This window comes from Kribbella sp. DT2, assembly GCF_049844575.1.
Classification (GTDB): Bacteria; Actinomycetota; Actinomycetes; order Propionibacteriales; family Kribbellaceae; genus Kribbella.
This window is the reverse complement of record NZ_JBNCLH010000001.1, coordinates 929728-1043486: the sequence shown is the minus strand read 5'-3', so window position 1 is coordinate 1043486 and position 113759 is coordinate 929728. Positions and strand designations below refer to the sequence as shown.

General features: G+C 70.0%; 105 protein-coding genes (2 of these 105 only partly in view). 37 read left to right on the top strand and 68 right to left on the bottom strand.

Annotation, left to right across the window (positions count from 1 at the left end; translation table 11 throughout):
* From ACLQ2O_RS04980 to ACLQ2O_RS04960, 5 genes are all read right to left on the bottom strand, one after another.
* Window positions 1-2521, bottom strand: partial view of an AfsR/SARP family transcriptional regulator gene (locus ACLQ2O_RS04980; protein WP_425827635.1) — the 5' portion only. 458 nt of this gene lie to the left of the window's left edge; the window shows 2521 of its 2979 coding nt (coding positions 1-2521); it begins with the start codon at window positions 2519-2521; its stop codon lies beyond the left edge, outside the window.
* A 242-nt stretch (window positions 2522-2763) separates the two neighbouring features.
* Entirely contained in the window at window positions 2764-3531 is a 768-nt protein-coding gene (locus ACLQ2O_RS04975) for a LemA family protein (RefSeq protein ID WP_425827633.1), read from the bottom strand.
* A 36-nt stretch (window positions 3532-3567) separates the two neighbouring features.
* Window positions 3568-4263: a hypothetical protein gene (locus tag ACLQ2O_RS04970; protein ID WP_425827631.1), complete on the bottom strand. Its 696-nt coding sequence runs from the start codon at window positions 4261-4263 to the stop codon at window positions 3568-3570.
* Window positions 4263-4808 carry an orotate phosphoribosyltransferase gene (gene pyrE, locus ACLQ2O_RS04965; protein WP_425827629.1) on the bottom strand — a complete coding sequence of 182 codons (546 nt, stop codon included), beginning with the start codon at window positions 4806-4808 and terminating at the stop codon, window positions 4263-4265. Before pyrE ends, ACLQ2O_RS04970 begins: the two co-directional genes overlap by 1 nt.
* 16 nt (window positions 4809-4824) lie before the next feature.
* Window positions 4825-5460, bottom strand: coding sequence for a class E sortase (locus ACLQ2O_RS04960; protein WP_425827627.1), 636 nt, complete (start codon window positions 5458-5460; stop codon window positions 4825-4827).
* 122 nt (window positions 5461-5582) lie between these two features.
* Here ACLQ2O_RS04960 and tdh point away from each other — a divergent pair, with 122 nt between their 5' ends.
* Together tdh and ACLQ2O_RS04950 are read left to right on the top strand one after the other, a co-directional pair.
* Entirely contained in the window at window positions 5583-6632 is a 1050-nt protein-coding gene (tdh, locus tag ACLQ2O_RS04955; RefSeq protein WP_425827625.1) for an L-threonine 3-dehydrogenase, read from the top strand.
* Window positions 6632-7813 (top strand): glycine C-acetyltransferase, encoded by a 1182-nt coding sequence (locus ACLQ2O_RS04950; RefSeq protein WP_425827623.1) that lies wholly within the window; start codon window positions 6632-6634, stop codon window positions 7811-7813. The genes tdh and ACLQ2O_RS04950 overlap by 1 nt, the downstream gene beginning before the upstream one ends.
* Here the strand turns inward: ACLQ2O_RS04950 and ACLQ2O_RS04945 are convergent.
* From ACLQ2O_RS04945 to ACLQ2O_RS04895, 11 genes are all read right to left on the bottom strand, one after another.
* Window positions 7810-8061 carry a hypothetical protein gene (locus ACLQ2O_RS04945; RefSeq protein WP_425827621.1) on the bottom strand — a complete coding sequence of 84 codons (252 nt, stop codon included), beginning with the start codon at window positions 8059-8061 and terminating at the stop codon, window positions 7810-7812. The genes ACLQ2O_RS04950 and ACLQ2O_RS04945 overlap by 4 nt on opposite strands.
* The gene (locus ACLQ2O_RS04940) at window positions 8061-9293 is read right to left on the bottom strand and encodes a hypothetical protein (RefSeq protein WP_425827619.1); all 1233 of its coding nucleotides are present in this window, start codon (window positions 9291-9293) and stop codon (window positions 8061-8063) included. Before ACLQ2O_RS04940 ends, ACLQ2O_RS04945 begins: the two co-directional genes overlap by 1 nt.
* The gene (locus tag ACLQ2O_RS04935; RefSeq protein ID WP_425827617.1) at window positions 9290-10303 is read right to left on the bottom strand and encodes a thiopeptide-type bacteriocin biosynthesis protein; all 1014 of its coding nucleotides are present in this window, start codon (window positions 10301-10303) and stop codon (window positions 9290-9292) included. The genes ACLQ2O_RS04940 and ACLQ2O_RS04935 overlap by 4 nt, the downstream gene beginning before the upstream one ends.
* Window positions 10293-13067: a lantibiotic dehydratase gene (locus ACLQ2O_RS04930; RefSeq protein WP_425827615.1), complete on the bottom strand. Its 2775-nt coding sequence runs from the start codon at window positions 13065-13067 to the stop codon at window positions 10293-10295. Before ACLQ2O_RS04930 ends, ACLQ2O_RS04935 begins: the two co-directional genes overlap by 11 nt.
* Window positions 13064-14692, bottom strand: coding sequence for a SagB/ThcOx family dehydrogenase (locus tag ACLQ2O_RS04925; RefSeq protein WP_425827613.1), 1629 nt, complete (start codon window positions 14690-14692; stop codon window positions 13064-13066). Before ACLQ2O_RS04925 ends, ACLQ2O_RS04930 begins: the two co-directional genes overlap by 4 nt.
* A 12-nt stretch (window positions 14693-14704) precedes the next feature.
* On the bottom strand, window positions 14705-16639 hold the full coding sequence (locus ACLQ2O_RS04920) for a TOMM precursor leader peptide-binding protein (protein ID WP_425827611.1): 1935 nt from the start codon (window positions 16637-16639) through the stop codon (window positions 14705-14707).
* 102 nt (window positions 16640-16741) lie between these two features.
* On the bottom strand, window positions 16742-16927 hold the full coding sequence (locus ACLQ2O_RS04915) for a hypothetical protein (RefSeq protein ID WP_184800027.1): 186 nt from the start codon (window positions 16925-16927) through the stop codon (window positions 16742-16744).
* 305 nt (window positions 16928-17232) lie between these two features.
* A complete protein-coding gene (locus ACLQ2O_RS04910) occupies window positions 17233-17418 on the bottom strand; it encodes a hypothetical protein (protein WP_425827609.1) in 186 nt (61 codons plus the stop codon).
* Entirely contained in the window at window positions 17415-19553 is a 2139-nt protein-coding gene (locus ACLQ2O_RS04905; protein ID WP_425827607.1) for a hypothetical protein, read from the bottom strand. The genes ACLQ2O_RS04910 and ACLQ2O_RS04905 overlap by 4 nt, the downstream gene beginning before the upstream one ends.
* 207 nt (window positions 19554-19760) lie before the next feature.
* Window positions 19761-20594, bottom strand: coding sequence for an ABC transporter permease subunit (locus ACLQ2O_RS04900; RefSeq protein WP_425827605.1), 834 nt, complete (start codon window positions 20592-20594; stop codon window positions 19761-19763).
* On the bottom strand, window positions 20591-21589 hold the full coding sequence (locus tag ACLQ2O_RS04895; protein ID WP_425829069.1) for an ABC transporter ATP-binding protein: 999 nt from the start codon (window positions 21587-21589) through the stop codon (window positions 20591-20593). Before ACLQ2O_RS04895 ends, ACLQ2O_RS04900 begins: the two co-directional genes overlap by 4 nt.
* A 464-nt stretch (window positions 21590-22053) precedes the next feature.
* On the opposite strand from ACLQ2O_RS04895, the gene ACLQ2O_RS04890 reads away from it, so the two are divergent.
* The 3 genes from ACLQ2O_RS04890 to ACLQ2O_RS04880 all read left to right on the top strand — a co-directional run bounded on the left by ACLQ2O_RS04890 (window position 22054) and on the right by ACLQ2O_RS04880 (window position 24568).
* The gene (locus tag ACLQ2O_RS04890) at window positions 22054-22548 is read left to right on the top strand and encodes an RDD family protein (protein WP_425827603.1); all 495 of its coding nucleotides are present in this window, start codon (window positions 22054-22056) and stop codon (window positions 22546-22548) included.
* 47 nt (window positions 22549-22595) lie between these two features.
* Complete coding sequence (locus ACLQ2O_RS04885; protein ID WP_425827601.1) at window positions 22596-23681, top strand: winged helix DNA-binding domain-containing protein; 1086 nt, start codon at window positions 22596-22598, stop codon at window positions 23679-23681.
* A gap of 62 nt (window positions 23682-23743) precedes the next feature.
* Window positions 23744-24568, top strand: coding sequence for an aldo/keto reductase (locus ACLQ2O_RS04880; protein WP_425827599.1), 825 nt, complete (start codon window positions 23744-23746; stop codon window positions 24566-24568).
* Here the strand turns inward: ACLQ2O_RS04880 and ACLQ2O_RS04875 are convergent.
* Complete coding sequence (locus ACLQ2O_RS04875; RefSeq protein ID WP_425827597.1) at window positions 24532-24870, bottom strand: hypothetical protein; 339 nt, start codon at window positions 24868-24870, stop codon at window positions 24532-24534. The genes ACLQ2O_RS04880 and ACLQ2O_RS04875 overlap by 37 nt on opposite strands.
* Before the next feature lie 126 nt (window positions 24871-24996).
* Between ACLQ2O_RS04875 and ACLQ2O_RS04870 the strand changes: the two genes are divergently transcribed.
* A complete protein-coding gene (locus ACLQ2O_RS04870; protein WP_425827595.1) occupies window positions 24997-25902 on the top strand; it encodes a LysR family transcriptional regulator in 906 nt (301 codons plus the stop codon).
* 329 nt (window positions 25903-26231) lie between these two features.
* Here ACLQ2O_RS04870 and ACLQ2O_RS04865 read toward each other — a convergent pair whose 3' ends face one another.
* Entirely contained in the window at window positions 26232-26600 is a 369-nt protein-coding gene (locus ACLQ2O_RS04865; RefSeq protein ID WP_425827593.1) for a winged helix-turn-helix transcriptional regulator, read from the bottom strand.
* Window positions 26601-26729: 129 nt separating this feature from the next.
* On the opposite strand from ACLQ2O_RS04865, the gene ACLQ2O_RS04860 reads away from it, so the two are divergent.
* Window positions 26730-27590, top strand: a complete 861-nt coding sequence (locus tag ACLQ2O_RS04860) for an SDR family oxidoreductase (RefSeq protein WP_425827591.1) — start codon at window positions 26730-26732, stop codon at window positions 27588-27590.
* Window positions 27591-27652: 62 nt separating this feature from the next.
* Here ACLQ2O_RS04860 and ACLQ2O_RS04855 read toward each other — a convergent pair whose 3' ends face one another.
* Complete coding sequence (locus ACLQ2O_RS04855) at window positions 27653-28285, bottom strand: NAD(P)-dependent oxidoreductase (protein ID WP_425827589.1); 633 nt, start codon at window positions 28283-28285, stop codon at window positions 27653-27655.
* 84 nt (window positions 28286-28369) lie between these two features.
* On the opposite strand from ACLQ2O_RS04855, the gene ACLQ2O_RS04850 reads away from it, so the two are divergent.
* Window positions 28370-28966, top strand: coding sequence for a TetR/AcrR family transcriptional regulator (locus ACLQ2O_RS04850; RefSeq protein ID WP_425827587.1), 597 nt, complete (start codon window positions 28370-28372; stop codon window positions 28964-28966).
* Window positions 28967-29022: 56 nt separating this feature from the next.
* On the opposite strand, the gene ACLQ2O_RS04845 is transcribed toward ACLQ2O_RS04850, so the two are convergent.
* The 3 genes from ACLQ2O_RS04845 to ACLQ2O_RS04835 all read right to left on the bottom strand — a co-directional run bounded on the left by ACLQ2O_RS04845 (window position 29023) and on the right by ACLQ2O_RS04835 (window position 31452).
* Window positions 29023-29817, bottom strand: coding sequence for a hypothetical protein (locus ACLQ2O_RS04845; protein WP_425827585.1), 795 nt, complete (start codon window positions 29815-29817; stop codon window positions 29023-29025).
* Between the two features lie 91 nt (window positions 29818-29908).
* Window positions 29909-30688: an endonuclease/exonuclease/phosphatase family protein gene (locus ACLQ2O_RS04840; RefSeq protein ID WP_425827583.1), complete on the bottom strand. Its 780-nt coding sequence runs from the start codon at window positions 30686-30688 to the stop codon at window positions 29909-29911.
* Window positions 30685-31452 carry an SDR family NAD(P)-dependent oxidoreductase gene (locus tag ACLQ2O_RS04835; RefSeq protein WP_425827581.1) on the bottom strand — a complete coding sequence of 256 codons (768 nt, stop codon included), beginning with the start codon at window positions 31450-31452 and terminating at the stop codon, window positions 30685-30687. The genes ACLQ2O_RS04840 and ACLQ2O_RS04835 overlap by 4 nt, the downstream gene beginning before the upstream one ends.
* A 51-nt stretch (window positions 31453-31503) precedes the next feature.
* Here ACLQ2O_RS04835 and ACLQ2O_RS04830 point away from each other — a divergent pair, with 51 nt between their 5' ends.
* Window positions 31504-31899, top strand: coding sequence for a hypothetical protein (locus tag ACLQ2O_RS04830; protein ID WP_425827579.1), 396 nt, complete (start codon window positions 31504-31506; stop codon window positions 31897-31899).
* On the opposite strand, the gene ACLQ2O_RS04825 is transcribed toward ACLQ2O_RS04830, so the two are convergent.
* From ACLQ2O_RS04825 to ACLQ2O_RS04815, 3 genes are read right to left on the bottom strand one after another with little or no spacing between them, the layout of a single operon-like run.
* Complete coding sequence (locus ACLQ2O_RS04825; protein ID WP_425827577.1) at window positions 31857-32693, bottom strand: carbohydrate ABC transporter permease; 837 nt, start codon at window positions 32691-32693, stop codon at window positions 31857-31859. The genes ACLQ2O_RS04830 and ACLQ2O_RS04825 overlap by 43 nt on opposite strands.
* Window positions 32690-33670, bottom strand: a complete 981-nt coding sequence (locus ACLQ2O_RS04820) for a carbohydrate ABC transporter permease (RefSeq protein ID WP_425827575.1) — start codon at window positions 33668-33670, stop codon at window positions 32690-32692. Before ACLQ2O_RS04820 ends, ACLQ2O_RS04825 begins: the two co-directional genes overlap by 4 nt.
* Window positions 33671-33674: 4 nt before the next feature.
* Window positions 33675-34988 (bottom strand): ABC transporter substrate-binding protein, encoded by a 1314-nt coding sequence (locus ACLQ2O_RS04815; protein WP_425827573.1) that lies wholly within the window; start codon window positions 34986-34988, stop codon window positions 33675-33677.
* A gap of 196 nt (window positions 34989-35184) precedes the next feature.
* Here ACLQ2O_RS04815 and ACLQ2O_RS04810 point away from each other — a divergent pair, with 196 nt between their 5' ends.
* Window positions 35185-35892, top strand: coding sequence for a FadR/GntR family transcriptional regulator (locus tag ACLQ2O_RS04810; RefSeq protein ID WP_425827571.1), 708 nt, complete (start codon window positions 35185-35187; stop codon window positions 35890-35892).
* 4 nt (window positions 35893-35896) lie between these two features.
* Here ACLQ2O_RS04810 and ACLQ2O_RS04805 read toward each other — a convergent pair whose 3' ends face one another.
* Complete coding sequence (locus tag ACLQ2O_RS04805; protein ID WP_425827569.1) at window positions 35897-36763, bottom strand: EamA family transporter; 867 nt, start codon at window positions 36761-36763, stop codon at window positions 35897-35899.
* A 153-nt stretch (window positions 36764-36916) separates the two neighbouring features.
* Here ACLQ2O_RS04805 and ACLQ2O_RS04800 point away from each other — a divergent pair, with 153 nt between their 5' ends.
* Both ACLQ2O_RS04800 and ACLQ2O_RS04795 read left to right on the top strand, forming a co-directional pair.
* On the top strand, window positions 36917-38854 hold the full coding sequence (locus tag ACLQ2O_RS04800) for a glycosyl hydrolase family 28-related protein (protein ID WP_425827567.1): 1938 nt from the start codon (window positions 36917-36919) through the stop codon (window positions 38852-38854).
* A gap of 127 nt (window positions 38855-38981) precedes the next feature.
* On the top strand, window positions 38982-40133 hold the full coding sequence (locus ACLQ2O_RS04795) for a pyridoxal phosphate-dependent aminotransferase (RefSeq protein WP_425827565.1): 1152 nt from the start codon (window positions 38982-38984) through the stop codon (window positions 40131-40133).
* On the opposite strand, the gene ACLQ2O_RS04790 is transcribed toward ACLQ2O_RS04795, so the two are convergent.
* Window positions 40120-41100 (bottom strand): NADP-dependent oxidoreductase, encoded by a 981-nt coding sequence (locus ACLQ2O_RS04790; protein WP_425827563.1) that lies wholly within the window; start codon window positions 41098-41100, stop codon window positions 40120-40122. The genes ACLQ2O_RS04795 and ACLQ2O_RS04790 overlap by 14 nt on opposite strands.
* 57 nt (window positions 41101-41157) lie before the next feature.
* Here ACLQ2O_RS04790 and ACLQ2O_RS04785 point away from each other — a divergent pair, with 57 nt between their 5' ends.
* Complete coding sequence (locus ACLQ2O_RS04785; protein ID WP_425827561.1) at window positions 41158-42144, top strand: DUF5937 family protein; 987 nt, start codon at window positions 41158-41160, stop codon at window positions 42142-42144.
* Here ACLQ2O_RS04785 and ACLQ2O_RS04780 read toward each other — a convergent pair.
* The 7 genes from ACLQ2O_RS04780 to ACLQ2O_RS04750 form a co-directional block, all read right to left on the bottom strand.
* The gene (locus ACLQ2O_RS04780) at window positions 42138-43016 is read right to left on the bottom strand and encodes a hypothetical protein (protein WP_425827559.1); all 879 of its coding nucleotides are present in this window, start codon (window positions 43014-43016) and stop codon (window positions 42138-42140) included. The two genes, ACLQ2O_RS04785 and ACLQ2O_RS04780, sit on opposite strands and share 7 nt — an antisense overlap.
* A gap of 94 nt (window positions 43017-43110) precedes the next feature.
* Window positions 43111-43761, bottom strand: coding sequence for a hypothetical protein (locus ACLQ2O_RS04775; RefSeq protein ID WP_425827557.1), 651 nt, complete (start codon window positions 43759-43761; stop codon window positions 43111-43113).
* A 53-nt stretch (window positions 43762-43814) separates the two neighbouring features.
* Entirely contained in the window at window positions 43815-44948 is a 1134-nt protein-coding gene (locus ACLQ2O_RS04770) for an N-acetylglucosamine-6-phosphate deacetylase (RefSeq protein WP_425827555.1), read from the bottom strand.
* Window positions 44945-45727, bottom strand: coding sequence for a sugar isomerase domain-containing protein (locus ACLQ2O_RS04765; RefSeq protein ID WP_425827553.1), 783 nt, complete (start codon window positions 45725-45727; stop codon window positions 44945-44947). Before ACLQ2O_RS04765 ends, ACLQ2O_RS04770 begins: the two co-directional genes overlap by 4 nt.
* Window positions 45717-46439, bottom strand: coding sequence for a 6-phosphogluconolactonase (locus ACLQ2O_RS04760; RefSeq protein ID WP_425827551.1), 723 nt, complete (start codon window positions 46437-46439; stop codon window positions 45717-45719). The genes ACLQ2O_RS04765 and ACLQ2O_RS04760 overlap by 11 nt, the downstream gene beginning before the upstream one ends.
* Complete coding sequence (locus tag ACLQ2O_RS04755) at window positions 46436-47695, bottom strand: AGE family epimerase/isomerase (protein ID WP_425827549.1); 1260 nt, start codon at window positions 47693-47695, stop codon at window positions 46436-46438. The genes ACLQ2O_RS04760 and ACLQ2O_RS04755 overlap by 4 nt, the downstream gene beginning before the upstream one ends.
* Window positions 47688-49202 (bottom strand): sodium:solute symporter family protein, encoded by a 1515-nt coding sequence (locus tag ACLQ2O_RS04750; protein WP_425827547.1) that lies wholly within the window; start codon window positions 49200-49202, stop codon window positions 47688-47690. Before ACLQ2O_RS04750 ends, ACLQ2O_RS04755 begins: the two co-directional genes overlap by 8 nt.
* Window positions 49203-49384: 182 nt before the next feature.
* Here ACLQ2O_RS04750 and ACLQ2O_RS04745 point away from each other — a divergent pair, with 182 nt between their 5' ends.
* The 3 genes from ACLQ2O_RS04745 (at window position 49385) to ACLQ2O_RS04735 (ending at window position 51976) form a co-directional block, all read left to right on the top strand.
* The gene (locus tag ACLQ2O_RS04745) at window positions 49385-50371 is read left to right on the top strand and encodes a LacI family DNA-binding transcriptional regulator (protein WP_425827545.1); all 987 of its coding nucleotides are present in this window, start codon (window positions 49385-49387) and stop codon (window positions 50369-50371) included.
* A 58-nt stretch (window positions 50372-50429) separates the two neighbouring features.
* The gene (locus ACLQ2O_RS04740) at window positions 50430-50834 is read left to right on the top strand and encodes a PPOX class F420-dependent oxidoreductase (protein ID WP_425827543.1); all 405 of its coding nucleotides are present in this window, start codon (window positions 50430-50432) and stop codon (window positions 50832-50834) included.
* Between the two features lie 212 nt (window positions 50835-51046).
* The gene (locus ACLQ2O_RS04735; RefSeq protein ID WP_425827541.1) at window positions 51047-51976 is read left to right on the top strand and encodes an aminoglycoside phosphotransferase family protein; all 930 of its coding nucleotides are present in this window, start codon (window positions 51047-51049) and stop codon (window positions 51974-51976) included.
* Window positions 51977-52122: 146 nt separating this feature from the next.
* Here the strand turns inward: ACLQ2O_RS04735 and clpB are convergent, their stop codons facing one another.
* Window positions 52123-54699: an ATP-dependent chaperone ClpB gene (gene clpB / locus ACLQ2O_RS04730; RefSeq protein ID WP_425827539.1), complete on the bottom strand. Its 2577-nt coding sequence runs from the start codon at window positions 54697-54699 to the stop codon at window positions 52123-52125.
* Window positions 54700-55210: 511 nt separating this feature from the next.
* Between clpB and ACLQ2O_RS04725 the strand changes: the two genes are divergently transcribed.
* Window positions 55211-56155 (top strand): amidase family protein, encoded by a 945-nt coding sequence (locus tag ACLQ2O_RS04725; RefSeq protein WP_425829067.1) that lies wholly within the window; start codon window positions 55211-55213, stop codon window positions 56153-56155.
* A gap of 234 nt (window positions 56156-56389) precedes the next feature.
* Window positions 56390-60028, top strand: coding sequence for a S8 family serine peptidase (locus tag ACLQ2O_RS04720; protein ID WP_425827537.1), 3639 nt, complete (start codon window positions 56390-56392; stop codon window positions 60026-60028).
* Here ACLQ2O_RS04720 and ACLQ2O_RS04715 read toward each other — a convergent pair.
* The 3 genes from ACLQ2O_RS04715 to ACLQ2O_RS04705 are packed head-to-tail and all read right to left on the bottom strand — an operon-like array spanning window position 60010 to window position 64348.
* Window positions 60010-60687: a response regulator transcription factor gene (locus ACLQ2O_RS04715; protein ID WP_425827535.1), complete on the bottom strand. Its 678-nt coding sequence runs from the start codon at window positions 60685-60687 to the stop codon at window positions 60010-60012. The genes ACLQ2O_RS04720 and ACLQ2O_RS04715 overlap by 19 nt on opposite strands.
* A complete protein-coding gene (locus tag ACLQ2O_RS04710; protein WP_425827533.1) occupies window positions 60684-62597 on the bottom strand; it encodes a sensor histidine kinase in 1914 nt (637 codons plus the stop codon). The genes ACLQ2O_RS04715 and ACLQ2O_RS04710 overlap by 4 nt, the downstream gene beginning before the upstream one ends.
* Complete coding sequence (locus ACLQ2O_RS04705) at window positions 62570-64348, bottom strand: sensor histidine kinase (protein WP_425827531.1); 1779 nt, start codon at window positions 64346-64348, stop codon at window positions 62570-62572. The genes ACLQ2O_RS04710 and ACLQ2O_RS04705 overlap by 28 nt, the downstream gene beginning before the upstream one ends.
* Before the next feature lie 142 nt (window positions 64349-64490).
* On the opposite strand from ACLQ2O_RS04705, the gene ACLQ2O_RS04700 reads away from it, so the two are divergent.
* Together ACLQ2O_RS04700 and ACLQ2O_RS04695 are read left to right on the top strand one after the other, a co-directional pair.
* The gene (locus ACLQ2O_RS04700; protein WP_425827529.1) at window positions 64491-65702 is read left to right on the top strand and encodes a glycosyltransferase 87 family protein; all 1212 of its coding nucleotides are present in this window, start codon (window positions 64491-64493) and stop codon (window positions 65700-65702) included.
* Entirely contained in the window at window positions 65692-66846 is a 1155-nt protein-coding gene (locus tag ACLQ2O_RS04695; protein ID WP_425827527.1) for a glycosyltransferase 87 family protein, read from the top strand. Before ACLQ2O_RS04700 ends, ACLQ2O_RS04695 begins: the two co-directional genes overlap by 11 nt.
* Here ACLQ2O_RS04695 and ACLQ2O_RS04690 read toward each other — a convergent pair.
* The 5 genes from ACLQ2O_RS04690 to dnaK form a co-directional block, all read right to left on the bottom strand.
* The gene (locus tag ACLQ2O_RS04690) at window positions 66810-67349 is read right to left on the bottom strand and encodes a GNAT family N-acetyltransferase (RefSeq protein ID WP_425827525.1); all 540 of its coding nucleotides are present in this window, start codon (window positions 67347-67349) and stop codon (window positions 66810-66812) included. The genes ACLQ2O_RS04695 and ACLQ2O_RS04690 overlap by 37 nt on opposite strands.
* Window positions 67350-67462: 113 nt before the next feature.
* Window positions 67463-67933 carry a heat shock protein transcriptional repressor HspR gene (locus ACLQ2O_RS04685; protein WP_425827523.1) on the bottom strand — a complete coding sequence of 157 codons (471 nt, stop codon included), beginning with the start codon at window positions 67931-67933 and terminating at the stop codon, window positions 67463-67465.
* Window positions 67933-69111, bottom strand: coding sequence for a molecular chaperone DnaJ (gene dnaJ, locus ACLQ2O_RS04680; RefSeq protein WP_425827521.1), 1179 nt, complete (start codon window positions 69109-69111; stop codon window positions 67933-67935). Before dnaJ ends, ACLQ2O_RS04685 begins: the two co-directional genes overlap by 1 nt.
* Window positions 69112-69132: 21 nt before the next feature.
* Window positions 69133-69852: a nucleotide exchange factor GrpE gene (grpE, locus tag ACLQ2O_RS04675; RefSeq protein ID WP_425827519.1), complete on the bottom strand. Its 720-nt coding sequence runs from the start codon at window positions 69850-69852 to the stop codon at window positions 69133-69135.
* Window positions 69849-71723, bottom strand: a complete 1875-nt coding sequence (dnaK, locus tag ACLQ2O_RS04670) for a molecular chaperone DnaK (RefSeq protein WP_425829065.1) — start codon at window positions 71721-71723, stop codon at window positions 69849-69851. The genes grpE and dnaK overlap by 4 nt, the downstream gene beginning before the upstream one ends.
* A 228-nt stretch (window positions 71724-71951) precedes the next feature.
* Here dnaK and ACLQ2O_RS04665 point away from each other — a divergent pair, with 228 nt between their 5' ends.
* Complete coding sequence (locus tag ACLQ2O_RS04665) at window positions 71952-72431, top strand: GNAT family N-acetyltransferase (RefSeq protein ID WP_425827517.1); 480 nt, start codon at window positions 71952-71954, stop codon at window positions 72429-72431.
* A 68-nt stretch (window positions 72432-72499) separates the two neighbouring features.
* On the opposite strand, the gene ACLQ2O_RS04660 is transcribed toward ACLQ2O_RS04665, so the two are convergent.
* Together ACLQ2O_RS04660 and soxR are read right to left on the bottom strand one after the other, a co-directional pair.
* Complete coding sequence (locus ACLQ2O_RS04660) at window positions 72500-73522, bottom strand: sialidase family protein (RefSeq protein WP_425827515.1); 1023 nt, start codon at window positions 73520-73522, stop codon at window positions 72500-72502.
* Between the two features lie 45 nt (window positions 73523-73567).
* Window positions 73568-74017, bottom strand: coding sequence for a redox-sensitive transcriptional activator SoxR (gene soxR / locus ACLQ2O_RS04655; RefSeq protein ID WP_425827513.1), 450 nt, complete (start codon window positions 74015-74017; stop codon window positions 73568-73570).
* Window positions 74018-74073: 56 nt separating this feature from the next.
* On the opposite strand from soxR, the gene ACLQ2O_RS04650 reads away from it, so the two are divergent.
* A complete protein-coding gene (locus ACLQ2O_RS04650; RefSeq protein ID WP_425827511.1) occupies window positions 74074-75474 on the top strand; it encodes an MFS transporter in 1401 nt (466 codons plus the stop codon).
* A gap of 6 nt (window positions 75475-75480) precedes the next feature.
* Here the strand turns inward: ACLQ2O_RS04650 and hutI are convergent, their stop codons facing one another.
* From hutI to hutH, 9 genes are all read right to left on the bottom strand, one after another.
* A complete protein-coding gene (hutI, locus tag ACLQ2O_RS04645; protein ID WP_425827509.1) occupies window positions 75481-76644 on the bottom strand; it encodes an imidazolonepropionase in 1164 nt (387 codons plus the stop codon).
* Complete coding sequence (locus ACLQ2O_RS04640; RefSeq protein WP_425827507.1) at window positions 76641-77948, bottom strand: formimidoylglutamate deiminase; 1308 nt, start codon at window positions 77946-77948, stop codon at window positions 76641-76643. The genes hutI and ACLQ2O_RS04640 overlap by 4 nt, the downstream gene beginning before the upstream one ends.
* Window positions 77945-79132, bottom strand: a complete 1188-nt coding sequence (locus ACLQ2O_RS04635) for an allantoate amidohydrolase (RefSeq protein WP_425827505.1) — start codon at window positions 79130-79132, stop codon at window positions 77945-77947. The genes ACLQ2O_RS04640 and ACLQ2O_RS04635 overlap by 4 nt, the downstream gene beginning before the upstream one ends.
* On the bottom strand, window positions 79129-80061 hold the full coding sequence (locus ACLQ2O_RS04630; protein WP_425827503.1) for an ABC transporter substrate-binding protein: 933 nt from the start codon (window positions 80059-80061) through the stop codon (window positions 79129-79131). The genes ACLQ2O_RS04635 and ACLQ2O_RS04630 overlap by 4 nt, the downstream gene beginning before the upstream one ends.
* Before the next feature lie 23 nt (window positions 80062-80084).
* Window positions 80085-80798: an ABC transporter permease gene (locus ACLQ2O_RS04625; RefSeq protein WP_425827501.1), complete on the bottom strand. Its 714-nt coding sequence runs from the start codon at window positions 80796-80798 to the stop codon at window positions 80085-80087.
* Window positions 80799-80801: 3 nt separating this feature from the next.
* On the bottom strand, window positions 80802-81452 hold the full coding sequence (locus ACLQ2O_RS04620) for an ABC transporter permease (protein ID WP_425827499.1): 651 nt from the start codon (window positions 81450-81452) through the stop codon (window positions 80802-80804).
* Window positions 81449-82447, bottom strand: a complete 999-nt coding sequence (locus ACLQ2O_RS04615) for an ABC transporter ATP-binding protein (RefSeq protein WP_425827497.1) — start codon at window positions 82445-82447, stop codon at window positions 81449-81451. The genes ACLQ2O_RS04620 and ACLQ2O_RS04615 overlap by 4 nt, the downstream gene beginning before the upstream one ends.
* A gap of 172 nt (window positions 82448-82619) precedes the next feature.
* Window positions 82620-84275 (bottom strand): urocanate hydratase, encoded by a 1656-nt coding sequence (hutU, locus tag ACLQ2O_RS04610; protein ID WP_425827495.1) that lies wholly within the window; start codon window positions 84273-84275, stop codon window positions 82620-82622.
* Between the two features lie 24 nt (window positions 84276-84299).
* Entirely contained in the window at window positions 84300-85826 is a 1527-nt protein-coding gene (gene hutH / locus ACLQ2O_RS04605; RefSeq protein ID WP_425829063.1) for a histidine ammonia-lyase, read from the bottom strand.
* Between the two features lie 125 nt (window positions 85827-85951).
* Between hutH and ACLQ2O_RS04600 the strand changes: the two genes are divergently transcribed.
* The 4 genes from ACLQ2O_RS04600 (at window position 85952) to ACLQ2O_RS04585 (ending at window position 89402) form a co-directional block, all read left to right on the top strand.
* Window positions 85952-86845: a GNAT family N-acetyltransferase gene (locus ACLQ2O_RS04600; RefSeq protein WP_425827493.1), complete on the top strand. Its 894-nt coding sequence runs from the start codon at window positions 85952-85954 to the stop codon at window positions 86843-86845.
* Complete coding sequence (locus ACLQ2O_RS04595; protein WP_425827491.1) at window positions 86842-87039, top strand: hypothetical protein; 198 nt, start codon at window positions 86842-86844, stop codon at window positions 87037-87039. Before ACLQ2O_RS04600 ends, ACLQ2O_RS04595 begins: the two co-directional genes overlap by 4 nt.
* A gap of 24 nt (window positions 87040-87063) precedes the next feature.
* The gene (locus tag ACLQ2O_RS04590; RefSeq protein ID WP_425827489.1) at window positions 87064-87822 is read left to right on the top strand and encodes an IclR family transcriptional regulator; all 759 of its coding nucleotides are present in this window, start codon (window positions 87064-87066) and stop codon (window positions 87820-87822) included.
* A gap of 95 nt (window positions 87823-87917) precedes the next feature.
* The gene (locus ACLQ2O_RS04585) at window positions 87918-89402 is read left to right on the top strand and encodes a carboxylesterase/lipase family protein (RefSeq protein ID WP_425827487.1); all 1485 of its coding nucleotides are present in this window, start codon (window positions 87918-87920) and stop codon (window positions 89400-89402) included.
* A 48-nt stretch (window positions 89403-89450) separates the two neighbouring features.
* Here ACLQ2O_RS04585 and rpsN read toward each other — a convergent pair whose 3' ends face one another.
* On the bottom strand, window positions 89451-89756 hold the full coding sequence (rpsN, locus tag ACLQ2O_RS04580; protein WP_425827485.1) for a 30S ribosomal protein S14: 306 nt from the start codon (window positions 89754-89756) through the stop codon (window positions 89451-89453).
* Between the two features lie 3 nt (window positions 89757-89759).
* Entirely contained in the window at window positions 89760-89927 is a 168-nt protein-coding gene (rpmG, locus tag ACLQ2O_RS04575; protein ID WP_425827483.1) for a 50S ribosomal protein L33, read from the bottom strand.
* A 119-nt stretch (window positions 89928-90046) separates the two neighbouring features.
* Here rpmG and ACLQ2O_RS04570 point away from each other — a divergent pair, with 119 nt between their 5' ends.
* From ACLQ2O_RS04570 to ACLQ2O_RS04555, 4 genes are all read left to right on the top strand, one after another.
* On the top strand, window positions 90047-91165 hold the full coding sequence (locus tag ACLQ2O_RS04570; protein ID WP_425827481.1) for a CobW family GTP-binding protein: 1119 nt from the start codon (window positions 90047-90049) through the stop codon (window positions 91163-91165).
* Window positions 91162-91407, top strand: a complete 246-nt coding sequence (locus ACLQ2O_RS04565; RefSeq protein WP_425827479.1) for a type B 50S ribosomal protein L31 — start codon at window positions 91162-91164, stop codon at window positions 91405-91407. The genes ACLQ2O_RS04570 and ACLQ2O_RS04565 overlap by 4 nt, the downstream gene beginning before the upstream one ends.
* Window positions 91408-91557: 150 nt before the next feature.
* A complete protein-coding gene (locus ACLQ2O_RS04560) occupies window positions 91558-92391 on the top strand; it encodes a hypothetical protein (RefSeq protein ID WP_425827477.1) in 834 nt (277 codons plus the stop codon).
* Window positions 92392-92464: 73 nt separating this feature from the next.
* The gene (locus tag ACLQ2O_RS04555) at window positions 92465-93886 is read left to right on the top strand and encodes an aromatic amino acid ammonia-lyase (RefSeq protein WP_425827475.1); all 1422 of its coding nucleotides are present in this window, start codon (window positions 92465-92467) and stop codon (window positions 93884-93886) included.
* Window positions 93887-93971: 85 nt separating this feature from the next.
* On the opposite strand, the gene ACLQ2O_RS04550 is transcribed toward ACLQ2O_RS04555, so the two are convergent.
* From ACLQ2O_RS04550 to kdpF, 10 genes are all read right to left on the bottom strand, one after another.
* Window positions 93972-94910, bottom strand: coding sequence for a PE-PPE domain-containing protein (locus ACLQ2O_RS04550; protein ID WP_425827473.1), 939 nt, complete (start codon window positions 94908-94910; stop codon window positions 93972-93974).
* 175 nt (window positions 94911-95085) lie between these two features.
* Window positions 95086-96321 carry an SGNH/GDSL hydrolase family protein gene (locus ACLQ2O_RS04545; protein WP_425827471.1) on the bottom strand — a complete coding sequence of 412 codons (1236 nt, stop codon included), beginning with the start codon at window positions 96319-96321 and terminating at the stop codon, window positions 95086-95088.
* A 96-nt stretch (window positions 96322-96417) separates the two neighbouring features.
* Window positions 96418-97701, bottom strand: coding sequence for an SGNH/GDSL hydrolase family protein (locus tag ACLQ2O_RS04540; RefSeq protein ID WP_425827469.1), 1284 nt, complete (start codon window positions 97699-97701; stop codon window positions 96418-96420).
* Complete coding sequence (locus ACLQ2O_RS04535) at window positions 97702-98553, bottom strand: hypothetical protein (RefSeq protein ID WP_425827467.1); 852 nt, start codon at window positions 98551-98553, stop codon at window positions 97702-97704. It abuts the gene before it with no gap.
* Window positions 98554-98732: 179 nt separating this feature from the next.
* The gene (locus tag ACLQ2O_RS04530; protein WP_425827465.1) at window positions 98733-99410 is read right to left on the bottom strand and encodes a response regulator; all 678 of its coding nucleotides are present in this window, start codon (window positions 99408-99410) and stop codon (window positions 98733-98735) included.
* On the bottom strand, window positions 99410-101947 hold the full coding sequence (locus ACLQ2O_RS04525) for a DUF4118 domain-containing protein (protein WP_425827463.1): 2538 nt from the start codon (window positions 101945-101947) through the stop codon (window positions 99410-99412). The genes ACLQ2O_RS04530 and ACLQ2O_RS04525 overlap by 1 nt, the downstream gene beginning before the upstream one ends.
* Window positions 101948-101960: 13 nt before the next feature.
* Entirely contained in the window at window positions 101961-102593 is a 633-nt protein-coding gene (kdpC, locus tag ACLQ2O_RS04520) for a K(+)-transporting ATPase subunit C (protein WP_425827461.1), read from the bottom strand.
* A gap of 12 nt (window positions 102594-102605) precedes the next feature.
* On the bottom strand, window positions 102606-104741 hold the full coding sequence (gene kdpB, locus ACLQ2O_RS04515) for a potassium-transporting ATPase subunit KdpB (protein ID WP_425827459.1): 2136 nt from the start codon (window positions 104739-104741) through the stop codon (window positions 102606-102608).
* A complete protein-coding gene (gene kdpA, locus ACLQ2O_RS04510; RefSeq protein WP_425827457.1) occupies window positions 104738-106399 on the bottom strand; it encodes a potassium-transporting ATPase subunit KdpA in 1662 nt (553 codons plus the stop codon). The genes kdpB and kdpA overlap by 4 nt, the downstream gene beginning before the upstream one ends.
* Window positions 106399-106488, bottom strand: coding sequence for a K(+)-transporting ATPase subunit F (kdpF, locus tag ACLQ2O_RS04505; protein WP_363669876.1), 90 nt, complete (start codon window positions 106486-106488; stop codon window positions 106399-106401). Before kdpF ends, kdpA begins: the two co-directional genes overlap by 1 nt.
* Before the next feature lie 296 nt (window positions 106489-106784).
* On the opposite strand from kdpF, the gene ACLQ2O_RS04500 reads away from it, so the two are divergent.
* Window positions 106785-107423, top strand: coding sequence for a hypothetical protein (locus ACLQ2O_RS04500; RefSeq protein ID WP_425827455.1), 639 nt, complete (start codon window positions 106785-106787; stop codon window positions 107421-107423).
* Window positions 107424-107480: 57 nt separating this feature from the next.
* On the opposite strand, the gene ACLQ2O_RS04495 is transcribed toward ACLQ2O_RS04500, so the two are convergent.
* Window positions 107481-107876 carry a RidA family protein gene (locus ACLQ2O_RS04495; protein ID WP_425827453.1) on the bottom strand — a complete coding sequence of 132 codons (396 nt, stop codon included), beginning with the start codon at window positions 107874-107876 and terminating at the stop codon, window positions 107481-107483.
* A 117-nt stretch (window positions 107877-107993) separates the two neighbouring features.
* Between ACLQ2O_RS04495 and ACLQ2O_RS04490 the strand changes: the two genes are divergently transcribed.
* From ACLQ2O_RS04490 to ACLQ2O_RS04465, 6 genes are all read left to right on the top strand, one after another.
* Entirely contained in the window at window positions 107994-109109 is a 1116-nt protein-coding gene (locus ACLQ2O_RS04490) for a TIGR03118 family protein (RefSeq protein ID WP_425827451.1), read from the top strand.
* A gap of 319 nt (window positions 109110-109428) precedes the next feature.
* On the top strand, window positions 109429-110124 hold the full coding sequence (locus tag ACLQ2O_RS04485) for an excisionase family DNA-binding protein (protein ID WP_425827449.1): 696 nt from the start codon (window positions 109429-109431) through the stop codon (window positions 110122-110124).
* Window positions 110117-110800: a hypothetical protein gene (locus ACLQ2O_RS04480; RefSeq protein WP_425827447.1), complete on the top strand. Its 684-nt coding sequence runs from the start codon at window positions 110117-110119 to the stop codon at window positions 110798-110800. The genes ACLQ2O_RS04485 and ACLQ2O_RS04480 overlap by 8 nt, the downstream gene beginning before the upstream one ends.
* A 99-nt stretch (window positions 110801-110899) precedes the next feature.
* Entirely contained in the window at window positions 110900-111697 is a 798-nt protein-coding gene (locus ACLQ2O_RS04475) for a class I SAM-dependent methyltransferase (RefSeq protein ID WP_425827445.1), read from the top strand.
* A gap of 100 nt (window positions 111698-111797) precedes the next feature.
* A complete protein-coding gene (locus tag ACLQ2O_RS04470) occupies window positions 111798-112499 on the top strand; it encodes a type IV toxin-antitoxin system AbiEi family antitoxin domain-containing protein (RefSeq protein ID WP_425827443.1) in 702 nt (233 codons plus the stop codon).
* Window positions 112496-113404 carry a nucleotidyl transferase AbiEii/AbiGii toxin family protein gene (locus tag ACLQ2O_RS04465; RefSeq protein ID WP_425827441.1) on the top strand — a complete coding sequence of 303 codons (909 nt, stop codon included), beginning with the start codon at window positions 112496-112498 and terminating at the stop codon, window positions 113402-113404. Before ACLQ2O_RS04470 ends, ACLQ2O_RS04465 begins: the two co-directional genes overlap by 4 nt.
* Before the next feature lie 176 nt (window positions 113405-113580).
* Here the strand turns inward: ACLQ2O_RS04465 and ACLQ2O_RS04460 are convergent, their stop codons facing one another.
* A protein-coding gene (locus ACLQ2O_RS04460; RefSeq protein WP_425827439.1) for a cysteine dioxygenase crosses the window boundary here: on the bottom strand, window positions 113581-113759 show its end. It continues 385 nt past the right edge of the window; only the last 179 of its 564 coding nucleotides appear in the window; the start codon falls outside the window, past its right edge; its stop codon occupies window positions 113581-113583.

Sequence of the window (113759 nt, the reverse complement as noted above, 5' to 3'; positions counted from 1 at the left end):
CGGCCAGGTAGCGCCCGGCGGTCGCCGTGTCGTCACGGGCCAGCCAGATCGACGCGACCGCGCTGCGGGCGACGGCCTCGCCGTTCGCGTCGCCGACCTCGACGAAGGCCCGGACGGCGTTCTCGTACTGGACCAGGCTCTCGTCGGGCCGGCCGCGCTCGCGCAGCCAGGTCCCGACACCGACCGCGGCGATGCCGTCCCCGAAGCGGTCGCCGACCTCGGCGAACAGCTCGGCCGCGCTGCTCAGGTGCTGCCAGGCCGGGTCCCAGTCGTCCTGGTAGAGCGCGAGCTGGCCGAGGTTGCGGTGCAGGATCGCGGCGCCCCGGCGGTCCCCGCAGGCGATCGCGCTGAGCAGGCCGGGCTGGTGCGACTCGTTCCAGTCGTCGAAGCCGGCCCGCATGTCGAGGTACGGGCCCCAGGCAGCGGCCAGCCGCCAGGCGTGCTCGTGCAGACCGTTCTGCGCCGCGGCCCGGATGGCCGGGACGAAGCTGCTGCGCTCGCTGTCGAACCAGGCGATCGCATCGGTGTCGGTGAACGGCTGCGGGTCCGGTGACAGCAGCGGACCCTCGTAGTCGAGGTTGCCGAAGTAGCCGAACGGCAACGCCGCGGCGGCTCGTCGTACCTTGGCCAGCAAGGCGTCGAGCAGGGTGGCCAGGTCCTTCAGCGCGTCGGCCTTCTGGTTCTCGTCACCGACGCCGATGGCGTGCAGCCGCAGCAGGTCGTGCACCCGGTAGCGCGCCTTGCCGGTGGGGTCGATCGAACTGATCTGCACCAGGTTGACCTCGATCAGCCGGTCCAGACTCCGCCGTACGACGGCCGGACTGGCCACAGGCTCCAGCACCCGGGCGGAGAACTCCCCCACCGCGAAGTGGCCGATCAGCCGGTACAGCCGGGCCTCCTCCGGGCTGAGCGAGTCGTAGCTGAGGTCCGCACTGGTCCGCACGGCCAGCTCGCCGATGGTCAGCTCGTCCAGCCGGTGGGTCTCGTCGCGCAGGCGCCGAGCCAGCTCGCTCGGGCTCAGGTCAGGCCGCTGGGCCAGCCGGCTCGCCACGATCCGGATCGCCAGCGGCAGGTTCCCGCAGGCCAGCAGGATCTCCTCGGCCGCCGGAGAGCCCCGGTCGATCCGGCCTGCACCGGCAACGCGCAGCAGCAGCTCGGTGGCCTCGCGGTCGTCGAACGTGTCCAGCGGCATCGGGTCGGCACCGGCCAGGTCCATCAGCCGGTTCCGGCTGGTCACCACGACGGCTGACGCCCCGGTGCCTGGCATCAGCGGGGCGACCTGGCTGGCCGACGCCACGTCGTCCAGGATGATCAGCACCCGGCGGCTGGCCAGCTCCGACCGCAGCATCGCGGACCGGCGGTCCGAGTCAGCCGGTACGGCGAAGTCCGGCACGTTCAGGCTGACCAGCAGGTCGGTCAGCGCACCCGCCGGATCGCGCGGGTCGGTGGCGCCGCGCATGTCCAGGTAGATCTGCCCGTCGGGGAAGGAATCCCTGACCAGATGGCCCAGCCGAACGGCCAGCGAGCTCTTGCCGGTCCCGGGTGCTCCGGAGATCACCGCGATCGGTGGCCGGACCGGGTCGCGACCGCAGACCAGGTCGCGCAGCTGATCCAGGTACTCGGAGCGGCCGCTGAAGTCGGGGAGGTCGAGCGGCAGCTGCGACGGCGGCCGCTGCGGCTCGATCAGGGCCGGTGCGGACATCGGACCGGGTGGCTCGGCGGCCTTCGGCTCCGGCGTACGGACTGCTGGAATGCCTGGGTCGGGCCAGTTCGCGGTGTGGCCGTTCTGGGCCCGGGAGCCGGCTGCCTCGAGCTCCGGGCCGGGCTCGACGCCCAGCTCGTCGGCCAGCGTGCGGACTGCCTTGGAGTACGCCGCTCGCGCCTCGCTGGTCCGGCCGGCGGCCAGCAGGGTGTCGACGAGGCGGCGCCAGAGCTGTTCGTCGTACGGGTCCTCGGTGAGACGACCGCTGAGCAGTACGGCGGCGCCGGCCGGGTCGCCGTACTGGAGCCGCAGGTCGAGCAGGGCGTCGACCAGGCCGCGGTGCTGCGCTTCCAGGCGGGCGATCGAGCCCTCCCAGGCCGAGGAGATGCCCAGGTCGGCCAGGGGGCGTCCGCGCCACAGGTCGTAGGCCTTGGAGAGGACCTGCATCGCCTGGCGGGTGTCACCGGCGTCGCGCAGGTGGCCGCCCTCGGCCAGCAGCGACTCGAACATGCTGGAGTCCAGCTCGTCGACGCCGACCTCGATGCTGTAGCCGGCCGCCGAGGTGTCGATCGGCGCGGGCAGACCGGCTTCTTGCAGAGCGGCCCTGAGCGCGCGCACGTAGGTGCGGATGTTGGCGGTCGCCGAGCGGGGCGGGGTGGTCTCCCAGAGCGCGTCGGCGATCAGGTCGGTGGAGACGAAACGGTTGGGGTGGAGCAGCAGGGTGGCGAGCAGCTGACGGGGCTTACTGGCGCGTAACTGCTGGCCGGAGAGGTGCGCGACCCGCAGCGGCCCGAGGATCTCGTACCTCAGACTGTCCACTTGGCTGCCCTCTCAACTGTTCCGCTCGCGCCCCATGTTGGCATCCCGCGGTCTGTCCGGGAAGCCTCGGCCACGGCGATGTACGCACCGATGTACGCCGGATGTATGCGGGCCGGGCAGTCTGGGAGCAGGTACCGGGGGGAGGGCAGGCCCGGGGATGACGGACTAGACGCCGTCGCCCCCGGGCCTGAATTTTGTTCAGGACCAGGTCCTGCTTTGTTCAGGACCAGGTCCTGCTTTGTTCAGGACCCGGTGAAGGGCGGCTGGCCGTCCTGCGGACCGGGAGCTCCGGCGGGCGGTCCGCCGACCGGCGGCTGGCCCTGCGGCGGCAGCTGCTGGTAGCCGCCCTGCTGGTTCCCCGGCATCTGCGGGTGGATCTGGCCCGAGGACTGGTTGCCGGCCGGCATCTGCGGCGGCGCCTGCTCACCGGCGACCGAGCCGATCGTGCCGAACGACACCTGCGGCACCGCGCGGACGCTCTCGTCCTTGACCTCGAAGTAGCCGGCCTTCTCGAACTTGAAGCTGCCCGCGATCAGGTTCGACGGGAACGCCTCGATCCGGGTGTTGTAGTCGCCGACGTTGGCGTTGTAGAACCGCCGGCCGGCCGCGATCCGGTCCTCGGTGTCGGTCAGCTCACGCTGCAGCCCGAGGAAATTCTGGTTCGACTGCAACTGCGGGTAGGCCTCGACCGAGATCATCATCTGCCGCAGCGCCCCGGACAGCTGTCCCTCGGCCGCGGCCCGCTGCTCCGGCGTGGCGCCCTCGGCGCCGACCGCCTGGGTCCGCAGCCGCGCGACCTCCTCGAACACGTGCCGCTCGTGCGCGGCGTACGCCCGCACGGTCTCGACCAGGTTCGGGATCAGGTCGTAGCGCCGGTGCAGCTCGACGTCGATCTGCCGCCACGACTCCTGGATCAGGTTCCGCTGCTTGACAAACCGGTTGTACGAGACGATCAACGCGATCGCCAGGATCACGACGAGCGCCACGATCACGATGATGACTGCGGTCATTTCCCTGCTCCCGAGGTTGAGGTACTCCTGCGGACTCTAGCCCTGTCGTGGGTCGACACCCGCGTAGTCACGCCAGACGTACGGCGGGACCTGGTCGACCACCTGCTGCAGCAGGTGCAGGCGGTTCGTCACCTCGACCGGCGTGTGCGCGCCCCCGTCCCAGCCGATCAGGGAGTTGCCTTCGATGCGCCAGCCGATCTCGCCGCGGGCGAGCAGGAGCTCCATCATCCGCGGGTGCACGACCGCGTGGCCGAAGCGTTCGTCGTCGGCCTTGACGCGGAACGCGCGGTTGAACTGGTCGCTCTCGAACTGCAGGTCGCGGAAGCCGAGCGCGTTCGCGACGGCGCCGCCGAAGATGCCCTCGTGGGTGACCTGGAGGTGCGGCAACGGACCGGGCAGCTGCATCACCACCACGCCGTACTTGTGGGTCTGCGTCTGCCGCCGGCCCTTCGAGTCGGTCGAGTGCGTCTGGTAGCTGTAGTCGAAGGCAACGATCTGCCGGCCCTGGAACGCGCCGGTCAGCACGTTCTTGGCCCGCCGGTGATCGCCGTGCTGGAACGGCTCGCCACCCCACTGCCCGGCCAGCGCGTTGTTCTCCGGCACGTACGACAAGCCCTGCTGCGCGGCGAAAGCGGCGAACTCCTCGCGCCGCTTCTTCGCCATCGCGTAGTTGAACCAGATCGCCGCACCGGCGACCACGACCACCAGTACGACGATCAGTACGGGCTCCATCAGCTCAGCCCGAGGTCGTCCAGACCGAACAGCCAGCGGTACTCCAGCCCCTCGGCCTCGACCTTCTCCTGGGCGCCGGTCGCGCGGTCGACGATCACCACGACCGCGACCACCTCGGCCCCGGCCTCGCGCAGCGCCTCGACTGCAGTCAGCACCGACCCACCGGTCGTCGAGGTGTCCTCGACCGCGAGCACCCGGCGCCCCTTCACCTCAGGCCCTTCGACCCGGCGCTGCAGCCCGTGCGCCTTCTCGGCCTTCCGTACGACGAACGCGTCCAGCGTGCGGCCCTTCGCGGCAGCCGCGTGCAGCATCGCCAGCGCGACGGGGTCGGCACCCAGCGTCAGACCGCCGACGGCGTCGTACTCGAGATCAGCGGTCAGGTCGAGCAGCTGCGGCCCGATCAACGGCGCCGCCGCGGCGTCCAGGGTGACCCGGCGCAGGTCGACGTAGTAGTCGGCTTCCTTGCCCGACGCCAGCGTCACCTTCCCGTGCACGACGGCCTTGGTCTTCACCTGGTCCAGCAGGGCATCCCGATCTGAGCTCATGAACCGACAGCCTAAATCAGGACTTGCGGTCGGTTTTCACCAAGTGCGCGAACGCGACCGAACGGTCCGGGGAGTGGAACAGGTCCTGACAGGTGGTGAGCGTGAGCATCGGCTGGGTGGGTGACGAGCCGGGCTTGCCGGGGACCGGGTCGAGCACCCAGGTGTCGGCCGGCTTCACGGTCAGGTCCTTCGGGGAGCCGTCGAGCTCGTAGGTGTAGACGGCGTCGGCGGTCTCGACGATCACCTGGTCGCCCTTGGTCAGCTCCAGCAGCTTCCGGAACGGCGAACCGTGGGTGACCCGGTGCCCCGCGATCGCGAAGTTGCCTGGCTCGCCCGGCAGCGCGGTCTGCGGGTAGTGGCCGATGCCGCGGGCCAGCTCGTCCTTGCCGACTCCCTCGACCACCGGCTTCTCCCAGTCCGGACCGAACTTCGGGATCCGCAGCAGCGTGATCGCCGTACCGGTCTCCGGCTGGGCTTTTTCCTGCGGGGCCGTGGGCGTCTGCCACCGGTCCCGGAGGTCCTGCTCGAGCTGGTCCATCGTCCGGTTCGAGGTCACCCCCGTCCCGACGTACTGCCAGCCGACCCAGCCGAGCATCCCGAGGCCCGCGAGCAGCAGGACGACCCCCGCACCCCTGATCAGCCCCCGTCCCATGGCGACCAGTATGCAGATCGACTGCAAAGGCTGTGTACGACGTGTCGATGGACGCGTGCCGTTGCCGAGGACGACGATGTGGACGCGACCGTCGAGGAGACGGCGCTGGTCAGGAGAGTCGTGTGAAGGCGCTGGTGAAGGCGAAGAACGAGCCCGGCCTGTGGTTGCAGGACGTGCCCGAGCCCGGGATCGAAGCCGACGAGGTCCTGATCAAGGTGCTCCGGACCGGGCTGTGCGGCACCGACCTGCACATCCAGAACTGGGACGCCTGGGCGCGGAAGAACGTGCCGGTCCCGATGGTCACCGGGCACGAGTTCTGCGGCGAGGTGGTCGAGGTCGGCGCCGGGGTCCGCGACGTCACGGCCGGTGACGTGGTGAGCGGTGAGGGCCACCTGGTCTGCGGCCGGTGCCGCAACTGCCGGGCCGGACGGCGGCACCTGTGCATCAAGACGCGCGGCCTAGGCGTCCACGTCCCCGGCGCTTTCGCCGAGTACGTCGCCTTGCCGGCCACGAACGTCTGGGTGCACCGCGACCCGGTCGACCTGGACGTCGCCGCGATCTTCGACCCGTTCGGCAACGCCGTACACACTGCTCTGTCGTTCCCGGTCGTCGGCGAGGACGTGCTGATCACCGGCGCCGGGCCGATCGGGATCATGGCCGCGGCCGTCGCGCTGCACGCCGGCGCGCGCAACGTGGTGATCACCGACCTGTCCGACTACCGCCTCGACCTGGCCCGCAAGCTCGGCGTGACCCGGGCGGTGAACGTCGGCGAGGAGAGCATCGCCGACGCGCAGCGCGAGCTGGGGATGCGCGAGGGCTTCGACGTCGGGATGGAGATGTCCGGGCAGCCGGTCGCGCTGCGCGACATGCTCGCGAACATGAACCACGGCGGCAAGATCGCGATGCTCGGGCTGCCGGCGGACGAGATCGCGATCGACTGGGGCACGGTCGTGCTCAACATGCTGACGATCAAGGGCATCTACGGCCGGGAGATGTTCGAGACCTGGTACTCGATGTCGGTGATGCTGGAGCGCGGCCTCGACCTGGCCCCGGTGATCACCCACCGGTTCGGGTACGCCGACTTCGAGCTCGCCTTCGACACCGCGCGGCACGGGCAGTGCGGCAAGGTCATCATGGACTGGACCCACCCGACGTACGAGGAGAAGCACTGATGTTCGGCCGGATGCGCAACGACCTGACCATCACGATCGGCGAGATCCGCGACGCCGGGCTGTACAAGTCCGAGCGGGTGATCAGCTCCCCGCAGAACGCCGCCATCTCGGTTGCCTCCGGCAAGGAGGTGCTGAACTTCTGCGCCAACAACTACCTCGGCCTGGCCGACCACCCCGAGGTCGTCGGAGCGGCCCGGGACGCGCTCGACCGGTGGGGCTTCGGGATGGCGTCGGTGCGCTTCATCTGCGGTACCCAGGAGATCCACAAGGACCTGGAAGGTGCCCTCAGCAACTTCCTCGGCACCGACGACACGATCCTGTACAGCTCCTGCTTCGACGCCAACGGCGGGCTGTTCGAGACGCTGCTCGGGGCCGAGGACGCGGTGATCTCCGACGAGCTCAACCACGCCAGCATCATCGACGGCATCCGGCTGTCCAAGGCCAAGCGGTACCGCTACAAGAACCGCGACATGGCCGACCTGGAGGCCCAGCTGAAGGACGCCGCCGACGCGCGCTACCGGCTGATCGCGACCGACGGCGTGTTCTCGATGGACGGCTACGTCGCCCCGCTGGACGAGATCTGCGACCTGGCCGAGCGGTACGACGCACTGGTGATGGTCGACGACTCGCACGCGGTCGGTTTCGTCGGCCCGGACGGCGCCGGGACGCCGTCGCTGTTCGGCGTGAAGGACCGCGTCGACGTCGTCACCGGCACGCTCGGCAAGGCCCTCGGCGGCGCCTCCGGCGGCTACGTCTCCGGCCGCGCCGAGATCGTCGAGCTGCTCCGTCAGCGCTCCCGCCCGTACCTGTTCTCGAACTCGCTGGCCCCGTCGGTGACGGCCGCTTCACTGAAGGCCCTGGAGCTCATCGGCGGCTCCAGCGACCTGCGCGACAAGCTCGCCGCCAACACCGCGCTGTTCCGCGCCAAGATGACCGAGGCCGGCTTCGACGTGCTGCCCGGCGACCACCCCATCGCGCCGGTCATGATCGGCGACGCCGCCGAGGCCGGCCGCCTGGCCGACAAGCTCCTGGAGCTCGGCATCTACGTGATCGGCTTCTCGTACCCCGTCGTACCGCACGGCAAGGCGCGGATCCGCACGCAGCTCTCGGCCGCGCACTCGACCGAAGACGTCGAGAACGCCGTCGCGGCCTTCATCGAGGCCCGAGCCGCGCTCGCCTAGTTGTCGCGAGAGGGCGGGAGCTCGCCGGTGTGACGCCGGACCGCGTCCAGGTAGATGCGGTCGGCGCGCTCCTGGATGCGTTCCTCCGACTCGATCCGGAGGCGTTCGCGTTCGGTCAGCTCGCGTTCGCGGAGCGCCTCCAGCTCGCGGGCCTGCTGGCGGCTCTGGACGACGCCCCAGACGATCCAGCCGCCGCTGCTCAGGCCGAGCACGAAGAGGATGCCCAGGATCGCCTGCAGAACATCCATCAGGTCGCCTCCGTCGCTGTGCGTCGCCGTCGTACTGCCCAGCGTAGAACCAGACCAGCGATCACCGCTTCCCCGACCAGCACGGCGACTGCGGCCGCGGGGCCCCACAGGTCGCTCAGCGTCAGATACCAGGTCCGCAGTACGACGACCACGAGCGGCAGCAGGATCGCGACCGACACCGCGGCGTACAGGGGATAGACGACCCGGCCGCGCGCCGGGTATTCACCGGTCGCGCGGCGCAGCACCGCGCCGATGTACCGGAAGGACTCGGTCTGCAGGTTCGTCGTCGAGGTGGCGTGCTCGAGCATGTGGTAGCCGTCCAGCTTGAGCACCGGGACCAGGTTGACCAGCGCCGACGCGACACCGAACAGCAGCACTACGGCGGCCAGCCCGTGCCACCAGCCCGACTGCGGCCCCCACCACCACAGCGCCGCGAACGGCAGCAGCGCGACCAGGTTGACGTAGATCCCGGCGAACGCGGTCACCACCCGGTGGGCCGGGCGGCCGAACGTGACGACGTCGTCGACCTTGCAGTACGGCGCGATCATGGGGAACCGCCACATCACGCCGATCTCGGTCGGGCGGCCGCCGTACCGGACGCAGGCGATGCCGTGGAACACCTCGTGCGCGGCGATCACCAGCCACGCGATCAGCAGCCCCACCACCGTCGCCGTCCAGCGCGACGGGTTGCTCGTCATGGCCGACCACAGCTGCGTCCACTCGACCAGCGTGTACGCCGCGACCGCCAGACCGAGCCCAGCCAGCGGTACGGCGACCAGCGGCCGCAGCATCCAGCCCAGCCGGCCCGCCAGCCGTACGGCGAGCTCCGCCGCGCCCGGGATCGGCCGCCGCCACAGCAACGGCGAGCGCCCGTTGGCCCGCCGGGTCTCCTCGGCCTTGGCTCTGATCTCGGACAGGCGGTCCGGCTGGGCCGGCTCGATCAGCGCGTGGCCGGCGAGCATCGTGAGCAGCTGCTGCCAGTGCGCCGCGGCGAGCCGTTTGCCGAACTGCTCGGCGTACAGGACTCCGATCTCGGCCAGGGTCCGGCTGCCGTCGAGCTGCCGCATCAGGAAGGCCTCGCGCGGCCCGACCCGCAGGAACGCGCTGGTCTCACGGTCGCCCACGATGTGCACCACCTGGGCGCCCTTGAGCAGGCCGGGCCCGACCTCGACCGTGCTGCGCAGCACCGGACGGGCCACGGTCAGCCAGTCGTCGGCCACCGGCGCGCTCATGTCGGTTCGGCCAGGCGGGCGGCCGGGTCGAGCGCCTTCTCGATCAGGTAGGACAGGTAGATCTCGTCGAGGATCGCCACGCCGAACCGGTTGTTGGTCATGTGGATGTACGAGCTGAGCAGTACAGCGGCCAGCGCCTCCGGGTCGTCGACCGCCCGGCCCCCGGCGAAGCGCAGCTCACCCCGGTCGGCCGCAGCCCGGACCCGGTCGCGCAGCTCGCGGCAGTGGCTCAGCCAGGTCAGCTCGATCCCGGACAGCGCCTGCTCGCCGGTCTGCCCGGTGATCGCACGGATCCGGTCGATCCGCTCCAGCAGCGTGGCCTTCGTGAGCTCGTAGCTCTTGTCGAAGGAACCGTGGTAGTCGTCGGACGGCTCCTGGTACGACGTCTCCCAGAACCCGCGGTAGCGCTCGAAGAACCGGCGCACCGCCTCGTCGGTGCCGAGAAAGGTGTACGCCGTCAGCAGCGACAGCTGGGTCGCCAGGCCGAGCAGCACCGGCCGGACGTGGGTGTTGGAGGTGGCGAGCAGCTTGACCACCAGGTCGCTGGAGTGCTCGAAGTGCCACTCCGCCAGCTCCATGCCGACGGGACCGCCGTACCGGTCGTACTCGCGCTCGTAGTCGAACGCGATCACGCTGTTGTTGGGCCGGAACGGCATCTCGCCGTCGCCGTACTCCTCGACGTAGCGCTCCTCGCCGTACTCGGCGACGTACATCTTCCGGTACAGCTCGCCGAGTCCGGCGACGTCGGTGTCGTACAGGGCGGGCCGGCGCTTCAGGAACGCCTCGATCGCGGCGGTGGCCCGCGCCTCGACCTCGTCGCGCCGGGCCGGGTCGGCCGGGTACAGCCGGACCCGGACGTGCGGTCCCTCCATCCAGTACTTGATGAAGAACCAGCCGTCGATCAGCCCGTCCTGGCGCAGCTCGGCGACCAGCGGCCGGACCGCCTCCACCAGGATCGGGTTGGCGTCGCTGGCGTAGAACACGTGCAGGGCGACCCAGTCATCGGTCATCGGAATCCCTCCCGGTGTCGTAGAGCTCCAGCAGCAGCTCGCTGACGTGCGCGCTGCCCTCCTCGTCCCGCAGCCACAGCTGGTCGACGTCGGGGTTCGCTTCGGTCAGCACGATCCGGTTCTTCGCACCCAGCGCCAGCTGCTCCAGCAGGACCAGTGACAGCCAGCTGTCGAAGTCGACCGGCAGCGGCTTGCGTCCGGTCTTGCGGTCGGGCCCGGCGTGGTCCGCGTCGTCACCTGGTGACCGTGCCGCTCCGCTGTCGGTCTGCGCGAACAGGCGGCGGGGCAGCCCGTGCTCACGACGCCACCGCTGCACCCGCAGCAGGTGCTCGGCATCGCTGTTCCGGCTGTCCCGGAACGGGAAGACGTCGGTGGACAGCTTCCACATCCTCCGCTGCAGCACCAGCTCCCCCAGCATCAGCCGCGGGTACGACGTGATGCCTTCGGCAGGGACCGGGTCGCCGGTCCCGGCCCACAGGTCGATCTGGGCCATCCCGGACGGCGAGAAGCACAGCAGCACCTGCTGGATCTCCGGCAGCGCCATCGGCATCAGGAAGCCCAGGTAGACCGGGATCACCTCGCGACCGAGGCGGGCCGACATCAGCCGCACCCGGTCGGCCTCCGGGTCGTGCAGCAGGTACAGGTCGGCCAGTCCGATCTGTTCCTCGACAGGCCGACTGCTGGCGTCGCCGGGGCAGACGATCTCGTAGTCGGTCACCACCGGGTGGACGTTGAGGTTCGTCGTCTCGTAGCCGCCGCGCAGCTCGGCCAGTACGGCGCCGTCCGGTGCGTAGCCGCGCACGGTGTCCCGGATCAGGCGCTGGGCCGGCACACCGCCGTCCTCGAGGCTGTGGGCGAACCGGGAGAACATCAGCGTCAGCCCAGCGTACGCCTGGTTGAGCACCACGCGGCCTGCTCCGTCACCGCCGTCGTCGGCGACCTGGACGAAGAACGACCAGGGCTGAGCCAGCTGACGTCCCGGCGGCAGCGCCGCGCGGACCTGCTCGACGAAGCCGCTGCCGAGCTGGATCTCCTCCACGTCCGGCCCGGACGCCGCCTTGCGGTCGCGCAGGTACGCCGACGCCAGCTCGCGGGCCCGGTCGACCGCCTCGATGCCGTCCAGCTTGAACCAGTTCTCCTGCGGCACGAAGGTGTTGTCGTCGTCGAACTGACGACGGCGCATCGCCCGCTGGCTGTAGGGATCGAAGAAGTCGCGCTGGAACTCGTGGCAGAACCGCACCACGTCCGGGCAGCTGCCGCCGGCGCCGTACCGGGCGACGAAGAAGCCCTTCGCGGTGAGCCTGCGCGGCAGGTTGAGGTCGAACGCGGGCAGTACGTCGGCCAAGTCCGCCAGCGCGGGCAGCACCTCCCGGTCCCACCGCCTGGCATCGACGTCCAGACCGGCCCCCGTGACCGTGGTGTCCTCGTAGAGCACCGTCCGTGGCACGGCCTCCAGCGGGCCGCCGATCGTCTCGAACGCGGCACTCACCCGCTGCTTGATCTGCGCCAGTACGGCGGCCCGGCCGCGCGGCAGCGTCTCCCGGTAGCTCCCGACCAGCGAGAGCGTCTCGGCGAGCAGGGCGGCTGTTGCCTTCAGCACCTTGTTGTCCTGCAGCTCCAGCGCCCTGACGAACCGCACCGTCGGCTCAGCCGCCCGCAGGTCGATCTGCAGGTCCGGTGCGAGCAGGAAGCCCAGCCGCAGCAGGTGTCCGAGCAGCTGGTCGACCTCGGCCCGGCCACGGTCCCCGGCACCCGTCAGGTGCGCCGCGAGCTCGTGCAGCGGTACCGAGACGTCCCTGGTGAGCTCGGCGACCTCGGCGAGCACCGGACCACTGGGCAAGAAGAACAGGTCCTCGTGCACGCTGTCGATCGCGACGACGGCGTCCGGGTCGTTGCCCAGCGCGGTCCGGCGCCGTACATACCGCATGGTCTCGCCGTTGGTGCTGGCTCCAGGTGCCAGCGTGACGCGCAGCCCGGACCGGAGTGACGGGTCGGCCAGGATCACGGCCGACAGACGAGCCAGTACGGCGATGTTGAGTCGTACGGTCGACTGCTGCCGCAGCGACGCAGGCTCCGGGCGCCGCCGTACGGAGTCAGCACGGAACTCACCCAGTCCGACCGAGGTGAGGGTGCTGAACGGACTCGTCTTCAGCGCGGCCCGGTAGAGCAGCTCCAGCAGGGTCCGCTCGACCTGCCGGCCGCTCTTGTCGAGCTTGCGCGCCGGGTCGAGGTACCGATCCATGTTCTTCTCGAGCACCTCGGACTGCAGCAGAACGGCGCTGCGCAGCTTGCCGTCGTCGAGCAACTGCCGTGCGACGGCCCGGACCCTTGCCACGTCGTCGGCCAGGATGCCCGGCCCGGCGACGCGCAGCTCGGCCAGCCGGTCGACCGCGGCGATCCATCGCTCGGCCCAGACCCAGCTGACCTCCGGCAGGGCGGCCTGCGCCCGCTCGCGGATCACCGGACGTGGACGCCGGGCGTTGAACACGTCCCGGCGCAGGTTGATCAGCGTGATCCGCCCGGAGTCCTCCGGGCCGAGGCCGGAGATCGCCGTCTCCAGCGCGAGCCGGAAGATCTCACCGACTCGGTCCCGCTCGGCCTCGGCCGCGAACACCTCCTCGGTCCAGGCCACCGCCGCGGGTGTCCGCAACGCCTCCGCCCGGGCCGCCGGCTGGCCGGCGACCCGCAGCAACCAGGTCGGGCCGAGCCGCCACTGTCCCGGACCGAGGTCGGGCTGCCGGGTCATCTCGTGCAGGTCGGTCATCGTCCGACTCCTTCCGGACCGTGCACCAGGTGCTCGTAGCCGGCCACCACTCGTCTCTCGTGGCCCAGCAGAATGAAGAGCATGCTGGACTCCCCTGTCCCGGTCAGGCCGAGCATGTCGTCCACCGCCGGGTTGTCGATCCCCAGTACGGCGCCGACACCGATCCCCTGCGCCGTGGCGGCCAGGTAGGTGCTCTGGGCGGCCTGGCCGACCTCGATGCTGAGCATCCGGTAGCCGCGGGCGCCATAGGTCTCCACCAGTGCCTCCAGCCGACCGGTGAGGACCAGTACGGCGGCGACCTCCTGCAGGTTGTAGTTGGCCAGCGCGTAGTGCCGCTGCAGCTCGGAGAAGTCGATCGGCTGTACACCGACCAGGCGATGGCGGCTGTCGTCGTACAGGTAGCCGCGCTTCTCCAGGCCTTCGACGGAGTTGGGCAGGACCCACTGCCTGATCCAGCTGCCGGTCCGTGGAGCCGGTGCGGTGTCCGTGCCACCGCGGGAGACCGCGGCGACCGTGGCCAGCACCTGTCCGAGGTCCGCGGCGGCGAGGGCCGGCCGGGCCGAGAACAGACCGAAGCTGGAGCGCCTCGTGCGTAGACTCGTCGCCAGGTCGCTCTCGGGAGTAGTTGCTTCAGGCAACTGTAATTCGATGCTGGTCTCCGGCCCGCTGCCGACCGCGACCTCCGGGCCTGCCACCGGCCGTGGGGAGTCGCCGACCAGTGCGGCGGCGTGCACCTGCTCAACCATCGGGAAGTCGCGGACGCGCCGCGACCGCTCCCAGACCCGGTGCCGCTCCCGCGGAACCGGTCGCGACGCGAGCCGCTCCCCCGTCGGCTCACCGGCCGCCCCGGTCGGACCCAGCGGTACGACGACGAACGGCGCCTCCGTCCGGCCGTCCACCCCGAGTGCCGCGCAGACCGGCCCCTCGTCGAACCAGAGCACCGGCTGCGGTACGGCGCCGAACGCACCGAGCACCAGCCGCCACGAGGCCAGCAGCGCGCCGACGTCCTGCGTCACGACGTGGTAGCTGAAGGAGTTGTACTTGAACGCGTTCTTCCAGAACCGCAACGTGGACACGAGGTACAGCCCGGCAGCGGTCCCGGTCGCCTCGGCCAGGTCGGCGCTGTGGTCGGCACCGGACAGGCGGTCGAGGCTGTGCGCCGCCGTGTCGTAGTGGTAGACGCCGGCCCGCAGCGGCGCGGCCGGACCGGCGACCAGGTAGCTCTCGGCCGGGTACATGCCACCACCGGAGGCAGTGGGCCGCGCCCACACCGGCCGGTCCGAGCCCAGCTTCGAGCTGCTGTCCTCGTTCCAGTTCGGCTGGGTGCGGCGGCCGATCAGGCCGTAGCAGCCCAGTACCGAGGCCAGCTGCTCCGCCGAGGGCATCTCGGTCGCGACCGGGCCGGCCGCGACCGAGGCCGCCGCCGCGACGCTGATCGCGGGCAGCCCGTCGAAGGGCGCGGGCAGTGGCACCTTCGGTACGTCGACGTACAGCTTGTGGCGCGCCGGCTGGTCGTCCCAGTCGACCCGGAACCCCATCGGGGGCAGGACGACCTGCTGGCGACGGAACATCCGCTCGGCGTACTCCAGCGCGATCGCCGACCCGGGCGGTCTCGTTGCGTTCACAGCACTCAACTCCTACGGGAAGGGATGCGGGACGTGGTGCAGCTGGTCGGGCCGCAGCGGCTGCTCGGTCAGCCCGGCCTGGTACGGCGCCCAGAGCATCCGGGGCATCGTCAGCACCCGCTGCCGGTGCCAGCCGAAGTCGATCGGGATCAGGCCGGGCACGATCGTGGCGACCGTGTTGATGCCGAGTCCGGCCTGCTCCGGCGTCGTCTGGTCGACCACCACAGTGTCGAGACCCTGCGCGGCCAGCAGGCCGACGATCTCGCGGACCGGGTCGGCCAGGTCGGTCAGCGGCGGCCTGTTGAGGGTCCAGTCGGCGTACACCTCGTCCAGCGGCGTCCGCGTCGACTGGCGAAGCCAGTGCTCGGCGTACGGCGCCATCTCGGGCAGGCCGAACAGGAGCGCGTGGTGCGCCAGCTCGGTGACGTTGGCGTAGTCGGTCACCATCGCCTCGACCTCGTCCTTGCGGGCCGCGACCCGCTCGTCGAAGCCGGTCACGTACGAGGCGACCTCACAGACCGCGGCCCGGACGGCGTCCGCCGGGTCGAGCGAGGCGCCACCGCCGAAGCAGAGCGTGCCCGGCCCGCCGTCACGCCGTACGGCGACCGCACCGACCGCCGGCACCGGCAGGTCGATCCGGATGTCGAAGCACCGCAGGTCGTAGCCGAGCAGGTCGACGTGCGAGCGCATCTGCCGGACCAGCGGCTCGTCGACCGTGTCCAGGTCGATCTCGCGGGGCGTGAGCCCGCTGTACCAGGCGATCAGGAAGGCGTCCCGCTCGATCAGCTCCAGCAGCCCGTGCAGGACCGCCTCCGTCACCGAACTGCCGGACGCGCACCCGTTGGAGCACTCCTGCACGGTGTTGCGGTGGTCGGCGTGGTGATCGAGGTAGTAGACGATCTGCTCGGGCACGAGCAGCGCCCGGTCGTCACGGACCGACCAGCCCCAGACCCACGGCACCGAAGGGTTCTCGGACCAGGGGACATACTGCTCGAAGTGTCCCCGGTAGAACTCGGGCGTGTAGAGCCCGCACTGCTCCAGCTCGACGTATGGTACGTCGAGCTCGCTGACCGCGGCGCGACGAGCGATCCGGTTCCGGCGGGGCAGCTGGCCGGCGTGACGTTCGAGGCCTTCCAGAGCGCCCAGCAACTCGCTGCGCTGGTAGCTCTCCGCGTGGCCGCTCCACCACATCTCGTGCAGGCCGTACTTGCTCCGTACTTCGAAGTGCCCGCTGACCGGAGCGGTGGCCGTGGCGTGGTACGCCCGGAAGGCAGGGGCTCCGAGGACTCCGCAGACCGGGTTGGCCAGCGCTTCCATCGGTAGCTGCAGGGACTCCGGCGACCTGGTGCGCGTGCTGCCCGGTGCGGCGTTGGGCGTCGGGACGATCCGGATCCGGGCCGCCCGCGCGGTGTCCTCCAGCGGGACCGAGCAACGCTCGCAGGAGGAGTCCTTGATCAGCCCGTACCGCTCGACGCGACCGGTGAGGCTGTCGATCTCCCAGACCGCTCCTGGCGAGACCTGACTGGCCGCCTCGTCGAGCAGGGCGGCGGCAACCGCCACCACGTACGGCGCGGGCGCATCGAGCTCGCGCGGACCGAGCACACCGCGCGGATCCTCCAGAACGCGGCGCTCGACGGTCGGACGGCACGCCAGCCAGCGGCGGTCGAGGCAGTGCGGGCACGGGCCGTCGTCGGCCGGGGTCGACGCGACCACCACCGTTCCGCCGTACAGGCGAAGGCTGAGTCGGGCCGTCGAGGACGGGCCGACCTGGTAGAGGTGTCGCAGGTCCTGGCCGGGCAGGCCGAGGACGGCGAGGTCGAGCACACCGCTGTACTGGGCGGTGCGCGGGCTGATCAGGCCGGCGAGGTCCCGGCCAAGGGTCCGGAGCAGGGCTTCCGGGTCGGCCGGCGCGGGGTCGGCCGGCTGGTGTTCGGTCAACGTGGTCACGGGCGGCGGCTTTCTCGGGAGCGGGTCGGGTCGGGTCAGGTCGTGAGGCCGAGGTACTGCGGACCAGGGCCCTTGGTCCGCAGCCTCAGCCGTGGCGGTGGATCAGCCGCAGCTGGACGTGCTCGTGCTGCACGACGACGTGCTGGACGTGCTGCAGGAGCAGCAGCTCGAGCAGCTGCAGGACGAGCTGCTGGCAGCCATGTCCATCGCCGAGTCGGCGACTTCCTCCACCTCGAAGGTCACTGCCTCGAGGTCGAGCAGCTCTACGCTCAGGGTCTGGTTCGTCATGTCTTCCTCCTCTCACGGTGTCGCTGGACGGCTCAGGGTGAAAGCGCCGGACTCAGCCGCCGCACCCGGTGCTGGTGCTGGTCGAGCAGCAGCTGGACGTGCTGCAGGAGGAACAGCTGGAGCACGAACAGCTCGAACTGCACCAACCGGCCGCGTCCTGCCCGACATCGACGATGTCCTCGATCTCGAAGGTCGCCGTTTCGAGCGTGAGCAGTTCTTCGCTGAGAACCATGTGGTCACCCCCTCTCCGTTCCGGGCGGACCGCCACCGTGGCCGGTGGCGGAATCCAGGGCAGCCGACCGTCGTCAGCTGGTGCTGCTGCAGCTGCAGCTGGAACAGCCGCAGCAGCTCGACGTGCTGCAGGACGAGCAGCTCGACGTACTGGTGCTGGAGCTGCACCAGGCCGCGTTGTCCTGCCCGGCGTCGGCGATCTCCTCCACTTCGAAGGTCGCGGTCTCCAGGCCGAGCAGCTCGGTGGTGAGGTCGATCATCGGGACTCCTCCAGATCGGTGGACGAACGGAACAGCAGGCACCGGGCCACCGCGGTGACACCGGCGAGGTCGGGCGGAGTCAGCTCGGCGACCGCCACGGCGTACCCCCGTTCAGCCAGTACGGCGAGCGCGGCCGCCTCGTCGACGGACCGCGTCAGCTGGTCGACCCCGGCGGCCGGGCCGCCGAGCAGCGCCGCCTCCAGGTCGCCGGTGAGCGGCGGCCGGTGGCCGGCGTACGACGTACCGGCGATCTGCCGCCGGCCGACCAGCTCCAGCAGCAACTCCTCGAGGGCCGCGGTCCAGGACGCGGCCGCACGAGCGGTCCGGAGGTCCTCACCGCCTTCGCGGACGACAGCCACAGCGACCGGGAGCGCGGCGTCGGCGTGGAAGAGCCGCACCTGGCAGCCTTCTTCGGTCAGCTCACGCAGGAGCATGGACAGCCGCTGGCCCTCGTCCGCGGTCGCCAGCACCTCGGCGAGCAGCTCGTCGCCGACCACCTGGACACCGACCTCGGCCCTGACCACCGCTGCGGTCGCAGCAGCGGCCGCGACCTCGAACAGGCCCCGCCGCCGTGCTTCGGCGAGCGTCGGCGCTGCCTGGACGCCGATGGTCGTCGGCTCGAACTCGGCGGCGTTGCGATCCGCCGAACTGGCCAGGACCGCGGCCTGCTCGATGGCGAGCGGCCGGTCGGTCGCGTAGTCCGTGGCGGCGACCAGGCGGGACTTGGCTTGGCTCGAACCGAGGTGGCCTTCGAGGCGGCCCGACGTGATCGTCTCCGCGGTGGTGATTGCCTCAGGCAAGGAATTGGTACGACGGGCGATCTCCACGGCGTACCTGGCCGCGGCCTCCTCCAGCGCGGCGAGCCTCGCCTCCAGCACGGTCTCGACGCCGAAGCGGACCAGTGGGTTCGGAGCGAGCAGGACCGCCGTCTTGACCGGGATCTGTGGCATCGCGTCGTCGTCGAAGCGCCGGAAGACGCCGACGTGATCGGCGACCACCGAGTCGTACCGGCGGTACGCCGCCTCGACCTCCGAGCGGACCTCCCCCACCTCGCCCGCGGGATGGCGTACGGCGTCGGCCGGGACCGCCGGGTGGGCCACGAGCGGTTCGGTCCTTGCCGTCAGGCGGAGCGGGTCGATCACGATCACATGGCCGTCGAGGTCGCCGTCGATCCGGCCGGTCAGCACCTTGAACAGCTCGAAGCCGGCCAGGTTGACCGCCAGCGAGGTCGCCGTACTGGGCAGGACGGACTGGGCCGGTACGGCGGACCGCCCGGCGACTGCTGCTTGCCAGATCCATTCGACGCCGGGCACGGCGTTGTCGCTCATCCGCAGCAGGGCGGACCGGGCTGAGGCGCCGTCGGCCTGGAGGGGACCGCAGACGAAGCGGTCGCCGACACGGAGGAGCGGCACGAACATCACGCCGGCGGCCCGGGCGGCGTCGGCGAGGGTGAAGAGCTCGGGGTCAGGTCCGTCGAGGGAAACCAGACAGATCAGGTCGAATGCCGGGCGGGTGCTCGCGTCGGCCGCGTTGGCGAGCGCGTCCGCCGGGCGGGGGATTCCGTCGGCTGGGTGAGGGCTTCCGTCCGCCGGGTGGCGGCTCCCGGTGGGTGGGCTCGTGGGTGTTGCGGTCAGTTCGGCCGGGTCGATGGTTGTTGCCTGGAGCACCGATCCTGTACTGCCGACGCCGTTGGCCGTCAGGGCGGCGGCCAGGGTGGCGGTGGCCTGCTGGTCGGAGCCGACCACGAGAACGCGGGCCGCGGCCGCTCGGGCGAAGCCGGTGCCGTCGTCGCCGTAGTGGTCGAGCAGCGCCAGTTGGCCGGCGTACTTGGTCCTGAGCTCGGGGTCGAGCGACGACCGCGGGTCCGGACCATCGAGCACTACACCCCGCCGGGCCAGCGTGCCGAGCAGGTTGCGGACCGCCGTCGCGTGCGCGTCGGGCAAACCGGCCACGATCTCGGCCATCGTGCTGCCGCCGTCCAGGTGCGGCAGTAGTGCCGACAGGTACTGGTAGGCCCCCGCGCCGCGGATCACGAAGGCGCCGTCGTGGCCGCGGACGTAGACCCCTTCGAGGGTCTGCAGGAAAGCGACGTCCTGGCGGAGCCGCGGACGGGCGAGCTGGTCGGGCTGAGACATCGCGAAGCTCCTCGGGAAGGCGGAAGCAGAGCTGGGGGCGGACTCGGGCTCGGTGTGAGCCCGATGTGGGGGCGGGACTCGGGCTCGGTACGAGCCCGAGGTGGGGGCGGAATCGGCTGGACGCCGAGGTGGGGGCGGGACTCGGGCTCAGTGCGAACCCGAGGTGGGGGCCCGGCGACGGCCGGGTCGTGGTGGGCGGGGCCGGGGTCAGGTCACGTCCCGGCGGCGGATCAGGAGCACGGCGAGCGTCGTACTGAGCACGAGGTACGCGAGCAGGACGACGACGGCAACCGGTGGGGACAGGTAGTCGACGACGCCAGGGGTGCCGCCGTCGCCTTGGGTCGGTGCACCGAGCCCGGCGACGACCGAGCCGCTCGCGGAGCCGAGCAGCACGGTGCGGACCGGTTCGAGCGCGGGGAGGATCGTGGCGAGACCGGACACCGCGTTCTCCAGTCCGAGCGTCCAGAGCAGGCCGACCGCGAGCGCCACGCTCGTTCCGCGGAACAGGACGCCGAGCACGGCACCGACGCTCATCCAGGCGGCGGAGATCAGCACCGCGGCACCGACGGACGCGAGCAGCGTGGAGACTCCCGGCCAGTCCGCCGGCTGCGACTCGACCGCGGCGATCACAGCCGCGGCGACGACCGAGGCGAGCGAGGCCGCGACGGCGATCGCGGTCGCCGCGAGGACTCCGACGACGAGCTTGGCGAGCACGACCTGGGTCCGGCTCGGCCCCTGGGTGAGGCGAGCGGTCCAGGTGCTCCAGCGGTACTCCGAACCGGTCACCAGCACGCCGAGGATCAGCATGATCGCGCCGCCGAAGAGCGGGTAGCTGCTCAGCGATGTGGCGCCGACCTCCGCGGGCAGCAGTATTTCGAGCAGCCCACCACGGCTGGGGTCGGCCGGGTCGAGCACGCTGTAGACGATGTACGGGATCGCGAAGGCGAAGCTGATCACCATCAGCACCCAGGCCAGCCCGATCACCAACGGGGCAAGGCGTTTGCGCATCAGCAGCAGCTCGGACGAGACCGCGTCGATCATGCCGTCACCCCCATCCCGCCGGTCCGGCGTGGGTCGCTCTCGCTGTCCTCGTGCTCGGTGAGCGCGAAGAACACGCCCTCCAGGCTCTGCTTCTCGCGGCGGATCTCGTGGACGTCGACGCCGGCCGTGACGAGGGCGCGGACCAGGCCGGGAACGTCGTCGGGTGCCGGGGCGACCCGCCAGTGGCGCTCGTCGGGCTCGCCGACCTCGGTCGGCTCCGTCCCGGCGTACTCGGCGAGCACCGACCGTGCCTGGGCCGACGGACTCGCCCAGAGCTCCAGTGCGCCGCCGCCCGGCCGGTTGCGGATCGCGGTGACGGTGTCGTCGGCGATCACCAGACCGCGGTCGATCACCACCACCCGGTCGCAGATCTGCTGCACCTCGCCGAGCAGGTGGGACGACAGCAGCACCGTGCTCCCGGCGGCACCCAGGTCGCGGATCAGCGTGCGCATGCCGGCCACGCCTTCGGGATCGAGGCCGTTGGTCGGCTCGTCGAGGATGAGCAGCGGCGGGCTGCCGAGCAGGGCGGCCGCGACACCGAGCCGCTGGCCCATCCCGAGCGAGTAGCCGGCGAACCGGTCGCCGCCGCGGTCGCGCAGACCGACGACCTCGAGCACCCGGTCGACCTCCGTCCGGGGCAGCCCGGCGGCCCGGGACAGGACCTCCAGGTTGGTCCGGCCGGACAGGTGCGGCACGAAGGCCGGCGTCTCGATCAGAGCGCCGGTACGATGTAACGCTTCGGGACTGCCCGGCCGGGCGCCCAGCACCCGCACCTCACCGGCATCGGGACGCACCAGGCCGAGCAGGATCCGCAGCAGCGTGGACTTGCCGGCGCCGTTCGGCCCGAGCACGCCGTACACCTGGCCGGGAACGACCTCCAGGTCGACCCCGCGCAGAGCGGCGACCGGGCCGAAGGACTTGCTCACCCCGGACACCCGCACGACCGGTCCGGACCGGGCCAGGCCGGCACCGGACGACGTCTCGGCAATCTGCATCCCCACGGCTCTTTCCTCCCCGGCGAACCTCGGTGAACCGTTCATAATTCAACGGGCCGGACCCCGTTCCGGTCACCGTTGGGGGCAGACGCTAACAGCCGTTCCGGCGGCCGGGAACGGCCTGCGGTATGAATTTTTCGTGACGCCCGACGATGACTGAAAGCGACATTCACGCGTCCGGCGCCGGGCGCGACGACCCAGCGGAAAGCCCTGCACACAAGGCAGAATCAGCCACTTGCCGGGGGCATTGGTCGCATCACGTTCGAATAGTGAGATCTTCTCAATGATTACTTTTGGTCAGCTACGCTGGACTAACCGGGCATCATCAAACGCTCATTTGACGAACTACACATCACATTTTTTTCCGCTACCTTTTCGAGCAGCGCGAAAAGCCGACGGAAAGTCTGATACTTCCTCAGGGTTTTCTCAGCACCGGCTATTTCCCGGCCGCTACGATGACCGGCATGCACACCGCCCGCCGAGGTCTGGCCACCGTGATCGACTACTCGGCCCTGGCCGGCGCGCTCGGCGTCCTGGCCGCCGTGACGCTGCTACGCCGATCCCGCCAACCCGTCGGTGAACGCCGTGACCCCGACCCGGCCACGCTGCGGCTGATGGTCGCGGCCGGTGTCACCGTGCCGCTGTCGTGCGCGCTGGCCGTGGCCGACGCAACCGGCGGCAGCCCCGGCAAGCGCGCACTCGGCCTCGCCGTCCACGACGCGGCCTCCGGCTCCGGCCCCACCTTCCGACAGGCGCTCGTACGATCCGCACTGAAGACCGCGGTCCCGTGGGAGCTCGGCCACCAGGCCGTCTGGGACTTCCGCTCCGGCAACACCCGCCGCGGCTCGCTCCTCGCCGCCGGCGCCTACCTCGCCCTCGGGGCGCAGGCCGCCGCCATAATCCGCAACCGCCCGACGTACGCCGACCGCGCGGCGGGCACCGAGGTCCGTGAGGTCTGAGCGGTTCGCCGTACGGGATTGTCGGTGGGATCCGGCAGGATGCCGTCATGGTGGTGCTGAGTGCGAAGGCGATCAATCGGGCGACGTTGAGCCGGCAGCTGTTGCTGGAGCGGGCCGGGGTCGGGCCGGCTGAGGCGGTGCGGCGGCTGGCGGGGATGCAGGGGCAGGAGCCGAAGCATCCGTACGTCGGGTTGTGGACGCGGCTCGACGGGTTCGTCGACGCGGACCTGACGGCGGCGGTCGAGGCGCGCGACGTCGTACGGGCGACGCTGTTCCGCGGGACGCTGCACCTGGTCACCGCCGAGGACTACCTGCGGTTCCGGACCACGCTGGCGCCGGTGCTCGAGGCCGGGTTGAAGCTGCTGAAGGAACGCGGCGAAGGGCTGGAGCCGGCGAAGGTGGTCGCGGCGGCGCGGAAGCTGCTGGCGAAGGAACCGCTCACGTTCACGCAGGTGCGGGACGCGCTGCAGGAGCAGTTCCCGGCGGTGAACGACCGCGCCCTCGGGTTCTGCACGCGGATGATGGTGCCGCTGGTGATGTACCCGACCGACACCCGCTGGGGCTGGCCGGCGAACGCGCGGTTCACCCCGGCCGAGCAGTGGATCGGCCGCAAGCCGTCCCTGAGCGCCGTACCGGACGAGCTGGTCATCCGATATCTGGACGCCTTCGGCCCGGCCACGCCGGCCGACTTCCAGACCTGGTCGGGCCTGCCGTCGGCGAAAACCGTCTTCGAGGCCGCCGAGCTGGACCGCTTCGAGGACGAGAACGGGCGCACGCTGTACGACGTACCGACCGCTCCGCGCCCCGATCCGGAGACCCCAGCCCCGGTGCGGTTCCTGCCCGAGTTCGACAACCTGCTGCTCGCGCACGCCAAACGCGAACGGGTGATAGCCGACGCCTATCGCCCGGCGGTGTTCACGAAAAACCTGCGGGTGAAGGCGACGTACCTCGTCGACGGGCAGGTCGCCGGGCTGTGGACGGCCGAGAAGAAGCGCGCTGTGGCGACTCTCACGCTGACCCCGTTCGAGCCCGTCGCCCAGCGGGTGAAGACCGCGCTGGAGCGTGAGGGCGAGGCGTTACTACGGTTTCTCGAGCCCGATGCGAAGACCTACGCGGTGGTTACGGCCAGTTGATGAGGTTGTTGTCACACGTCGGATGACTGGGCTGGAGACCCCGCGCCCAGTGAAATAGACAGATGAGCACAGTCCCCACGATCACTCTGGACAACGGCGTCGAGATCCCCCAGCTGGGCCTGGGCGTCTGGCAGGTCGAGGACGGGATCGTCACCGGTGTCGTCGAGGCCGCCGTCGAGGCCGGCTACCGGCACATCGACACGGCCGCGGCCTACGGCAACGAGGCGGGCGTCGGTCGCGCGATCGCGACCTCCGGCCTGCCCCGCGACGAGTTCTTCGTCACCACCAAGGTGCAGAACCACGACCAGGGCTACGACTCGACCCTGCGGGCCTTCGACAAGAGCGTCGCCAACCTGGGCCTGGAGACCGTCGACCTGTACCTGATCCACTGGCAGTGCCTGAAGCAGGACAAGTACGTCGACACCTGGAAGGCGATGGAGAAGCTGTACGCCGAGCAGCGCATCCGCGCGATCGGTGTCTCCAACTTCCACCTCCCGGCGCTGCACCGGCTGTTCGACGAGACCGACGTCCGGCCGACGGTGAACCAGATCGAGCTGCACCCGGCGCTGCCGCAGGACGAGCTGCGCGCGTTCCACGCCGAGAACGACATCGTCACCGAGTCGTGGAGCCCGCTGGCCTCCGGCGAGCTGATCGGTCACCCGGTACTGAAGGAGATCGGCGGCAAGCACGGCAAGTCACCGGCCCAGGTGATGATCCGCTGGCACCTGCAGCTCGGCAACGTGGTGATCCCGAAGTCGAAGACCCCGGCGCGGATCGCGGAGAACATCGACGTCTTCGACTTCACCCTGGACAACGAGGACATGGCCGCGATCGCCGACCTGGAGACCGGTCAGCGCACCGGCGGCGACCCGGACACCTTCGGCTGATCAGCCGACCAGTTGCAGGAACTGCCGTAGTACCGGCGATCGGTTGGCCGGCGACCAGGCCACCGAGAGCCGCCACGGCGGCAGGTCGTCGGACAGCTCGCGGTAGACGACGGCCGCCGGGTCGACGGCGGGGTCGGTGCGATCAGCAACGACACCCCGGGCCCGGCGGCGACCAGCGACACGATCGTCTGTACGTCGGCGCCCTGCTGACTGATCCGCGGCGTGAACCCGGCGGCCTGGCAGTGGCCGACGATCACGTCGTGCACCGACGGCCCGGTCGCGCGGCTGTAGCTCGACCCCAAGATCCACCGCGAATCCCGTTCCGGTCAGCCCAACGCGCCCGTACGTCCCGCCCCGCCGCCGTCCGCTGCGCTCGCTGCTCCGGTGGGCCCGGCACCCGCGCGAGGCCGTGTGCGAAGCTGATCGCCGTGATCGAAGTGCGCAGGTTGCGGGTACTGCGGGCCCTTGCTGACCACGGCACCGTGACAGCGGCCGCCGAGGTCCTGCACCTCACGCCGTCCGCCGTCTCCCAGCAGCTGGCCGCCCTCGAGTCCGAGGTCGGCCAGGAGCTGCTGGAACGCCGCGGCCGCCGCGTCGCGATCACGTCCGCCGGCCGCCTGCTACTCACCCACGCCGACACGATCCTCACCGAGGTCGAACGTGCCGAGGACGCGATGCGCCTGTACGCCGACGGCGCCACCGGCGAGCTCCGCATCGCCGCCTTCGCGACCGCGATCAGCCTCCTGGTCGCCCCGTCCCTGGCACGCCTGCGCGAAACCACCCCCGGCCTCCGCCTCGTCGTCCAGGACGCCGAAGGCCACCAGGCCCTCACCCAGCTCCTCGACGGCGAGGTCGACCTCGCCGTCACCGTCGAGCACCGAGGCTCCCCCCGCCCCACCGACGACGACCGCCTGACCCTCACTCCCCTGTACGCCGAACCCTTCGTCGCGGTCCTCCCCCCACATCACCCCGCAGCCTCGGGCGACGTCGACCTCACCGCCCTCGCCACCGACGACTGGGTGATGACCTCGGTCGGCAACCCCATCCGCGACGTGGTCCTTCTCGCCTGCGAACAAGCCGGCTTCCAGCCGAGAATCGTCCACACCTCCGACGACTTCCGCTCAGTAGCCGCCCTCTGCGCGGCCAACGCCGGCGTCTCCCTGGTCCCCCGCCTCACGCTGCCGCCCACCACCCCCGCGGCAATCCGCCCCCTGCGGCCCCCGACCCCCACCCGCCGAGTCCTCATAGCCACCCGCCGAGCCCGGGCCGACCACCCCCTGATCACCGCCACCCTCAAAACCCTCGCCGAAACCGCCGCCCAACTGAACCTGTGAGAGCAGAGCCCGTACGGCGGCGCGCGGTTCTCCAGCGGATGACGGGCCGCGACGGCAAGCCCCGAGCGAAGGACCGGCTCCGCTTCGGCAAGATCCCCGGCTGCCAGCAGCCTTGAGCCGAGCTCCTCGTGCGCGTCGGACTCGACGATCTCGCTGTCCAGCTTGTCGCGGCGACGACGGCTGCCCTCGCCTCACTCCGCCTCCAGCCAGACTCGCACCTGATCCACGTCATCCAGGTCCTCCGCCCCTCGCGACCAGGGCACCGATGGAGGGGCTGGGCAAAGCCGCTGGTCACCGGGTCATCAGGGGGCGGGACGACGAAGGAGCAATCAGGTGCGAGCTTCGTCGTACTGGAGGCGGGCGGACTGGACGTCGGGGACCTTGGACTCGACCCACGCGGTGATGGTGCGGACGTGGGTGGCGGCCTCGATGCCGAGCGGAGTGAGGGAGTAGTCGACGCGGGGCGGGATGACGGGCTGCGCGGCGCGGTGGACGAAGCCGTCGCGTTCCAGGGCCTGCAGGGTCTGGGCGAGCATCTTCTCGCTGACGCCGCCGATGTGGCGGCGAAGCTCGCTGAAGCGGTAGGAGCGGTCGAGCAGCGCGACCAGGACCAGGACGCCCCAGCGGCTGGTGACGTGCTCCAGGATCACGCGGGACGGGCAGCCGACGCGGTTCAGGTCGGGCAGGACGACGGTCATCAGAGCCTCCTCACTCAAGACCAGCTCACTCGAACACCAGTACCTTACTTCAAGGTGGGTACTTTCGGATAGTTAGTACCCCGACTACGGTGAGTGTCACAGGCACTCAACCGGAGGATGAACACAGACATGAGCATCGTTGTGACGGGGTCGACCGGACTGCTGGGCGGGTTGGTGATCCAGGACCTGCTGGACGCGGGGGTGCCGGCCGGGGAGATCAAGGCCGTTGCCCGGAGCAAAGAGAAGGCGGCCGGCCTGGCCGAGCGGGGTGTTCAGGTCGTGATCGCGGACTACGACCAGCCGGCGTCGTACGACGAGGTCTTCGCCGCCGGCGACCGGGTGCTGCTGATCTCGGGCAGCGAGCCGGGGCGGCGTATCCCGCAGCACCAGGCGGTGATCGACGCAGCCACGGCGGCCGGGGTCGCGCAGCTCGCGTACACCGGGATCTTCGGCGGCCCGAAGGCCGACTTCCTGCTCTCCGCCGACCACCGCGCGACCGAGCAGGCGATTCTCGACTCGGGCCTGCCGTACACGTTCCTGCGCAACAACTGGTACGTCGAGATGCTGCTCAACGACCTGGCCGGCGCGGTCGAGCGTGGCGCGGTCGTCAACGGGGTCACGGCGGACGCCCGGATCGCGACGGCGACGCGCGAGGACTACGCCGCGGCGGCGGCCGTCGTACTGCGGACCGACGGGCACCTCAACCAGGCGTACGAGCTGGGCGGGGACGTCGCGTGGACGTTCGGCGAGTTCGCCGCCGAGGTGGCGAAGCAGTCCGGCAAGCCGGTCGTGCACACGCCGATCAGCCACGACGACAACCTCGCGCTGCTGATCAAGGTCGGCCTTCCCGAGGGGTTCGCGCAGGTGCTCGCGGATGTGGACGACGCGATCTCCCGCGGCGCCCTGGCCGGTACGCCGGGCGACCTGTCGCGCCTGATCGGCCGCCCGACCACCCCGCTCGCGGACTCGATCCGCGCCGCGCTGGCCTGATCCGGCGAGGGGGATCCCCAGATGCACGGATCCCCCTTCCCGGGACTCGTCGTACGACGACCTCAGTTGGCGATGAAAGTCGTAGCCCGAACCTCGGCCGGATCGTCGATCGCGGTCAGCAGGTACGCGGCGACATCCGCGCGGGTGATCCGGAACCCACCCGGGACCGTGCGCTCCCGGCGGCTGCGGACCTTGCCCTTGGCCGGCTTGTCGAGCAGTTGCGGCGGCGCGACGATGGTCCAGTCCAGCCCGCTGGCACGGACCTGGGACTCCATCCGCCGCGAGTCGGCCGCGCCGTACCGGAGGAAGTAGCCGAGCAGCGGCTTCACCACGAACCGGGTGAACGGATCGTCGCCCTTGGTGTGGATCGCCGCCATGCTGATCACCAGCAACCGCCGTACGCCGGTCGCCTGCAGCGCGGTGATGATGCTCGCCGAGCCGTCCCCGTTGACGGTGGTCGGGCCGCCCGCCCGCGGGCCGAGCGCCGACACCACCGCGTCCTGCCCCTTGACGGTCGGAGCGACCGCCTCGGGATCCATCACGTCGGCGACCACCTCGCGCAGGCCGGGCTGCGCGGCGGCGTCGAGCGTGCCGGCCCTCCGCACGACCGCGGTGACCTCGTGTCCTGCGGCGAGCGCCTGCCGGACCAGCTCGGTGCCGATCCCTCCGGAGGCGCCGAAGACGGTGAGTTTCATGCTGATCCCTTCACGATGGTTAGTGAACACTCACTAACCATCGTGGGTGAGTGTTCACTAACCTGTCAAGCTACGATGAGGCCCATGGGCACCAGGGACGAGATTCTCGACGCGGCGGCGGACTTGCTGCGCACGCAGGGCTACGCCAAGGCCACCACCAAGGCGATCGCCCAGTCCGCCGGGTACTCCGAAGCCGCCCTCTACAAGCACTTCGAGGACAAGTCGACCATCCTGCTGGCCGTCATCTCCGAGCGGCTGCCCGAGCTCGGGGGCACGCTTCAGGCGCTGGCCACGAGCGTCGGCAGCAGCACGGTCCGGGCCAACCTGACCCGGCTGATCAGGACCGGCTTCGACTTCTTCATCGAGGGATTCCCGATCCTGGTGTCGCTGTTCTCCTCCCAGAGCCTGCTCACCACCCATCGCGAACGGATGGGCGAGCTGGACGCGGGGCCGCACAAGGCCGAGGAGGGCCTGGTCCGGTACCTGCGCGCCGAGCAGCGGATCGGTCGGGTCCGCCGCGGCGCCGACCTGGAGGCCGCCGCGACGCTGGTCTTCGGTGCGTGCTTCCAGCAGGGCTTCACGGCCAGCTTCACCGGTCAGCGGCCGACGTCCGCCCAGCTCGACGCGCAGGCCGCGCGGCTGGCCAAGACCATGTACGAAGCGCTCCGTCCGGCGACCTGAGCCGGGGGCGCGCAGGCTCGCCCCCACAGCACCGGTACGGCGGCCGCCAGGCCCGCTCAGCCCAGGTGGGCGGCCGCCGAGCGCGCGATCGCCTCGAAGTTCGCCGGCTTGATGCCCTTGCCCATCTCGCGGAACGCGACCACCGACACGATCGCGCCCTTGCGCGTCACGGCGTACGGGAAACCGCCGTCCTCGCTGCCCTGGTCCGACGGCAGCGGATAGTCGTACCAGCGCACGATCCGGGTCGCGTCGCCGACCGCGACCGCGCGGTCCTCGGTGATCTTGCGCGCGTGCGTCGGCGCCGGCCGGGCCGACTTGCACGACGCGATCGTCTTGAGGATCGAGTCGTACGCCGCTGTGGCGGTCGCCGCGTCCTTGTACCGGGTCAGCCACTGCCCGCCCGACGCGTCCAGCCCGTTGGTGTAGTTGCGGCTGAGCGCGCCCAGCACTCCGTCACCGCGGGTCGACCCGCGGCCGCAGATCGGCGTACTGGCGCTGCCCGCGGTCGCGGCCCAGCCGCGCTTCGGGTCGCCCTTCGCGACCTCGCCCCCGGTCAGCAGCATGGTGTTGATCAGGCGGACCGGCTTGACCGGCGTCGGTGTCTCCACTGGTTTCCCCGGAGTCTTGGTCGGCGTGGGTACGCCGGTAGGTGTCGCGGTGGGCGTCGCCGACGGTGTGGTCGACGGTGTCGGCGAAGGTGTCTCGGTCGGCGTCACACTAGGCGCCGGCGTGTCGGTCGAAGCAGCCGGTTCCCCTGAACCGCCTGTTGCCGGCTTGTCGCTGCCGCACGCCACCAGCGCCAACGGCAGCAGGGCCACGGTGGCCACGGACTTCCATCCCCGTACGGACATCTCGTCAACCTTCTGCTCGTCACTCCCCGACCAGATGGACGCTAGCGAGCACGGTTTGGTTCGCGCCGGATATTCCGCCGGTTTCGGTGTCTCAGTTCCCGATCACCGCGAGCACGGCGGCGTGGTCCGACGGCCACACCCCGTCGACCGGCGCGTCACCGGTACGCCGTACGCCGGTCACCCGCCCGAGCCCGTCGGGCGTCGGCGGCCCGACATGGATGTAGTCGATCCGGGCGCTCGGACTGAACGTCTTCGCGACGTACGGGTTGGCCGCGTCCCACGTCGGCCCGGGGCTGTCGGCGTACTCCCACGCGTCGATCAGCGTCAGTCCCGGTACGGCGGGCGCCGTCCGGACGCCGCCGAACAGCCGCAGCTCGTCGGAGTCCGGCACCGCGTTGAAGTCGCCGGTCACCAGCGGCGGGTGCGAATGGGGGCGTTCGGCAACGAATCCCGCCATGGCGCGGACCTGTGCGCAGCGCACGGCCGAGGCGTGCAGCGGTGCCTCCAGATGCGTTGTGAAGAAGGGGATTCCATCGGTCAACGCGTACAGCGCGTTACGCCCTTCGGCGCCCGGCAGGTCCAGCACCGCGGCTTCCTCGAGCGGCCAGCGGCTCAGCAACGCGTTGCCCACGGTCACCGACGGGTCCCCGCCGCGCCGCTGCCACAGCTCCGGCTTCGCGAGCGGCGCGTAGGCCCAGTGCATGCCCAGCTCGGCCGCGATCAGCCCGGCCTGGTTCTGCTCGTCGCGCGCCCAGACCTCTTGGAGCGCGATCAGGTCGGCGTCGGCCTCCCGCAGTACGGCGAGAATCGCCGCGGCCCGGTCCTCCCATGGGCCGAAGCGCCACCACAGGTTCCAGGTCAGGACCTTCAACCGCGGCGGCGCCCGTCGAGACCGAGGGTCGAGAACCGGGCGATCAGGGTGCGCGGCACGTAACGCGCGCCGGCCGAGATGAGCTTGTAGCGCCAGCTCGGGATCGAGACCGGCTTTCCGTGCATCAGGTCCTTCCAGGCCTCGTCGACCAGCTCGGTCGCGTCCAGCCACAGGAACGACGGGATGACCGTCTTGTCCATCCCCATCCGCGCGTGGAACTCGGTGTGCACGAACCCCGGCGCCAGCGCCATCACCGCGACGCCCTTGGCGTGCAGCTCGATCGCGAGGCCCGCGGAGAAGTTCGTCACCCACGACTTGTGCGCGCTGTACGTCCCGCGCGGCACGAACCCGGCCACCGACGACACGTTCACGACCGCACCCGACCCGCGCTCGATCATCGGCAGCACCGCGGCGTGCGTCAGCCGCAGCACCACCCGCACGAGAAGATCGAGCTGCTTCTCCTCCTGCTCGACCGTGTTGGCCCAGAACGGCTTCTTCTGCCCGAACCCCGCATTGTTGACCAGCACCTCGATCGGCCCGTCCACGAACCGCCGCTCGACCACGGCCAGCTCCGCCGGATCGGTCAGATCTGCCGCCAGCACCTCACAAGCCACCCCGTGCAGCCGACTGATCTCGGTCGCGACCTCCTTCAGCCGCCCCTCGTCCCGGGCCACCAGCACCAGGTCGTACCCCTCCCGCGCAAGCTTGTCCGCAAAAGCCCGCCCGATCCCCGCCGTGGGCCCGGTAACCAGCGCAGTAGCCACGCCACTATCCCTCCGTCGGTGAAGCCCCCAGTCTGTCACTATCCTGACCGGATGCTCAGCCACGTGGACACCTGGGTGCTGGATCTCGACAACACCCTCTACCCACCGTCCACCGGCCTCGCCGACCAGATGAACACCCGCATCCGCGAGTACCTGAGCACCCTGTACGCCGTCGACGAGCCGACCGCCCGCGACCTCCAGGCCCAACTGGTCGCCGACCGCGGCACCACCCTGCGCGGCCTGATGAACACCATGGGCGTCGACGGCGTCTTCGACGTCCTGGCCGCCGGCCTGGTGCCGAAGCCCTTCCCCGACAGTTACCGCCAGTTCCTCGAACGCTTCGAGGTCGTCCCCGGCCGGGCCGCCCTGTTCGACGACCTCGCGGTCAACCTGACGGCGTTCCTCTACTCCTTGACGGCGCCGGCAGTCAGGCCCTGGACGATGTAGCGGCTGGCGACGGCGAACAGGATCATCGTGGGGATGATCGACAGCACGGCGGCGGCCGACATCGAGCCCCAGTCGATGTTGTAGCTGGAGATGAAGCCGTTCAGCGCGGCCGGGACGGTCTTGTTGCTGTCGCTGTTCAGCAGCGTGACGGACAGGAAGAGCTCGTTCCAGCAGTTCACGAAGTTGAAGATGTACGACGCGGCGATGCCGGGCGTCATCACCGGGACGAGTACGCGGAAGAGAGCTGACAGCCGGGAGCAGCCGTCGACCATCGCCGCCTCCTCCAAGGAAGCAGGCACGTTCTCGAAGAAGCCGCGGAGCATCACCGTGCACAGCGGGATCGAGACCGCGACGTACACGAGGATCAGCCCGACCCGGCTGTCGACCAGGTACATCCTGGTCATCAGGATGTACAGCGACCCCAGCGCGATGAAGCCGGGGATCATCTGGGTGACCAGGAACGCGCCCATCACCGCGCCCTTGGAGACGAACTCGAACCGGGCCAGCACGTACGCCGCCAGCAGCGACACCAGCGTCGCCAGCGCGGCCGCGACCAGCGACACGATCAGGCTGTTGCCGATGAACACCCCGAAGTTCGACTGCTTGAACAAGCCCGTGTAGTTGTCCAGCGAGAAGTTCGTCGGCCAGTACTTCAGCGGGTAGGCGAAGATCGACCCCGGGTCCTTGAACGACGTGACCAGGATCCAGTACAGCGGGAAGACCGTGAGCACCAGGCAGATCCCGAGCCCGGCGAACTTCGCGACCTTGCCGGCCAGGGTTTGGTCGAGAATCATCCGGCCGCCACCTTCCGTCGGGTGCGCGGTGTTCGGCTGCGGACCGAGAGCAGGTAGAAGATCGCGAACAGCACCAGCACGAACACCACCATCACGCCCATCGCCGAGGCCCGGCCGTAGTCACCCTCCTGCGTCACCTGGATCATGTACGACGTGACGATGTGCGTCTCGTTCGCGGGACCGCCACCGGTCATGCCGAAGATCAGCTCGGGCGAGTTGAACGTCCAGATCACCCGCAGCAGCACGGTCAGCGCGAGCGTGGTCCGGATCGACGGGATCGTGATGCTGAACAGCGTCCGGACCTTGCCGGCGCCGTCGATCGCGGACGCCTCGTACAGCTCGTCGGGCACCGACTGCAGCGCGGCCAGGATCATGATCGCGAAGAACGTCACGCCGTACCAGACGTTCGCGGCGATCACCGCGACCATCGCGTACTTCGCGTCGGCCAGCCACGGCACGGGGGTGTCGATCAGGTGCGTCTTCATCAGCAGGTCGTTGACCACGCCGAACTCGCCGTTGAACATCCAGCGGAACAGGATCCCGATCAGGAACCCCGACACCGCCCACGGGAAGAACACCAGCGCCTGGTACGCGCCCCGGAAGCGGAACCTGCGCCGCAACCAGAGCGCCATCGTGAACCCGATCAGGAACTGCGGTACCAGCGACCCGACCACCCAGACGACCGAGTTGCGCACGGTGCCGCGGAACATCTCGTCGCCGACCAGCGTGCGGAAGTTCTTCAGCCCGACCCAGGACGTGTCGGACAGGTCGTTGAGGTTGTAGTTGCGGAAGGCCATCGAAATGCCGTTCAGCAACGGGTAGTAGGTGAACAGCCCGACGAACACGATCGCGGGCAGCATGAAGGCGAGCAGCACCAGCGCCGTCCGGGCACTGAACCGCCGCCGTCCTCCGGCCGGTGGCCGCGAGCCCGCCGTACGGCGGTTGCTCGCGGCCGGGCGGGTTTCGGTCACAGCCATGGACTCAGTTCCCGGCCCACTTCTTGGTCCAGTACTCGTCCCAGTCCTTCAGGATCTCGGCCGGCTGGGCCTTCCCGGTGATCAGCTTCTGCACGTCGGCGTCGGACTTGTTGCCCCACTCGGTCGACCACGGCACGCCGCGCGGCTGCGTGACCACGACGTACGTGTCCGGCGAGGAGTTCATCGCGACGTACGACGCCCAGGGGCCGTCCTTGAAGAACGGGTCCTCGGCGGCCGACTTGAGGATCGGGACCAGGCTGTTCTCCTTCGAGAACGTCAGCGCGGAGTCGCCCGAGGTGAGGAACTTGATCAGCTTGACCGCCTCGGGCTTGTGCTCGCTGCCCTGCGCGACACCCCAGCCGGCGTTGGCCAGCGGCTGCGCGGCCTTACCGGTCGGACCGACCGGCAGCGGGGCCGTGCCCCACTGGTCCTCCTTGATCGTCTTGGACTCGCGGACCGTGGCGATCACCTCGGGGTCCTGCAGCAGGAAGCCCGTCGTCCCGGAGGTGAAGCCCTGCACCATCTCCGGGTAGCCCCAGCTGACCGAGGACGGCGGGGAGGCGTTCTTGAACAGGTCGACGTACAGGTTCAGCGCCTCGACGGCCTTCGGCGACGAGAAGATCGTCTTGCCGTTGGTCAGCTTGAACGCGTTGTCCTTGTTGATGTCGTCGATCACGTAGCCGGAGATCACCGCGATCGCGTTGCCGGCGCCGCCGAGCCCGCCACGGAACGAGTAGCCGTACTTGTTCTTGGTCGGGTCGTTGATCTTCTTGGCCTGCTCGACCATCTCCGACCAGCTCTTCGGCGGGCCGCTGAAGCCGGCCTGCTGGACCAGATCCTTGCGGTAGAACAGCGACAGGCCGTAGAAGCCGTACGGAACCATGTACGACTTGCCGCCTTGCTGGGTGACGGCGAGCGCGTTCGGGGTGAGCGCCTGCAGGCCGTCCCAGCCCTTCAGGTCCGGCGTCATGTCGTAGATCCACTTGTTGGTCGAGAATGGTCCGACGGTGGTGTCGCGCACCTCCAGCACGTCGACGCCCTTGCCGGACTGCAGCATCTGCTGGATCTTCTGGTCGGCCTGGTTGGTCGGCGGCGAGATCAGTTGCACGGTGACGCCGGAGTTGGCCTTCTCGAAGTCGGCGATCAGCTTCTTCAGCAGCGCCGTGCGGGTCGGGTTGGTCAGGCTCTCGACCATCTGGAGCTTGACCTCACCACCGCTTTGGGCCTTCTCGGCCGGGCCGGGGCCGCACGCGGTGAGCACCAGCGTGGCGGCGGCGAGCGCCGCGGTCAAAGGTGCGAACATCTGTCGGTGACGCATGGCGCTTCTCCTCAGGGGATGTGGGCCAGAGCAGGGGACATCAGACGAATTGGTCAACCGTTGTCAGAACATTAACCGGATCCGCGCGGGGTGGACAAGAACTTGCCGCAGATGTGACCGTAAGTGGTCTGAGGACTTAACATCAGTACGCCGGTACGTCGGTCCGCCGGTACGTCGGCAAGGGGAGGAGGCGGCGATGGCAGCGACGGATCGTGCGCTGACCGGTCTGCGGCAGATGATCGCGTCCGGCGAGCTCGGCCCGGGAGCGAAGTTCCCGCCCGAACCGGAACTGTGCGACCACCTCGGGGTGTCCCGCAGCTCGTTGCGCGAGGCAACACGGTCGCTGGCCGCGCTGGGGGTGATCGAATCCCGGCACGGCTCGGGGACCTACGTCTCGGCGCTGGACCCGGCCGAGATCATCAGCCGGTTCTCGTTGTCGGTCGACCTGATCCCGCTCGAGGGTGTGCTGCAACTCCTTGAAGTACGGCGGATCCTGGAGGCGCACGCGACCGCGGCGGCCGCTGCCCGGCAGGATCCTGAACTTGCCGCGCGACTGGCCGAGATCCTCGACAAGCTGGAAGAGACGACCGACGCCACCGAGATCCAGGTCCTGGACGCCGAGTTCCACGGCGCGATCTGCGAAGCGGGCGGCAACCCGACGGTCACCGCGCTCACCGGCGTGATCCGCGGGCGCGGCGGGCACTACCGGATCTTCGAGCCCGGCGCCGACTTCGACGCGATCAAACGCACCAGCGACCTCGGCCATCGCGCGATCCTCGCCGCGATCGCCCACCGGGATCCGGCCGCGGCCGCAACGGCCGCGTCGGCACACATCGCCCAGACCGAGCTCTGGCTCCGGGCGCTCCGACCGGTCCCCCAGGTCGAGCTGCCGACTCCCGACTGACTTCTCAGGCGAGGGCGATCGCGACGATGCCGGCCAGGACGACGAGGCTGCCGGCCAGCCGGCGTTTCGCTCCCGCTTCACCGAGCACGAGCCACGCAGCCAGGCCGCTCAGCACGATGCTCACCTCGCGGGTCGGCGCGACCAGGCTGACGGGTGCGAGACGCATCGCGTACAGGACCATCAGGTAGGCGATCGGCGACAGGACCCCGACGACGAGGATCTCGCGCTTGTGCTCCTTCCAGAGCAGGCGTAGCGGTTCGGGCTTGCTGAGCACCTGCGGGGCGAGCAGCAGACTCTGCAGGAGCGACGCCACGGCGAAGTAGATCAGCGGCGGTACGGCGAGATCGGTGACCGAGTAGGCGTCCCACAGCGTGTACGCCGCGATCAGCGCGCCGGTCGCCACCCCGTACAGGATGCCGGCCTTCACCCCACCTCTGGAGGTTTGTTGCCTTCGGCCACCACTAATGCCGAGCACGCCGGCGATGATCAGGGCGGCGCCGACCAGGCCGAGCACACCAGGGCGTTCACCGAGCAGCAGTACGGCGAACGCGACCGACAGCAACGGGCCGGTGCCGCGCGCGACCGGGTAGACGACCGAGAGGTCGCCCACGTCGTACCCGCGTTGCAGGACGATCCCGTAGCCGATGTGCAGCACCGCGGTGACGAACGCCGCGAGCAGCCAGCTCCACCTCGGGTGCACGTCGGTCGTGACCAGCGCGATCACCAGCGCGGGGAGCAGCAGGACGCTCGCGGCCGTGTAGTAGGACCAGACGAAGGCCGCGCCGCCTCGTCGTACACGCTTGGCCGCGAAGTTCCACGCGGCGTGCAGGACGGCGGCACCGAGGACCAGGGACAGCGCTGACGAGTTCACCGCCTGACAGTCTCCCACTCCGCTGCGTTGCCCGGAAATTTCTTTCTGCTGTCGAGATCTTGCAACGATCCGTCGGCGAGCCGTACTGTCCGGGCACCAACGTCCGAGGGGGTTCCCTTGTCCCACCACCCGAGGTTCCGTCGCCGCCTGGTTGTGACCGCTGTCGTCGTCGGCGCACTGCTGTCCGGATCGGCCCTGACCGCCACCGCCACCCCTCGCCCGGCCCCGCGCGAGACGAGGGCCGGACTCGACCCGGCCCTCGTCCAGGGCCGCGGCGCGACCGTCCCGTTCGTCGAGCAGGAAGCCGAGAACGCCTACACCAACGGCGAGCGGATCGGCCCCGGCCGCGAGGCCTACACGCTGCCCGCCGAGGCGTCCGGGCGGACCGCCGTACGACTGACCGAGCGTGGTCAGTACGTCGAGTTCACGCTCACCCGGCCGGCGAACGCGCTGACGCTGCGCTACAGCATCCCGGACACCGCGGACGGCGGCGGGCTGCGCGCGCCGCTCGACGTCACGGTCAACGGCAAGCGCAAGCAGACGATGACGCTGACCTCGGAGTACGCCTGGCTGTACGGGATGTACCCGTTCTCCAACGACCCGGCCGTCGACCCGATCCCGGGCTGGTGGAAGCCGGAGCCCGATCCGGTCACCAAGCCGTTCCGGCCGAACCACTTCTACGACGAGCAGCGGCTGCTGCTCGGCAAGACCTACCGCGCCGGGGACCGGGTGCGGTTCGAGATCCCTCGGAACACGCCGGCTTCCTGGTACGTGCTGGATGTCGCCGATTTCGAGCTGGTCGCCGCTGCTAAGCGAGCACCTGCTCGATCGCTGGACATCCGGCTCTTCGGTGCCGACCCGACCGGACGGCGCGACGCGGCACCGGCGATCGATCGTGCTGTCGCGGCGGCGCGGAAGATCGGCTGGTCGGTGTTCATCCCGGCGGGGACCTTCCAGGTGAACCGGCACATCGTCGTCGACAAGGTGACGATCCAGGGCGCGGGCAACTGGTGGTCGATCATCAAGGGTTCGGTAGTGCCGCTGGCATCGCCCTTGCCGGACAAGTCGGTGCACACCGCGCCGGGGTTCTACGGCAAGTACGCCGCCGACGGCGGCAGCACGCGGGTGCACCTGGCCGACTTCGCGATCGAGAGCGACGTACGGGAACGCATCGACACCGACCAGGTGAACGGTGTCGGCGGTGCGATCGGCGGCGGTTCGTCGATCCGTGGGCTGTACCTGCACCACACCAAGGTCGGCATCTGGCTGGACGGCCCGATGGACGGGCTGCTGATCCGCGACAACATCATCGTCGACCAGATCGCCGACGGGATGAACCTGCACCTGGGCGTCTCCGGGGTCCGGGCGACGAACAACTTCGTCCGCAACAGCGGGGACGACGGGCTGGCGATGTGGTCGGAGGAGAACGCGGCCGGGCTGGTCAACCACAACAACGTCTACGACCACAACACCGTCCAAACGCCGGTCCTGGCCAACAACATCGCCATCTACGGCGGCCGCGACAACGCCGTCACCGACAACCTGGTCGCCGATCCGATCCGCGAGGGCAGCACGCTGCACGCCGGCTCCCGCTTCACCTCCACCCCCTTCGAGGGCAAGCTCACCTTCGCCCGCAACACCACCGTCCGCGGCGCCCCCCGAGACCTCAACTGGGACCTGGGCCTCGGCGCGATCTGGCTCTACGCCCTCCAGTCCGACATGCAGGGCCAGATCGAGATCACCGACAGCTCGTTCCTCGACTCGACGTACAACGCCTTCCTGTTCGTCGTCGACTGGCCGGTCAAGGACGAGTACTCCCTGACCAACGTGTCGGTGAAGAACATCAAGGTCGACGGCACCGGCACCAACGTTGTCAACGCCCGAGTAGGCGGCGCCGCCACCTTCGAAAACGTCGACGCCCGCAACGTAGGAGCCCCCTTCATCAACAACTGCGGCACGTTCCACTTCGACGGACCCTCGGAGTTCGAAGTCCGCCTCCTCCAAGGCAACGACGGCGGCTGGGCCAACGGCGCCTGGTGCGAGGACCGCCCACAGGTCGTTCCACCGCCGGCGCCGTCTCCCTGGAAGTAGCAACCCGGAACGCCGCGCCCGCGAAGCGCGGCGCTCCCGGGCGACCGGCCCCCTCCCAACCCCCTCCCCGCCGCGCCGCCCTGGACACCCCGGGCGGCGGGGCGGACCGGCGTACTAGGGTCGAGGTATGCGTGCACATGCTCAGCGGCTGGACGGGCTCGGGACGACGATTTTTGCCGAGATGTCGGCGCTTGCCGTGCGGACGGGGGCGGTGAACCTCGGGCAGGGCTTCCCCGACACCGACGGGCCCGACTCCGTGCTGGAGGCGGCGGTGGACGCGATCCGCGGGGGTGCCAACCAGTACCCGCCGGGCCGCGGCATCCCGGCGCTCAGGCAGGCGATCGTCGACCACCAGAAGCGGTTCTACGGACTGGAGTACGACCCCGACACGCAGGTGCTCGTCACCACCGGCGCCACCGAGGCGATCGCCGCCGCGCTACTGGCGTACGTCGAACCAGGTGACGAAGTGATCGCCCTCGAGCCGTACTACGACTCGTACGCCGCCTGCATCGCGATGGCCGGCGGCCACCGCGTCCCGGTCACGCTGCGCGCCCCGGACTTCCGTCTCGACCTCGACGAGCTCCGCGCCGCGGTCACCCCGCGGACGAAGGTTCTGCTGATCAACTCCCCGCACAACCCGACCGGCACCGTACTCACCGACGACGAGTTGCGCGGCATTTCCGAGATCGCCGTCGAGCACGACCTGGTGGTGATCACCGACGAGGTCTACGAGCACCTGATCTACGACGGCGGGCAGCACCGCCCGCTCACGGCGTACGACGGGATGGCAGAGCGCACCGTCTCGATCGGCAGTGCCGGCAAGACCTTCTCGGTGACCGGCTGGAAGATCGGCTGGGTCACCGGTACGCCGGAAGTGGTGACCGCCGTGAACACCTCCAAGCAGTTCCTCACCTACGTCTCCGGCGCTCCCTTCCAGCCCGCCGTCGCCGGAGCACTTGCCCTAGGCAACGACTACTTCGACGGCGTCCGCGCGAACCTGCAGCAGCGCCGCGACCTGCTCTGCGACGGCCTGGAGTCCCTCGGCTTCGGCGTCCACCGCCCCCAGGGCACGTACTTCGTCACCACCGACATCCGCCCGCTCGGCCACACCGACGGCGTCGAGTTCTGCCGCATGCTGCCCGAGCGGACCGGCGTCGTCGCGATCCCCCACCAGGTCTTCTACGACAACCTCGACGCCGGCCGCCCACTCGTCCGCTGGGCCTTCTGCAAGAAGCTCGAGGTCCTCGAAGAGGCCCTGAACCGGCTCACAAAACTCTGACGAGCATCTTGCCGAGGTTGTCGCCGCGCAGCATCGCGAGGAACGCCTCGACCATCGCGCCGAACCCGTCCACGACGGTTTCGTCCGAGACCACCCGCCCCGACCGCAGGTGCGGCACGAGGAACTCCTCCAGCTCCGGCTGGGCATCCCGGTGCGACCGCACCAGGAACCCCTCCAGCCGGATCTCTTTCTCCACCAGGTCGTAGAGGTTGTACGGCGCCGCCGGCGGTTCCGCGCTGTTGTACTGCGCGACCGCGCCGCACCAGGCGACGCGGCCCCGCGGGCGCAGCACGTCGATGGCCGCGGCGAGGTGGTCGCCGCCGACGTTGTCGAAGTACACGTCGATGCCGTCGGGCGCGACCTCAGCCAGCGACTTCCCGATCGGCCCGGCCCGGTAGGAGAAGGCCGCGTCGAACCCGACGACCGACGTCAGGTGCTCCGCCTTCCGGGCACTGCCGGTGCTCCCGATCACGCGGCCGGCGCCGAGCAGCTTCGCGATCCGGCCGGCCGCCGTACCGACTCCACCGGCGGCTGCCGAGACGAACACGGTCTCACCCGGCTGGACCCTCGCGATCCGCGTCAGTCCGACGTACGCGCTCAGGCCGGTCCCGCCGAGAATCCCCAGGTACGACGACAGCGGCACGCCGTCGAGCTCGGCGATCGTGCGGCACTCGCCGGGCGTCACGACGGCGTGCGTGCGCCAGCTCTGCCGATGGAACACCAGGTCGCCCACCGCGAGTGCGGGCGTCCGCGACTCCACGACCCGACCGATCGCCCGCCCTTCCAGCGCGGTGTGCAGGTCCCACTCGCTGTCCATGCACTCGCGCATGTACGGGTCGACCGACAGCAGCAGGTTCTCCACCAACGCCGTGCCGGCCCGAACCACGAGGGGCCCGGTCTCGACGTACTCGAACAGGTCGGCCGTGGGAAAGCCCGTCGGGCGTCCGATCAGCTGGATCTCGGTCATGGTCCCGATCGAAGACCGTCTGCACCGGATGCCACCAGAGAGTTAGCCTGGGACTAAATGATCAGCTACCGACTCGGCGTTGACGACCTGGCCGACATGCGGTTCGCGTGCTCGCCGCTCCTCGAGACCGCAACCAGTCTGTGGGCCTTGGCGGAGCCGTCGGCCCACCTGCTGCACCTCCCCTGGATCCGCCGGACCAGGAGTCTGCTGCAGGACTGGCCTGCCGCCGACCGGGAGCTGCTGCTCGCCCTGGTCGCTCCCGAGGTCCAGTGGCTGCCGGACTTCATCACGCCCCGGCCGTCATCACCCCTGCCGGAGGCGAACGAGGAGCTGGCCCGAGTCCGGGCGACACCTCCGAGCAGGGCTGTCGCCGACGTACGGAGCGCGTACGACGGACGCCCGCTGCCCGCCGCGCTGGCCGAGCTGTGCGAGACGCCGCGCCGGCTGCGGGACCGGATCGGCGGGTTGCTCACGGCGTACTGGGAGCTGGCCGTTCAGCCGGACTGGCCGAGGATGCGGGCGGTGCTGAAGGCCGACATGGTCCACCGGGCCCGGCTGCTCGCCCGGGACGGGGCGGCCGCCGTACTGACCGGGCTCGACCCCAGCGCCCAGTGGGCCGACGGTGAGCTGCGGCTGCGCGTCTCGTCGTACCAGCTCGACTACGACGCGGCGGTCGCGGGACGGGGGTTCTGGCTGGTGCCGACCCTGTTCGCCAAGCACGCGATCAGCCCGGTCGGTGCCGACGAGCCACCGACCGTCGCCTACCCCGCGCGAGGCGTCGGCACGCTGTGGGAGAGCCCGCGCTCCAGCGCACCGGACGCCCTCGACGCGCTGATCGGCCGCCCGCGTGCGAGCCTGCTGATGGCCTTGGAGTCACCCGCCTCGACGCTCGAGCTCGCCCGGGTACGCCGGGTGAGCCCGAGCGCTGTGTCGCAGCAGCTGGCGACCCTGCTGGCGAACGGACTGGTCAGCAAGGCCCGTGCCGGCCAGGTGGTCCTCTACGCCCGCACGGCGCTGGCCGATCAGCTCATCGGGCCCTACTGACCGTAGGCCTTCGCGGTCCACCCCAGCGCTCCGAGCGAGCCGCCCTTGATGTCCGTTCCGACGCGGTCGGTCGCGTTGGCGTCGAAGTAGATCGACGCGCTGCCGGTGGACGCGACCCCGAGGAGCGGGCGCCCGGCCGGGTGTGCGCCGCAGTAGCCCGTGCTGAGGCTGGCGAACGAGCTCCAGCCGCTCGCCTGCAGCACCGTGGAGCCGATCGTGGTCGGTGTGGCGAGGTTGATCCGCCACTCCTTCAGCTCGCCGTTCGTCTTCGTGCCGACCAGTACGTCGACCGCCGCGGCGCCCGTGCCCTCGGTGCGCTCGAAGGTGAGCGTCTTCATCGAGTCCCAGCCGGTCGTCTTCAGCGTCGTCGGCGCGGACAGCGTCGGTACGCCGTTCGGCCAGGTGAGCGTGTACCGGTACAGCGAGGTGCCCGCGACCCGGTACAGATAGGTGCCGCTGGCAAGGATCCGGGTGTTGGCGAAGCCGGACTTCATCCGGGTCGCGGTGTTCTGCGTCATCTTCCAGACGCCGTTCGTCCGCTCACCCCGCCGGTCGAGCCGGTAGAGGTACCCGTCGGTCGGGTGCGCCGCGACCTCGGTGCTGATGAACAGGTCGGTGTCACCGGCCCCGCCCAGCTGCTGCTGCGCGGACGGCACCCACGCGAGCTTGTCGCCCGGGTACGACGTGATGCTGGTCTTGTTCCCGTCGTACCCGTAGGACAGCCGCTGCCCGTCGGACCGGTACGCCGTCATGTAGACACCGCAGTCGACCGGTACGTCGGTCACCGCGGCGGAGGCCTGCAAGGGGTTGAGGACTAGTCCGGTCGCGGCGGCGACAGCCACCGCCGTACCGGAGAGAAGCGATCTGCGCATGATGGTTCCTCCCGAGTCAGCCGGGAGCTTAGAGCATGGTCCGCTCACTCCCGCGCCGCTCAGACTGCTGCGGGGCCCGCACGGTTCCCGATGATCAGCGGTGGGTGAACCAGAGCTTGGTCGGCTGCTGCAGCATCATCACCAGCAGGGCGACGTGCAGCGCCAGCCCGAGCAGGCTGCCGGGCAGCGCGCTGACACCGCCCATGATGCCGAGCGCCGCGACCACGATCAGCATGATCCGGGCCCACGGACGCCGCTTGCGGAGGAAGATCGCGGGCAGGATGTACGCGGCGCCGCAGATCAGGACCACCGCGACGACCAGCCCGCGCGCCCCGGCGTCCCCGGTCAGCGTCTCGGCGATCTCCTCGCCCGCCGACGTCAGCGCGAACAGCCCGAGCAGGATGCACAGCCCGCCCAGCGCGAGCGAGATCACCGAAGCGATCGTCACCTGCTTGGGCGGCGCCACCGGTCCCGGCTGATACCCGTACGGCGCCGGCTGCCCCCACGGATTCCCCGGCTGCTGCGCCCCCGGCTGCCCGAACGCGCCGCCGTACGGCCCCGGCTGGCTCGGCCCAGCACCCGGCTCGTACTGCGGCGGCACGGGCGGCATCTGGCCACTCGACCCGAACACGCCTCCGTAGGGCCCGGCCCGCTCACCCTCAGGCCGAGGGCCCTGGGGGTTGCCGGTCGGCTGATCGGGGTCGCGAGGCTGGGGGTTGTCGGGGCTGCTGGGGTGGTCGCTCATCTGAGTGGTCTCCTCCGCTTCTCCCTTGATCCTCCCAGATCCCCCAACCCGGCTCAGCCAACCACCTGACCACCCCGTACGACGGTCCGCACGCTCAACGCACTGTCGCCAGGCGCCCAGTCGAAGCACACGAGGTCCGCCGGCGTCCCCGGTCGCAGTACGCCGCGCCCGCCCGCGAACCGCCCGGGAATCGCCGTCGCCATCCGCACCGCGTCCCCCAGACCGACCCGGGCCAGCGCGACCGCCGACGCGACGTCGTCGGCCAACGATCGGGCCGCACCCGCGAGGTACGGCGTACCGGCGTACGACAGACGACCGTCGGCCGACAGGTGAACGGTCCCGCCGACAGCCGTCTCGTAGTCGCCCGGCGCAGACCCGGCCAGGGCGACCGAGTCGGAGACCAGGAAGCTGCGCTCGACACCCTTCGCCCGGACCATCGCGGTCAGCGCGTCGGCGGGAAGATGGTGGCCGTCGGCAATGAATCCGGCGGAGAGCCGGTCGTCGGACAGCTGGGTCCACAGGTGGTTCGGGTGGCGCGGCAGCACGGCGGCCGCGCCGTTGCCGAGGTGCGTGGACATCACCGCGCCGGCATCGACGGCCGCCGTGATCTGCTCCGGCGACGCTGCGGTGTGGCCCAGAGCAACGAGGATGCCGGCGCGACCAAGAGCCTGGATGTAGGCGGGAGCCTCGGCGTAGTGAGGCGACAAGGTGACGAGCCCGACAAGCCCGTCACAGGCCTCCTGCCACCGCCGGAACTCGTCCACCGAGGGCGGCCGGAGCTCCTCCAACGGATGAACTCCGCGCGCTCCGTCCTCCGGCGACAGATGCGGACCTTCCACGTGGACGAAGGGAATCGCGTCCCGCGTCGCCCGATCAGCCTCCCGGGCAGCCGCGACAGCTCGCAGCGAGGCGACGATCTCGTCCTCCGCCGCGGTGATCACCGTCGGCACGAACGTCGTCGTCCCCACCGCGGCCAGCGCCCGCCCGAGCTCGATCACCGTCTCGGCAGTGACGTCCGGCCCGTTGACGTCGTACCCGCCGAACCCGTTCACCTGCAGGTCGACCAGCCCCGGCGCCAACCACCCGTCGACCGGCCCGGACGCAGGCGCGACCTCCGCGACGCGGCCGTCCTCGACCCGGACGGTCAACGCCCGCCCGGTCGCGGGATCGCGTCCCTCGTAGTTCACAGAGCCTTGACCCGCTGCCGAAAACGCCCGACGAACCGGTTGTTGGCCTCGTCCCCGCCCGGCGCGTTCCCGCTCCGCCAGACCGGCGGCTCGATGCCACGGGCAACCAGCGTCTGGACCGTGTGCAAGGTGAGCGCGTTGAGCACGAAGGCGTTCGCGAACGTCGACACGGCGGCGATCCGCTCCGAAGCCCCCGGTACGTCGACCACGGCGTCTCCGATGGGCACCTTCGAGTCGATCGCCACGTCCACCAGGTCGTGCAGGTTCTGGCGGGTGGGGTGCCGGGCCGGGTGCTCCGGCGCGGTCTGCTCGGCGTGCGCCCGTGAGCTGATCCCGATCAGCCGCACGCCCCGCTCACGGGCCTCCAGCGCGGCGTCGATCAGCGCCGCGTTGATCCCGTAGGCATTCACCAGGATCAGCAGGTCACCCTCGCCCAGCTCACGATCCCGTACGACGATCCGCCCGTACCCCGGCGTCCGCTCGATCGCCATCGACCGCAGCGCGCCGTTCGACAGCAGCGTCCCCTCGTCCAGGATCGCGGAGATGTGCATCAGCCCACCGGCCCGGAAGAACACCTCCTGCGCCGCCAGGTTGGAGTGCCCACCAGGCCCGAACACGTGCACCAGCCGGTCGGCGGCGACCTGGTCGGCCAGCAGCCCGGCCGCCGTCGCGATCGCTGCCGTCTCCTCGGTCTGGATCCGGAGCAGCAGGTCGTGGACCTGGGTCAAGTAGCCGCCGGTGAGCTCTTCGGCCGTCGTCGCCATGGTGTCATCGGACATGAGCGGAGGACTCCTTGTCGAGGTAGAGCGTGCAATCGGCGTGCCGCCGTAGCGCCGTCGCCGGGCACGCGGGCCCGATCGGGTCCTGCACGGCAGCCCGGACCGCGTCAGCCTTCGCAGCACCCGGTACGACGCAGAACAGGCGCGCCGCGTCCAGCAGTCGCGGAACCGTCAGCGTGACCGCCTGGGTGGGGACGTCCTCGAGCCGGTCGAAGCAGCCGTCGTCGACCTGCTGCTGGCGGCTGGCCAGAGCCAGGTCGACCAGGCGCACCGACTGAGGATCGTCGAGGTCAGCGTCCGGCGGGTCGTTGAACGCCAGGTGCCCGTTCACCCCGATCCCCAGCACGACCACGTCGATCGGCGCCGCGGCCAGCAGTTCGGCGTACTGGTCGGGTGTCACGCCTGGTTCGAGCAGGTGGCTCCTGCCCAGCGGTACGTGGTCGAACAGCGTCACCTTCAGCCACTCGGCGAACCGCTGCGGCGCGCCGGCCGGCAGGCCGACGTACTCGTCCATGTGGAAGGCCGTGACCCGGCGCCAGTCGATGCCCTTGGCAACTCGCAGCCGTTCGAGCGTCTCGCGCTGGCTGGGCGCGGACGCGAAGATCATCCGCACCAGGTCCTGGCTGGACAGCCGCCGTCGCAGTTCCGCGGCGAGGTCGTCGCCGGCCTGCCGACCAAGCTCCTGCCGGTCGGGAAACACCTTCACCGTCACGCGTTCTCCTTCTCTAGTTCGACCAGCAGCAGGAGCGACCGGGCGATGTGGAACGGGTCCTTCACGGGCAGCGCGACCACTTCGTCCAGCGGGCTGCCGTCCCGGCGCCTGATCTGGATCCATTCCTCTCCCGGCCCGGCGGGGAAGGTCTTCAGCGTGTAGTCGCGGAGCCGCTCGTGCCAGCGGTCGAGCTCGGCCCGGCCGCCTGCGCGCCCGAGCAGCGCGGTCGTGTAGAGCGCTTCCGCGTGCGGCCACCAGAGCTTGGTGTCCCACGTCCCGGCCACGAGCGCTTCGTACGGATCGTCCGTACGACGGCCCGCCGGCTGGCGCCCGCCGCTGCCGCCGCCCTCGCTGCCGCTGTCCCTGTCGCTGTCCCTGTCGCTGTCGCTGTCGCTGTCGCTGTCGACGAAGCGGAGCAGGCCGCCGTGCTCGTCGTCCCAGTCGAGCCGGCAGGCGTGTTCCGCGAGGTCGCACAGGCGATCGGTGTCGGCGGCCAGCGTGCCGGGCGCGAGGTCCCGGGCGTGATGCAGGAACCACAGCGCCTCGAGGGTGTGCCCGGGTGCGCGGTGCCGGCCCAGCAGGCTGTCGTCGTACGGCGGCATCTCGACGACCTCGTCGCCGTGCACGAAGGTGCTCTCGATCGCGGCGACGGCCTCCCGCACGATCTCTAGCGACCGGGCTGAACCGGTGGCGCGATGTACCTGCTCGCCGACGCCGGTCAGGATCATCGGCAACGCGAACGATCCGCGGCCGTTGGGCACCGGGTACGGCTCGGAGCGGAAGGTGCCGTCGGCAATACGTGCGGCGGCGCTGAGGAGGATCGACTCGGCGGGCTCGGCCCACTCCGGGTCGTGCTTGGCCAGCCCGGCGAAGCCGAGCGCCACGAACAGGTCCGCGAACACGCTGACGCTGATGCCCTGGCCGGCTACCGGCTCCTTCGGCGTACCGGTGCGGTCGGTCACGTACGCCGTACTGCCGTCCGGCAGCAGCGCGTGATCGCGGACGAAGACGGCTGTTGATCGAGCGTGGTCGAGATAGCGGCCGGGGTCGACGCCGAGCAGGTCGGCCTTGGCGGCCACGCGGGCCATCAGCCAGATCCAGCGGCCTTGCGACCAGGTGTACTTGTCGGTCGAGACGAGCGTCGTACCGGCGTTGTCCCAGCAGGTCAGGACGCCGCCGTGGTCCGGATCAGGACCGTGCGTCATCCACCAGCCGAGCACGTCGTCGACCAGGTGGTCGCGCCACAGGTCAGGCATCGGCGCCGGCCTCCACGTGGTCCTTGCCCAAGGCATCGACCAGCGCGTCGGAGTCGGGGTCGTGCCACGGACGGATCAGACCGACCAGCACGAACACGATCAGCGAGCAGATCACCGGTCCACCGACCTGGACCGCGGTGATCTTGTCCTTGCCCAGCTCCGCGACCCAGCCGTCGACGACGTACCGGATGAGGAAGAAGACCAGCAGTCCGACCGCCCAGGAGGTGATCGCCGCGGACGGGCCACAGCGCCGGAAGGCCGGCAGCAGGCCGAGCAGCATCGGGATCGCGATCGGGCCGACCAGCCCGCCGAACCACAGGATCAGCAGCCCCAGTACGCCGCCGAAGCTGTCCGCGGTCAGCGCGATCGCCATGCTCAGCGCGATGAACGCGAAGGTGCTGAAGCGGCCGACCATCAGCTCGGTCCGGCTGGTCAGGCGGTGCGCGCCGCGCCAGATCGCCGGCAGGATGTCACGGGTGACGACCGCCGAGATCGCGTTGGCGTCCGAGCCGGTCATCGCCATCGTGTGCGAGAACAGGCCGGCCAGGACCAGGCCGATCAGGCCCATCGGCAGGAGCTCCTGGGTGAGCAGGGCGTAGGACTGGTCGGGCTTGGCGAGGTTCGGCAGCAGGATGGGCGCGGCCCACATCGGGAAGAACATGACCAGCGGCCAGACGAGGTAGAGCCCGGCGGAGAACAGCGCGGCGCGACGGGCCGAGCTGCCGGTCGGCGCGGCGATGAACCGCTGCGCGAGGTTCCAGGTGCCGCCGTTGTAGGACAGCGTGTTGATCAGCAGGTAGACCATCACGAACAGCACGGTGTACTGGCCGTTGAACGGCTTCGCGTGGCCCTCGGGAAGGTCGCCCCACATCGTCCAGATCGAGGAGACCCCGCCGAGCTTGGCCAGGACCGCGACGAACAGCACGATGCCGGCGACCAGCTGGATGAGGAACTGGCCGAGGTCGGTGAGCGCGTCGGCCCACAAGCCGCCGATCGTGGAGTAGACCAGCGTGACGCCACCGGTGATCAGGACGCCCCAGCCGAGCGGGACGCCGGCGAAGACGTTCAGCAGCAGCGCGGTCGCGGTCCACTTGGCGCCGACGTCGAAGACCTTCAGCGCCGTACCGCTCCAGGCCAGCAACTGCTGGGTCGGGAGGTTGTAGCGGATCTTCAGGTACTCCAGCGGGGAGATCACGCCGAGCCGCTGCCGCAGCCGCGGCCAGCGCGGCGCGAAGACGAACGCGCCGACGACCATCGCGAAGGTGATGCCGAGCGCCCACCAGACGTAGAGCACGAACCCTTCGGTGTACGCGATCGCCGCGTACCCGACGAACACCGCCGAGCTGTACCCGGACATGTGGTGCGAGATCCCGGACAACCACCACGGCATCTTGCCGCCGGCGGTGAAGAAGTCCGCCGCATTGTGGACGCGGGACTTCGCCCACAGGCCGATCGCCACCATCACGAAGAAGTAGCCGCAGACGACCACCCAGTCCAACGCTGCCATCGTTCAGTCTCCTCTGCCGGGCCCGAGCCAGGCGTCGTAGTCCCGTGCAACCATGCCGTGCAACCGGTTGCACGTCAAGCAGGTCAGCAAATTTCGTACGCCGGTGCGGTGGGTTGCCGGTCGTACGGGAAACCTTCCGGCACGGTGCGCGGCGCGCGGCTCCCGCGACGTACAGTGACCTGGTGACTCAGCAGCGGGGGCCGACCATCAGTCAGGTGGCGGTCGCGGCGGGGGTGTCGAAGTCGACCGTGTCGCGGGCGTTCTCGCGGCCCGAGATGATCACGGCCGAGACCGTCGCGCACGTGATGGAGGTCGCCGCGCGGCTCGGCTACGTGCCGAACCACACCGCGCGCGCCCTCAGCACCGGCCGCGCCGGCACGGTCGCGATCGTCGTACCGGACATCGCGAACCCGTTCTTCCCGCCGCTGATCCGTGGCGCGCAGGCGGCGGCCGACCAGGCGGGGTTCAGCCTGCTGCTCGGCGACTCGGACGAGGACCCGACCCGCGAGGACGTGCTGGTCAGCAAGTTCGCGCCGCAGACCGACGGGATCGTGCTCGTCTCCTCACGGATGACCGAGGAGCAGATCCGCACCCACGCCGAGCGACGACCGCTCGTGCTCGTCAACCGCGACGTGACCGGCCTGCCCCGCGTCCTGATCGACACAGCAACCGGCATCGCCGCCGCGGTCGAGCACCTCGCCGAGCTGGGCCATCACCACCTGGTCTACGTGAGCGGCCCGACCTCCTCCTGGTCCAACTCCGAGCGCCGCCGCGCCGTACGAGCTGCTGGGCGCCGACTCGGCCTGCAGGTGAGCGCCGTCGCGGCCCGGCGTTCGACGTACGACGCGGGTGTGCAACAGGTCGACGCGATCCTCGGCTCGGGCGCCTCGGCGGCGATCGCCTTCGACGATCTGCTTGCCCAAGGCATCCTCGCCGGCCTCGCCACCCGCGGCATCGGCGTGCCCACCCAGTTCAGCGTCATCGGCTGCGACGACGTCCTGGCCGCGACCATGTCGCCGCCGCTGACCACAGTCAGCGCCCACGGCGGCGACGCCGGCCGCGCGGCCGTCGACCTCCTCCTCGCGTCCCTCGACGGCAACCACGACGACCCCCGCCAGGTCCTGAGCACCACCCTCGTACGCCGCTCCACCACGGCACCCCCACCGTGAACAGCCACCACCCGGACAGCCCCGCGGATGGACCGCGGACCAGATCTAGACTCCGCGAGTGACCACGGAACTCGACGACCACGCCCGCAATCTGCTCGACGGCGCCAACCTCGCCGTACTGGCGACGATCAACCCCGACGGAAGCCCGCAAACCTCCGCCATCTGGGTAGGGCGAGACGGCAACGACGTCGTCATCTCGTCGACGGCCGGCCTCCGCAAGATCCGCAACCTCGAAGCCGACCCCCGAGTCAGCCTGATCGTCATCGACGCCACCGACCCACTCCGGTACGCCGAACTCCGCGGCACCGCGGCGGTCAGCGACGACACCGACCGCGTGATCGCCCAAGCACTCGCCACCAAGTACCAGGGCCCCAAGGCAGCCACCAAGTTCGCCACCCTCCCCGCCAACATCCACCGGGTAGTCGTCCGCATCACTCCCCACCACGTCGTCACCCGCGGCTGACCCCAGCCCGCCCAGCCTGCGCAGCGGTGCCGGACGCGAGCAGCCCTGGTACGGCCGGCACGAGCACGAACGACATGGCACAAGCACAGCCGGCGCGACCGGCTTCAGCCCTCCACCACGCCGTCACCCGCAGCTGAAAATGGCGCGGCCAGCCTGCGCGAGCACGGACGGCACGGCAGCACGGGTGCGGGCCGGTCGGCTTCGTCTGCCGGATGGGCGAACTGCGCAAGGGGGTTGCGAGCGTTGGGCTCGCGGGCGGTGCCGTCGACGCAGCCCGGCTTTCGCCGTACGTCGGCGGCCGTCGTACCGCATGGGAGGAGCTGGGATGCGCTTGCGGGCTCGGCTCTGGAGCCCGTTCGGACGGTACGGTGGCTTTGGTGAGCGCCGACTTCGAGTCCAGCCGGATCCCGGCCTCCTCGGTGGTGGTGTCCGGCGAGGTTGTGTTGTCGGGTGGGCGGATGACTCGTGGTGTCGTGCGGGTGGGAGATACCGTGCGCAGGCCGGCTTCGGGGGTTGGTGGGGTGGTGCTCAGGCACCTGGAGCAGCAGGGGTTTGTGGGGGCGCCGCGGTGGCTCGGGGTGGATGGTGCCGGGCGGGATGTGCTGAGTTATCTGCCGGGCTGGGTCCCGGAGAAGTTTCGGACTTGGACGGATGCTCAGGTCGGTGCTGCCGGTGCGTTGGCGCGGGAGTTGCACGACGCTACTCGGGGCAGCGGGCTTGCGGGGAGTCATCAGGTTGTGTGCCATCACGACCTTGGTCCCAACAACGCTGTCTTCCAGTACGACCTACCGGTGGCTTTCATCGACTTCGACCTGGCTGCGCCGGGGAGCCCGTTGGAGGACGTCGGGTACATGGCGTGGCTCTGGTGCGTCTCCTCGAAAGCCGGAGCGCCGTCGGTGGAGGCTCAGGCGAGGCAGGTCCGGGTGCTCGCCGATGGCTACGGTCTGGCCGAGGGCGAGCGGAGCGTGCTGGTGGACGCGATGCTCGAACGGCAGAGTCGCAACGCGCGTTTCTGGGGTGAATTGCCGGCCGGCAGTGTCGACGCAACGCGCGAGCAGATCGCCGAACGCATCGCCTGGTCCCGCCGAGAACACGCGTACACGACCAAGCACCGAGATGCTTTCGCAGCAGCCCTCACCTGAGAACAGCGCCGCACATGCGCTGGCCACAAGACAACCCTTCTGAGCTGCGCACGGCCACGAAAAACACGACAAACGCAGCTGCCCGGGATCAGAAAGACCCCGGGCAGCTGTTGAGTTGAGCCTCTACTGCGTCCTTGGCCGCATGCTCAGCTGACCTCTAGCGCGTCCTTGGACTCGTTCAGGTGGACGTGGACGGTTTCGCCGTCGCGGACCGTGCCGGAGAGCAGGCCCCGGGCGAGCTCGTCGCCGATGGCGGACTGCACCAACCTGCGCAGCGGGCGAGCGCCGTACACCGGGTCGTAGCCGGTCAGCGCCAGCCACTCCAGGGCGTCCTCGCCGACGTCGAGCGTGATCCGGCGGTCGAGCAGGCGCTTCTGCAGGGCGGTGATCTGGAGCGCGACGATCTTGGTCAGCTCCTCGCTGCCCAGTGCGTCGAACAGGACGATCTCGTCCAGCCGGTTGATGAACTCCGGCTTGAACGACTGCCGTACGACGGCCATCACCTGGTCGCGCTTGGCCTTGTCGTCCAGCGTCAGGTCGGCCAGGTACGCCGAGCCGAGGTTGCTGGTCAGGATCAGGATGACGTTCCTGAAGTCGACCGTGCGCCCCTGCCCGTCGGTCAGGCGACCGTCGTCCAGGACTTGGAGCAGGATGTCGAAGACCTCCGGGTGCGCCTTCTCCACCTCGTCCAGCAGGATCACCGAGTACGGCCGGCGGCGAACCGCTTCGGTCAGCTGGCCGCCCTCCTCGTAGCCGACGTACCCGGGCGGGGCGCCGACGAGCCGGGAGACGCTGTGCTTCTCGCCGTACTCCGACATGTCGATCCGGACCATCGCCCGCTCGTCGTCGAACAGGAAGTCCGCCAGCGCCTTGGCCAGCTCGGTCTTGCCGACACCCGTCGGACCGAGGAACAGGAACGAACCCGTCGGCCGGTCCGGGTCGGAGATGCCCGCACGGGCCCGCCGGACGGCGTCGCTGACGGCCGTGACCGCTTCGCGCTGACCGATCAGCCGGTTGCCGAGCTCGTCCTCCATCCGGAGCAGCTTGCCGGTCTCGCCCTCGAGCAGCCGGCCGGTCGGGATGCCGGTCCACATCGCGATCACCTCGGCGATCTCGGTCGGGCCGACCTCCTCGTTGACCATCGCGTCGGGGCCGTCGGTGACCTCGGGCTCGGCGGCGGCCGCCTCCAGCTCCTTGGTCAGCTCGGGGATCTCGCCGTACAGGATCTCGGAGGCGCGCTGCAGCTCACCGTCGCGCTGGGCGCGCTCGGCCTGGCCGCGCAGCTCGTCGATCCGTTCCTTGATCTCACCGACCCGGTTCAGGCCGGACTTCTCCTTCTCCCAGCGGGCCTCGAGCGCGCGCAGCTCCTCCTCGCGGTCGGCGAGATCGGAGCGCAGCCGTTCGAGCCGCTCGCGGCTGGAGGCGTCGTCCTCGCGGGACAGCGCCAGCTCCTCCATCTTCAGCCGGTCGACCGTACGCCGCAGCGAGTCGATCTCGACCGGGGAGGAGTCGATCTCCATCCGCAGCCGGGACGCCGCCTCGTCGACCAGGTCGATCGCCTTGTCGGGCAGCTGGCGACCAGAGATGTACCGGTTCGACAGCGTGGCCGCGGCGACCAGCGCAGAGTCGGAGATGGCGACCTTGTGGTGCGCCTCGTACCGCTCCTTCAGGCCGCGCAGGATCGCGATCGAGTCCTCGACCGACGGCTCACCGACGAACACCTGCTGGAAGCGTCGCTCCAGCGCCGGGTCCTTCTCGATGCGGGTCCGGTACTCGTCCAGGGTCGTCGCGCCGATCATCCGCAGCTCGCCGCGGGCCAGCATCGGCTTCAGCATGTTGCCGGCGTCCATCGCGCCCTCACCGGACGCGCCCGCGCCGACGACCGTGTGCAGCTCGTCGATGAACGTGATGACCTGGCCGTCCGACTCCTTGATCTCGGTCAGCACTGCCTTCAGCCGCTCCTCGAACTCACCGCGGTACTTCGCGCCGGCCACCATCGCGCCCAGGTCGAGGCTGATCAGCCGGCGGCCCCGCAGGGACTCCGGTACGTCGCCGGCCACGATCCGCTGGGCGAGGCCCTCGACGACGGCGGTCTTGCCGACGCCGGGCTCACCGATCAGGACCGGGTTGTTCTTGGTCCGCCGGGACAGCACCTGGACCACGCGCCGGATCTCGGAGTCACGCCCGATCACCGGGTCGAGCTTGCCGTCACGGGCGCGCTCGGTCAGGTCGATGCCGTACTTCTCCAGCGACTTCGTGGTCCCCTCGGCCTCCGGGGAGGTGATCCGCCGGTTACCGCGCATCTGGCCGAACGCCTCGATCAGCGCGTCCGGCGTCACGTCGAGCGCGGACTTCGCCATGCCCTCGACGGTCGCCAGCGCGATCAGCAGGTGCTCGGTCGAGACGTACTCGTCGCCGAGTCCGAGCGCGCGCTGCTCCGCCTGGTTCAGCACGTCGCCGGTCTTCGGCGACAGGCTCGGCGCCTGCACGCTGCCCCCGCTCGCCTTCGGCAGGCGAGCGAGCTGCTCGGCGGTCCTGCGCCGTACGGCGTCGAGGTCACCGCCGGCCGCCTCGAGCAGACCGACAGTGGTCCCCTCGGGCTGCGCGAGCAACCCCGACAGCAGGTGAATCGGTTCGACGGTCGGATTGCCCGCCGCGGAGGTCTGACGGATCGCGACCGACAGGGTTTCCCGGGCCAGCGTCGTCAACCGTTGAACATCCATCTGGTTCCAGCCTTTCAAGCTCTACTAACAGCAGTCTCTGACTACAACCTACCGAAAGTTGAGTCCATTCCACTCAACTCTGCCAAAACCTGGGGAAAACTCAGGGTTGCTCCTGATCCAGGCGGCTACGCTCAGCGAGCTGCTGCCCCTCAGATCCTGAAGAGGTCCCGTGAACAGTGCACCCGAGCCGGCGGGCGAGGTCGGCTTCGCAGGTGCCTCGTACGAGGGGCTGTCTGCTGTGGAGATCGGGGCTGGGGTGGCTGCGGGTGAGTTGTCGGCGGTTGCGGTGGTGGAGGCGGCTCTCGGGCGGATCGACGAGCTCGACGGGAAGGTTCGGGCGTTTCGGGAGGTCTGGCACGAGCAGGCTCGGGCCGCGGCCCGGGTGATCGATCGGGAACAAAGATCTGGTCGGGTCGGCTGTGCGGACGCCGGGGCGGGAGTGAGTGCAGGCACGGGCGTGACAGCCGGAGCGCGGAGGCCTTTGCTTGGGGTGCCGGTCGCGGTGAAGGGGATGGGTAGGCAGGTTGAGCGGTTGGTCTCGGCGGGGGCGGTGCCGATTGGGATGACGGCTGTTCCTGGGCCGGGCACCGGGTGGCAGACGTGGGGGTCGACCGAGCGTGGACCGACGGTGAATCCTTGGGATCCCAGGGTGGTTCCTGGAGGGTCGTCGGCCGGGGCGGCGGTTGCCGTGGCTACGGGGATGGTGCCGTTGGCGACCGGTAGCGACGGCGCGGGCTCGGTGAGGATTCCGGCGGCTTGGTGTGGAGTGCTGGGGCTGAAGGCAACGAACGGCACTGTTCCGCCTTTGGATCGCAGTGGTCTCGGTGTCGGTGGCGTGTTGGCTCGTACGGTTGCGGACCTCGGGGTCTGGCTGGCTGTCCAGGGGATGCCCGCACCCACTCCCACCACACGTCCGCTGAGGGTGTCCTGGTCGGCTGACCTCGGGTTCGCTGACACCGAGCCGGAGATCGCATCGATCGCCCGAGCAGCGCTGGACAGCCTGACCGCGACCGGCGGGCTCGTCGAGCTCGTCGAGATCCCGTTGGACGTCGTCCTGCTCGATCCCGAGCCGGCCTGGACCTCGCTCCGGCGCCGGGCCGGCGGGGCCAGGTCCAGGGCAAAGATCCGCGAGAAAGACGGGGCCACCACGGCGACCGCCGACGTCACCGGGATCCGTGCCGAGAACGATCGGCGGCTGCGGGACGTGTTCGCCGCGGTCGATCTCGTGGCCACGCCGACGACGCCCAACCCTCCGCATCGGCACGAGGGGCCGGGCGAGGTGATGAGTGTTGCGTTGACGTGGGCCTTCAACGTGAGTGGGCATCCGGCGATCAGCGTGCCGGCTGGGTTCGGGGCTGATGGACTGCCGGTGGGGCTGCAGCTGGTTGCTCGGCATCGGCACGAGGGGGATCTCCTCACGGCAGTGGGGTCGTCGGTGCGACTTGCTCGGCCCTGAGGAGAGGTGGGAGTAGACGGACCGAAGTCTCGCCAGGGCAGGTCAGCTGTACGACGTACGGACCGGGGGCAAGGCCTGTCGTGTCGAGCCCCGAGCCTGCAGTCCCCCTCCTACTGCCGAGTGTGCGCCCGGCAGGCAGTTTTGCGACAGAAGTCGAATCTTTGGCCCGACAGAACCAAGATGCCTGCGGAGAGCGTCTTCCAGCGTGACCACTTTTCTGCCTGTGGAGGACTCTTGCGTCATCGCTGGATCACCCCCGTCCTGGCGGTCGCGCTCACTGCGAGCGCACTGCCACTCCCCGCCCACGCAGCACCACCGCCCCCGAAGAAGCCCACCGACCTGACGACCCGGATCACCCTGGTCACCGGCGATCGCGTCCAGGTCTCCAGCCGACCCGGTCAGCCGGAGAAGGTCACGTTCGAACCAGGACCCACCAGCCGCTCGACCGCCGCCGTCACCAGCTACACCGACGGGCACACGTACGTCGTACCGGAAGCCGCCAGGAAGGACGTGTCCGCGGGCCGGCTCGACCGCGCCCTGTTCGACGTCACCACGCTTCTGGCCGAGGGCCAGGACGACGCCAAGTCCACAACCCTGCCGGTCATCGTCCGGTACGCCGCACCGAAGGCGCCGCCGCCCGCCCTGAAGGGCGTCATCAGGTCCCGCGTGCTGACCAGCATCGGCGCCCGCGCCGCCACGGTCGACAAGCGCGCCGCCAAGGACTTCTGGACCACCGTCACCACCCCAGGCGTCCAGAAGGTCTCCCTGGACCGCAAGGTGCAGGTCCAGCTCGACCAGAGCGTGCCGCAGATCGGCGGACCGGCCGCCTGGCAGCGCGGCCTGACCGGCAAGGGCGTCAAGATCGCCGTGCTCGACTCCGGCATCGACCCGAACCACGCCGACTTCACCGGCCGGATCGCCGCGGAGCAGAACTTCTCCGAGACCACCGACACCGTCGACCACTACGGTCACGGCACCCACGTCGCCAGCATCGCGGCGGGTACCGGCGCAGCCTCCGGCGGCAAGTACAAGGGCGTCGCCCCGGACGCGACCCTGCTGATCGGCAAGGTCCTCGACGACACCGGTTCCGGCAGCTTCTCCGGCATCATCGCCGGGATGGAGTGGGCGGCCGCTCAGGGCGCCGACGTGGTCAACATGAGCCTCGGCAGCCGGGAGCCGTCCGACGGCACCGACGATCTCTCCCAGGCCGTCAACCGCCTCAGCGAGAACACCTTGTTCGTCGTTGCTGCGGGCAACTGTTTCTTCCCGCAGCCCGGCACGATCACCTCCCCCGGCGCGGCCGACGAGGCGCTGGCGGTCGGCAACCTCCAGCGCGACGGCTCGCTGAACGACAGCTCCTGCCGTGGCCCGCGGGCCGGTGACGGCGCGATCAAGCCCGAGCTGTCCGCACCCGGTACCGACATCGTCGCGGCCCGTGCGGCCGGCACCGAGCTGGGCACTCCGGTGGACGACAACTACACAGCACTGTCCGGTACGTCGATGGCGTCGCCGCACGTCGCCGGTGCGGCCGCGCTGGTCGCCCAGGCCCACCCGGACTGGAAGGCCGACCGGCTCAAGGCCCAGCTGATCTCCACCGCCGATCCCCAGCAGGGCAGGGTCGACGAGGAGGGCGCCGGACGCGTCGACGCCGACCAGGCGACCGACCGGTCCGTCACCGTCGACACCGGTGAGCTGGAGCTCGGCACGCTGCGCTGGCCCTTCCCCACCAACGAGCAGCTGACCAAACCCCTCACCTACAGCAACCCGACCAGCGAGCCCGTGACGCTCCAGCTCAAGGCATCCACGGAGACCACTCCCACGTTCAGCACCAGTCAGCTCGTCGTACCGGCCAACGGCGCGGCGACTGTCACGGCCACCTTCGACCGTGCGGCAGCAGGTGTCGGCAAGTACTCCGGCCGCGTCACCGCCACAGCCCCACAAGCCGACCCGATCGTCACGACGTACGGCTGGTACGCCGAGCCCGAGATGTACGACCTGACTATCCACGGCATCGCCAAGGACGGCAGCGCGGCGCAGACCGACGTCAACATCGCCCGTCTGGACGGCGATCCCATGCCTGCCAACACCCTGCCGCTCAGCGACGGTACGGCGACCGCACGGCTCGCACCGGGCCGGTACGTCGTCTCGACGGTCCTCGCCACCGACCCCACGGACAGCCGCGAGCAGGAGTACAGCGTCCTGTCCAGCAACGAGCTCCACGTGGACAAGAACACCAGCACCACGCTCGACGCCCGCAAAGCCAAGCCGATCGACCTGACCGCCCAGGGCGCCACCGGACTGCCCGCCAGAGAACGGGCGATGGGCTACACCCTCAAGAACACCGACGGCCTGATCACCGGCGGCACCGGCATCTCCTGGACCGGCGCAGCCCGCCTGACCAGCGCCACACCGACGGCCAAGCTCACCACCGGCAGCTCCGAGTTCGCCCTGGGCGCCCGGCTCGAGCGGGCGCCGTACCAGGCCAAGGCCAACGGCAATGCGTTCGAGGTCCTCGACTTCTACTTCGGCCCGCGCTTCACCGGCACCAAGGCCCTCCCCCTGTACGACGCGGGCACGGCCACCCCGGACGAGCTGAAGGGCGTGAAGGGCAAGCTGGCCCTGATCAGGCTGAGCGACTCCGACCCCCGCTGGAACGGTCAGATCACCCGGGCCGCCGAGGACGCCGGCGCGGCCGCGGTCCTGTTCTACAACCCGGACGTCCCCGGCATGAACGGCATCTACAGCTACTGGGCGTACGACGACCGGGACGCGACCATCCCGGCCATGCGCACCTCACGGGCGATCGCCGAGGCACTCCTGAAGTCGAAGCCGGCAGCGATCCAGCTGACCGGCCTGGCCAGTACGCCGTACGTCTACGACCTCATGCAGCCGTGGGCGAACCAGGTCCCGGCCGCCGGCACCCACACCGTCACGCGGAGCCAGCTGGCCCACGTCGACGAGACGTTCGGCAGCCACACCAACGGCATGCCGACGTCAGAGGCGCGCAGCACGCTGACGCCGGGCGGCAACCAGTTCGGAGGCTGGCTGGTGCCGACCTTCGCGACGCCGAGCCGGCGGGCCTCCTACGTTCAGGCCGACCACGGGCTCAGCTGGGACAGCAGCGTCTACTACAACAACGGTGGCGAGACGATGGAGTCGCACGGCGTCCCCACGGTCTACCGTCCGGGCCGGCAGACCACTGAGCGCTGGCTGGCGCCGGTACTGCTCAGCGGGCTGCCGGAAGGTCTGCAGTACACGCAGTTCGTCGAGGGCGGGCTGCAGTTCCAGGTGAGCCCGTTCCAGCACCAGCAGGAGTACGCCGCGCCGTACGGCAACGGCAGCAGCCTGCTCACGCTGGAGCGCAACGGTGAGGAGGTCGGCTCCGCCGAGGACACCGGGATCTGGCTGGAGCTCCCGGACGACGCCGCGAGCTACAAGGCGACGCTGGACACCCGCAGGGAGAACGACTACTGGAAGTACTCCACCCAGGTGAAGTCCACCTGGACCTGGAAGAGCAAGGGCGGCGCCGACGAGGTGATGCCGCTGGTCCTGGCCGATCTCGACGTACCGCAAGCCGATGCGGCGAGTCAGGTCCGCACCGGGAGGCCGACCACCATCACGTTCGGCCTGCGACACCAGAGCGGTTCGGGCAGCACCGCGAAGTTCACCAAGGCCACCCTGTCACTCTCGTACGACGGCAGCCGGTGGACCGAGCTGCCGCTGAGGAAGACCGCTGACGGCCGCTGGACCACGACGGTCACGCACCCGAACAGCAAGGCCGGCCAGGCGCCGTCCCTGAAGCTCACCGGGACCGACGCCGACGGCAACGCGCTCGAGCAGGAGGTGACCCGGGCCTACGGGCTGGCCCGCTGATCGAGCGGCCGGGGCGTGACGAGGCCGGTGTCGTAGGCGAGGATCACCGCCTGCACCCGGTCTCGCAGCCCGGTCTTGGTCAGCATCCGGCTGACGTGCGTCTTGACCGTGTGCTCGGTCAGGTGCAGCGCGGCCGCGATCTCCGCGTTTGAGTTGCCCTCGGCAACTAGTCGCAGCACCTCACGCTCGCGCACGGTCAGCTCGTCCAGCCGGCCGGACTCGTCGGGGTCCGGCCGGCTGCGCGCGAACCGGTCCAGCAGCCGCCGGGTCACCGGTGGCGCCAGCAGCGCGTCGCCGTCGGCGATCACCCGGACCGCGTTGATCAGCTCGTCGCGTGAGGACCGCTTGAGCAGGAACCCGCTGGCCCCGGCGCGCAGCGCGTCGTACACGTACTCGTCGAGGTCGAAGGTGGTCAGGATCAGCACCTTCGGCGGGTTCGGGCCCTGGACCAGCCGGCGGGTCGCCTCGATCCCGTCCATCACCGGCATCCGGACGTCCATCAGCACCACCCGCAGGTCCAGCAGCGCGGACGCCTGCCGGATCGCGTCGGCACCGTCGACGGCCTGCGCAGCCACCTCGATGTCCGGCTGCCCGTCGAGGATCATCGAGATCCCGTCCCGGACCAGGTCCTGGTCGTCGACCACCATCACCTTGATCACCGGGAAACCTCGGCAGCCAAGGGGATCCGGGCCGCGACCGTCGTCCCACGCCCCGGCGCCGCGTCGATGGTCAGCGTCCCGTGATGGATCCGGACCCGCTCACGCATCCCGGCCAGACCGTGGCGCCCGCCGGTCCGTGCCACCTCCGGGTCGAACCCGTGCCCGTTGTCGCTGACCTCCACGCGCAGTTCCTCGGCCTTGACCTCCAGCATCACCACTACTTTCGTCGCCTCCGCATGCCGCACCACATTGGTCAACGCCTCCTGCACCAGCCGGTACGCCGCCAACTGGTGCCCGGTCGGCACCAGCTCGGTCTCCCCTTGCACGTCCAGCTCGACCGTGAGCCCGTCGTGCGCCACGTCCTTCACCAACCGCCGCAGGTCGGACAGGCCGGGCTGTGGGGTCAGCTCCGGGTCCGGTACGCCGTCAGCGTCGCGCAGCGCCGACAGCATCCGGTCCAGCTCACCGAGAGCTCTCCGGCCGGCGTCACCGATCCGCTGGAATCCCGCCAGCACGTCCTGGTCACCCCGGGCGATCAGGTCGGGGCCGGTCTCGGCCTGGATCACCATCAGGTTCACCGCGTGCGCCACCACGTCGTGCAGGTCCCTGGCGATGTGCGACCGCTCGGTCAGGACGACCTGCGCCGCGTCCTGCTCCGCCGCGACGCGCTCCAGCGCGGCCTCCCGCTGCGACGCCTCCCGGTTGCGCCGGTACAGCCTGGCCAGGAACCCCAGCGACAGTGGCAGCAGCAGAAGCAGCGACAGGGACACCGGCCACTTCCGGTCCACCACAGCCTCGTAGGCCGGGTTGTGCAGCATGCCGTCCTCGGGGACCCCGAAGGTGAACGGCTGCTTGTCCAGCGGGGGGAAGATCAGGATCATCTGCGGGTAGCGGACCACCTGGGCGATCAGCGGCAGGGCGCCGAGCACAGCGGTCGCGGTCAGCAGGATCCAGCGCGGCTTGAGCCGGCCGCCCGCCAGCGAGTAGACGGCCAAGCCGAGAGCGCCCAGCACCGACCAGCTGTCCCAGGTCTGCCAGTACGTCAGCAGGGCGCTCAGAGCGAGCACGACCACCGGGACCACCGGCCGGCGGCGTCGTACGACGAGTGTGAGGGCCGAGGCCGCGACGGCGTACGGCATCCAGCCGGGCGCGGTCCACCAGTTGCCGTCCTTGACGACGTCGCGGACCAAGTCCTGCAGGATGAACGAGCTCATCACCACCGCCAGCAAGGCGTCCAGGACCAGTGTCCGGTCCGGTCGGCGCAGGAACACCGCCAGCTCCTGCCGCCGCTGCCACTCGGCCTTCACCTCGCTCCGGTCGCCGCGCCGCGACCACCACAGCCAGGAGCCGGCACCGACGAGCAGGAAGAGCACCGAGTACCACCACGGCCAGGACAGGTCGTAGATCCGTTCGATGCGGTCCGGGCCGATCCCCAGCAGCTCGCCGTTCAGCACACCGTTGTCGTCGTAGATGGCCCGGTAGACGCTCGGCATCGCGATCGTGACCAGGTCCCGACGGATCAGGTCGACCACGAACGGCGCCACCGTGACCGCCGCGACGGTCATCACGACCGTCCGCCGGTCGCAGCGCGCGGGCAGCCACCACAGGGCCAGGCAGCAGCCGGCCACCACGACCCAGTTGACGTTGCCGATCAGCAGGGACCCGAACGCACCGGCGGTCAGCCCCGCCGCGGCGAGCATCGGCTCGATCCGGACCAGCGCGACGAGCACCGGCACCGCCACCACGAACAGCACGAAGCCGAGCCGGGCGTAGATCCAGTCGTCGGTGGCCCGCAGGAACCACACCTGGGTCAGCACGACCGCCAGCACAGCCAGTACGACGTCAGCGGCCGGATCGGCGAACCAGCCACGCACCCGCCCGATCATCGGCCCAGCTCCAGCGGCAGCCACGCGCTGATCCGCGTGCCGTGACCGGGCCGGGACTGCACGTCCAGCGTGCCCTCGTGGACGCGCACTCGCTCGCGCATCCCGGTCAGGCCGTGCCGCCCGTCCGGTGTGGTCGCCGGGTCGAAGCCCTGCCCGTCGTCGGTGACCCGCGTGGTCAGGCCGTCCGGCGCCACCTCGACGGCCACAGCGACGCGACTGGCCTGTGCGTGCTTCACCACGTTGGTCAGGGCCTCCTGCACCAGCCTGTACGCCGTGAGCTGCACGCCGGCCGGCACCTCGTCCGACTGTCCACGCAGCTCGAGGGTCACGTCCGACAAGCCGTCGACCAGGGCCCGCAGGTCGGCCAGGCCAGGCTGCGGGGTCAGCGCCGGGTCGGGCACGCCGTTGGCGTCGCGCAGGGCGGACAGCATCCGGTCCAGCTCGCCGAGCGCCTTCCGGCCGGCGTCACCGATCCGCTGGAACCCCTGCAGGACGTCGTCGCGGTCCCGCTCCATCAGGTCCGGGCCGGTCTCGGCCTGAATGACGATCAGGTTCACGTGGTGCGCCACCACGTCGTGCAGGTCCCGGGCGATCTGCGAACGCCCTTCGAGCAGGACCTGGAGCTGCTCCTGCTCCTGGTTCTTCTGGACCAGCGCCGCCTCGCGCCGGGCGGCCTGGCGGTTCTGCAGGCCGAGTTGGGCGAGCAGACCGATCGCCCAGGCGAGCGCCAGCGAGGCCGAGAGCCAAACGGGCCAGATCCGTTGCAACAGCTCGGTCCGGCGCCCGTCGCCGATCCCCGAGTACAGATCGTCCACCACCAGGCGCACCAGCGGGCCGTCGTGAGTCAGCCAGCTGACCACGCGGAGCGCGACCAGCGTCGCACCGGCGTACAGAGCTGACTTCCACCAGGCGCGCTGGACCCCGATGGAGTACAGCGCCACGACCAGGGCGGAGAGCAGAACCCACTGCGTCTGGGCCAGCGGGTAGACGATAAGGCAGGTGACCGCCAGGACCACCAGGGGGATCTCCGGCACTCTCCGGCGCAGTGCCAGGGACGCCGGGGCAGCGGTGACCAGCAGGAGAACCCATTGCTGGGTGTAGGCCCAGTCGCCACCGGGCGGGTCGACCTGCAACTCGCGGATCATCGCAACGACCAGGCAGACGGCCAGGACCCCGTCCACCCACGTCCGGACGGCCGGGTCGTCGAGGAAGCGCAGGAGCTTGTTGCCCACGGCAGCGGGTACGCCGCGCCTGCTGCGCACGAGTCCACCGGCCGCCGTACACAGCGCCAGCACACCGAGGACGATCACCATCGACGACCAGGCTGTGGGGCTCCCGAGCCGCAGATAGATCTCGGTGCGGAACGACGGGACGTCCAGCTCGTACTGCACGGTCGGAATCACCAGGACGACGAGTGCGGTCAGTGCGGCCCGCGCCGGCGAACGCTCGAGTCCCAGGAAGAACATGGCGAGCGCGGCGCAGCCCAGCACCGGGAAGGGCTCCAGCGTGGTCGGCATCGCGATCGTGGCCGCCACCATCAGCACCACGGAGGGCACCTCGGGGAAGCGGCGGAGCAGGACCAGCGAGAGCGGCGACAGGATGACCAGCTGGACCCAGGACGACGACGGAAAGTAGTAGGTGTTCCAGAACGGGTTGATCCACAGGTAGTAGCCGCCGACGGCGACGGTGCAGACAACTGCCAGCAAGCCTTCCAGCAGGAAGGGACGCCGGACCACGAGTCGGCCCAGCGGCTCGGTCGTCAGGTCTGCGGTCACGATGCCATTCTGCGGGCGGCCGGGGTCCCAGGCCGTCACTCTTTGGAGTGATCCGTCGGCGTGGCGGATCACTCCAACCGGCGACCGGAGCTGGCTCTTCGCGGCGATGTGGGCGAGGGGGTCGCACGGCGAGGCTCTCAGCATGACCATCAGTCCCCCCGTTCGTCCTGTCGGCCGCTCCGCCGTCCTCACCCGTCGCCCGGTCCTCCTCCTGGTTGCCGCCGGCATCGTTTTCCTGGGGCTCTGCCTCGTGAAGTGGTCGCCGAACTCGCTCCAGTACGACCTGCGCGTGTACGTCGTGTCGGCCCAGGCGTTCCTGCACGGCCAGGACATCTACACCGCCCACCTGGCCTACCCGAAGGACATGGCCCTCGGCTTCACCTACCCGCCGTTCGCCGCACTGGTCTTCGCACCGATCGCACTGCTCGGTACGTCGGGCGGCCGCGTGCTGATGTCGCTGGTGAACGCGTCGGCCCTGCTGGTCATCGGCATGGTCACGCTGCGCGCGCTCCGGCCGCGGTGGTCGCGCTACCGCGTCGCCGCGATCGGCATGGCGGTCGGCGCCACCGGTGTGCTGCTGGAACCGGTCCGGTCGACGTTCGACCTCGGCCAGGTGAACCTGATCCTCATGGCGCTGCTCCTGGTCGACCTGCTCGGCCACCTGCCGTACCGGTTCCGCGGTGTCCTGGTCGGCGTGGTGACCGGGATCAAGCTGACGCCGGGCATCTTCATCGTCTACCTGCTCGTCACCCGTCGCTACCGCGAAGCAGGCACGGCGGCCGCGGCGACGATCGGCACGATGGTGGCCGGGGCGATCGCGATGCCGGAGGCGTCGCGGCAGTTCTGGGGCCACTACATGTTCGACCCGAGCCGGCCGGGCGCGACGCACTTCATCAGCAACCAGGCGTGGCGTGGGGTGCTTGCCCGGGTCAACGGCGGGGTCGACGGCCTCGCGCCGTACTGGCTGCTGGCGGTCGCGATCACGCTGGCGCTGGGCTTCTTCGTCGTCAGATGGGCCTACGAGCAGGGACTGGTGATCGAGTCGGTGCTGCTGACCTCCCTGGTCGGTGTGCTGGTGTCCCCGATCTCCTGGACCGGTCACTGGGTCTGGGCGCTGCCGATCACCGCCGTACTGGTGCATCACGCGCTGCGAGCTCGGAGTGCGGTGCTGGCCGGGCTGGCACTCGCCTGGCTGGTCTCGACAGGCTTCGGTCTGCCGTGGGACGTGCCACACCTGGGCGACCAGGAGTACACCCACCACGGTCTCCAGCTGCTGGCCGGCAACTCCTACGCGGTCTGTGCGGTCGCCACGATCGGTCTGGCCCTCTACGGGATGCGCCGCCGTGCTGCGTGACCGCCGCGTCCTCGTCCTGGCCGGGCTGGTCGCCCTGCTGCCCGTCCTCTACACCCTGTACGCCGGTTCGCTCGACCTGAAGGTCTACCGGACCGGTGGCTACGCCTGGCTGCACGGAGTCAGCCTCTACTCCGAGCAGTTCGCCGACCTCGTCCCGGGCATCCGGCTGCCGTTCACCTATCCCCCGCTCGCCGCGATCCTCTTCACCTACCTGTACGCCGTACCGTTCACCGTCGCCGAGCTGGTGATGAACGCGGCCAGCGTCGCCGGGCTCACCGCCACCCTCCTGGTGGTCAGTGCCCGGCTGCACGGCTGGAACCGGCGTGCGGTGGTCATCGGCCTTGTGGGTGCGTTGACCGCGATGGCGCTGGAGCCGGTGCGCTCCACAATCGGCTTCGGCCAGGTCAACCTGGTCCTGATGGGCCTGGTCGCGCTGGACTGCCTGCTGCCGCGCACCCGGTGGCCACGCGGTCTCCTGATCGGTCTGGCCGCGGCGATCAAGCTGACACCGGCCGTGTTCGTGATCTTCTTCCTGGTACGACGGGACTACCGCTCCGCGATCGTGTCCGCGGTGAGCTTCGCCGGGTTCAGCCTGTTCGCCTGGTGCCTCGCACCGGGCGACTCGCGGGACTACTGGTTCGGCGTGCTCTTCGACCCGGACCGGATCGGCGGGGCGACGTACGCCTTCAACCAGTGCTTCCAGGCCGTGCTGGCACGGGTCATGGACGAGGGCCTCGCGCGGACCGTCGTCTGGCTCGCGCTGGTGGCTGCCAGCGGCGCCCTGACCTGGCTGGCCGCTTGGCGCCGGAGAGCGGCAGGCGACGACGTCACCGCGCTGCTGGTCGTCGCCGTCTGGGGCCTGCTCGCCTCACCGGTCAGCTGGTCGCACCACTGGGTGTGGATCGCTCCGGCTGTGCTGGTGCTGCTGACCAAGCGCCGCTTGCTGTGGGCAACGGCGCTGGTCTTCGTGGTCGGCCCGCACACGTACCTGCCGCCGGAAGGGCGCGACTGGTCGCTGCTCGAGCACGTCGTCGGGTCGGCGTACGTGCTCGTAGGTGTCGCCCTCCTGGTCTGGCAGAGCCTGGTCCGGCAGAGCGTCGTACCGGCTCAGGAGGAGAGGAAGTCGGCCGCCCTCATCCGGTAGACCTGCAGGTTGAGGTCGTAGTACTTGTCGGTCTCCCCGACCCACTCCATGCCGAGCCGCTTCGCGGTCGCGACGGCCCGCTTGTTGTTCGGCCGCGCGACCGCGTACAGCTCGTCGGTGTCCGCGTCGTCGAAGGCCCACTTCATCAGCGCCCGGCTCGCCTCGCTCGCGAACCCGTTCCCCCACGCGGCCGGCCGCAGCTGCCAGCCGATCTCCAGGTCCTCCTCGTACGGCGGCAGCAGCCGGATCAGCAGCCCGCCGACGACCTCGTCGTCCTCCTTGCGCACGACGGCCCACCGGCCGGCCGGCACCACGAAGTTGGGCTGCGCCTCGATCCAGGCGCCCAGCACCATCCGCATCGTCGCCTCGTCCGCCACCCGCTCGATCGCCGGCGACAGCCACTGCGCGACGTCCGCCGCCCCGTAGATCTCGAGCGCGGCCCCCGCGTCCCCCTCGACCCAGTCCCGAATCAACAGCCGCTCAGTCTCCAGAGTCACCGTCACCTCTCCAAGGTAATCGGCCTGGCCGCCACAGCAAGCCCCGAAACGTGAACAACTCGCGCTCGAACGCGCAGAAGCCCGGCGCGACCTCGCGCCGGGCTTCCGTCGACAGCTGTCTACCGGGGGCCGATCTCCAACGGCTCGGTGCGGATCCACCGCGTGGTGGTCTGCTGCCGGCCCATCGCGATCACGTCACCCGCGGGACCGGCCGAGAAGACCCGGCTGGCCGTGCTCCGGCGGGAGACGCCGACCCCACGCTGCACCTCGGCGAGGAGCTGGTTCACCCGGTGGCGCAGCCCCTCGACCTCGGACTGCAGCTCGAGGATGTGCTGGATTCCGGCGAGGTTCACGCCTTCCTCCTGCGACAGGTGCTGCACGTACCGCAGTCTGGCCACGTCGTACGCCGAGTACCGGCGGCCCCGGCCGCTCGCGCGGCTCGGGACCACCAGGCCCAGACGGTCGTACTGCCGCAGGGTCTGCGGGTGCATGCCGGCCAGCTGGGCCGCCACCGAGATCACGTAGATCGGGGTGCGGTCGTCCCAGGTCGGCACCTGGCCGAACGGGCGGTTCCTCGCTCCCGGGGCCATCAGGCGCTCCCGAACAACCCGGCCCGCAGATCAGGCTGGCCCGACGCCGAGCTGAACTCCTGCAGCTTCTCGCGCTGCTCGTCGGTCAGGTCGTGCGGCACCTGCACCTCCATCGTCAGCAGCAGGTCGCCCTTGGTCCCGTCGCGGCGCGCCGAACCCTTGCCGCGGACCCGCAACTTGCTGCCGTTCGCCGTACCGGCCGGGATCCGGACCGTCACCGGCAGACCGTCGAGCGTCGGGACCTTGATCTCGGCGCCCAGCGCGGCCTCGGTGAAGCTGACCGGCACCGCGAGGGTCAGGTGCTCACCCTGGCGGCCGAAGATCCGGTGCGGGGTGACGTGCACGGTGACGTAGAGGTCGCCCGCGGGGCCACCCCGTTCGCCGGCCGCGCCCTTGCCCTTGAGCCGGATCCGCTGCCCGTCCTGCACGCCCGCGGGGATGCGGACCTGCATGGTCTTGCTCGACTGGCCGCGGCCGGAGCCGTGGCAGGTCTCGCACGGCTGGTCGACGACCAGACCGCGGCCCTTGCACTCGGTGCAGGGCTCGGTCATCGCGAACACGCCACCCTGGACCGAGGTCTGCATGCCGGTGCCTTCGCACTTGAGGCAGACCTTCGGCACGGTGCCGTACTTCGCGCCGGTCCCGCGACAGGTCTTGCACGGTTCGTCGCTGGTCATCCGGAGCGCGACGGTGACGCCGTTCACGGCCTCGCCGAACTCGATCGTCGCCTCGGTCTCGATGTCGGCGCCCCGGCGCGGCCGCGCCGGGGTGGTGGTCGTCGTCCGGCCACCACCGCCGAACATGCCGCCCAGGATGTCGCCGAGCCCGCCGGTCGCCGTACCGGTGGTGGCACCGCCGCGGTTGAACAGGTCGTTGACGTCGAAGCCGCCGAAGCCGCCGCCCTGCGCCCCGCCGCTGCCCGGCATCCGGAAACCACCGCTGCCGAACAGCCGCCGCGCCTCGTCGTACTCCTTGCGCTTCTTGGCGTCGCCGACCACGTCGTAGGCCTCGGAGACCTCCTTGAACTTCGCCTCCGCGGACGCGTCCCCGGCGTTGGAGTCCGGGTGGTACTTGCGCGCCAGCTTGCGGTACGACTTCTTGATCTCGTCGGCCTCGGCGGTCTTGGAGACGCCGAGCACCTTGTAGAAGTCCTTCTCCAGCCAGTCCTTGGTACTCATCGACGTCCCACCTCCCGCCAGCTACTCCGCAGGCTTGTCTGCGGCCTGGTTGTCGTCATCGTCGCCTTCAGCCCCGGACTCCTCGCCGGCCGGCAGCTGCTCGGTCGGTTCCGACACCGCCACCCGGGCCGCCCGCAGGATCCGCTCGCCCAGCCGGTAACCCGGCTGCATGACCAGCGTCGCGGTCGGTCCGTCGACCTCGTCGGAGTAGTTGTGCAGCAGCGCCTCGTGGATCCGCGGGTCGAAGGTGTCACCCACCTCGCCGTACCTCACCAGTCCGAGCTTCTCGGTGACCCGCTCGAGCGACTCGGCGACCGCCTTGAACGCGCCCTCCAGCTCACCGGCCTCCCGGGCCCGGCCGACGTCGTCGAGGGTCTGCAGCAGCTCGGTCAGCACCGAGCCGATGACGACCTCACGGTTGGCCTCGCGGTCCCGGTCGACGCGGCGCTTGTAGTTCACGTACTCGGCCTGCAGGCGCTGCAGGTCCGCCGTACGCTCGGCGAGCGCCTCGGTCAGCAGGGCCTCCTGGGCCGACGGGCCGATCAGGTCGGACGGGTCGCGCGGCGGCTGGGCGCCCGGCGTACCGGGCATGCCCGGCGCGGCGCCCCCCGCGGGGGCCGACGAGACAGGCTCGCCGGGCTCCCGCAGGTTGCCGGTCTCCGGGTCGATCCGGCGCTTGTCCCGGACGACGGGGTCGCCGTCGCCGAACTCGCTTCCAGGGTCGGACGGACGATCGGTCACTTGGTGTCCTCAGGCTTGGTGTCCTGCGGGCGGTCCTCGTCCACGATCTCGGCGTCGACGACACCGTCGTCGTCGTTGGTGCTGCCGGTCGAGCTGTCGTCGGACGAGGTGCTCTCCTCGGAACCGCCGGCCGCCTGGGCGTTCGCGTACATCGCGGCACCCATCTTCTGGCTGGACTGGGACAGCTTCTCCGAGGCGGTCTTGATCGCCTCGGCGTCGTCACCCTCGAGCGCCTTCTTCAGCTCCGCGACGCCGTCCTTGACCTCGGTCTTGACGTCGTCGGGGATCTTGTCCTCGTTCTCCTCGAGGAACTTCTCGGTCTGGTAGACCAGGCCCTCGGACTGGTTGCGCGACTCGACGGCCTCGCGGCGCAGCCGGTCCTCCTCGGCGTACTGCTCGGCGTCGCGGACCATCTGGTCGATGTCGGTCTTCGGCAGCGCGGAGCCACCGGTCACCGTCATCCGCTGCTCCTTGCCGGTGGCCAGGTCCTTGGCGTTGACGTGCACGATGCCGTTGGCGTCGATGTCGAAGGTGACCTCGATCTGCGGCACGTTGCGCGGCGACGGCGGCAGGCCGGTCAGCTCGAAGTTGCCGAGCGACTTGTTGTCGCGGGCCATCTCGCGCTCGCCCTGGTAGACCTGGATCATCACCGACGGCTGGTTGTCCTCGGCGGTGGTGAAGATCTCCGAGCCCTTGGTCGGGATCGTGGTGTTGCGCTCGATGATCTTGGTGAACACGCCACCCTTGGTCTCGATGCCCAGGCTCAGCGGGGTCACGTCGAGCAGCAGGACGTCCTTGACCTCACCCTTCAGCACACCGGCCTGCAGGGAGGCTCCGACGGCGACGACCTCGTCCGGGTTCACACCCTTGTTCGGGTCCTTGCCGCCGGTCAGCTCCTTGACGAGCTCGGCGACCGCGGGCATCCGGGTCGAACCACCGACGAGGATGACGTGGTCGATCTTCGACACGTCGACGCCGGCGTCCTTGATGACGGCCTTGAACGGCGAGCGGGCGCGCTCGAGCAGGTCGTTGGTGAGCTTCTGGAACTCGGCGCGGGAGAGCTTCTCCTCCAGGTGCAGCGGGCCGGAGTCGGTGAGGCTCAGGTACGGCAGGTGGATGGAGGTCTCGGCGGCGCTGGAGAGCTCGATCTTGGCCTTCTCCGCGGCCTCCTGCAGCCGCTGCATGGCCATCTTGTCACCGGACAGGTCGGTGCCGTTCTTGTTCTTGAACTGCTTGACCAGCCACTCGACGATGCGCAGGTCCCAGTCGTCACCACCGAGGTGGTTGTCACCGGAGGTGGCCTTCACCTCGAAGACGCCGTCACCGATCTCCAGCAGCGACACGTCGAAGGTGCCGCCACCGAGGTCGAAGACCAGGATGGTCTGCTCGGTGCCCTTGTCCAGGCCGTACGCCAGCGCCGCCGCGGTGGGCTCGTTGACGATCCGGTGCACGTTCAGGCCGGCGATCTCGCCGGCCTCCTTGGTCGCCTGGCGCTGCGCGTCGGAGAAGTAGGCCGGCACGGTGATGACCGCGTCGGTGACCTGCTCCCCGAGGTACGCCTCGGCGTCCCGCTTCAGCTTCTGCAGCACGAACGCGCTGATCTGCTGCGGCGTGAACTTCTTGCCGTCGATGCTCACGTTCCAGTCCTCGCCCATGTGGCGCTTGACGGACCGGATGGTGCGGTCGACGTTCGTGGTGGCCTGGCGCTTGGCCACCTCGCCGACCAGGACCTCGCCGTTCTTGGCGAAGGCGACCACCGAGGGCGTCGTACGCGCTCCCTCGGCGTTGGGGATGACGGTGGGCTCGCCACCTTCCAGTACGGCGATGACGGAGTTCGTCGTACCGAGATCGATACCGACCGCGCGGGCCATGTGCGTTACCTCCACGAAGTTGAGTGATGCAGACTCAATGTTGCCGATCCAGGATCGGTATTTCAAGTTGCCCCCGGATCCGATCCGGCAGACTTGAGTACACCTGGCTCAACATTGCACCACCGCCGGTCCATTCCCAACCCCGGCCCCGGAATTTCCGGGATCACCCCCGTCCGGCCCTGATCCGACCCCTGCCGCCGCAAGCGCTTGCCGTGGGAGGCTGACCAGGTGAAACTCCGCCCACTGTCCACCGCTGACGAGTCCACCGTGCTCGCCTTCAACGCCGCCGAGTCCCACCTCGACAAACTCGGTCCCGACCGGCTGGACTGGCTCCGCCTGATCGCCGCCCACGCAGCCGTCGTCGACGTGGACGGCGACGTCGCCGGCTTCGTCCTCACCTTCGCCCCCGGATCCGCGTACGACGGCCTGGACTTCCAGTGGTTCGCCGAGACCTACGCCGACCGCTACCTCTACCTGGACCGCTTGGTGATCGCCGAGCCGTACCGCCGCCAGGGCATCGCCACCTCCGTCTACAAGGCCGTCGAACGCGCCGCCCGCCCCTTCGACCGCCTGGTCTGCCGCGTCCAGTCCGACCCGCCCGACATCCCGTCCCTGGCCCTGCACGCCGCCCGCGGCTTCGTCGAGGTCGGCAAGCTCCAGCGCCCCGACGGCACCACCAGCGCCATGCTGTCCAAAGAGTTGGTCTAGAGCGAGCAGTGCACGGACCGGGAGCTCGTGGTGCAGTCCCCACCGGGTCCCGGACCGTGTGCGCCGCGCTACTGCAGGGTGGTGCGTGGCAGGAGCTCGCCGACGATCTCGCGGGTGAAGATGTCGTAGCTGATCACCAGCAACTCGTCGCCGGGCAGTTCGACGACCGCGGGGTTGGCCTGGTCCATCGTGTCGTGGCCGGCGTCGATCACCACCCGCAGCGCATCCTGGTCCCACGGCCCGAGCGGCTCACCGATGATCGTCGCCACCGTCGGCCGCCCGGGGTTGAACTGCTTCGACACATCCCCGTACGCCAGCAGTACGGCGCCGTCCGACAGCGTCAGCGTGTCGGCCGACGAGGCGTGCAGGCCGCACAGCTCCGGCTCCGACCAGGTCAGCCCGTTGTCGTCGCTGCGCACCAACTCGGCCTCTTCGTCGGTCCGCAGCAGCGCCACCACCTGGCCGCCCGGCAGCAACGTCAGTACGGGCTCCTGGTACTCGCGCCCGGCCCGGCGCCCCAGCACAACCTCCTGCGCCGCCGGCCAGGTGAGCCCGCCGTCGGTCGACCGCACAACACTCGCCGAGTGGTTCTGGTCCCCCGGAAACACCCCGTAGACGGGAGCCAGCAGGTCTCCGCCCGGCAGCTCCAGGATCTGCCCGTGCGCCACGATGTGCCCCGCCCGGAAGCTGTGCCACACCTCAGCGGTCTCGTGGTCGACCATCTCCGACCCCACCAGCACCGGCTCGCCCCAGGACGCACCTCCGTCGACGGACCGGGCCACCAGCACTCCCGGACACACGTACGGCCGCACCGACCAGTCGATCTGGAACCAGCTCAGCAGGATGTCCCCGTTGGCGAGCTGCACCACCATCGGGTCCCGGTCGTCGTACAGCCTGTCCACCACCACCCGAGGCTCCGACCACGACCGCCCGCCATCCGAACTCTCCGCCGCGACGATCCGCCCCACGCTCCGCACATGCCCCAGCCCTTCCCGCCACACCACCAGCACCCGCCCGTCGGCCAACCTGACGGCACTGGGGAAGTACGGCAACTGACCGGCGATGCTCCGAGCAACCACGACGCGACTCATGGAGCCACGCTTTCACACCGTCGCGCCATCAGCCCGTACAGCGCCCTACCCGCGGTCCTTGGCGATCCGTACGGCGCCGGGCCCTTCCTGCGCCAGGGCGTCGTCCGGGTTCAGCAGGTAACAGGCCTTCATCGACAGGCAGCCGCAGCCGATGCAGCCGGTGAGCTCGCGCTGCAACCGGTCGATCTCGGTCTTCTTCGCCTCCAGCTGCGCGTGCCACTGCCGCGACAGCCGGCGCCAGTCGCGCACGGTCGGGATCGTGTCCATCGGCAGCGAGGTGAACACCGTGCCGACGTCGCCCAGACTGATGCCGAGACGTTTCGCCACGACGATCAACGAGATCCGGCGGAGCATGTGCCGCGGGTAGCGGCGCTGGTTCCCGCTCGTGCGGTGCGAGGCGATCAGCCCCAGCTCCTCGTAGTAGTGCAGGGCCGACACGGCCACCCCGGTACGACGCGCGACCTCACCGACAGGCAGCAGGTCATCGGGCTCCACAGGCACCTCCGCGTTCGGCTTGACCTCAAGTTCCCCTGAGATTTTAGCGTGGCACCATGTCCACCATCGACGAGTCCGAGCCCGCCACCTGGGTCGATCTGCTCGGCCCCGCGCGCCTGAGCACCTCCGTGGTCCTGGCGGGCGGCGTGGCCCTGCACGCGATCAACATCTTCCTGACCACCAGCCTGCTGCCCACCGCCATCGACGAGATCGGTGGCGAACGGCTCTACGCCTGGAGCACGACCGTCTTCATGATCGCCTCGGTGGTCTCGTCGATGTTCGTGAGCAGGCTGCTGATCCGCCGCGGCCCGCTGGTCGCCTACCTGACCGCCCTGGCGCCGTTCGTCCTGGGCACCGTCGTGTGCGCGGTGAGCCCGACGATGGCGGTCCTGCTGGTGGGCCGGGCCGTCCAGGGCATCGGGGGTGGACTGCTCGCCGGGCTGGGCTACGCCGTCGTTCGCAGCGCGTACCCGCAACGGCTGTGGGCCAAGGCGACGGCGCTGATCTCGGCGATGTGGGGCGTGGGGACCCTGGCCGGGCCGGCCATCGGCGGCCTGTTCGCCCAGCTCGGCGTGTGGCGGATGGCGTTCGTGCTGCTGGCCGTGCTCGGTCTGCTGATCGCCGTGATCGCGCCCCGCGCGCTCCCACGGGCCGAACCGTCGGAGTCCACCGACCCTGTCCCGTTGGTGTCCCTCGCCCTGCTCACCGTCGCCACTGCCCTGATCAGCCTGGCCGGGATCCTCACCGAGCCGTTGCAGATCACCGGGCTGATCCTCGCCGGGACACTGTTCGCCGTCGCGTTCGTGCGGTGGGAGCGGCGTGCGTCCGCCCGGGTCCTGCCGGTCAGCACCTACACCAGACGCTCCCCTCTGAAGTGGAGCTACCTCGCGGTCGCGGTGCTCGCCATGGGCACGGTCACGGAAGCCTTCACCCCGTTGTTCGGGCAGCGTCTGGCCGGACTCACCCCGCTGATCGCGGGCTTTCTCGGCGCCGCGGTCTCGCTCGGCTGGTCGGTGACGATGCTGTTCACGTCCGGCGTCACCAAGCCCGCGACGCTGCGCCGGATGCGTGTCGGCGGCCCGCTCGTCCTCGCGGCCGGCCTCGCCGTCACCGCGCTCTTCCAGCAGGACAACGCCGGCCCGGGGATCGTCGTCGTCTGGGCCGCCGGCCTGGTCTTCGCCGGTGCCGGGATCGGGATCGCGTTCCCGCACATCGTCGTAGCGGTCATGGGCAGCACCCCGGACGAGGAGGAGGCGAGCAAGGCCGCGGCCGGCATCAACACCGTCGAGCTGATGGCCCTGTCCTTCGGCTCGGCGATCGGCGGCGTGCTGGTGAACCTCGGCGCCCCCTCGATGCTCCACTCCGCGCAGTACCTGCTGTTCGGCTTCGCCGCCGTCGCGGCCGTCGGCGGGCTGTTCGCCCACCGCTCCGACCCGCGGTCCGCCGCGGTGGACTGAGCCCGGTCAGACCGGGCGACCACCGACGAAGGTCTGGGTGACCAGCGGTACGCCGGGGCGGTAGGCGAGGTGCAGGTAGGAAGGAGCGTCCAGAACCGCCAGGTCGGCGCGGGCGCCGACGGACAGGTGACCTACGTCCGTACGGCGAAGCGAAGCCGCGCCACCGGCGGTGGCGGACCAGACGGCCTCGGCCGGGCTCATCCGCATCTCCCGGACGGCCAGCGCGATGCAGAACGGCATGGACGACGAGTAGCCCGAGCCAGGATTGCAGTCGGTCGCCAGCGCGACCGTCACGCCGGCGTCGAGCAGCCGGCGAGCGTCCGGGTACGGCGAGCGGGTGGAGAACTCGATGGCCGGCAGCAACCCGGCGACCACACCGGCGGAGGCCAGCGCATCGACGTCGGCATCGCTCACGAAGGTGCAGTGGTCGGCCGCGGCAGCGCCTACCTCGCAGGCGACCTGGACACCAGGGCCCTCGCCGAGCTGGTTGGCGTGCACCCGCGCCGAGAGCCCGCGAGCCTGCCCGGCGCGCAGGATGGCGCGGGCCTGGTCGGCGTCGAAGGCGCCACGTTCGACGAAGACGTCCACCCACTTGGCGTGCTTGGCCGCCGCGTCGAGCATCGGCCCCGTGACGAGGTCGACATACCCAGCCGGGTCGTCGGCGAACTCAGCCGGTACGACGTGCGCCCCCAGGTACGTCGTCTCGTCGGTGAACTCGGCCGCCACCGCGAGCGACCGCGCCTCGTCGGCCACGGTCAGCCCGTACCCGGACTTGATCTCGACGGTCGTCGTGCCCTGGCGCCGCATCTCCGCGACCAGCCGGGCCACGTTCGCGGCGAGCTGCTCGTCGGCGGCTTCGCGGGTTGCGGCGACCGTCGTACGGATACCGCCCGCGCTGTACGGCGTACCGGTCATCCGGGCCGCGAACTCCTCGGCCCGGTCCCCCGCGAACACCAGGTGCGCGTGGGAATCCACGAACCCGGGCACGACCGCCCGGTCGCCGAGATCCAGGGAGGCGTCCGCGGCCGGGGCCGACGTCCGCTGCCCGACCCAGGCGACCGTGCTGCCCTCGATCACCAGGGCGGCGTCGTGCAGCTCACCCAGCAACGGCCCGTGGGACGGGTCGTTCGTCACCAGCGAGCTGATCCCGGTCAGCAGCAGCGAGCTCATGTCACCTCCGCGATCGCGGCCGCCAGCTCGGCGCCGACGTCCAGCTTCAAATGATTGCCCTCAGCAACTTGATGCGTGCCACCGGCCACCACGTCGGTGACATCGGCCCCGGACGCCGCGAAGACCACGGTCTCCACCGACGCTCCGGTCCCTGCCGTTCGCACACTGTCCGTCTTCACAGCGACCAGATCCGCGCGCGCACCGACCTCGATCACCCCGGCGTCACGGAATCCGAGCGACCGGTGCCCGTCGACCGTCGCCGCGGTCAGCAGCTCCACCGCCGACCAGTGGCCACGCTCCCGCGACGCGAGCCGCTCGTCCAGCTCGACCGCGCGCATCTCCTCGAAAAGATCAACCACAGCGTGGCTGTCCGACCCCAGCGTCACCGACGAGCCCGCCGCGCGCAGAGCGACCGACGGGCCGATCCCGTCAGCCAGGTCGCGCTCGGTCGTCGGGCAGAAGCACGAGTACGTCGCGGAGCTGCCGAGCCGGTCGATGTCGACCGGCGTCAGGTGCGTCGCGTGAACGGCACTCGTCCGCGCACTCAGGAAGCCGGCCTCGTCGAGCACCTGCGTCGGGGTCCGCCCGTACGCCGCCAGGCAGGCCTCGTTCTCGGCCACCTGCTCCGAGAGGTGGACATGCAAAGGGGCCGCAGGCAACAACGAGGCGACCGCGCCGAGCTGGTCGGCCGGGACACCGCGGACCGAGTGCGCGGCCGCGCCGATCACCACGTCGTCGGAACCCCGCAGTTCCTGCACCCGCGAGGCCCAACCGATCACGTCGCCGTCACTGAAGCGCTGCTGGACCTCGTTCAACGGCTGGTCGATGCCGCCGGCAACGTAACAGGTGTCGAGCAGCGCGATCCGCAGCCCGGCGTCGCGGGCGGCCGCGATCAGCGCCTCGCCCATCGCGTTCGGGTCGTCGTACCGGCTGCCGCCCGGGGCGTGGTGGAGGTAGTGGAACTCGCCGACCGCGGTGATCCCGGTCAGCAGCATCTCGCCGTACACGGCGCGGGCGAGGCGGTAGTAGGTGTCGGGCGTGAGCTTCGAGGCGACGGCGTACATCTGCTCGCGCCAGGTCCAGAACGTGCCGCGCCCGGTCTGCGTGCGGCCGCGCAGGGCGCGGTGGAAAGCGTGGCTGTGACAGTTCGCGAGACCGGGGACGACGAGACCGTTGAGGCGGATCGCGGTGCCCTGCTCGGCGCCGACGGAGACCGCTGTGATCCGTCCGTCGGCCACGGTGACCAGAACAGAATCCTCGACGCCACCAGGGAGAACCGCCCGTTCGCACCAGTACGCCGTCACCTGGCCAGGTCCTTCAGCACCGTCGCCAGGGCGTCGACTCCCGCCAGGCAGTCGTCCATCTCCGCGTGCTCGGCCGGCGAGTGCGAGATGCCGGTCGGGTTACGGACGAACAGCATCGCGGTCGGGATCCCCGCGTCGGAGAACACACCGGCGTCGTGCCCGGCCCCGGTCGGCAGGATCGGCGCACCGTCCAGTACGCCGGCCAACCGGTCGCGCAGCCCGGCCGGGAAGTCGACCACGGGCGAGACCGACTCGGCGGTCACCTCGACGGTGGTGCCGTCGCGTTCGGCGCGTTCGGTGGCCTGCTTGGTGATTGCCGCCAGCAACTTGTCCAGGATCTCCGTGGAGGCCGCGCGCGCGTCGAGCCAGGCGGTCACCTGGGACGGTACGGCGTTCGTGCCGTTCGGCTCGACGGACAGGCGCCCGAAGGTCGCGCGGGCGCCGGCCAGACGAGCCTGCTTGTTGGCCGCCAGCGCGGTCATCGCGTAGGTCAGCATCGGGTCGTGCCGGTCTTCCATCAGCGTGGTGCCGGCGTGGTTCGCCTCGCCGCCGAAGGTGAAGCGGAAGCGCCCGTGCGGCCAGATCGAGCTGGCCACGCCGACGGGTGCGGTGAGTGCGCGGCCCTGCTCGACGTGGAGCTCGACGAAGGTGCCCATGCGATCGAGCAAGGGCGAAGGCCCAACGCCGGAGGGGTCGGTGCCCGCGGCTTCCAGTGCGGCAGCAAGCGTTACACCCGTACGGTCCTGAAGAGCCAATGCCTTGGAGGGGGCCAGCACGCCGGCAGCCACCCGAGAGCCAAGACAGGGCATCCCGAACCGAGAGCCTTCTTCTTCCACAAACGCACCGACGCCAACAGGAACAGACGGTTGGAAGCCCTCAGCCTGTAGCTGATCAACAGCAGCAAGCGCCGAGACCACACCCAGAGGTCCGTCGAAGGCACCACCGTCGAGGACGGAGTCCAGATGGCTGCCGGTCACTACACCTTTGCCGGTGGAAGGACCCCACCAGGCGACGAGGTTGCCTATGCCGTCGGATTCCAGCGTCAGGCCCCGGCTCTCGCACTGATCGACGAACCAGGAAGTTGCTGCTCGTTCGGTGTCGGTCCAGCCGCCTCGGCGGTAACCCCCGGTGCGGGGGTCACGGCCGATGGCGGACAGGTCCGTCCAGAGCTGTTCGAAGGTCAAGACAGCGGGTTCTTCGACAGCCAGTCCTTCGCGACGGCGGCGGCGGACTCGCTGCCACCCTCGGCGCGCTTGACCAGGTCGGTCAGGTCGTCCGTGGTCAGCTTCGCCTGGACGCCGTTCAGCGTCGACGCCACGTCAGGGCTCTTGTGGTCGGTGCGGATCAGCGGAACGATGTTGTTCGGCAGGTGGATGTGCTCGGGGTCCTCGAGCACGACCAGGTTGTTGTCCTTGATCGCCGACTGGGTGGTGAAGAACTGGGTCACCTGGATGGTGCCGTCCTTCAGCGCCTTCAGGCTCAGCGGTCCACCGGCGTCCAGCGTCTTGAACTCCTTGAACTCGACGCCGTACTTGTCCTTCATGCCGGCCAGACCGGCGGTCCGCGTCTTGAACTCGGGACCACCGCCCGCGACCATGTCCTTGCCGACCGCCTTCAGGTCGGCGATCGACTTCAGCGAGTACTTCTGCGCGGTCTCCGGCGTGACGACGATCGCGTCCTCGTCGGTCGCGGCGGACTTGTCGAGCACCTCGAGCCCCGCCGGCAGGACACCCGGGATGGCCTTGTAGACGGCCTCGGCCTCGTTCTCGGTGGCGTCCTTCTTGAAGTAGACCAGGGTGGCCCCGGTGTACTCCGGCAGCAGGTCGACCGACTTGTCCTGGATGGCGGCCATGTAGAGCTCACGGGCGCCGATGTTCAGCTTGCGGTTGACCTTGATGCCCTTGGCCTCCAGCGCCTGGGCGTAGATCTCGGCCAGCACCTGGCTCTCGGCGAAGTTGGCGGACCCGACGGTGAGCGAGTCGACCTTGTCGGGCGCCGAGCCGCCGCCGGCGTCGTTGCCGCCACCCAGCGGGTCCTCCCCGCCCCCGCAGGCTGCGAGCGCGAGCACTGCCGTCGCGGCGATGGCGCTGCGGATGAAGGTTCTTCTGAACACGGGATCCTCCAGGGGTCCGTCTACTACACCCCGGCCGGTGCCGGAGCAGTGGAAGTCTTGGTGTCGGTCCTGCGGCGCAACCGACCGGTCAGGCCGGCCGAAACGGCGTACCGGCCGACAAAAGCGAACAGCAGGTCGAGCAGGATCGCCAGTACGGCGACCAGCACCGCGCCGGTCAGCATCTGCGGGAAGTCCCGCAGGCTCAGGCCGTCGATCACGTACCGCCCCAGTCCGCCGAGCGCGACGTAGGCCGCCACGGTCGCGGTGGAGACGATCTGCAGGGTCGCGCTGCGCAGGCCGGAGATGATCAGCGGCAGCGCGATCGGGATCTCCACCTTGGTGAGGATCTCCCGGCCGGTCATGCCCATCCCGCGGGCGGCGTCGATCGTGGACCGGTCGACGCCGGAGACTCCGGCGTACGTCGAGGCCATGATCGGCGGGATGCCGAGCACGACGAGCGCCACGATGACGGGCACCCGGCCGATCCCGATCAGCAGCACGATCAGCGTCAGCAGGCCGAGCGTCGGCAGCGCGCGGGCCGCGTTGCCGGTGTTGATCGCGACGAACGCGCCGCGCCGGGTGTGCCCGATCAGCAGGCCGATCGGCAGCGCGATCAGGCCTGAGATCAGCAGCGAGAGGAACGTGTAGCCGAGGTGCTGCAGGATCCGGTTGCCGATGCCTTCGGCGCCGGACCAGTTCGCCGAGTCGCTGATGAAGTCGAGGAATCCCTGGATCATGGCTCAGGCCTCCTTCGGGGTGTTGACCCGGGCCCACGGCGTCAGCAGCCGCTGCAACCCGACCAGCAGGACGTCGGCGATCAGGGCCAGCGCGAGCGACAGCACGACGCCGACGACGATCGGGGTCAGGAAGTCCTGCTGGAAGCCCTGGGTGAACAGCTCACCCAGACCGCCGATGCCGATGATCGCGCCGACGCTGACCATCGAGATGTTCGCGACCGTGACGACGCGCAGGCCGGCGAAGATCACCGGTACGGCGATCGGCAGGTCGATGGTCACCACCCTTCGCAGGGTTCCATAGCCCACCGACACTGCCGCCTGCAGCACGTCCTCGGGCACCGAGCGCAACCCGTCGATCACGTTACGGATCAGCAGCGAGACCGCGTAGATGGTCAGCGCGATGATGATGTTCGCGGCCGACAGCACCTTGGTGCCGATGATGGCCGGCAGCACGATGAACAGCGCGATCGAGGGCAGCGAGTAGAGCACGCCGCCGAGCGCGACCAGCGGGTTGGCCAGCCAGCTGTACCGCGTCGCGACGTACCCGAGCGGGACCGCGATCAGCAGCCCGAGCAGCATCGGAAGCAACGACAGGAAGAGGTGCTCCCGCAGCTGCTCCCAGATCAGGGCGCTGTTGTCACCGACCCAGGTCACGGGCGGAGCACCCCCGTGAGGCCGGTGTAGTCGATCACGCCGACCGGCTTGCCTGCCTCGTCGACGCAGACACCCTGGCCGATCGGCGACGTCAGGACGGCGTCCATCGCGGCCCGCAGCGAGTCTCCGCGCTGGAACACCGCCCCCACCGGCAACGTGTCGCCGTTCTTCCGCCACCCGGCCGGCTTGCCGTCCTCGCCGACGGTCAGCTCGTCCGGGACCGGGCCGAGCGGCAGGTCCTCGGCGGTCACGAACGTCAGCGCCCGGTAACCGCGGTCCTGCCCGATGAAGCTCTCGACGAAGTCGTCGGCCGGCTTGGCCAGCAGCTCCGCCGGCGGCGCGAACTGCGCGAGCATGCCACCGACCCGCAGGACGGCGACGTTGTCGCCGAGCTTGATCGCCTCGTCGATGTCGTGGGTGACGAAGACGATCGTCTTGCCGATGTCGCGTTGCAGGCGGAGCAGCTCCTCCTGCAGCTGGTGGCGCACGATCGGGTCGACGGCGCTGAACGGCTCGTCCATCAGCATGATCTTCGGGTCGGCCGCGAGCGCGCGGGCGACGCCGACGCGCTGCTGCTGCCCGCCGGACAGCTGCGCCGGGTACCGCTCGGCGAGCTTCGGGTCGAGCCCGACGCGTTCCAGCAGCTCCATCGCGGTCGCCCGGGTCTTGCGCTTGTCCCAGCCGAGCAGCTTCGGCACGGTCGCGACGTTGTCGACGACCGTCTTGTGCGGGAACAGCCCGGCGTGCTGGATCACGTACCCGATCCCGCGCCGCAAGGTGACCGGGTCGCCGGCGTTGATGTCCTCGCCGTCGATCGAGATCCGGCCGCTGGTGCGCTCGATGGTCCGGTTGATCATCCGCAGCGAGGTCGTCTTCCCGCAGCCCGAAGGGCCCACGAAGACGGTGATCTCGTTGCTCGGGATCCGCAACGACAGACTGTCGACGGCCACCGTGCCGTCCGGGTACTGCTTGGTGACGTCTTCGAACTCGATCATGGCGCCCCTTCGCGCTGGTCGGCGATCGCCCGAACGATCCTAGGGGAACGAGGGCCAGGTGCCACGCGATCGGCACCTTTCTCATTCCTCGGAAAAGTGCACCCTAGCGCTGTGGATTGCCATGGTCGCACTGTGTACTGCCTTACCCCGTTCCCCGTAGCCGCGCCCGAGCTCAGGACTCCTGCATCGGAATCCGCACCCCACGCTCGGAAGCCACTTCGGCTGCCTTCTCGTACCCCGCGTCCACGTGCCGAATCACGCCCATCGCCGGGTCGTTGGTGAGCACCCGCTCGAGCTTCTGCCGGGCCAGCTCGGTGCCGTCGGCAACCGACACCTGGCCGGCGTGGATCGACCGGCCCATCCCGACGCCGCCGCCGTGGTGGATCGACACCCAGGAGGCGCCGCTGGCGGTGTTCACCAGCGCGTTCAGCAACGGCCAGTCCGCGATCGCGTCCGAGCCGTCCAGCATGCCTTCGGTCTCCCGGTACGGCGACGCGACGCTGCCGGTGTCCAGGTGGTCACGGCCGATCACGATCGGCGCCTCGAGCTCGCCGGAGGCAACCATCTCGTTGAACCGCAGGCCGGCCTTGTCCCGCTCGCCCTGCCCGAGCCAGCAGATCCGGGCCGGCAGGCCCTGGAACGCGACCCGCTCCTGCGCCATCTTGATCCACCGGGTCAGGTGCTCGTTGTCCGGGAACAGCTCGAGTATCGCCTGGTCGGTCCGGGCGATGTCGCGCGGGTTGCCCGACAGCGCGGCCCACCGGAACGGGCCCTTGCCCTCGCAGAACAACGGCCGGATGTACGCCGGAACGAAGCCCGGGAAGTCGAACGCCCGGTTGAAGCCTGCCTTGCGCGCCTCGTCCCGGATCGAGTTGCCGTAGTCGAACACCTCGGCCCCGGCGTCCTGGAACCCGACCATCGCCGCCACGTGCCGGGCCATCGAGGCCTGCGCGCGCTCGGTGAACCCGGCCGGGTCCTTCTGCCGCTCGGCCGCCCAGTCCTCGAAGTCGACGCCGACCGGCAGGTACATCAGCGGGTCGTGCGCCGAGGTCTGGTCGGTGACGATGTCGATCGGCGCTCCGGCCTCCAGCAGCGCCGGCACGATCACCGCGGCGTTGCCGAGGACACCGATCGACAACGGCTTGCGCGCCTTCTTGGCCTCCTCGGCCAGCTGCAGCGCGTGGTCGACGGAGTCAGCCCGTACGTCGAGGTACCGGTGCTCGATCCGGCGGTGGATCCGCGAGTCGTCGACGTCGATACAGATCGCGACCCCGTCGTTCATCGTCACCGCGAGCGGCTGCGCGCCGCCCATCCCGCCGAGGCCGGCGGTCAGCGTGACCGTCCCGGCCAGGGTGCCGCCGAACTTCTTCGCGGCGACCGCGGCGAACGTCTCGTACGTGCCCTGCAGGATGCCCTGGGTGCCGATGTAGATCCACGACCCGGCCGTCATCTGGCCGTACATGGTCAGCCCGAGCGCCTCCAGCTTGCGGAACTCCTCCCAGTTGGCCCAGTCGCCGACCAGGTTGGAGTTCGCGATCAGCACCCGCGGCGCCCACTCGTGGGTGCGCATCACGCCGACCGGGCGGCCGGACTGGACCAGCATCGTCTCGTCGTCCTTCAGCGTGGTCAGCGTGCGGACCATCGCGTCGAAGGAGTTCCAGTCCCGCGCGGCCTTGCCCGAGCCGCCGTACACGACGAGCTCGTCGGGGTGCTCGGCGACCTCGGGGTCGAGGTTGTTCTGCAGCATCCGCAGCGCGGCCTCCTGCTGCCAGCCCTGCGCGGTCAGGGTGGTGCCGCGAGCGGCGCGTACGGGACGGGGTCCGGACATGGGTGATCCAGCCTTTCCAGTTGATCAGGCGAGCGGGCCGGTGACGGCCTCGACAGCGGACAGGTAGGTGCCGTCGGCAACGAGCCGGACGGAGTGCTCGATCTCGGGGGCGAGGTGCCGGTCGGTGCCCGGTCCCTCGACGTGGGTGCGCAGCTCACGCCGTACGGCGGCCGTGGCGGGAGCGGGTTCCAACGGCGCCCGCATGTCCAGGGCGCGGGCGGCGGTGAGGATCTCGACGGCCAGCACGCGTTCCAGGCCGTCCACCGAGCGCCGCAGCTTGCGGGCCGCGGACCAGCCCATCGACACGTGGTCCTCCTGCATCGCGCTGCTCGGGATCGAGTCGACGCTGGCCGGGACCGCGAGGCGCTTGAGCTCGGACACGATCGCGGCCTGCGTGTACTGCGCGATCATGTGGCCGCTGTCGACGCCCGGGTCGTCGGCGAGGAACGCGTTCAGCCCGTGGTTGCGGGCGACGTCCAGGAAGCGGTCGGTACGGCGTTCGCTGATGCTCGCGACGTCGGCGACCGCGATCGCCAGGAAGTCCAGAACGTAGCCGACGGGGGCGCCGTGGAAGTTGCCGTTCGACTCGACCCGGCCGTCGGGCAGCACGACCGGGTTGTCGATCGCGGCGGCGAGTTCGCGGCCGGCGACCGTGGCCGCGTGGCTGATCGTGTCCCGCGCGGCGCCGTGCACCTGCGGCGAGCAGCGCAGCGAGTACGCGTCCTGGACCCGGTTGCAGTCCGGGCCGCGATGGCTGGCGACGATCGCACTGTCGGCCAGTACGGCGCGCAAGTTGGCGGCGGCAGCGCCCTGCCCCGGATGCGGGCGGAGCGCCTGCAGGTCGGCGGCGAAGACGCGGTCGGTCCCGAGCTGCCCCTCGACGCTCATCGCGGCGGCGATGTCGGCGGTCTTCAGCAAGCGGTCCAGGTCGGCGATCGCGAGCACCAGCATGCCGAGCATGCCGTCGGTCCCGTTGATCAGCGCGAGGCCTTCCTTCTCGGCCAGGACGACGGGCTGCAGGCCGTTCGCCGTCAGCGCCTCGCCGGCGTCGCGCAGGGTGCCGTCGCGGTCGCGGACCTTGCCCTCGCCCATCACCGCGAGCGCGACATGGGAAAGCGGCGCGAGGTCGCCCGAGCAGCCGAGGCTGCCGTACTCGTGCACAACCGGGCTCAGCCCGGCGTTCAGCAGGTTGGCGTACGCCTGCGCGGTCTCGACCTTCACGCCGGTGCGTCCGGTGGCCAGCGTCGACAACCGCAGCAGGACGAGTGCGCGCACGACCTCGGTCTCGACCTCCGGACCGGAACCCGCCGCGTGCGATCGGATCAGACTGCGCTGCAACTGGGCCCGCAGCTCCGGCGCGATGTGCCGCGTCGCCAGCGCTCCGAACCCGGTCGACACCCCGTAGTGCGGGATGTCCGCGTGCGCCAGCGCCTCGATCGCGGTCCGCGACTTGGCGATCTCCTCCAGCGCGTGGTCGTCGATCCGCACCTGCGCGCCGTACCGGGCCACGGCCACCACGTCACCGGCGGCCAACGGCCCGGTGCCCACCATTACTTCGGCTGTCTCCACCCGCTCATTGCACCGCGCCTGCGGCCGGACCGACAGGACCGCCACCCCGGTTGCTGTCTCAGATACAAGACACTTCGTGCGACCCTGTCGCCGAATAGGCTCTGCCCATGGTCGATGTACGCCGGGCGGTCCCGGGCGACGGGGCGGGGATCGCGGCGGTGCTCGCGGCCTCGCTCCCCCATTTGGTGAAGACAGCCCGCGGGGCCGACGCCGAGCTGAGGTCGAGCACCTCGCGCGTCGTGCTGCTCGCGCTCGACGACGGAACGGCCGTTGGCTACGGCAACCTCTACCTGCCGGATCCTGCCGATCCCGCGCCCCGCGTCCGGGTGGGCGCGCAGGTCGCGCGGGACCACCGCGGCAAGGGCGTCGGCCAGGCGCTGGTCACGGAGTTGGAGCGGGTCGCGGCCGAGGTCGGCGGGGTGTCCCTGCTCGCCGTGGTCGAGGACGACGGGCACTCCCCGCACTTCGCGCAGCAGCGTGGGTACGTCGTCAACCGGCCGCTGAGTCACTCGAGCGCCCGACTGGCCGATGCGCCTGATCCGGTCGACCCGCCGGAGGGACTGCGGGTGGTGACGCACGACGAACTGGACCCACGGCAGGTCTACGACGCGACCGCGGCGGTCGTCGGTGGGGATCCGAGCGGGCTGTCGTCCGTCGAGTCGTACGACGACTGGCTGGTGATGAGCTGGAACCACCCGGACCTGCGGCGGGACCTGAGCGTGGCGGTGGTCGACGGCGACCAGGTGGCGTCGTTCGTGGCGACGACGGCCGATCCGGAGCGTGGGGTGATCTGGTCCGCTCTGACCGGAACCGTCCCGGCGTACCGGGGACGCGGGCTCGCGAAGGTGGTGAAGTCGCACGCGTTGCGGCGCGCCCACCTGGCCGGGCTGACCACGGCCTCGACCGGCAACGACGCGGCGAACGCGCCGATGCTCGCGGTCAACGACTGGCTCGGGTACCGGCTCGCCGGCTCCTCCTGGACGGCGGAGAAGCCGCTGTGAACAAGAAGCTCGTGATGTCCCTGACGACGTTCGCCGTGCTGGCGGCGGCGGTCGGGTTCCTGCTGTCCGGCGCGGACCGGGTCTTCGACTGGCGGCTGGCCGGCGGGCTGTTCGCGTTCGCGCTGATCGGCGAGCTGGCCCGGCTGAAGATCCGGCGCGGCCGCGCCCGGAGCAGTCAATCGTCCAAAATCTGAGACAGGGCCGCTACGCTCACAGTTGTGAGCGGCAACGTTCCCGCCTCGACCCGGACCCTGCGGGTGCTGACGTTCCTGGCCACCCAGCCCGGACCGGTACCGATGGAGCGCATCGCCTCCGCGGTCGGTCTGCCGCGCTCGTCGACGTACCACTTGCTGCGGGCAATGATCGACGAGGGTTTCGTCGTGCACCTGCCGGAGGACAAGCGCTACGGGCTCGGCGTCGCGGCCTTCGAGATCGGCAGCGCCTACCTGCGCCACGACCCGCTCGAGCGCCTGGCCCGTCCGCTGCTGGCCCAACTCGTCGCCGAGGTCGGGCACACCGCGCACCTCGGCGTCCTGCACGGCCGTGAGCTCGTCTACCTGCTGAAGGAACAGCCGCCCCGGCCGCTCACGCTGGTCACCGACGTGGGCGTTCGCCTCCCCGCGACACTCACGGCATCGGGACGAGCCCTGCTGGCCGCGTTGCCTCCCGCGCAGGTCCGGGCTCTCTTTCCCACGCCGGAGTCCTTCGTACGCCGTACCGACCACGGCCCGCAGACGCTCAGCCAGCTCCGCCGCCTGCTCGCCGACGAACGCCAGCAAGGCTTCGCCATCGAGGAGTCCCACGTCACCGCCGGCGTCACCTCGGTCGCCAGTGCCGCGGTCGACCACGCCGGCCACCCCGCCGCCGCGATCAGCATCTCCTTCCGCAGCGAGTCCGTCACCCCCGGCGAACGCTCGCTGCTGGCCCGGCGGGTCCGCCAGGCCGCCGAAGCGTTGACCCGCCGCCTCCGCGGCTGAGGTGGTGCTGAGTCCACCCCTGCCGGGGACCTGAACCCAGTGCCCGCACGCTCGGTCTTTCCCAGGATGGAGCTCTCCTCCTGGAAAGGCTTCCGATGCTTCCCCTTCTGGCCGCCTCCGCCCTCCTGGCGACGTCGCTCGCCGCAGCTCCACCGACCGACACCGTCGTCCGCACCGACCTCGGTCAGGTCCGTGGCATCGCCGACGACACCACCCTCACCTTCCGTGGCATCCCGTACGCCGTACCGCCGGTCGGCGATCTCCGATGGCGCGCACCGCGACCCGCCGCCCGCTGGAACGGCGTCCGCGACGCCACGCAGTACGGCGCCTCCTGCGCTCAGAACGAGCACCCGGTCGGCGTCGCCAGTACCAGCGAGGACTGTCTGTTCGTCGACGTGACAACTCCGCAGCAGACGAGCAGGAACCGGCCGGTCGTGGTGTGGATCCACGGCGGGAGCTTCACCAACGGGGCGAACAGCATCTACGGGCCGAAGCGGCTGGCCGCGCAGGGGGACCTGGTCGTCGTACAGGTGCAGTACCGGTTGGGAGCGCTCGGATTTCTCGGTGGCAACTTCGGTCTGCAGGACCAGCAGGAGGCCCTGCGCTGGGTCCGGCGCAACGCCGCGGCCTTCGGCGGCGACCCGCGCAACGTGACGATCATGGGCGAGTCGGCCGGCGCCTACAGCGTCTGCGACCACCTGGCCTCACCCACCGCCAAAGGGTTGTTCCAGCGGGCGATCGTGCAGAGCGGACCGTGCGCGCAGGAGTACTCGGCGACCAACTACGCCGCACCCCGTCCGCGCGCCGTCGCCGAGAAGTACAGCCGGGACCTGGCCGCCAAGTTCGCCTGTACTACGACCGACTGCCTCCGCAAGGTCGAGGTCCCCGCGCTGCTGGCGGCCACGGCCGAGGACGAGTTCGGCCCGGTGCTCGGCGGACCGGTCCTTCCGCTGCATCCGGTGCAGGCGCTGCTGACCGGCCGGGTCAACCGCGTCCCGGTCCTGCACGGCATCAACCACGACGAGGAGCACGGCCGGTACGGCGCGCAGGAGAGCGCCACCGGCGTACCGATCACTCAGCAGGAGTACGAGACCCACGTCCGGCAGCAGTTCGGCGCCGACGCCGCCAAGGTCCTCGCCCAGTACGCCGACACGAAGCCGGCCGGTCTAGCACTCTCGACCGTGATGACCGACTCCCAGTGGGCAGCCCCGGCGTACCGGTCCAACCAGCTGCTCTCGCTACGGATGCCCACCTACACGTTCGAGTTCGCCGGTGACGCGCCCTGGTACCTGGGCATCCCCAAGCCCGGGTGGCCGGTCGGGTCGCACCACATGACCGACCTGACCTACTTCCTCGACGACAACGTCTTCGCGCCGCTGAATCCGGCCCAGCAGCAGCTGTCCGACGAGCTGATCAGTCGCTGGAGCGCGTTCGCCCGGACCGGTCAGCCCAACACTCCCGGTACGACGTACTGGCCGCGAGCGACCCCGCTCGACCGGAAGGTGCAGTCGCTCGACCCGGCCGGCGTGACCCGGACCGACTTCTTCGCCGGGCACCGGCTCGGCTTCTGGACCTCCTGACGGCATGACGAAGGCCCGGAACCACCTGGTTCCGGGCCTTCGAAGATTTCACCAGGACGACTTGGTGATCCCCGGGAGCTCCCCACGATGGGCCATCGTGCGGAAGCGGACCCGGGAGATGCCGGCCTTGCGGAGGAACCCGCGCGGCCGGCCGTCGACCGTGTCGCGGTTGCGGACGCGGATCGGGTTCGCGTCCCGCGGCAGCTTCTGCAGCTTGAGCTGCGCCTCGACGCGCTCCACGACCCCGGTCGCCGGGTCGGCGATCAGCCGTTTCAGCTCGGTGCGGCGCTCGGCGTACCGGGCGACGGTCACCTTGCGCTGCTCGTTCCTGGCGATCTTGCTGGTCTTCGCCACCAGTTACCGCTCTTCGCGGAAGTCGGTGTGCTGACGCAGGACCGGGTCGTACTTGCGGATCACGAGCCGATCGGGGTCGTTGCGGCGGTTCTTCCGGGTCACGTACGTGAACCCGGTGCCGGCCGTGCTCCGCAGCTTGACGATCGGGCGGATGTCGTTGTGCTTGGCCATCGACCAACCTTTCTGGGCGCTCGCGCGCCGTAGGACTCAGTACGGTGAACACCAGGGGCCCGGGTGTCTATTCCGATTCCCGGAGTGTAGGTTGTATTGGGAATCATTTTCAATAAGCCGTGAGGAAGAGGGTACGGATGCTGCCGGTCACCTTGGTCAGCGGGGTCGACACCGCGACCCGCGACACCGCCGCGACCGATCTGCTGCTGCCCGGCACCGTCCTGGTCGAGTACGACGTCACCGGGCTGTCCGGCGGTTCGGTGGTCCGGACCGCGCGCACGACGACCGGCGTGATCGACCGCGAGGTGATCCGGATGAGCCACCCCTGCGTGTCCTGCGCCATGCGCGGCACGCTGGTCGAGCTGCTCCGCAGCATCGCCGCCGTCAGCCAGTACGACGCGGCGGTAGTCAACATCCCCGCGGCCGGCGACGCGCAGGCCCTGGCCGAGGAGATCACCCGCGACGCACGCGAAGAACTGCAGGTCAGCGCGGTCCTGGCCGTCGTCGAGCCGAGCAGCTTCGTCGCCGACGCGACGGGCGAGGAGCTGCTGCGCGACCGTGGCATCCCGACGGCCGCCGAGGACAATCGCGCCCTGGCCGAGGCGGTCGTTCACCAGGTCGAGTACGCGGACGCCGTACTGGTGGATCCCTCGTCCTCAGCGGCCGCGTTGGCCCAGGCGCTCAATCCTCAGGCCCGGCACGTCGTACAGGCGCGTGAGCTGGTCGGCGTACGGCTGCACGATCCCGCCGCCGCGCGGGCGCGGGTCGAGCCCGGAACGATCAGCGCGCCGCTGCGGGAAGAAAACGGGCCGGTGCGGACGTTCCTGTTCTCGTCGGACCGGCCGTTCCACCCCGAACGCCTGTACGACGCGTTGGAGGACCTGGTCGACAAGTCCGCCCGCGGCAAGGGAACGGTGTGGCTCGCGACGCGACCGCAGGCCCGGCTCGGGTGGGACAGCTTCGGCACGAACATCTCGATCGGCGTCCTGGGCCGCTGGCTCGCCGACCTCCCGGCCGACCGCTGGCCGGAGGTGAGCAGCAGCCACCGGGCCCGGTCGGCGCTGGAGTGGCACCCCGAGCACGGGGACCGCGCCAGCTACCTGTCCTTCACCGGAGTCGACCTCGACGTCTGGGAATTAGAACGCCGCCTGAACGGTTGTGTCCTACGTGCGGACGAAGAGGCCAGAAGTTTGACCGACCCGTTCGCCCCTTATCTGGAAGGAAGTACCGCTGCATGAAGCAGAACATTCACCCCGACTACCGTCGGGTCGTCTTCCGCGACAAGTCGGGCAACTTCAGCTTCCTGACCGGCTCCACCCGCGAGAGCTCCGAGACGGTCGTCTGGGACGACGGCAACACCTACCCGGTGGTCGACGTCGAGATCTCGTCCGCGAGCCACCCGTTCTACACGGGCCAGCAGCGCGTGATGGACACCCAGGGCCGCGTCGAGAAGTTCAAGAAGCGCTACGGCCAGAAGTAACCCCCGCGCGAGGCTCCGGCCCCGCCCGTGACCAGGCACGGTCGCCGCTCGACCCGGCGGCCGCTGCCACCCGGCCCGCTGATCCCACCCTCCCCCAGGATCGGCGGGCCTTCTTCGTGCGCTGAACCGTCGGCGAGCTAGCGTGCGGCAGTGTCCATCACGGCGTACCACCTGCCCGGCGACCGCGTCCGCCCCGAAGGCATCGCGCTCGGGCCGGACGACTCGTTCTTCGCCGGCAGCAGCGCGGACGGCACGCTCTACCGATGCGCCCTCGACCGGCCGGTCGCCGACATCTGGTCGCCCGCGGGCGTCGACGGACGAACCGTCGCCCTTGGTCTGACGACCTCACCAGGTCTCCTGGTCGTCTGCGGCGGCAAGACCGGTGACGTCTTCGTGTACGACGTCGCGAGTCGCGCGCTGGTCTCCCGGCGACACGTCGACGGCTACCTCAACGACGTCTGCGTGATCGACGACCACGCCTACGTGACCGACTCCTCGCGTCCGGTCGTCTGGCGCTTCGACCTCAGCTCCGACTCCCCTCCGACCGGGCTGGAGCTTGCTTCGGCCGGCCCCGGCGCCTATCTCAACGGCATCGTCCCGACCGCCGACCGCAGCGCGTTGCTGATCGCTGCCCAAGGCACCGAAATCCTCTGGCGCCTCGAGCTCGCCGATCTGTCGACGACCGCCCTCGCCACCGGGTTCGCCGGTGACGGGCTGCTGCTGATCGGCGGCACGCTGATCGGCGTCTGCAACGAGGGCGACAGCATGGCGACGGCCGAGTTCTTCCTGGCCGCGCTCGACATCTCTCCCGACGGCCGTACGGCGACGCCGCTCGGCCGGCACGCCGATCCGGCCTTCGACACCCCCACGACGTTGATGACCGACGGCGAGCGCCTGCTGGTCGTCAACGGGCAGTTCGCCAAGGGGGCCGCGGCGGCACCGCCGTACGAGGTGGTCGCGATCCCGGTACCGCGCTTCGGCTGATCGTCTCGGATCCGAGACGGGGATCCTGGCGTGGTGCTTCAGCCGGCGGGTGGGCAGGTCGCACACTGTGGCTGTGGAGCCGATCGAGCTTTCCGGGGCCGGGCTGACGCCGTTGACCGTCGTCGGCCTCGGCCAGCGCCGTACGCCGGTCCGCCTGGGTGACGTCGCCCGCAAGCGGATGGCGGACACGGCCGCGGCCGTCACCGAGATCGCCCGGCACCAGCCCGTCTACGGCCGCACCACCGGCGTCGGCGCGAACCGTGACGTGCTCACCTCCGACCCCGAGCACGGCACCCGGCTGCTGCTGTCGCACTCGACGACCGGCACCACGCCGTACCCGCGAGACGTCGTCCGGCTCGGGCTGCTGATCCGCGTCAACCAGCTCGCCTCCGGTGGGTCCGGGCTCGCACCCGAGGTCGCCGAGGCGATCGTGCGGCTGCTCAACGAGGACAAGCTCCCCGACCTGCATCGCGGTGGAGCGATCGGGACCGGGGATCTCGGTCCGCTCGCCGAGCTCGGGCTCGCGCTGGGCGACGTGATCGACGGGACCAGCGCGCTGCCGTTGCTGTCGAGCAACGCGATCACGCTGGCCGAGTGCTGCCTGGCGTACGTCGAGGCGGCGACGCTGATCAACGTCGTGCCGCTGGTCGGTGCGCTGGCCCACGTCGCGATGCGCGGCAACGCCGAGGTGTACGACGTCCGCGTGCACGAGGCGCGGCCGCAGCCCGGTCAGGTCCGGGTGGCCGACCGGATGCGCGGGTTGCTCGCCGGGCTCCCGTTGCCGCCGGCGCGCATCCAGGATCCGTTCGGGCTCAGGGCTTTCGCGCAGGTCCTGGGCCCTGCCGTCGACCATATCGATGCCTTGGGCAACGCTTTGCGGATCGACATCAACGCCTCGGCCGAGAACCCGCTGGTGGCCGGCGGCACCGTGCTGCACAACGGCAACTGGCACGCGATGCCCATCGCCCTGGCGCTGGACTCGTTGCGGTTGAGCCTGCACAGCGTCGCGACGCTCTCGACCTCCCGCGTCGCGAACCTCGTCGATCCAGACTTCACCGGGTTGTCCCGCTTCCTCGCCAGCGGCGCCGACGCCAGCTCCGGCGTGATGATGATCGAGTACGTCGCCCACGACGCCCTCGCCTCGGTCCGCTCGACCGCCCAGCCGGCCACCCTGGGCACGGCCACCCTCTCCCGAGGCGCCGAGCACCACGCCAGCTTCGCGCCCCAGGCGGCAGTCCTCACCACCCAGCTGCTCGACGCTCTCCGCGAGGTGATGGCCTGCGAGCTGGTCACCGCCGTACGAGCGATCCGCCTGGCGAACCTCACCCCGGAAGACCTTGCCCCCTCAGCAGTCGGCCCCTGGCTGGCGGACGCCTTGGCCGCACTTCCCCCAGCACTGGACGACCGCTCGCTGCGCGACGACCTGGAGATCGCCCGGGGCCTGATGACCCAATGGGGCGACCGCCAAGTCGAACACCCCGCCGAGTCCGCCTGACCCTCGGCTGCGCCGAGGGTCAGGCGGGTGGGGAAGGGAGCCGGTCGCCCCCGGGCCCACTCGGCTGCGCCGAGGGGCGGCTGGATCAGGCTGCTGCCAGCAGCCGGAACCAGGGGTGATTGACCAACGCCGCAAGGGCTTCTGGGGAAGCGACCGTGCCCAAGGAGTTTCGTGCGGTGACGGCTGCCTGGCGGGCTGGGCCGTCGCCGAAGAGTTGTTGCTGGATCCGCCACGGCGTGCCGATGGGGAGCGGTAGCGGGGCGCCGTACGGGATTCTCGGGTTCTGTGCGTGCAGGGTGACGCCGTTGCCGGTGTCGCGGATCGGGTTGAGGTCGTAGCCGTGGTCACCCGAGGCGTAGCCGATCAGTCCGTTGGCGAACGCGGCCAGGTTGGTGATCATGTTGGTGGAGTTGCAGATGCCGTCGTTCTCGTTGCAGACCTCGCGGACGGCGATGCCGGCGTAGTTGTGCGGGCCCTGCATGGTGACGCCGGGCAGGATCGACGGCAGGTTGGTCTCGATCCCACCCGCGACCCCACCGCGGCCGCCGGGACCGAACGGACGCCGCGGGTTGCCGTACAGAACGCCGTTCAGCTGCGCGTGCGGGATCGCCGACGACTGCGCGAACCGCTCGAGAACGTTGCCTGCGACAACGGCTCCCTCGGAGTAGCCGGCCAGCGTCAACTGGGAACCCGGGCACCGGCCGTGGAAGTCGTTGACCGCCGCGGTCAGCTTGCCGACGCCTTCGGCGACCGAAGCGTCCAGCGCCAACCGGTCCACGACCGGGAAGACTCCCGCGTAGTACGGGACCTGAACGATCTCCACGCCGGCCGGCACGTGGTGGTTGAAGCTCGAGTTGTTCCAGTTCACCAGGGACTCGCCCGCGGTGTAGCCGTCGGTCTGGAAGACCGCGGTCGCGGGGCACGCGGCGACCGACGCCTCGGCCGTGGCCACCCCACCACCCAGCACCAGTACGCCGGCCACCAGACCGGCCATCCCACGGGCAATCGATTTCTCACCAAGCATCAGCACGCTCTCCATCTCTGTGTCGGGAACGCCCGCAGCCTGCCGAGACCGCCGCCGCGGAATCAACCCCCGACAACGCGCCCGGCCCCCGACCCGGCGCGACGAACGCGCAGGTCAGAGGCCGGGAAGACGTTCTCCACAACGGCTGCCGCCTATTCCAGCAGCATCGAAAAGGTCACCGGCTCAGGGCCGCCAGGTCGAACGCGGCGGCCATCGCCTTGAAGCCGTCGGCGTTCGGGTGCAAGTGATCACCCACGTCGTAGGCCGGCAGCATCTTCCCCGGCGCGGCAGGGTCCCGCACCGCCTTGTCGAAGTCCACGACCCCGTCGTACTCACGCGAGGTCCGGATCCAGTGGTTCAGCGCCTGCCGGTCGGCCTCGCCCGCGGCCGAGTAGTACCCAGCGCCCTCGTACGGCGTCAGCGTCGCCCCGAAGACCTTCAGCCCGGCCTCCCGCGCCCGCTGGATGAACTGCCGGTGCACCGCGATCAGCTCGGCCGGATCCGTCGCGCCCTGGCTGTTCCCGATGTCGTTGATCCCCTCCAGCAGTACGACGCTCCGGGCCCCGGTCTGCCCGAGCACGTCGCGGTCGAAACGCGCCAGCGCCGAGTCGCCCGCCGTACCGGCATCGGCCAGCAGCCGGTTCCCGCTGATCCCCGCGTTCAGCACGCCGAGCTCACGCCACGACGGCTGCGCCAGCAACCGGTCGGCCAACTGATCCGGGTAGCGCAGGTTCTTGTCGACCGGCGAGACCACGCCGTCGGTGATCGAGTCGCCGAACAGCACGACCGATCCCCGCACCCGGCTCTTCACGTCCACGCCCTCGATCACGTACCGGGCCGCACCCGGAATGGCCGTGTACGACGGACCAGCCGCACCGGTCTGATCCCCCGCGGCCGAGAACCCGGTCGCGTAACCGGCCGGGTGCTGCGTCAGCGGCCCGGTCGGCCCGGGGAAGTACGTGCTGATCACCAGGTCGGTGTCATCGGGAACCTGCAGCCGCACCGGGTCGGACACCCACTCCGTCCCGACCGGCACGGTCACCGACGCCTGGCCGCCGAAGAGGACCGGCTCGAGCTTCGCCGGATCGACCGTCGGCGTACCGGCCAACGCGTCGGCCCGTGGGGTCACGGTCACCTTGCCGATCTTCAGCGGCGTCGTGCCGTAGACGTTGGAGAGCCTGAGCCGCAACTCGGACCCGCCGACCGACAGGTGCGCGACCTGCCGCAGCGTGGTGTCGGTGACGCCGGTCGCGGACAGACCCGACGTACCCGGTGGAGTGACGGCAACGGCCCAGCTCCCCACCCAGTCCGCCCCCAAGGACGACTCGGCGGAGGCAGGAACGGCAGCAGACGCGAGCGGAACAAGTAGCAGAGCAGCAGCGGTGGCAACAAGTTTGCGCAACGGGCGCATGGCAGCACCTCTCGTGGGACGGACACGTAGCATCGATTCCACGCAGCACGCTGCGAGACCGCAACCCTACGGTCGGTGAGCGGTCGGTCCCTTGCGTTAAGAGGTCAGCAGATCCAGGTCGGCCGCGTGCGCCATCGCCGTGAAGCCCTTGGCGTTCGGGTGCAGGTGGTCACCGCTGTCGTAGCCCGGCGCGATCCGCAGCGGCTGGTACGGATCGCGCACCGCGTGCTCGGAGTCGACGTACCCGTCGTACTCGCCGGCCGTCCGGATCCACTGGTTCAGCGCCTGCCGCGCGACCTCGCCGCCGACGGTGTAGTGATCGGCCGCCCAGTACGGCGTGAGCGTCGCGCCGTACACCCGCAGTCCGGCGGCGTGCGCGCGGGCGATCAGCTGGCGGTGCGCGTTGATCAGCTGCGCGCCGGAGATCGCGCCCCTGCCGGCCCGGATGTCGTTGATGCCCTCGAGGATCACCACCGCCCGGACCCCGCTGCGCCGGACCACGTCCCGCTCGAACCGCGCGATCGCGGCCTCGCCCGAGACGCCGCCGTTCACGAGCAGCCGGTTGCCGCCGATGCCCGCGTTCACCACGGCGTACCGGCGTTTGGTCAGCCGGTCGGCGAGCTGGTCCGGGTACCGCAGGTTGCCGTCGACCGGCGACGAGGCGCCGTCGGTGATCGAGTCGCCGAACAGCACGATCGTGCCCTCGGCGCGCGTCTTCACGTCCACGCCGGACACCACGAACCGCGCCATCCCCGGGATCTTCCGGTACGGCGCGCCGCCCGCACGCGTCTGGTTCCCCGTCGCGCTGAACGCCGAGGCGTACCCGGCCGGGTGCTGCGTGAGCGGCCCCGTCGGGCCCGGGAAGTAGGTGCTGATCACGACGTCGCTGTCGTCACCGATCGGCAGGTCGACCGGGTCCGACACCGACTCCGCGCCGACCGGGATCGTGATCGCGGCGCGGCCGCCGTACGTGACCGGGAGGCTCTTCAGCAGCTCGAGGTTCGGCGTACCGGCACCGCCCTTGCGGGGTGCGACCGAGCTCGCGCCGACGACGAGCGGCTGCTTGCCGAAGCGGTTCGAGAGCCGCAGCCGGATCGATCCACCGCCGAGCGAGAGGTGCGCGACCTGGCGGATCGTGGTGTTCCGGACACCGGTCGCGGACGGCCCGGTCGGGCCCGCCTGCGTCACCGCGACACCCCAGCTGGCGACCCAGCCGTCCGGCGGCGCGATCCGGGCGGGCGCCTGCGGTGCGGGCGCTCCCGGAAGCGAGGAAGCCACCATCGCAACCGCTGCGATCAGCGATTGCATCCAGCTCCCGGCGAGCATCACGGCGTCGTCCTCACCGGCTCTATTCTTCCACAGCCGGGGGCTTGCGTTCATTCAGTCGATCGACAGGCGCCCGTTGAGTTGCAGGCTGCGCAGCGCCCCCACGGTGACGACTCCGCGGTACTCCAGCGTCGCCATCGGACCCGGCGGTTCCCACGTGATCGCCCAGCCGCCGTCGTCCTGCTGGTCGGCCAGCAGGCGGTCGAGATGACCGTCGATCTGCTCCTGGGTGAAGAGCTGCCGCCAGCGGCTGTCCGGCGTCGGCGCGAGGTGCAACGGCGTCACGCCGTACGACGGGTCGTCGGCGTTCGCGCGGTACATCGACAGCTTCGGCAGCCAGTCGCGGACCTGGTCGAGGTCCACGTCCGGCTCGTGCTCGAGGAACTCCAGCGCCTCGTGCATGCCGTGCGCGTCCTCGGGGAGTCCCTTCGCCAGCTCGCCTCGGCACCACTCACCCGCCTGCTCACGCCACGGGTGCTCGAACCCCAGCTTGTGCAGCCGGCCGACCAGTCCGGCCGTCGGGTTCAGCGCCGGTGCGTAGGTCCACTCCGACATGTGCTCGGCCCGCGGGTACCCCTCGATCGCCGGGTTGCACAACGACACCGCGCCCTCCGGCGTCGCGACTGACTGCAGCCAGTCGCAGGCCCCACCGATCAACTCGTCGTCGCGGACGTCGGCCGCGAGCATCACGTCGAACGCGGTCTCCACGTCGAGCGCCGTACTGGCCGGGCTGCGCTTGTCCGGCTCCAGCCCGTGCCCGAACCCACCGTCGGCGTTCCGGTACCCGCGCAGCGCGTCCAGGACGCCGGCACCGTCGGCCCCCTCGAACAACCGCGCGAACAGCCGCCGCTCGAGCAGCCGCGCGTCCCGCCTGACAAACTCCCGACCTGCCGCGAAGATCTCCATGCCCCTACCCTGCCAACTCCCCGGCGGGATGTCTTACAGGAATCGGACTCCAGGGCGCTTGAAGGCGCGGTCGGGCGGACCGGCGGTCGGCGGTCGGCGGTCGGCGGTCGGCGGTCGGCGGTCGGCGGTCGGCGGTCGGCGGTCGGCGATGATCCCCCTCGGCCCGGCCTCCCTGCCCGTCAGGGCTCGAAGCGGTAGCCCATGCCGGGTTCGGTGCGCAGGTGCCGCGGACGGGCCGGGTCGGCCTCGAGCTTGCGGCGGAGCTGGCCCATGTAGAAGCGCAGGTTGCCGCCGGCGTTCTCGTAGCCCGGCCCCCAGACCTCGGTGAGCAGCTGGCGCTGGGACATCAGTTTGCCGGGGTGGCGGACGAGCACCTCGAGCAGGTGCCACTCGGTCGGCGTGAGCCGGACCTCGTCGCCGTTGCTCTTCGTGACCCGCTTGGCCGACAGGTCGACCTCGGCACCGCCGACCGTCACGATCGGCTGCTCGGCGCCGGCGTTGCTGCGCCGCAGTACGGCGCGCATCCGGGCGAGCAGCTCGTCGATGCCGAACGGCTTGGTCACGTAGTCGTCGGCGCCCGCGTCCAGCGCCTCGACCTTGTCGGTGCTGTCGGTCCGGCCGGACAGCACCAGGATCGGCGCCTCGGTCCAGCCGCGCAGCCCGCGGATCACCTCGACCCCGTCGAAGTCCGGCAGGCCCAGATCGAGAATCACCAGGTCGGGCGGATGCTGCGCGGCGACCTTGAGCGCCGCCGTCCCGCTGCCGGCCACGTGCACTTCGTACCGACGCGCCTTCAGGTTGATCTGCAGCGCCCGCACGATTTGCGGCTCGTCGTCGACCACCAGAACTCTGGTCATCAAGCTCCCCGCTCGAGACGGCCGGGCACCGGCACGTCGCTCATTGTTGCTGAAGGCATCGAGACCACCATGGTCAGGCCACCGCCCGGCGTGTCCTCCGGACGCAGCGACCCACCCATCGCCTCCGCCAGCCCGCGCGCCAAAGCCAGTCCGAGCCCGACGCCGGTCGTGTTGTCGGTGTCGCCCAGCCGCTGGAACGGCGCGAACACGCGGTCCCGATCCTCGGCCGGGATCCCCGGTCCACGATCGATCACCCGGATCTCCACCACGTCCCCCAGTGAACTCCCTGTCAGCAACGGCCCGCGCCCCGGGGGTGAGTACCGGACCGCGTTGGCCAGCAGGTTGGCCACCACGCGCTCCAGCAGCGCGGGATCCGCCTCGACCAACGGCAACCCCGGCGGCAGGTCGACGGCCACCTCCGTCCCGTCCAGTACGCCGGGCAGGATCTCGTCCAGCGCCATCGGCCGGGTGAACACCGGCAGCACACCTGCCTGGAGCCGGCTCAGGTCCAGCAGGTTGTCGACAAGCCGGCTCAGCCGGTCGAGCGACTCGTCGGCCGTCTCCAGCAGCTCGTCCCTCTCAGCGCGGCTCCACTGGACGTCGGAGCTGCGCAGGCTCGTCACCGACGCCTTCGCGGAGGCCAGCGGCGACCGGAGATCGTGGCCGACGGCTCGCAGCAAAGCCGTACGGAGCTTGTCGGCCTCGGCCAACGGCTTCGCCTCCGCGGCGGCCTCGCTCAGCCGTGCCCGGTCGACCAACGCGGCCGCGTGCGCCGCGAACGCTCCGACCAGGCGGCGTTCATCAGCAGCCAGCGACCGGCCCTGCAGCACGAGCACGAGGTCGTCGCGGCCGGGGATCTCCGCGTCACCGTCCTCGGGACGCCGGCAGGTCGGCGTACCGGCGGAGGCGATCGGTCGCCAGGTCTCGGTCAGCTCGTCGGTGTCGATCCGCTCCATCAGGCAGGCCGACGTCATCCCGAACGCCTCGCGGACGCGCTCCAGCAAGGCGGGCAGCGCGGTCTCCCCACGCAGCACCGACCCGGCCAGCGTCGCGAGCGTCTCGGACTCCGCGGCGGACCGCGCGGCCTGCCGCGTACGGCGGGCCGCCCGGTCGACGACCGAGGAGACCATGCCCGCGACCAGGATGAAGATGCCCAGCGCGAGCGCGTTGTTCGGCTCGGTGATCGTGAAGGACCGGGTCGGCGGCGTGAAGAACCAGTTGAGCACCACCGTGCCGGCGATCGCCGCCAGCATCGCGGGCCAGAGCCCGCCGACGAGCGCGACCACCACGACGGCGAAGAGGAAGGCCAGCACGTTGCTGGTCAGGTTGAGTGTGTCGCCACCGTGGTCGAGCGCCAGCACGAGCAGCGCGGGCAGCAGGACGGCCAGGCTGAAGCCGTAGATCAGCCGGAGCCGCGACAGACTCCCGTGCGCCTTCGGGAGCCGGCCCCGACCCATCTGGGAGTGCGTGACGATGTGGACGTCGATGTCACCCGACTCACGGATCGAGGTCGCGCCGATCCCCGGCCCGGTGAGCAGCGTCGACAGGAGCGACCGCCGGCTGCCGCCGAGCACCAGCTGCGTCGCGTTCTCCGCGCGGGCGAACGCGAGCAGCGCGTCCGGCACGTCCTCGCCGACCACCTGGTGGTAACTCCCGCCCAGGCTCTCGACCAGCTGCCGCTGCTGAGCGAGCCGGGCCGGATCAGCGCCCGTCAGCCCGTCCGACCGCGTCACGTGGACGGCGAGCAGGTCACCGCCCGCCGAGCGCGCCGCGATCCGGGCCGCGCGCCGGATCAGCGTCTCGCCCTCGGGACCACCGGTCAGCGCGACCACGACCCGCTCCCGGGCCTCCCAGGTCGAGTCGATGTCGTGCTGCGACCGGTACTGCTGAAGTCCCGCGTCGACCCGGTCGGCCAGCCACAACAGCGCCAGCTCGCGCAGCGCCGACAGGTTGCCGATCCGGAAGTAGTTGCCGAGGGCAGCGTCCACCTTGTCGGCGGCGTACACGTTGCCGTGCGCCATCCGGCGGCGTAGCGCCTCGGGCGCCATGTCGACCAGCTCGATCTGGTGCGCCGCCCGGACCACCCGGTCCGGGACGGTCTCGCGCTGCGGGACGCCGGTGATCTTCTCGACCACGTCGTTGATCGACTCCAGGTGCTGGATGTTCACCGTGGAGATCACGTCGATCCCGGCGGTCAGCAGCTCGTCGACGTCCTGCCAGCGCTTCGCGTTCCGGCTGCCCGGGACGTTGGTGTGCGCCAGCTCGTCGACCAGCGCGACGCCGGGCCGGCGGGCCAGCAGGGCGTCCAGGTCGAGCTCGGTGAAGCTGGCGCCGCGGTGGTCGACGATCCGCCGCGGCACCTCCTCCAGGCCGTCGAGCATGGCGGCGGTGTGCTCGCGCCCGTGGGTCTCGACGAAGCCGACCACCACGTCGGTCCCTCGCTCGCGCCGCCGTTGCGCCTCGCCCAGCATCTTGTACGTCTTGCCGACACCGGGCGCGGCGCCGAGGTAGATCCTCAGCCGCCCACGACCTGCCATACCTCCCATAGTGTCAGTTCAGCTCCGCCAGGTCCCGGTTCAGCGTGACCACGTTGACCGTGGCCTCGCCGAGGAACCCCAGGGACCGGCCCTTGGTGTTGTCCCGCACGAGCTCCTGGACCTTGCTCACGTCGAGCCCACGCTCCCGCGCCACCCGCTGCACCTGCAGTGCGGCGTACGCCGGGCTGATGTGTGGGTCGAGTCCGCTGCCGCCGGCCGTGACCGCGTCCGCCGGCACCTGCGCGGGATCCACGCCCTCGACCTTGGCCACGTCGGCGCGGCGCTGCTCGATCAGCTTCAGCAGGTCGGCGTTGTTCGGCCCGAGCTGGGACGCCGAGCTGCCGGCGCCGTCGTAGTCGACCGCGGACGGCCGGGTCTGGAACCACTGGGGGTCCGGCGCCATCACAGCGTTGCCGTCGGCATCCTTCTGCCCGGTGTCGAGCGTGTAGGACTGACCGATCAGGTCCGATCCCACTTCCTTGCCGTCGATCTTGATCACGGACCCGTTCGCGTTGCCGGGGAACAGCGCCTGCGCCGCCCCGGTCATCGCCAACGGGTAGAGCACGCCCAGCAGCACGGTGAGCGCGACCATCGCGCGGACCGCGACACCGAACTGGCCCAACGGGCTTCTTCTGGTGGTAGCCATCTCTGCTTTCCTTTAGCCGATGCCCGGGATGACCGAGATCAGCAGATCGATGAGTTTGATGCCGATGAACGGCGTGATCAGACCGCCGACGCCGTAGATCAGCAGGTTGCGGCGCAGCATCGCGGACGCCGAGGACGGCTTGTACCGCACGCCGCGCAGGGCCAGCGGGACCAGGACGACGATCACCAGCGCGTTGAAGACGACCGCCGACAGGATCGCCGACTCGGCCGAGTCCAGCCGCATGATGTTCAGCTTGTCCAGCCCCGGGTAGGCCGCCGCGAACAGCGCGGGCAGGATCGCGAAGTACTTGGCCACGTCGTTGGCGATCGAGAACGTGGTCAGCGATCCGCGGGTGATCAGCAACTGCTTGCCGATCTCGACGATCTCGATCAGCTTGGTCGGGTTGGAGTCCAGGTCGACCATGTTGCCGGCCTCCTTGGCCGCGGACGTCCCGGAGTTCATCGCCACCCCGACGTCGGCCTGGGCCAGCGCGGGAGCGTCGTTGGTGCCGTCACCGGTCATCGCGACCAGCCGGCCACCCTCCTGCTCCTTCTTGATCAACGCCATCTTGTCCTCGGGCGTCGCCTCGGCCAGGAAGTCGTCGACCCCGGCCTCCTCGGCGATCGCCTTCGCGGTCAGTGGGTTGTCGCCGGTGATCATCACGGTCCGGATGCCCATCGCGCGCATCTGGTCGAACCGTTCCCGCATCCCTTCCTTGACGACGTCCTTGAGGTGGATGACCCCCAGCGGCCGCGCGACCCCCTCCTTGAAGACAGGATCAGTCTTGCTGACGGCAACCACCAGCGGCGTCCCGCCGGAGGCCGAGATCCCGTCGACGAGGTCGCCCAGCTCGGCCACCACGGTGCCGCCCTGGTCGTGGATCCACGCGGTCACCGCACCGGCCGCGCCCTTGCGGATCTGCTGTGCTTTGCCTTCGGACCCGCCCAGGCCCACCCCGCCGTCGACGTCCACGCCGCTCATCCGCGTCTGCGCGGTGAACTCCACGAACGTTGCGTGCGGCAACTCACCGGTGTGCCGCTCGCGCAGCCCGTACCGGGTCTTCGCCAGGACGACGACCGACCGGCCCTCCGGCGTCTCGTCGGCCAGGCTGGACAGCTGGGCCGCGTCGGCCAGCTCGGTCTCGGAGACCCCGGCGAGCGGGATGAACTCGGCCGCCTGCCGGTTGCCCAGGGTGATCGTGCCGGTCTTGTCCAGCAGCAGCGTGTTCACGTCGCCCGCCGCCTCGACGGCGCGGCCGGACATCGCCAGCACGTTGCGCTGCACCAGCCGGTCCATGCCCGCGATGCCGATCGCCGACAGCAGCGCGCCGATCGTGGTCGGGATCAGGCAGACCAGCAGCGCGACCAGTACGACGAGACTGAGGTCGACCCCGGCGTACCGGGCGAACGGCTGCAGTGTCAGGGTCGCCATCAAGAACACGATGGTGAGGCTGGCGAGCAGGATGTTCAGCGCGATCTCGTTCGGCGTCTTCTGCCGCGCGGCGCCCTCGACCAGCGCGATCATCCGGTCGATGAAGCTCTCGCCCGGCTTGGTGGTGATCTTCACGACGATCCGGTCCGACAGCACCCGGGTCCCGCCGGTCACCGCGCTGCGGTCACCACCGGACTCCCGGATCACCGGCGCGGACTCACCCGTGATCGCCGACTCGTCGACACTGGCCACGCCCTCGACGACGTCACCGTCGCCGGGGATGATCTGGCCGGCCTCGACGACCACCCGGTCGCCGAGCTGGAGCGCCGTCGCCGGGACCTCTTCCTCGGCGCCGCCTTCGATGATCCGCCGGGCGGTGGTCTCGGTCTTGGCCCGGCGCAGCGTCGCCGCCTGGGCCTTCCCGCGACCCTCGGCGACCGCCTCGGCCAGGTTGGCGAAGACGACGGTCAGCCACAGCCAGACCACGATCCACCAGACGAACGCGCTGGAGTCGGTGAAGGCCAGCACCGTGGACGCGACCGCGCCGACCTCGACGACGAACATCACCGGGTTCTTCACCATCAGCCGCGGGTCGAGCTTGCGCAGCGCGTCCGGCAGCGAGGTGAGCAGCATCTTCGGGTCGAACACTCCCGACGGCGCCTTCTTCTCGACCGACTGCTCCTGTTGTGGTGCAGGGGTCATGGTCTGGGTGGTCACAGTCCCTCCGCGAGGGGTCCGAGGGTGAGTGCGGGGAAGTAGGTCAGTCCGGTGACGATCAGCACGACGCCGACGAGCATCGTGACGAACAGGGCCCTGTGGGTGGGCAGCGTTCCGGTGGTCACCGGGACCGGCTGCTGACGGGCGAACGAGCCGGCCAGCGCGAGCACCAGGACGATCGGCACGAACCGGCCGAGCAGCATCACGATGCCGAGCGCGGTGTTGTAGAACGTCGTGTTGGCGCTCAGGCCACCGAACGCGCTGCCGTTGTTGTTGGCCGCCGAGGTGAACGCGTAGAGCACCTCGGAGAAGCCGTGCGGACTGTCGGTGTTGAAGATCGAGGCCCTGGCGCTCGCCAGGCCCATCGCGACCGCCGCGCCGGCGAGCACCAGCGACGGCGTCGCCAGGATGTAGAGCGAGACCAGCTTCATCTCGCGCGCGGTGATCTTCTTGCGCAGGTACTCCGGCGTACGACCGACCATCAGCCCGGCCACGAAGACGGCCAGGACGGCGAGTACGAGCATGCCGTACAGGCCCGAGCCCGTACCGCCGGGTGTCACCTCGCCGAGCATCATGTGGAACAGCGCGGTGCCACCACCGAGCGGCGTGTAGGAGTCGTGCGCGGCGTTGACCGCACCCGTCGACGTACCGGTGGTCGTGGACGTGAACAGCGTCGACGCCCACTCGCCGAAGCGGGTCTCCTTGCCCTCCATCGCGGCACCGGCCGCCTGCGTCGCCGTACCGGAGCCGTTCATCTCGAACGCGGTCGCGGCGGCGGTGAAGGCCAGCCACAGCGTGGTCATCACGCCGAGGATCGCGTAGCCCTGCCGCTTGTCCTTGACCATCAGGCCGAAGGTCCGGGTCAGCGCGACCGGGATCACCAGCATCAGGAAGATCTCGAACAGGTTGGAGATCCCGTTCGGGTTCTCGAAGGGGTGCGCGGAGTTGGCGTTGTAGAAACCGCCGCCGTTCGTGCCGAGCTCCTTGATCACCTCCTGGCCGGCCACCGGACCGCCCGGGATCGACTGGGTCTGCCCCGCGATCGTGGTGATCTCGTGCGGACCCGACAGGTTCTGGACCACGCCCGTCGCGACCAGGATCAGGCCACCGAGGATCGCCATCGGCAGCAGCACCCGGACGACGGTCCGGACCAGGTCGACCCAGAAGTTGCCGAGCCGCTCGGTCCTGCTGCGCGCGAACCCGCGGATCAGCGCGACCGCGACGGTGATGCCGACGGCCGCGGAGACGAAGTTCTGCACCGCGAGACCGGCGAACTGGACCAGGTGGCCCATCGTCACCTCGGGCGAGTACGACTGCCAGTTGGTGTTCGCCACGAACGAAGCGGCGGTGTTGAAGGCCAGCGACGGCTCGACGCCCGGCAGGCCGAGCGAGAACGGCAGGTGCGACTGGAGCCGCTGCAACAGGTACAGCAGGATCAGCCCGACGACCGAGAACGCGAGCACCGACCGGGCGTAGACCGCCCAGGTCTGGTCGGCCTTCGCATCGACGCCGAGCAGCTTGTACGTCGTACGCTCTGCTCTGGTGTCGTGGTCGGAGCTGTAGACCCTGGCCAGGTAGCCACCGAGCGGCCGGTAGGCGGCTGCCAGCAGCAGGACCAGCAGGCCGACCTGGAGCAGGCCGGCGGCGGTGTCGGACATCAGAACCTCTCGGGGAAGATCAGGGCGGCGACGAGGTAGACGACCAGTGCCGCACCGATCACCAGACCGGCGACGTGTTCGGCGCTCACAGCTTCTCCACCCCACGCAGCGCGCACCAGACGGTCGCGAAGACGGCTACACACACGGCGAGGTACATCAGGTCCTTCACCGGACCCACCCCTCGGAATTTCTTGTCCTCATGTCTTCACTGAACGCCGCTGACTGCCTCGTCAGGAAGGTTCTCGCAGCTCTCTCACGGCGGCCGGGTGAGCTCTCACGGCGCTCTCACACGGGCGCTGCGTGGACCGGACTTCGTCACGGCGGCCGCAGCCCACATACTTACGCCTGGCAATGAGAAGTCTTCGCAGAGTTAGGGAAGAACGCAGTGACTGAAGTCGACGACCAGCAGTTCCCCGCCCAGGGTTCCGAGCAGTTCTTCTCCGACGAGTCCCGCAAGGCGCTGGCCGAGGCCAGCCGGCTGCTCGCCGAGCGCCTCCAGGCCCACACCGAGGCCCTGCTGGCGATGACCGGCCAGGAGGAGCAGGCGGTGCTCGACGAGCACAACGCCCAGCTCGAGGACCTCGTCGAGGGCTGGAACGACGCCGTGTTCGAGCACACCGGCACCACCCCGCTGCTGCTCGACGACGAGATCGTCGAGACCGACGACGAGGAGCCCGAGGAGCAGGACCACCTGATCAGCGTGGTGTCCCGGTTCGACCTGAAGGTGGTCGACCTGGAGACCCTGCTCGACGCCGGCCGCGCCGCCCAGGAGCGGCACCCGGTCGAGCTCGACGAGTCCGGCGACCGCGACCCGGTCGACACCGCCGAGCAGGCCATCTACGAGATCAGCCGCGAAACCGGCGAGGCCTGGTTCGAGCTCCCGGGCGTCGACCTGGTCGCCGGGGCCCGGGCGTACGTCGTACCGGAGTACCCCTTCGAGCCCCTCGAAGCCGACGCCGACGACGTCATCACCGAGATCAGCGCCCCCAACGGCGTAGTAACCCACGCCGAAACCTGGGCGTAAGCCGAGCGTCGGGGTGGGACAGCACCACATCCCACCCCGACCGCCCCGCCGTACCAGCTAACCAACAGCGATGGCGTCGATCTCGAGCAACCACTCCTCGGCGTAGATGTCGCAGATGAAGACCGTCAGCGCCGGCGCGTGGTCGCCGAGCACCTCCTCGCGGATCTTCGAGTTCGCCGCCCGGTACTGCCGGTCGGACAGGTGCGTGGTCACCTTCACCAGGTTCTCCACACTCATCCCAGCCTCCGAGAGCACCGCGAGCACGTTGCGCCACACCATCCGGCACTGGTCCTCGAAGTCCTCCGGGATCCGCCCCTGCTCGTCACCCCACGGCACCTGCCCGCTGACGAACACCATCCGGCGGCCACCGGTCACCTCGACGCCGTGCGTGTAGTTCCCGGTCGCGGCCGGCAGGATCGCCGGGTTCAGCGGACTGATCGCGAGCTCGCTCATGTCAGGTTCTCCCCCATGTCGGTGTGGACAGGCAATGTCTACCCTGCGGACCCCTGAACCGGCCAGCCGAACCATCCGTGTGGGAGGTGTTCAACCACCTACCCGAAGGACTGTGACATGTCGCAGCGCCGACCCCGCCGCTCAGCTCGGACGGGCACCATCGCACTCGCCACCGCCATGACCGCCGGTCTGGCCCTGGTCGCTCCCAGCACCGCCAGCGCACACTCGTCGCGCGACGGGCTCGCCGTACAGCAGGTCAACCTCGTGTCCGACGTACCGGGCAAGGCTGCTCTGCTCGACCCCGATCTGGTCAACCCGTGGGGCCTGGCCCTCGGCGCGAGCTCGCCGCTCTGGGTGTCGAACGCCGGCACCTCGTCGTCCACCCTCTACTCCGCCGCCCCCGGCGCCGCCACCGCCGCCAAGGTCCCGACCATCCGGGTGGACGTCCCTGCTCCCTCCGGCCAGGTCGCGAACGCCGGCACCGGCTTCGTGCTCACCAACGGCACCGCCAGCGCCCCCGCCCGCTTCATCTTCGCCACCCTCACCGGCTCGATCGCCGCCTGGGGCCCGCCGGTCAGCCCGCTCGTCGGCGCCGCCCAGATCAAGGCCACCGTCCCCGGCGCCGCGTACACCGGCCTGGCCATCTCCCCCACCAGCGACCGCCTGTACGCCGCCGACTTCGCCCAGAACCGCATCGACGTCTTCAACACCACCTTCACCCGGGTCAAGCAGCCCTGGTGGTCGTTCCGCGACCCGTTCCTCCCCAGGGGCTACGCCCCCTTCAACGTCCAGACCCTCGGCGACCGCGTCTTCGTCACCTACGCCAAGATCGACCCCAAAACCGGCCGCAGCATCAACGCCCGAGGCAACGGCTACGTCTCCGAGTTCACCCTCGACGGCCGTTTCGTGACCCGCATCGCCTCCCGCGGCACCCTGAACTCCCCCTGGGGCGTAGCCATCGCCCCCACCTCGTGGGGCAAGCTCGCCGGCTCCCTCCTGGTAGGCAACTTCGGCGACGGCCGCATCAACGTCATCAACCCCAAGTCCCACGGCCGCTTCGACCACAAGATCACCGCCCAACTGAAGGACCCCAACGGCCACCCCCTCACCATCCCCGGCCTCTGGGCCCTGACCCCCGGCACCCCCACCACCGGCGGCACCGACGCCCTCTGGTTCTCCGCCGGCATCGCCAACGAAACCCACGGCCTCCTGGGCCTCCTCCGCCACCCGTAAGCGCGAGCAGAACCACAAGAAGTACAGAAAGAGAACTGAAGAAAGAAGAAGAATTTAGTTGGGATGCAGATGGTTGCTGTCGACTCTCACTGCAGGTGGGCTGTGGTGGGGGTCGGGTCAGCTGCGCAATCTGCCCCAGAACGCCCCACGATCCGCCTCCCGAGCCTCCACTCCCGGGCGACAAGCTCGATGAATGTCGATCCCAGCTGCGCATCGGGCGCCTTCGTCAGACTTAACACAAACGGACCGCTTAAGGGCTAATTGTGTTAACCTCAAGACCGACCACTGTCGAATGAACCAGGCCAGTAGGGCGGTCGAGGTGGAACTCACTTCGCACGAAGCAGCGGACCGGCTGGGGATCGGCCAGCGGCGCGTCCGCAGGCTGGTCGCCGACGGCACCCTGCGCGGCCACCGCTTCGGAGGCGTCTGGCACCTCGACCGCGACGACGTCACGCGCAGGCAGGCGTCAACTCCCACCCGAGGACGCCCCTGGTCCGAACGAATCTGCTGGGGCGGCCTGTGGCTGCTGTCCGGCTTGACCCCGGACTGGCTGGGAGACGCCGAGAAATCACGCCTGCGCAAGCGGCTCCGCGAGACGACCCCGCAGGCGCTCGCCCTCGCCGTACGCCAACGCGCGGACGTCGAACACTGCCGAATCCTCCCCACCTACCTCGAAACAGCAACAAAGGACCAAGGTGGCGCAGGCGCAGGAGTGAGTGCTGCGCTAGCTGCGGGAGCCGACATCCTCAGCATGGACCTCGCAGAGCTGTACTGCGACCGTCGTACGCGCGAACAACTCTTCACCCGCTTCGCGATCACCACGACCAGCAGCAGTCCGAACTTGACCGTCCGAACAATCGAAGACCCGGCCCTCGCGCGAGCAGTCCTCGCAACCCGTACGGCGATGCCGGCCGCCGTCGTCGCCGTAGACCTCATCGAATCGGCCGACGCCCGGACGACCCACGCGGGTACCGAGTTGGCAGCGCGCCTCCTGGCCGACTTCCGTCGTGCCTGAGCCCGATCCGAAAACCGCCTGCCTCCTCCCGCCTCTACCGCCCGCACTGGACCACCTGTGGGAGACGATCGTCGACCTCGGCGAAGCGCTGTCCGCCGACAAGTGGATGCTCGTGGGTGGACAGATGGTGATGCTGCACGGGCTCATCGCCGGCCGAGTCATGACCCGCGCGACCAACGACATCGACATGCTGGCGGCGATCCTCCTCCCGCCGTCTAGGCCAAAGCTCAGCGAATGCGTCCGCACCGTCAAGAAGCTCGGGTTCGCACCATTGGAAGCGAACGACCCCGAGTTGCTCCATCGCTTCATCCGCCCAGCGGACGGGGCCGTGATCGACATCCTTGCTCCGGACCACCAGTCCTGGCCGCCGATCACCAAGGCACCCAGGGCAACCGTCCGAATCGACGGCGGCAGCCAGGCCCTCGTCCTCAAGGCCGCCGCCTTCAAAGCCGAAAAGCTCCGCCCCGAACGCCACATCTCCGACGCCGCGTTCCTGGCCTCGCTCGTCACCGACCCGATCCGTTTCAGAACCCACTTCAAAGGCAGCGACTACGGCCGAATCCTCTATCTGGACAAGCACCTCGCAGATCCGAACCACCCAGCCTGGACACCCCTCGGCGTCCACCGAGAAGACGCCCAGGCCACCTGGCGCATCCTCTGCAGCCCTAGGCGTTGACTCACTTGGGAAACCTGGGGAGCCGTCAAAGTCGATCTGCCCTGAAATGCCCCAGAATCAGCCCTCCTGGGAAGCTCGCTCAGGCGGCAAGGTCGAAGGATGCTGATCGAGAGCGCGCTTGAGGCGCAATACATCGGGCGGGACGAGGACCTGCGACTGACCTCTACTGTGAGGGGACAGTTCGAGCTCGCACGTATGCAGGACCTGCTGGGCAGATATCTGCCGGAGCCCCCGGCCGTCGTTGGCGACATCGGCGGCGGGACCGGCGTACACGCCCGCTGGCTGCAGCAGCGCGGCTACACCGTAGAGCTGCTCGACCCCATGCCCCACCACGTGGTCGCCGCGCGGGAAGCGGGCATCGACGCAACCCTCGGCGACGCCCGCAAGCTCCCTTGGGAGGACGAGTACTTCGACGGCGTCCTGCTGGCCTGCCCGCTCTACCACCTACCAGTGCTCGAGGACCGCCTGACAGCAATCCGAGAGGCCACCCGGGTCACCCGCCCCGGCGGGTTCGTGGCGGTCGTAGCCCTCAACCGCACCGCCAACCTCATCGGTGCAACCCTCGCCAACCAACTACCCGACCACGAACCCGTCGTACGGGAGATCCTCGAATCCGGCTTCAGCCCCGCCAATGAAACGACCTACCACTCAGTCCCCCAACTACGCCAGGAACTCTCCGGCCACGGCCTCGACTCCATCACCATCCACGCCCTCACCGGCCCCGGCGGCTGGCTGGCCGTAACCCTCGACGCCCACTTCCAGCACCACCAACCCCCGGCCTCCCTCACCACCCCAGACCCCCTGCAAACCGCCCTACTCAGCTCCCGCCTCGCAGACCGATACCCCGACCTACTCCCCACCAGCTCCCAGTTCCTCGCAGTAGGCCAACGTGTCTGACACACGCACGCAGCCGACTCACCTACGTCCCTCCACCTCTCGTGCGACTGCATTTGTTCCCACTGAGGGGTACAATTGCAGTCGCTCCAGGGAGGTGACCATGCCATTCGCCGATCTCGCAGGCCTCGCCGCCGATCAGTGGGGCCTCGTCACCACAGCACAGGCCGAGGCTGCCGGGTGCAGTCGAAAGGCCATTGGCCGGTTCGCCCAAGCCGGGCTCCTTGAGCGCCTCGCTCAGGGCATCTACCGGTTGACCGGCGCACCCCCAGACCCTCTCGAAGACCTCCGAGCCGCGTGGCTCGCTCTCGATCCCGGCCGATCCGCAGGGGACCGCCTCCGTGACGAGCTTCCCGAGCTGGTCTCCCATCGCTCAGCCGCCGCCCTGTACGAACTCGGCGATCTGGCGGCTGACCGCCACGAGTTCACGGTCTCCGGCCGGCGTCAAAGCCGCCGCATCGACATCCGCTTCCACAGGGCGACGCTCCAACCCTCCGACTGGACCATCGTCCAAGGGTTGCCATGCGCAACCATCCCTCGCACCATCGCTGACCTCGCCGCCGTCCACACCGACGGCGGCCACCTGGCAGGCGCGGTCCGCGACGCCCTGACCGTCCGCCACGTCGACGTCGATGAGCTGGCTCGCACCATCAGTCCGTACGCCGCTCGCTACGGCGCCCGCCGCCACGACGGAGAGGCCCTCCTGGTCCGCCTGCTCAAGGAGTCCGGACTTCCTCTGGCGATCCAGCAGACCGTCGATCTCGTCACCAGCGCCCATCGAGCACCCGCTCGAAGGACCGCGTGAGGACGCCGGACATTCCGCCAAACCCTGCGAGAGTCAGCCGTTCACTCGGCGACCGCCTGAGAGCCGAAGCCAAGCGCCGCGGCCGATCAGCAGGCGACCTCCGCCGGGAATTCGTCTTTCAAAGATTCCTCGGACGAGTCTTCGCCGAACCAGGCAGCCGATGGGTACTCAAGGGCGGCACCGGCCTCTTGGTCCGAATCCAGCGAGCCCGTCCCAGCAAGGACGTTGACCTGGTCGTACCAGCAGCCGCCTTCGACCTGGACAAGGCCGTAGCGGCACTACGAACGGATATCGCCGCCGACGCCGGCGATCATCTGACCTTCGTGGTGGACAGCCTGGCGCGCTCCAGCGACGAGCCGACCATCGCCCTGCTACGAATCACCTGCCTCATCGAAGCAAGACCGCTCGAGCGCTTCACCATCGATCTCTCCACCAGAACCCGACTGACTGCAAAAGCCGACCGAATCCGCCCTCGCCCGGTCTTGGACCTAGCAGGTGCGACGCCGCTCCCGCGGTTCGTCCTCTATCCGCTCCCCGACCAGGTAGCCGACAAACTCTGCGCGATGTACGGCCAGTACGGGCCAGCCCAACAACCCTCAACCCGCTACCGCGACCTTGTCGACCTGGTCCTCATCACCACTACGACCGAACTCGACGCCACCATGACCATCCGAGCGATCACAACGGAGACTGCCCGCCGCAACTGCCCTCTCCCACCAGCAATCGAATCTCCCGGGCCCGAATGGCAAGCAGGCTACGCACGAGTCGCTCGCGAGCTTCCCTTGGAATCCAATCTACGAACCCTGCCCGGCGCCATCGAAACGGTTGCCACCTGCCTCAACCCGGTGCTCGCAGCCACGGCCACCGGAACCTGGAACCCACGAACGAGACGCTGGCAGGCCTGACCACATGAGCACAACAGCAGCCTTGGTCGCGGTGGTCCACTCCAGCGGACGTAGAGGTAGAAGCCACCGCAACCACGCGTCGACCTAACTAAATTTTGCTCTTGTCTTTTGCTTCTGTTCTTCAGTTTTGTCTTTGTTCTTTAGTACTTCTGTTGCCTTGCCTGATCTTGTGCTGCTCAGTCGATGGGCCGGAGTTCGTCGGCGTACGAGACGGACGTGCGGCGGAGGACGCCGTCCTTGGCTGAGTACTGGCCCATGCGCCACAGCGGGGGGCTGTAGGCGTGGATGGTGACCGAGCCCTTGTCGAGGCCTACTACTCGGTGGATGTGGTCGGGGCCGAAGCCGAAGACGTCGC

Excerpts from the sequence above, each read along its gene's own strand:
- ACLQ2O_RS04900 (WP_425827605.1), bottom strand. The coding sequence starts at position 20,594 with ATGATCGACGCGGTCTCGTCCGAGCTGCTGCTGATGCGCAAACGCCTT.
- ACLQ2O_RS04490 (WP_425827451.1), top strand. The coding sequence starts at position 107,994 with ATGTCGCAGCGCCGACCCCGCCGCTCAGCTCGGACGGGCACCATCGCA.
- dnaJ (WP_425827521.1), bottom strand. The coding sequence starts at position 69,111 with ATGAGTACCAAGGACTGGCTGGAGAAGGACTTCTACAAGGTGCTCGGC.
- ACLQ2O_RS04865 (WP_425827593.1), bottom strand. The coding sequence starts at position 26,600 with ATGACCGTCGTCCTGCCCGACCTGAACCGCGTCGGCTGCCCGTCCCGC.
- ACLQ2O_RS04815 (WP_425827573.1), bottom strand. The coding sequence starts at position 34,988 with ATGCGTCACCGACAGATGTTCGCACCTTTGACCGCGGCGCTCGCCGCC.
- ACLQ2O_RS04660 (WP_425827515.1), bottom strand. The coding sequence starts at position 73,522 with ATGAGTCGCGTCGTGGTTGCTCGGAGCATCGCCGGTCAGTTGCCGTAC.
- hutU (WP_425827495.1), bottom strand. The coding sequence starts at position 84,275 with ATGTCCGGACCCCGTCCCGTACGCGCCGCTCGCGGCACCACCCTGACC.
- ACLQ2O_RS04495 (WP_425827453.1), bottom strand. The coding sequence starts at position 107,876 with ATGAGCGAGCTCGCGATCAGTCCGCTGAACCCGGCGATCCTGCCGGCC.
- ACLQ2O_RS04545 (WP_425827471.1), bottom strand. The coding sequence starts at position 96,321 with ATGCGCCCGTTGCGCAAACTTGTTGCCACCGCTGCTGCTCTGCTACTT.
- clpB (WP_425827539.1), bottom strand. The coding sequence starts at position 54,699 with ATGGATGTTCAACGGTTGACGACGCTGGCCCGGGAAACCCTGTCGGTC.
- ACLQ2O_RS04855 (WP_425827589.1), bottom strand. The coding sequence starts at position 28,285 with ATGAAACTCACCGTCTTCGGCGCCTCCGGAGGGATCGGCACCGAGCTG.
- ACLQ2O_RS04775 (WP_425827557.1), bottom strand. The coding sequence starts at position 43,761 with ATGAGCGACCACCCCAGCAGCCCCGACAACCCCCAGCCTCGCGACCCC.
- ACLQ2O_RS04905 (WP_425827607.1), bottom strand. The coding sequence starts at position 19,553 with ATGTCTCAGCCCGACCAGCTCGCCCGTCCGCGGCTCCGCCAGGACGTC.
- ACLQ2O_RS04525 (WP_425827463.1), bottom strand. The coding sequence starts at position 101,947 with ATGGCAGGTCGTGGGCGGCTGAGGATCTACCTCGGCGCCGCGCCCGGT.
- ACLQ2O_RS04795 (WP_425827565.1), top strand. The coding sequence starts at position 38,982 with ATGCGTGCACATGCTCAGCGGCTGGACGGGCTCGGGACGACGATTTTT.
- ACLQ2O_RS04600 (WP_425827493.1), top strand. The coding sequence starts at position 85,952 with ATGGTCGATGTACGCCGGGCGGTCCCGGGCGACGGGGCGGGGATCGCG.
- dnaK (WP_425829065.1), bottom strand. The coding sequence starts at position 71,723 with ATGGCCCGCGCGGTCGGTATCGATCTCGGTACGACGAACTCCGTCATC.
- ACLQ2O_RS04960 (WP_425827627.1), bottom strand. The coding sequence starts at position 5,460 with ATGGGACGGGGGCTGATCAGGGGTGCGGGGGTCGTCCTGCTGCTCGCG.
- ACLQ2O_RS04950 (WP_425827623.1), top strand. The coding sequence starts at position 6,632 with ATGTTCGGCCGGATGCGCAACGACCTGACCATCACGATCGGCGAGATC.
- ACLQ2O_RS04915 (WP_184800027.1), bottom strand. The coding sequence starts at position 16,927 with ATGACGAACCAGACCCTGAGCGTAGAGCTGCTCGACCTCGAGGCAGTG.
- ACLQ2O_RS04540 (WP_425827469.1), bottom strand. The coding sequence starts at position 97,701 with ATGAACGCAAGCCCCCGGCTGTGGAAGAATAGAGCCGGTGAGGACGAC.
- ACLQ2O_RS04530 (WP_425827465.1), bottom strand. The coding sequence starts at position 99,410 with ATGACCAGAGTTCTGGTGGTCGACGACGAGCCGCAAATCGTGCGGGCG.
- ACLQ2O_RS04585 (WP_425827487.1), top strand. The coding sequence starts at position 87,918 with ATGCTTCCCCTTCTGGCCGCCTCCGCCCTCCTGGCGACGTCGCTCGCC.
- ACLQ2O_RS04700 (WP_425827529.1), top strand. The coding sequence starts at position 64,491 with ATGACCATCAGTCCCCCCGTTCGTCCTGTCGGCCGCTCCGCCGTCCTC.
- ACLQ2O_RS04935 (WP_425827617.1), bottom strand. The coding sequence starts at position 10,303 with ATGACCGATGACTGGGTCGCCCTGCACGTGTTCTACGCCAGCGACGCC.
- ACLQ2O_RS04930 (WP_425827615.1), bottom strand. The coding sequence starts at position 13,067 with ATGACCGACCTGCACGAGATGACCCGGCAGCCCGACCTCGGTCCGGGA.
- ACLQ2O_RS04755 (WP_425827549.1), bottom strand. The coding sequence starts at position 47,695 with ATGCCTGACCTGTGGCGCGACCACCTGGTCGACGACGTGCTCGGCTGG.
- ACLQ2O_RS04970 (WP_425827631.1), bottom strand. The coding sequence starts at position 4,263 with ATGGAGCCCGTACTGATCGTCGTACTGGTGGTCGTGGTCGCCGGTGCG.
- ACLQ2O_RS04860 (WP_425827591.1), top strand. The coding sequence starts at position 26,730 with ATGAGCATCGTTGTGACGGGGTCGACCGGACTGCTGGGCGGGTTGGTG.
- ACLQ2O_RS04750 (WP_425827547.1), bottom strand. The coding sequence starts at position 49,202 with ATGGCAGCGTTGGACTGGGTGGTCGTCTGCGGCTACTTCTTCGTGATG.
- ACLQ2O_RS04470 (WP_425827443.1), top strand. The coding sequence starts at position 111,798 with ATGCCATTCGCCGATCTCGCAGGCCTCGCCGCCGATCAGTGGGGCCTC.
- ACLQ2O_RS04945 (WP_425827621.1), bottom strand. The coding sequence starts at position 8,061 with ATGGATGTTCTGCAGGCGATCCTGGGCATCCTCTTCGTGCTCGGCCTG.
- ACLQ2O_RS04810 (WP_425827571.1), top strand. The coding sequence starts at position 35,185 with ATGGCAGCGACGGATCGTGCGCTGACCGGTCTGCGGCAGATGATCGCG.
- ACLQ2O_RS04890 (WP_425827603.1), top strand. The coding sequence starts at position 22,054 with ATGCACACCGCCCGCCGAGGTCTGGCCACCGTGATCGACTACTCGGCC.
- ACLQ2O_RS04895 (WP_425829069.1), bottom strand. The coding sequence starts at position 21,589 with ATGCAGATTGCCGAGACGTCGTCCGGTGCCGGCCTGGCCCGGTCCGGA.
- ACLQ2O_RS04625 (WP_425827501.1), bottom strand. The coding sequence starts at position 80,798 with ATGATCCAGGGATTCCTCGACTTCATCAGCGACTCGGCGAACTGGTCC.
- hutI (WP_425827509.1), bottom strand. The coding sequence starts at position 76,644 with ATGAGCTCGCTGCTGCTGACCGGGATCAGCTCGCTGGTGACGAACGAC.
- ACLQ2O_RS04785 (WP_425827561.1), top strand. The coding sequence starts at position 41,158 with ATGATCAGCTACCGACTCGGCGTTGACGACCTGGCCGACATGCGGTTC.
- ACLQ2O_RS04880 (WP_425827599.1), top strand. The coding sequence starts at position 23,744 with ATGAGCACAGTCCCCACGATCACTCTGGACAACGGCGTCGAGATCCCC.
- ACLQ2O_RS04765 (WP_425827553.1), bottom strand. The coding sequence starts at position 45,727 with ATGTCCGATGACACCATGGCGACGACGGCCGAAGAGCTCACCGGCGGC.
- ACLQ2O_RS04845 (WP_425827585.1), bottom strand. The coding sequence starts at position 29,817 with ATGTCCGTACGGGGATGGAAGTCCGTGGCCACCGTGGCCCTGCTGCCG.
- ACLQ2O_RS04940 (WP_425827619.1), bottom strand. The coding sequence starts at position 9,293 with ATGAGCGCGCCGGTGGCCGACGACTGGCTGACCGTGGCCCGTCCGGTG.
- ACLQ2O_RS04475 (WP_425827445.1), top strand. The coding sequence starts at position 110,900 with ATGCTGATCGAGAGCGCGCTTGAGGCGCAATACATCGGGCGGGACGAG.
- ACLQ2O_RS04830 (WP_425827579.1), top strand. The coding sequence starts at position 31,504 with ATGCTCAGCCACGTGGACACCTGGGTGCTGGATCTCGACAACACCCTC.
- ACLQ2O_RS04825 (WP_425827577.1), bottom strand. The coding sequence starts at position 32,693 with ATGATTCTCGACCAAACCCTGGCCGGCAAGGTCGCGAAGTTCGCCGGG.
- ACLQ2O_RS04565 (WP_425827479.1), top strand. The coding sequence starts at position 91,162 with ATGAAGCAGAACATTCACCCCGACTACCGTCGGGTCGTCTTCCGCGAC.
- ACLQ2O_RS04975 (WP_425827633.1), bottom strand. The coding sequence starts at position 3,531 with ATGACCGCAGTCATCATCGTGATCGTGGCGCTCGTCGTGATCCTGGCG.
- ACLQ2O_RS04885 (WP_425827601.1), top strand. The coding sequence starts at position 22,596 with ATGGTGGTGCTGAGTGCGAAGGCGATCAATCGGGCGACGTTGAGCCGG.
- ACLQ2O_RS04615 (WP_425827497.1), bottom strand. The coding sequence starts at position 82,447 with ATGATCGAGTTCGAAGACGTCACCAAGCAGTACCCGGACGGCACGGTG.
- ACLQ2O_RS04725 (WP_425829067.1), top strand. The coding sequence starts at position 55,211 with ATGGGTAGGCAGGTTGAGCGGTTGGTCTCGGCGGGGGCGGTGCCGATT.
- ACLQ2O_RS04820 (WP_425827575.1), bottom strand. The coding sequence starts at position 33,670 with ATGGCTGTGACCGAAACCCGCCCGGCCGCGAGCAACCGCCGTACGGCG.
- kdpC (WP_425827461.1), bottom strand. The coding sequence starts at position 102,593 with ATGGCTACCACCAGAAGAAGCCCGTTGGGCCAGTTCGGTGTCGCGGTC.
- ACLQ2O_RS04650 (WP_425827511.1), top strand. The coding sequence starts at position 74,074 with ATGTCCACCATCGACGAGTCCGAGCCCGCCACCTGGGTCGATCTGCTC.
- ACLQ2O_RS04735 (WP_425827541.1), top strand. The coding sequence starts at position 51,047 with ATGGGCGAACTGCGCAAGGGGGTTGCGAGCGTTGGGCTCGCGGGCGGT.
- kdpA (WP_425827457.1), bottom strand. The coding sequence starts at position 106,399 with ATGTCCGACACCGCCGCCGGCCTGCTCCAGGTCGGCCTGCTGGTCCTG.
- ACLQ2O_RS04550 (WP_425827473.1), bottom strand. The coding sequence starts at position 94,910 with ATGCTTGGTGAGAAATCGATTGCCCGTGGGATGGCCGGTCTGGTGGCC.
- ACLQ2O_RS04910 (WP_425827609.1), bottom strand. The coding sequence starts at position 17,418 with ATGATCGACCTCACCACCGAGCTGCTCGGCCTGGAGACCGCGACCTTC.
- hutH (WP_425829063.1), bottom strand. The coding sequence starts at position 85,826 with ATGGTGGGCACCGGGCCGTTGGCCGCCGGTGACGTGGTGGCCGTGGCC.
- ACLQ2O_RS04685 (WP_425827523.1), bottom strand. The coding sequence starts at position 67,933 with ATGGCCCCGGGAGCGAGGAACCGCCCGTTCGGCCAGGTGCCGACCTGG.
- ACLQ2O_RS04780 (WP_425827559.1), bottom strand. The coding sequence starts at position 43,016 with ATGCGCAGATCGCTTCTCTCCGGTACGGCGGTGGCTGTCGCCGCCGCG.
- ACLQ2O_RS04850 (WP_425827587.1), top strand. The coding sequence starts at position 28,370 with ATGGGCACCAGGGACGAGATTCTCGACGCGGCGGCGGACTTGCTGCGC.
- ACLQ2O_RS04790 (WP_425827563.1), bottom strand. The coding sequence starts at position 41,100 with ATGACCGAGATCCAGCTGATCGGACGCCCGACGGGCTTTCCCACGGCC.
- pyrE (WP_425827629.1), bottom strand. The coding sequence starts at position 4,808 with ATGAGCTCAGATCGGGATGCCCTGCTGGACCAGGTGAAGACCAAGGCC.
- ACLQ2O_RS04535 (WP_425827467.1), bottom strand. The coding sequence starts at position 98,553 with ATGGAGATCTTCGCGGCAGGTCGGGAGTTTGTCAGGCGGGACGCGCGG.
- rpmG (WP_425827483.1), bottom strand. The coding sequence starts at position 89,927 with ATGGCCAAGCACAACGACATCCGCCCGATCGTCAAGCTGCGGAGCACG.